The sequence below is a fragment of the Brevundimonas sp. PWP3-1b1 genome, from assembly GCF_049896065.1.
GTDB lineage: Bacteria > Pseudomonadota > Alphaproteobacteria > Caulobacterales > Caulobacteraceae > Brevundimonas > Brevundimonas intermedia_B.
The window spans coordinates 1-113,785 of sequence record NZ_JAFCTO010000001.1; the positions used below are offsets into that span (position 1 = coordinate 1).

General features: G+C 67.0%; 100 protein-coding genes, 1 tRNA gene and 1 pseudogene (1 of these 102 cut by a window edge). 49 read left to right on the top strand and 53 right to left on the bottom strand.

The window, feature by feature from the left end; translation table 11 throughout:
• Window positions 1-1,788, bottom strand: a 1,788-nt coding sequence (locus tag ACP69V_RS00005; RefSeq protein WP_426022133.1) for a monovalent cation:proton antiporter-2 (CPA2) family protein, incomplete at its 3' end; no start/stop codon positions are given.
• A gap of 95 nt (window positions 1,789-1,883) precedes the next feature.
• Here ACP69V_RS00005 and ACP69V_RS00010 point away from each other — a divergent pair.
• The 5 genes from ACP69V_RS00010 to ACP69V_RS00030 all read left to right on the top strand — a co-directional run bounded on the left by ACP69V_RS00010 (window position 1,884) and on the right by ACP69V_RS00030 (window position 8,985).
• The gene (locus tag ACP69V_RS00010; RefSeq protein WP_426022134.1) at window positions 1,884-3,458 is read left to right on the top strand and encodes a carboxylesterase/lipase family protein; all 1,575 of its coding nucleotides are present in this window, start codon (window positions 1,884-1,886) and stop codon (window positions 3,456-3,458) included.
• Window positions 3,459-3,571: 113 nt separating this feature from the next.
• Window positions 3,572-5,392 carry a vWA domain-containing protein gene (locus tag ACP69V_RS00015; protein WP_426022135.1) on the top strand — a complete coding sequence of 607 codons (1,821 nt, stop codon included), beginning with the start codon at window positions 3,572-3,574 and terminating at the stop codon, window positions 5,390-5,392.
• A gap of 60 nt (window positions 5,393-5,452) precedes the next feature.
• Complete coding sequence (locus ACP69V_RS00020) at window positions 5,453-5,860, top strand: CBS domain-containing protein (RefSeq protein ID WP_409713765.1); 408 nt, start codon at window positions 5,453-5,455, stop codon at window positions 5,858-5,860.
• A 77-nt stretch (window positions 5,861-5,937) separates the two neighbouring features.
• Window positions 5,938-6,507, top strand: coding sequence for a hypothetical protein (locus ACP69V_RS00025; protein WP_426022136.1), 570 nt, complete (start codon window positions 5,938-5,940; stop codon window positions 6,505-6,507).
• Between the two features lie 90 nt (window positions 6,508-6,597).
• The gene (locus ACP69V_RS00030; protein WP_426022137.1) at window positions 6,598-8,985 is read left to right on the top strand and encodes a PAS domain-containing sensor histidine kinase; all 2,388 of its coding nucleotides are present in this window, start codon (window positions 6,598-6,600) and stop codon (window positions 8,983-8,985) included.
• Window positions 8,986-9,118: 133 nt separating this feature from the next.
• Here the strand turns inward: ACP69V_RS00030 and ACP69V_RS00035 are convergent, their stop codons facing one another.
• Entirely contained in the window at window positions 9,119-9,907 is a 789-nt protein-coding gene (locus ACP69V_RS00035; protein ID WP_426022138.1) for an SDR family oxidoreductase, read from the bottom strand.
• Entirely contained in the window at window positions 9,904-10,341 is a 438-nt protein-coding gene (locus ACP69V_RS00040; RefSeq protein WP_426022139.1) for a nuclear transport factor 2 family protein, read from the bottom strand. Before ACP69V_RS00040 ends, ACP69V_RS00035 begins: the two co-directional genes overlap by 4 nt.
• Before the next feature lie 16 nt (window positions 10,342-10,357).
• On the opposite strand from ACP69V_RS00040, the gene ACP69V_RS00045 reads away from it, so the two are divergent.
• The gene (locus ACP69V_RS00045) at window positions 10,358-11,272 is read left to right on the top strand and encodes a LysR substrate-binding domain-containing protein (RefSeq protein WP_426022140.1); all 915 of its coding nucleotides are present in this window, start codon (window positions 10,358-10,360) and stop codon (window positions 11,270-11,272) included.
• A gap of 78 nt (window positions 11,273-11,350) precedes the next feature.
• Here ACP69V_RS00045 and ACP69V_RS00050 read toward each other — a convergent pair whose 3' ends face one another.
• The 6 genes from ACP69V_RS00050 to ACP69V_RS00075 form a co-directional block, all read right to left on the bottom strand.
• Window positions 11,351-12,532 carry an acetyl-CoA C-acyltransferase gene (locus ACP69V_RS00050; RefSeq protein WP_426022141.1) on the bottom strand — a complete coding sequence of 394 codons (1,182 nt, stop codon included), beginning with the start codon at window positions 12,530-12,532 and terminating at the stop codon, window positions 11,351-11,353.
• A 58-nt stretch (window positions 12,533-12,590) separates the two neighbouring features.
• Window positions 12,591-13,616 carry a flavin reductase family protein gene (locus ACP69V_RS00055; RefSeq protein WP_426022142.1) on the bottom strand — a complete coding sequence of 342 codons (1,026 nt, stop codon included), beginning with the start codon at window positions 13,614-13,616 and terminating at the stop codon, window positions 12,591-12,593.
• A gap of 154 nt (window positions 13,617-13,770) precedes the next feature.
• Window positions 13,771-14,391, bottom strand: a complete 621-nt coding sequence (locus ACP69V_RS00060) for a DUF1190 domain-containing protein (RefSeq protein ID WP_426024009.1) — start codon at window positions 14,389-14,391, stop codon at window positions 13,771-13,773.
• A gap of 5 nt (window positions 14,392-14,396) precedes the next feature.
• A complete protein-coding gene (locus tag ACP69V_RS00065) occupies window positions 14,397-14,810 on the bottom strand; it encodes a DUF350 domain-containing protein (RefSeq protein ID WP_409713789.1) in 414 nt (137 codons plus the stop codon).
• A gap of 26 nt (window positions 14,811-14,836) precedes the next feature.
• Window positions 14,837-15,484, bottom strand: a complete 648-nt coding sequence (locus tag ACP69V_RS00070; RefSeq protein ID WP_426022143.1) for a DUF2491 family protein — start codon at window positions 15,482-15,484, stop codon at window positions 14,837-14,839.
• A gap of 7 nt (window positions 15,485-15,491) precedes the next feature.
• Entirely contained in the window at window positions 15,492-16,535 is a 1,044-nt protein-coding gene (locus tag ACP69V_RS00075; protein WP_426022144.1) for a potassium channel family protein, read from the bottom strand.
• Window positions 16,536-16,611: 76 nt separating this feature from the next.
• On the opposite strand from ACP69V_RS00075, the gene ACP69V_RS00080 reads away from it, so the two are divergent.
• From ACP69V_RS00080 to ACP69V_RS00095, 4 genes are all read left to right on the top strand, one after another.
• The gene (locus ACP69V_RS00080; protein ID WP_426022145.1) at window positions 16,612-17,292 is read left to right on the top strand and encodes a YjfI family protein; all 681 of its coding nucleotides are present in this window, start codon (window positions 16,612-16,614) and stop codon (window positions 17,290-17,292) included.
• 15 nt (window positions 17,293-17,307) lie between these two features.
• Window positions 17,308-18,048: a PspA/IM30 family protein gene (locus tag ACP69V_RS00085; RefSeq protein ID WP_426022146.1), complete on the top strand. Its 741-nt coding sequence runs from the start codon at window positions 17,308-17,310 to the stop codon at window positions 18,046-18,048.
• A 3-nt stretch (window positions 18,049-18,051) separates the two neighbouring features.
• Complete coding sequence (locus ACP69V_RS00090) at window positions 18,052-19,218, top strand: glutathionylspermidine synthase family protein (protein ID WP_426022147.1); 1,167 nt, start codon at window positions 18,052-18,054, stop codon at window positions 19,216-19,218.
• 208 nt (window positions 19,219-19,426) lie between these two features.
• Window positions 19,427-20,110: a Crp/Fnr family transcriptional regulator gene (locus ACP69V_RS00095; RefSeq protein ID WP_426022148.1), complete on the top strand. Its 684-nt coding sequence runs from the start codon at window positions 19,427-19,429 to the stop codon at window positions 20,108-20,110.
• Here the strand turns inward: ACP69V_RS00095 and ACP69V_RS00100 are convergent.
• Genes ACP69V_RS00100 through ACP69V_RS00110 form a run of 3 tightly spaced genes read right to left on the bottom strand, consistent with a single transcriptional unit; the run spans window position 20,107 to window position 22,561 of the window.
• Window positions 20,107-21,549, bottom strand: coding sequence for a sensor histidine kinase (locus tag ACP69V_RS00100; protein WP_426022149.1), 1,443 nt, complete (start codon window positions 21,547-21,549; stop codon window positions 20,107-20,109). The genes ACP69V_RS00095 and ACP69V_RS00100 overlap by 4 nt on opposite strands.
• Window positions 21,546-22,226 carry a response regulator transcription factor gene (locus ACP69V_RS00105; protein ID WP_346494761.1) on the bottom strand — a complete coding sequence of 227 codons (681 nt, stop codon included), beginning with the start codon at window positions 22,224-22,226 and terminating at the stop codon, window positions 21,546-21,548. Before ACP69V_RS00105 ends, ACP69V_RS00100 begins: the two co-directional genes overlap by 4 nt.
• The gene (locus tag ACP69V_RS00110; protein WP_426022150.1) at window positions 22,226-22,561 is read right to left on the bottom strand and encodes a hypothetical protein; all 336 of its coding nucleotides are present in this window, start codon (window positions 22,559-22,561) and stop codon (window positions 22,226-22,228) included. Before ACP69V_RS00110 ends, ACP69V_RS00105 begins: the two co-directional genes overlap by 1 nt.
• A gap of 220 nt (window positions 22,562-22,781) precedes the next feature.
• Between ACP69V_RS00110 and ACP69V_RS00115 the strand changes: the two genes are divergently transcribed.
• From ACP69V_RS00115 to ACP69V_RS00150, 8 genes are all read left to right on the top strand, one after another.
• Window positions 22,782-23,144 carry a hypothetical protein gene (locus tag ACP69V_RS00115; RefSeq protein ID WP_426022151.1) on the top strand — a complete coding sequence of 121 codons (363 nt, stop codon included), beginning with the start codon at window positions 22,782-22,784 and terminating at the stop codon, window positions 23,142-23,144.
• A 171-nt stretch (window positions 23,145-23,315) separates the two neighbouring features.
• Window positions 23,316-25,163, top strand: a complete 1,848-nt coding sequence (locus ACP69V_RS00120; protein WP_426022152.1) for a Ca2+-dependent phosphoinositide-specific phospholipase C — start codon at window positions 23,316-23,318, stop codon at window positions 25,161-25,163.
• A 140-nt stretch (window positions 25,164-25,303) separates the two neighbouring features.
• The gene (locus tag ACP69V_RS00125) at window positions 25,304-28,072 is read left to right on the top strand and encodes a TonB-dependent receptor (protein WP_426022153.1); all 2,769 of its coding nucleotides are present in this window, start codon (window positions 25,304-25,306) and stop codon (window positions 28,070-28,072) included.
• 45 nt (window positions 28,073-28,117) lie between these two features.
• Entirely contained in the window at window positions 28,118-28,699 is a 582-nt protein-coding gene (locus ACP69V_RS00130) for an RNA polymerase sigma factor (RefSeq protein WP_426022154.1), read from the top strand.
• A gap of 87 nt (window positions 28,700-28,786) precedes the next feature.
• Window positions 28,787-29,776, top strand: a complete 990-nt coding sequence (locus ACP69V_RS00135) for a FecR family protein (protein ID WP_426022155.1) — start codon at window positions 28,787-28,789, stop codon at window positions 29,774-29,776.
• 72 nt (window positions 29,777-29,848) lie between these two features.
• The gene (locus ACP69V_RS00140; RefSeq protein WP_426022156.1) at window positions 29,849-32,854 is read left to right on the top strand and encodes a TonB-dependent receptor; all 3,006 of its coding nucleotides are present in this window, start codon (window positions 29,849-29,851) and stop codon (window positions 32,852-32,854) included.
• A gap of 432 nt (window positions 32,855-33,286) precedes the next feature.
• A complete protein-coding gene (locus tag ACP69V_RS00145; protein WP_426024010.1) occupies window positions 33,287-34,663 on the top strand; it encodes a transposase in 1,377 nt (458 codons plus the stop codon).
• A gap of 153 nt (window positions 34,664-34,816) precedes the next feature.
• The gene (locus ACP69V_RS00150; RefSeq protein ID WP_426022157.1) at window positions 34,817-35,107 is read left to right on the top strand and encodes a hypothetical protein; all 291 of its coding nucleotides are present in this window, start codon (window positions 34,817-34,819) and stop codon (window positions 35,105-35,107) included.
• Here ACP69V_RS00150 and ACP69V_RS00155 read toward each other — a convergent pair.
• Window positions 35,104-35,697, bottom strand: coding sequence for a cation transporter (locus ACP69V_RS00155; RefSeq protein ID WP_426022158.1), 594 nt, complete (start codon window positions 35,695-35,697; stop codon window positions 35,104-35,106). The two genes, ACP69V_RS00150 and ACP69V_RS00155, sit on opposite strands and share 4 nt — an antisense overlap.
• Window positions 35,694-39,500: an efflux RND transporter permease subunit gene (locus ACP69V_RS00160; protein ID WP_426022159.1), complete on the bottom strand. Its 3,807-nt coding sequence runs from the start codon at window positions 39,498-39,500 to the stop codon at window positions 35,694-35,696. The genes ACP69V_RS00155 and ACP69V_RS00160 overlap by 4 nt, the downstream gene beginning before the upstream one ends.
• Between ACP69V_RS00160 and ACP69V_RS00165 the strand changes: the two are divergent.
• The 4 genes and pseudogenes from ACP69V_RS00165 to ACP69V_RS00180 all read left to right on the top strand — a co-directional run.
• Window positions 39,439-40,056 (top strand): annotated as a pseudogene (locus ACP69V_RS00165) (multicopper oxidase domain-containing protein); the annotation flags it as partial. The gene ACP69V_RS00160 and the pseudogene ACP69V_RS00165 sit on opposite strands and share 62 nt — an antisense overlap.
• Window positions 40,053-41,246 (top strand): copper resistance protein B, encoded by a 1,194-nt coding sequence (locus ACP69V_RS00170; protein WP_066629267.1) that lies wholly within the window; start codon window positions 40,053-40,055, stop codon window positions 41,244-41,246. The pseudogene ACP69V_RS00165 and the gene ACP69V_RS00170, both read left to right, overlap by 4 nt.
• A gap of 17 nt (window positions 41,247-41,263) precedes the next feature.
• Window positions 41,264-41,650 carry a copper resistance protein CopC gene (locus ACP69V_RS00175; protein ID WP_245159507.1) on the top strand — a complete coding sequence of 129 codons (387 nt, stop codon included), beginning with the start codon at window positions 41,264-41,266 and terminating at the stop codon, window positions 41,648-41,650.
• A gap of 10 nt (window positions 41,651-41,660) precedes the next feature.
• Window positions 41,661-41,903: an ammonium transporter family protein gene (locus tag ACP69V_RS00180; RefSeq protein ID WP_066629264.1), complete on the top strand. Its 243-nt coding sequence runs from the start codon at window positions 41,661-41,663 to the stop codon at window positions 41,901-41,903.
• Window positions 41,904-42,183: 280 nt separating this feature from the next.
• On the opposite strand, the gene ACP69V_RS00185 is transcribed toward ACP69V_RS00180, so the two are convergent.
• A tRNA-Val gene (locus tag ACP69V_RS00185) sits at window positions 42,184-42,258 on the bottom strand.
• Window positions 42,259-42,384: 126 nt separating this feature from the next.
• Window positions 42,385-42,741 carry a cell cycle two-component system response regulator CpdR gene (cpdR, locus tag ACP69V_RS00190; protein ID WP_017506825.1) on the bottom strand — a complete coding sequence of 119 codons (357 nt, stop codon included), beginning with the start codon at window positions 42,739-42,741 and terminating at the stop codon, window positions 42,385-42,387.
• 112 nt (window positions 42,742-42,853) lie between these two features.
• Between cpdR and ACP69V_RS00195 the strand changes: the two genes are divergently transcribed.
• A complete protein-coding gene (locus ACP69V_RS00195; RefSeq protein ID WP_426022160.1) occupies window positions 42,854-43,669 on the top strand; it encodes an N-formylglutamate amidohydrolase in 816 nt (271 codons plus the stop codon).
• 283 nt (window positions 43,670-43,952) lie between these two features.
• On the opposite strand, the gene ACP69V_RS00200 is transcribed toward ACP69V_RS00195, so the two are convergent.
• The gene (locus ACP69V_RS00200; RefSeq protein ID WP_346494742.1) at window positions 43,953-44,636 is read right to left on the bottom strand and encodes a DUF599 domain-containing protein; all 684 of its coding nucleotides are present in this window, start codon (window positions 44,634-44,636) and stop codon (window positions 43,953-43,955) included.
• A gap of 128 nt (window positions 44,637-44,764) precedes the next feature.
• Between ACP69V_RS00200 and ppa the strand changes: the two genes are divergently transcribed.
• Complete coding sequence (gene ppa / locus ACP69V_RS00205) at window positions 44,765-45,325, top strand: inorganic diphosphatase (RefSeq protein ID WP_135193748.1); 561 nt, start codon at window positions 44,765-44,767, stop codon at window positions 45,323-45,325.
• A 70-nt stretch (window positions 45,326-45,395) separates the two neighbouring features.
• On the opposite strand, the gene ACP69V_RS00210 is transcribed toward ppa, so the two are convergent.
• Window positions 45,396-45,926 (bottom strand): GNAT family N-acetyltransferase, encoded by a 531-nt coding sequence (locus ACP69V_RS00210; RefSeq protein WP_426022161.1) that lies wholly within the window; start codon window positions 45,924-45,926, stop codon window positions 45,396-45,398.
• A 140-nt stretch (window positions 45,927-46,066) separates the two neighbouring features.
• Between ACP69V_RS00210 and hslU the strand changes: the two genes are divergently transcribed.
• The gene (hslU, locus tag ACP69V_RS00215; protein WP_426022162.1) at window positions 46,067-47,368 is read left to right on the top strand and encodes an ATP-dependent protease ATPase subunit HslU; all 1,302 of its coding nucleotides are present in this window, start codon (window positions 46,067-46,069) and stop codon (window positions 47,366-47,368) included.
• Here the strand turns inward: hslU and ACP69V_RS00220 are convergent.
• The gene (locus ACP69V_RS00220; protein WP_426022163.1) at window positions 47,358-48,683 is read right to left on the bottom strand and encodes a YihY/virulence factor BrkB family protein; all 1,326 of its coding nucleotides are present in this window, start codon (window positions 48,681-48,683) and stop codon (window positions 47,358-47,360) included. The two genes, hslU and ACP69V_RS00220, sit on opposite strands and share 11 nt — an antisense overlap.
• Window positions 48,684-48,760: 77 nt before the next feature.
• Between ACP69V_RS00220 and prmC the strand changes: the two genes are divergently transcribed.
• The gene (prmC, locus tag ACP69V_RS00225) at window positions 48,761-49,645 is read left to right on the top strand and encodes a peptide chain release factor N(5)-glutamine methyltransferase (protein ID WP_426022164.1); all 885 of its coding nucleotides are present in this window, start codon (window positions 48,761-48,763) and stop codon (window positions 49,643-49,645) included.
• A 92-nt stretch (window positions 49,646-49,737) separates the two neighbouring features.
• Window positions 49,738-50,895, top strand: coding sequence for a zinc-dependent alcohol dehydrogenase (locus tag ACP69V_RS00230; protein ID WP_426020227.1), 1,158 nt, complete (start codon window positions 49,738-49,740; stop codon window positions 50,893-50,895).
• A gap of 208 nt (window positions 50,896-51,103) precedes the next feature.
• Here ACP69V_RS00230 and ACP69V_RS00235 read toward each other — a convergent pair whose 3' ends face one another.
• Complete coding sequence (locus ACP69V_RS00235; protein ID WP_426022165.1) at window positions 51,104-53,767, bottom strand: AAA family ATPase; 2,664 nt, start codon at window positions 53,765-53,767, stop codon at window positions 51,104-51,106.
• A 74-nt stretch (window positions 53,768-53,841) separates the two neighbouring features.
• Window positions 53,842-56,430, bottom strand: coding sequence for an ATP-dependent chaperone ClpB (gene clpB / locus ACP69V_RS00240; protein ID WP_426022166.1), 2,589 nt, complete (start codon window positions 56,428-56,430; stop codon window positions 53,842-53,844).
• Window positions 56,431-56,604: 174 nt separating this feature from the next.
• Between clpB and ACP69V_RS00245 the strand changes: the two genes are divergently transcribed.
• Window positions 56,605-57,249, top strand: coding sequence for a LysE family translocator (locus ACP69V_RS00245; protein WP_426022167.1), 645 nt, complete (start codon window positions 56,605-56,607; stop codon window positions 57,247-57,249).
• Between the two features lie 31 nt (window positions 57,250-57,280).
• Here ACP69V_RS00245 and ACP69V_RS00250 read toward each other — a convergent pair whose 3' ends face one another.
• Window positions 57,281-59,554 (bottom strand): TonB-dependent receptor domain-containing protein, encoded by a 2,274-nt coding sequence (locus ACP69V_RS00250; protein WP_426022168.1) that lies wholly within the window; start codon window positions 59,552-59,554, stop codon window positions 57,281-57,283.
• Between the two features lie 175 nt (window positions 59,555-59,729).
• Here ACP69V_RS00250 and ACP69V_RS00255 point away from each other — a divergent pair, with 175 nt between their 5' ends.
• Together ACP69V_RS00255 and ACP69V_RS00260 are read left to right on the top strand one after the other, a co-directional pair.
• Window positions 59,730-61,616, top strand: a complete 1,887-nt coding sequence (locus tag ACP69V_RS00255; protein WP_426022169.1) for a BCCT family transporter — start codon at window positions 59,730-59,732, stop codon at window positions 61,614-61,616.
• Between the two features lie 230 nt (window positions 61,617-61,846).
• On the top strand, window positions 61,847-63,487 hold the full coding sequence (locus ACP69V_RS00260; protein WP_426022170.1) for a serine hydrolase: 1,641 nt from the start codon (window positions 61,847-61,849) through the stop codon (window positions 63,485-63,487).
• A 4-nt stretch (window positions 63,488-63,491) separates the two neighbouring features.
• On the opposite strand, the gene ACP69V_RS00265 is transcribed toward ACP69V_RS00260, so the two are convergent.
• The 5 genes from ACP69V_RS00265 to ACP69V_RS00285 form a co-directional block, all read right to left on the bottom strand.
• Window positions 63,492-64,235 (bottom strand): DUF4893 domain-containing protein, encoded by a 744-nt coding sequence (locus ACP69V_RS00265; RefSeq protein WP_426022171.1) that lies wholly within the window; start codon window positions 64,233-64,235, stop codon window positions 63,492-63,494.
• Between the two features lie 52 nt (window positions 64,236-64,287).
• Window positions 64,288-65,475, bottom strand: a complete 1,188-nt coding sequence (locus ACP69V_RS00270; protein ID WP_426022172.1) for an FAD-dependent oxidoreductase — start codon at window positions 65,473-65,475, stop codon at window positions 64,288-64,290.
• Between the two features lie 2 nt (window positions 65,476-65,477).
• Entirely contained in the window at window positions 65,478-66,167 is a 690-nt protein-coding gene (locus ACP69V_RS00275) for a DUF4893 domain-containing protein (RefSeq protein ID WP_426022173.1), read from the bottom strand.
• Between the two features lie 43 nt (window positions 66,168-66,210).
• On the bottom strand, window positions 66,211-67,521 hold the full coding sequence (locus tag ACP69V_RS00280) for a hybrid sensor histidine kinase/response regulator (RefSeq protein WP_426022174.1): 1,311 nt from the start codon (window positions 67,519-67,521) through the stop codon (window positions 66,211-66,213).
• Between the two features lie 68 nt (window positions 67,522-67,589).
• Window positions 67,590-68,645: a DUF4167 domain-containing protein gene (locus tag ACP69V_RS00285; RefSeq protein ID WP_426022175.1), complete on the bottom strand. Its 1,056-nt coding sequence runs from the start codon at window positions 68,643-68,645 to the stop codon at window positions 67,590-67,592.
• Between the two features lie 353 nt (window positions 68,646-68,998).
• Between ACP69V_RS00285 and ACP69V_RS00290 the strand changes: the two genes are divergently transcribed.
• Together ACP69V_RS00290 and ACP69V_RS00295 are read left to right on the top strand one after the other, a co-directional pair.
• Complete coding sequence (locus tag ACP69V_RS00290; RefSeq protein ID WP_426022176.1) at window positions 68,999-70,231, top strand: NAD-dependent epimerase/dehydratase family protein; 1,233 nt, start codon at window positions 68,999-69,001, stop codon at window positions 70,229-70,231.
• 8 nt (window positions 70,232-70,239) lie between these two features.
• Window positions 70,240-71,133, top strand: coding sequence for an SDR family NAD(P)-dependent oxidoreductase (locus ACP69V_RS00295; RefSeq protein WP_426022177.1), 894 nt, complete (start codon window positions 70,240-70,242; stop codon window positions 71,131-71,133).
• Between the two features lie 144 nt (window positions 71,134-71,277).
• On the opposite strand, the gene ACP69V_RS00300 is transcribed toward ACP69V_RS00295, so the two are convergent.
• The 3 genes from ACP69V_RS00300 to ACP69V_RS00310 form a co-directional block, all read right to left on the bottom strand.
• Window positions 71,278-71,889: a DUF1134 domain-containing protein gene (locus ACP69V_RS00300; RefSeq protein WP_426022178.1), complete on the bottom strand. Its 612-nt coding sequence runs from the start codon at window positions 71,887-71,889 to the stop codon at window positions 71,278-71,280.
• A gap of 165 nt (window positions 71,890-72,054) precedes the next feature.
• Window positions 72,055-72,726, bottom strand: a complete 672-nt coding sequence (locus ACP69V_RS00305; RefSeq protein WP_426022179.1) for a DsbA family oxidoreductase — start codon at window positions 72,724-72,726, stop codon at window positions 72,055-72,057.
• Between the two features lie 215 nt (window positions 72,727-72,941).
• Window positions 72,942-73,829 (bottom strand): DUF1206 domain-containing protein, encoded by an 888-nt coding sequence (locus ACP69V_RS00310; RefSeq protein WP_426022180.1) that lies wholly within the window; start codon window positions 73,827-73,829, stop codon window positions 72,942-72,944.
• Window positions 73,830-73,963: 134 nt separating this feature from the next.
• Between ACP69V_RS00310 and ACP69V_RS00315 the strand changes: the two genes are divergently transcribed.
• From ACP69V_RS00315 to ACP69V_RS00330, 4 genes are all read left to right on the top strand, one after another.
• Entirely contained in the window at window positions 73,964-74,161 is a 198-nt protein-coding gene (locus tag ACP69V_RS00315) for a hypothetical protein (RefSeq protein WP_346494721.1), read from the top strand.
• Window positions 74,162-74,349: 188 nt separating this feature from the next.
• Complete coding sequence (dusA, locus tag ACP69V_RS00320; protein ID WP_426022181.1) at window positions 74,350-75,366, top strand: tRNA dihydrouridine(20/20a) synthase DusA; 1,017 nt, start codon at window positions 74,350-74,352, stop codon at window positions 75,364-75,366.
• A gap of 55 nt (window positions 75,367-75,421) precedes the next feature.
• Window positions 75,422-76,084, top strand: coding sequence for a hypothetical protein (locus ACP69V_RS00325; protein WP_426022182.1), 663 nt, complete (start codon window positions 75,422-75,424; stop codon window positions 76,082-76,084).
• Window positions 76,085-76,269: 185 nt separating this feature from the next.
• Complete coding sequence (locus tag ACP69V_RS00330; RefSeq protein WP_426022183.1) at window positions 76,270-76,827, top strand: 3D domain-containing protein; 558 nt, start codon at window positions 76,270-76,272, stop codon at window positions 76,825-76,827.
• A 73-nt stretch (window positions 76,828-76,900) separates the two neighbouring features.
• On the opposite strand, the gene ACP69V_RS00335 is transcribed toward ACP69V_RS00330, so the two are convergent.
• From ACP69V_RS00335 to ACP69V_RS00345, 3 genes are all read right to left on the bottom strand, one after another.
• Window positions 76,901-77,794 carry a hypothetical protein gene (locus tag ACP69V_RS00335; RefSeq protein WP_426022184.1) on the bottom strand — a complete coding sequence of 298 codons (894 nt, stop codon included), beginning with the start codon at window positions 77,792-77,794 and terminating at the stop codon, window positions 76,901-76,903.
• An 80-nt stretch (window positions 77,795-77,874) separates the two neighbouring features.
• Window positions 77,875-78,198, bottom strand: coding sequence for an Mpo1-like protein (locus ACP69V_RS00340; RefSeq protein ID WP_426022185.1), 324 nt, complete (start codon window positions 78,196-78,198; stop codon window positions 77,875-77,877).
• A 183-nt stretch (window positions 78,199-78,381) separates the two neighbouring features.
• Window positions 78,382-80,280 (bottom strand): DEAD/DEAH box helicase, encoded by a 1,899-nt coding sequence (locus ACP69V_RS00345; RefSeq protein WP_426022186.1) that lies wholly within the window; start codon window positions 80,278-80,280, stop codon window positions 78,382-78,384.
• Window positions 80,281-80,486: 206 nt separating this feature from the next.
• Between ACP69V_RS00345 and ACP69V_RS00350 the strand changes: the two genes are divergently transcribed.
• The gene (locus ACP69V_RS00350) at window positions 80,487-80,696 is read left to right on the top strand and encodes a flagellar basal body rod C-terminal domain-containing protein (RefSeq protein WP_426022187.1); all 210 of its coding nucleotides are present in this window, start codon (window positions 80,487-80,489) and stop codon (window positions 80,694-80,696) included.
• Between the two features lie 9 nt (window positions 80,697-80,705).
• Here ACP69V_RS00350 and ACP69V_RS00355 read toward each other — a convergent pair whose 3' ends face one another.
• The gene (locus ACP69V_RS00355; RefSeq protein ID WP_426022188.1) at window positions 80,706-81,389 is read right to left on the bottom strand and encodes a winged helix-turn-helix transcriptional regulator; all 684 of its coding nucleotides are present in this window, start codon (window positions 81,387-81,389) and stop codon (window positions 80,706-80,708) included.
• 58 nt (window positions 81,390-81,447) lie between these two features.
• On the opposite strand from ACP69V_RS00355, the gene ACP69V_RS00360 reads away from it, so the two are divergent.
• The 3 genes from ACP69V_RS00360 (at window position 81,448) to ACP69V_RS00370 (ending at window position 83,192) form a co-directional block, all read left to right on the top strand.
• Window positions 81,448-81,882 carry a VOC family protein gene (locus tag ACP69V_RS00360; protein WP_426022189.1) on the top strand — a complete coding sequence of 145 codons (435 nt, stop codon included), beginning with the start codon at window positions 81,448-81,450 and terminating at the stop codon, window positions 81,880-81,882.
• 26 nt (window positions 81,883-81,908) lie between these two features.
• On the top strand, window positions 81,909-82,262 hold the full coding sequence (locus ACP69V_RS00365; RefSeq protein WP_346494708.1) for a DUF1428 domain-containing protein: 354 nt from the start codon (window positions 81,909-81,911) through the stop codon (window positions 82,260-82,262).
• 78 nt (window positions 82,263-82,340) lie between these two features.
• Entirely contained in the window at window positions 82,341-83,192 is an 852-nt protein-coding gene (locus ACP69V_RS00370; protein ID WP_426022190.1) for a Ku protein, read from the top strand.
• A gap of 57 nt (window positions 83,193-83,249) precedes the next feature.
• Here the strand turns inward: ACP69V_RS00370 and pheT are convergent, their stop codons facing one another.
• The 4 genes from pheT to pheS are packed head-to-tail and all read right to left on the bottom strand — an operon-like array spanning window position 83,250 to window position 87,565.
• Window positions 83,250-85,688 (bottom strand): phenylalanine--tRNA ligase subunit beta, encoded by a 2,439-nt coding sequence (gene pheT / locus ACP69V_RS00375; protein WP_426022191.1) that lies wholly within the window; start codon window positions 85,686-85,688, stop codon window positions 83,250-83,252.
• A gap of 7 nt (window positions 85,689-85,695) precedes the next feature.
• A complete protein-coding gene (locus ACP69V_RS00380) occupies window positions 85,696-86,094 on the bottom strand; it encodes a hypothetical protein (protein ID WP_426022192.1) in 399 nt (132 codons plus the stop codon).
• Entirely contained in the window at window positions 86,091-86,486 is a 396-nt protein-coding gene (locus tag ACP69V_RS00385) for a hypothetical protein (protein WP_426022193.1), read from the bottom strand. Before ACP69V_RS00385 ends, ACP69V_RS00380 begins: the two co-directional genes overlap by 4 nt.
• 2 nt (window positions 86,487-86,488) lie before the next feature.
• Window positions 86,489-87,565, bottom strand: coding sequence for a phenylalanine--tRNA ligase subunit alpha (pheS, locus tag ACP69V_RS00390; protein ID WP_426022194.1), 1,077 nt, complete (start codon window positions 87,563-87,565; stop codon window positions 86,489-86,491).
• A 201-nt stretch (window positions 87,566-87,766) separates the two neighbouring features.
• Between pheS and ACP69V_RS00395 the strand changes: the two genes are divergently transcribed.
• On the top strand, window positions 87,767-89,401 hold the full coding sequence (locus tag ACP69V_RS00395; RefSeq protein ID WP_426022195.1) for a response regulator: 1,635 nt from the start codon (window positions 87,767-87,769) through the stop codon (window positions 89,399-89,401).
• Window positions 89,402-89,520: 119 nt separating this feature from the next.
• Here the strand turns inward: ACP69V_RS00395 and rplT are convergent, their stop codons facing one another.
• The 6 genes from rplT to ACP69V_RS00425 form a co-directional block, all read right to left on the bottom strand.
• On the bottom strand, window positions 89,521-89,874 hold the full coding sequence (gene rplT / locus ACP69V_RS00400; protein WP_135193771.1) for a 50S ribosomal protein L20: 354 nt from the start codon (window positions 89,872-89,874) through the stop codon (window positions 89,521-89,523).
• 55 nt (window positions 89,875-89,929) lie between these two features.
• A complete protein-coding gene (rpmI, locus tag ACP69V_RS00405) occupies window positions 89,930-90,127 on the bottom strand; it encodes a 50S ribosomal protein L35 (RefSeq protein ID WP_135193772.1) in 198 nt (65 codons plus the stop codon).
• A gap of 163 nt (window positions 90,128-90,290) precedes the next feature.
• Window positions 90,291-91,592: an MFS transporter gene (locus ACP69V_RS00410; protein ID WP_426022196.1), complete on the bottom strand. Its 1,302-nt coding sequence runs from the start codon at window positions 91,590-91,592 to the stop codon at window positions 90,291-90,293.
• A gap of 28 nt (window positions 91,593-91,620) precedes the next feature.
• A complete protein-coding gene (locus ACP69V_RS00415; protein ID WP_426022197.1) occupies window positions 91,621-93,621 on the bottom strand; it encodes an alpha/beta hydrolase family protein in 2,001 nt (666 codons plus the stop codon).
• 124 nt (window positions 93,622-93,745) lie between these two features.
• The gene (gene infC / locus ACP69V_RS00420; RefSeq protein WP_135193774.1) at window positions 93,746-94,267 is read right to left on the bottom strand and encodes a translation initiation factor IF-3; all 522 of its coding nucleotides are present in this window, start codon (window positions 94,265-94,267) and stop codon (window positions 93,746-93,748) included.
• Between the two features lie 124 nt (window positions 94,268-94,391).
• Window positions 94,392-95,354: a glycosyltransferase family 9 protein gene (locus ACP69V_RS00425; RefSeq protein ID WP_426022198.1), complete on the bottom strand. Its 963-nt coding sequence runs from the start codon at window positions 95,352-95,354 to the stop codon at window positions 94,392-94,394.
• A 72-nt stretch (window positions 95,355-95,426) separates the two neighbouring features.
• On the opposite strand from ACP69V_RS00425, the gene ACP69V_RS00430 reads away from it, so the two are divergent.
• Window positions 95,427-96,167, top strand: a complete 741-nt coding sequence (locus ACP69V_RS00430) for an alpha/beta fold hydrolase (RefSeq protein WP_426022199.1) — start codon at window positions 95,427-95,429, stop codon at window positions 96,165-96,167.
• 151 nt (window positions 96,168-96,318) lie between these two features.
• Here ACP69V_RS00430 and aguB read toward each other — a convergent pair whose 3' ends face one another.
• The 5 genes from aguB to ACP69V_RS00455 all read right to left on the bottom strand — a co-directional run bounded on the left by aguB (window position 96,319) and on the right by ACP69V_RS00455 (window position 104,658).
• Window positions 96,319-97,182, bottom strand: a complete 864-nt coding sequence (gene aguB, locus ACP69V_RS00435; protein WP_426022200.1) for an N-carbamoylputrescine amidase — start codon at window positions 97,180-97,182, stop codon at window positions 96,319-96,321.
• Window positions 97,179-98,198, bottom strand: coding sequence for an agmatine deiminase family protein (locus tag ACP69V_RS00440; protein WP_426022201.1), 1,020 nt, complete (start codon window positions 98,196-98,198; stop codon window positions 97,179-97,181). Before ACP69V_RS00440 ends, aguB begins: the two co-directional genes overlap by 4 nt.
• Window positions 98,199-98,346: 148 nt before the next feature.
• Complete coding sequence (locus ACP69V_RS00445; RefSeq protein ID WP_426022202.1) at window positions 98,347-101,676, bottom strand: TonB-dependent receptor; 3,330 nt, start codon at window positions 101,674-101,676, stop codon at window positions 98,347-98,349.
• Window positions 101,677-101,845: 169 nt separating this feature from the next.
• Window positions 101,846-102,934 carry a capsular biosynthesis protein gene (locus ACP69V_RS00450; protein WP_426022203.1) on the bottom strand — a complete coding sequence of 363 codons (1,089 nt, stop codon included), beginning with the start codon at window positions 102,932-102,934 and terminating at the stop codon, window positions 101,846-101,848.
• Window positions 102,935-103,503: 569 nt separating this feature from the next.
• On the bottom strand, window positions 103,504-104,658 hold the full coding sequence (locus tag ACP69V_RS00455; protein WP_426022204.1) for an OmpA family protein: 1,155 nt from the start codon (window positions 104,656-104,658) through the stop codon (window positions 103,504-103,506).
• 154 nt (window positions 104,659-104,812) lie between these two features.
• Here ACP69V_RS00455 and ACP69V_RS00460 point away from each other — a divergent pair, with 154 nt between their 5' ends.
• Both ACP69V_RS00460 and ACP69V_RS00465 read left to right on the top strand, forming a co-directional pair.
• On the top strand, window positions 104,813-105,721 hold the full coding sequence (locus ACP69V_RS00460) for an SDR family NAD(P)-dependent oxidoreductase (protein ID WP_426022205.1): 909 nt from the start codon (window positions 104,813-104,815) through the stop codon (window positions 105,719-105,721).
• Between the two features lie 220 nt (window positions 105,722-105,941).
• The gene (locus tag ACP69V_RS00465; protein ID WP_426022206.1) at window positions 105,942-107,144 is read left to right on the top strand and encodes an acetyl-CoA C-acyltransferase; all 1,203 of its coding nucleotides are present in this window, start codon (window positions 105,942-105,944) and stop codon (window positions 107,142-107,144) included.
• A gap of 167 nt (window positions 107,145-107,311) precedes the next feature.
• Here ACP69V_RS00465 and ACP69V_RS00470 read toward each other — a convergent pair whose 3' ends face one another.
• Window positions 107,312-107,875 carry a demethoxyubiquinone hydroxylase family protein gene (locus ACP69V_RS00470; protein WP_426022207.1) on the bottom strand — a complete coding sequence of 188 codons (564 nt, stop codon included), beginning with the start codon at window positions 107,873-107,875 and terminating at the stop codon, window positions 107,312-107,314.
• A gap of 4 nt (window positions 107,876-107,879) precedes the next feature.
• Complete coding sequence (locus ACP69V_RS00475; RefSeq protein WP_426022208.1) at window positions 107,880-108,425, bottom strand: disulfide bond formation protein B; 546 nt, start codon at window positions 108,423-108,425, stop codon at window positions 107,880-107,882.
• A 305-nt stretch (window positions 108,426-108,730) separates the two neighbouring features.
• Here ACP69V_RS00475 and ACP69V_RS00480 point away from each other — a divergent pair, with 305 nt between their 5' ends.
• The 3 genes from ACP69V_RS00480 (at window position 108,731) to ACP69V_RS00490 (ending at window position 110,794) form a co-directional block, all read left to right on the top strand.
• Window positions 108,731-109,366: an exopolysaccharide biosynthesis protein gene (locus tag ACP69V_RS00480; RefSeq protein WP_426022209.1), complete on the top strand. Its 636-nt coding sequence runs from the start codon at window positions 108,731-108,733 to the stop codon at window positions 109,364-109,366.
• A gap of 129 nt (window positions 109,367-109,495) precedes the next feature.
• Window positions 109,496-110,608, top strand: coding sequence for a 4-hydroxyphenylpyruvate dioxygenase (hppD, locus tag ACP69V_RS00485; protein WP_426022210.1), 1,113 nt, complete (start codon window positions 109,496-109,498; stop codon window positions 110,606-110,608).
• Window positions 110,609-110,794 carry a hypothetical protein gene (locus ACP69V_RS00490; RefSeq protein ID WP_426022211.1) on the top strand — a complete coding sequence of 62 codons (186 nt, stop codon included), beginning with the start codon at window positions 110,609-110,611 and terminating at the stop codon, window positions 110,792-110,794. It abuts the gene before it with no gap.
• A gap of 56 nt (window positions 110,795-110,850) precedes the next feature.
• Here ACP69V_RS00490 and ACP69V_RS00495 read toward each other — a convergent pair whose 3' ends face one another.
• Window positions 110,851-111,201, bottom strand: a complete 351-nt coding sequence (locus ACP69V_RS00495; RefSeq protein WP_426022212.1) for a DUF1493 family protein — start codon at window positions 111,199-111,201, stop codon at window positions 110,851-110,853.
• 161 nt (window positions 111,202-111,362) lie between these two features.
• Window positions 111,363-111,809, bottom strand: a complete 447-nt coding sequence (locus tag ACP69V_RS00500) for a hypothetical protein (protein WP_426022213.1) — start codon at window positions 111,807-111,809, stop codon at window positions 111,363-111,365.
• Window positions 111,810-112,407: 598 nt separating this feature from the next.
• On the opposite strand from ACP69V_RS00500, the gene ACP69V_RS00505 reads away from it, so the two are divergent.
• Both ACP69V_RS00505 and ACP69V_RS00510 read left to right on the top strand, forming a co-directional pair.
• Window positions 112,408-113,031: a hypothetical protein gene (locus tag ACP69V_RS00505; RefSeq protein ID WP_426022214.1), complete on the top strand. Its 624-nt coding sequence runs from the start codon at window positions 112,408-112,410 to the stop codon at window positions 113,029-113,031.
• Between the two features lie 376 nt (window positions 113,032-113,407).
• Window positions 113,408-113,785, top strand: the start of a protein-coding gene (locus ACP69V_RS00510; protein WP_426022215.1) for an isoaspartyl peptidase/L-asparaginase family protein. The gene runs 681 nt beyond the window's last position; only the first 378 of its 1,059 coding nucleotides appear in the window; its start codon is at window positions 113,408-113,410; the stop codon falls past the right edge of the window.

The window sequence follows — 113,785 nt, forward strand, 5'->3', positions numbered from 1 at the left end:
GGGGGGGGGGTTGTTGTGGGGGGCGGGCGGCGGGGTGGGCTTGTTACCCCGCATCCGGGGGGGGCCGGCCTTGCGGCCGCCCGTCTGTTGCCGGGCCTGGCGGGCGTGGTCGCGCCGCCCCACGTCGCCGATGGCCTCGGCCGCCTGGCCTTCGTCCATACCCAGTTCGATCAGAGCGCGCTCGCCGAACTTCAGCGCCGATTCGAAGGTCTCGCGGATCTGGTAATCGACCCCGGCCTGGATCAGGCGCATCGAATGGCCCCGGTCGAAGGCGCGGACCATGATCTTGGTGGTCGGGAACTCGGACTTGACCAATTCGACGATGCGGTCGGCGGCCTCGGGCTTGTCCACGCAGACCAGGACGATCTCGGCCTGCTCGGCGCCAGAGGCCCTGAGGGTGGCGAGTTGGGCGCCGTCGCCGTAGTAGACCTTGAACCCGAACTGGGAGGCGGCCTGGATCATCTCCACGTCGTTCTCGATGATCGACACGTCCACGTCGCGCGCCAGCAGGGGTTGGGACACGACCTGGGCGAAACGGCCGAAGCCGATGATCAGCACCTGGCCGCGCAGGTCCTTGGCGAAATCGACGCCGTCCGCATCCTCGGCCGACACGGTCGGCTTGGGCAGAAAGCGCTGGGTCAGCAGGCTGGTCAGGGGTGTCAGGGCCATGGACAGGATGACGATGGCCGACAGCATGGCGCCGACCTGGGCGTCGAACAGACCTGCAGTCACCGCCGCCCCATACAGGACGAAGGCGAACTCGCCGCCCTGGGCGAACAGGGCCGCGCGCTCGACCGCCTCGTGGTGGGAGGCCTTGAACAGGCGCGCGATCCCATAGATGCCTAGCGCCTTGACCACCATGAAGACGACTACGCCGCCGACGACCAGACGCCAGTCGGCGACGACCACCGACAGGTCCAGCGACATGCCGACGCTGAGGAAGAACAGGCCCAGCAGGATGGCGCGGAACGGCTCCACGTCCGATTCCAGCTGGTGGCGGAAGGTCGATTCCGACAGCAGGACGCCGGCCAGGAAGGCGCCCATCGCCATCGACAGGCCGCCCAGCGACATGGCCCAGGCCGCGCCGACCACGACCAGCAGGGCCGCCGCCGTCATCACCTCGCGCCCGCCGTAACGGGCCAGCAGGCGGAAGATCGGATCGACCAGATATTTTCCGGCCAGCAGCACGCCGCCGACCGCCGCGACCGCGAGGCCGATGGTCTGCCACAGGGGCGGGGCCTGCTCGTTCGCCACGCCCAGCACGGTGGCGAGGACGGCGACGATGGCCAGCAACGGTACGATCGCCAGGTCTTCCAGCAGCAGGATGGACACCGCGCGCTGGCCCGGCCCGCCCGCGATCTCGCCACGCTCTTCCAGCATCTGCATGATGACGGCGGTGGACGACAGGACGAAGCCCATGGCCCCGACGAAGGCGACCGGGGCGGAGAAGCCGGCCAGCATGGCCGTCAGGGTCAGGATCAAACCGCAGAACAGAACCTGGGCCGCGCCCAGGCCGAAGATTTCCTTGCGTAGGCCCCACAGCCGTTTGGGCCGCATCTCCAACCCGATGATGAACAGGAAGATGACCACGCCGAACTCGGCGACGTGCAGGATGGTCTCGGGCTCCTGGAACAGTTTCAGGCCGAACGGGCCGATGGCCAGGCCCGCCGCCAGATAGCCCAGCACCGACCCCAGGCCGATCCGCTTGAACACCGGCACGGCGAACACGCCCGCCGCCAGCAAGGCGGCAGCCGCGCCCAGATCCAGTCCCGTCGTCGCCTCGGCCATCACGCCCCTCGTATGCTCAAGCTCCATTGTGGGGATGCGCGCAGCCAATTGCCATCGGCCTTGTGGCGAACGGCGGTTCGGGCGAAGACGCGGCCATGTCGCGTTCGCTGATGCTCGCCCTGCTCACCCTGACCCTCGGCCTGGCCGCGCCCGGCGTCGGATGGGCGCAAGCCGACACACCCGAGGCCGCCGTGGCCCAGGGCGGTGTGCGGGGCGTGACCATCGACGGGACGGACCAATTCCTGGGGCTGCCCTACGCCGCCGCCCCGGTCCGCGACCTGCGTTTCGCCCCGCCCGCGCCCGCGCCGGCCTGGAACGACGTGCGCGACGCCGGCCGGGCGGGGCCGCGCTGTCCGCAAGGCGGCGGCCCCGACACCTGGTCGGAGGACTGTCTGGTGCTGAACGTCATCCGTCCCTCTGCACCGGCCGCCGCGCCGCGCGCCGTGATGGTCTATGTCCACGGCGGGGGCGCCACCAGCGGATCGGCGGCGGACAACGGCGGCGCCGTGCTGGCGCGCGAAGGCGACATCGTCGTCGTGACCATCAACTACCGCCTGGGCGCGCTGGGCTTTCTGACCCATCCGGCGGTGGCGGCGGTGGAAGGCCAGGCGGGCAACTATGGGGTTCTGGACACGCGCGCCGCGCTGATCTGGGTGCGCGACAACATTCGGGCCTTCGGGGGCGACCCGGAAAAGGTGACCCTGGCGGGCGAGTCCGCCGGCGGCACGGTGATCTGCAACCTGGTCGCAGGCGAGGACGCGGGCACGCTGTTTCGCGGCGCCATAATCTCCAGCGACGATTGTCTGCACGACGTCGACGACCTGACCGTGTCCATCGCGCGCGGGCTGGAGACGGCGCGCAGACTGGGATGTGAGGAGGCCGCCGATCCGCTGGCCTGTCTGCGCGGCCGTTCGGCGGTCGAGATTCTGGCTGCGGGAGGTTTTGCGGCGCCGCATTACGGCGGACGGACCGAGCCAGGCCGCACCGCCTTCGACCGGATCGCCGAAGAGGGCCGCGCATCCATTCCGCTGATGATCGGGGCCAACGCCGAGGAGGGACGCATCGCCGGCCCCGCCTTCGTCGGCTTCGACGCCGCCGACTACCGCGCCTGGCTGCGCCGGCTGGTGGACGAGGAGAATGCGCGACGGATCGAGGCCCTGTATCCGCTGGACCCGGCGCACGGCGACCATGCGGCGGCCGAGGCGATCACGCGCATCCTGACCGACAGCGGCATGCGCGGTTACGGCGGCTGCGCCAGCCTGGTCCTGGCCAGCAACGCCGCCCGACACGGGCCGGTCTGGTTCTATGAGTTCGCCGACCTGAACCCGCCGATGTGGGATGGTCCGGACGGCTGGCGGTTCGGCGCCGCCCATGCTGCGGAACTGGCCTATCTGTGGCCGGACGGCGTGTTCCAGAGCCATTCGTCCCGTTTCGACCCCGCCCAGGCCGAACTGGCGCAGCGGATGCGCCGACGCTGGAGCGCCTTCGTGCGCACCCTGTCGCCGAACGCCGAGGGCCTGGCGCCCTGGCCGGGCGTCGGAGAGACGAACGCCGCCATCGTGTTTCGACCGCAGGGCGACGTCGTCGTGCCGACGTCGGGGCTGAGCGACGACCATCGCTGCGCCTTCTGGCGGTCGATGCCGTGGATCATGGATCGCGGCGAAGACTGAGGCTGTCGTCGGCGCTGCGGCGCGCGCCGTGGCGCGTGCGAGCGTCTGCTTCGCCATAGTTTCGACGAACACGGGACGGCGAATGCCCCCTGGGGTTGAAGCGGGAGGACGCCATGTCTCATATCTCACGGGCCGCTCTGGCGGCCCTGATCGGTCTTTCGTTCGTCGCGCCGCCGGTGACTCTGCCGTCAGTCGCCCTGGCCAAGCCGATGGACGGCGAGGCGACGCCGGCGGCCTGCGGTCCGCTGGGCTTCGACCTGCGGCCGTCGGCGCCCATGCCACCTCTTGTGCGCAGGGTGGCGCCGGCGGGGCCGCCGGTGATGGTCGCGCCCACCCGCAAGGAGGATCGCGTCGAATATACGGGACCGCCCGTGAATCTGCCGGGTCCGCCGCCGCCTCCCCCTCCTCCGCCTTCCTCGATGCCCGCAAACGCGGCGGTGGGCGCAGTCGTCGTCACCGGCTCACGGATCATGCCGGGCGGGATCGCGCCTGCGCCGGCCGATACCGAACGCTATCCCGACGCGACGCCCAATCCGGTGAAGCGGACCAGCGATCAGCCGGTCTCGACCTTCTCCATCGACGTGGACACCGCCGCCTATTCGAACGTGCGGCGCTTCATCGACGAGGGGCGCAGCCCCCCCAGGGACGCCGTGCGGGTGGAGGAGCTGATCAACGCCTTCGACTACGACTACGCCCGGCCGACCGCGCAGAGCCGGCCGTTCGCCATCACCACGGCGGTCGCTGCCTCGCCCTGGGCGCCGGGCCGTGAGATCGTGCATATCGGCCTGCAGGGTTATGAGCTGCCGGCCGGGGAGCAGCGGCCGCTGAACCTGACCTTCCTGGTCGATGTCTCGGGATCGATGGCGTCGGCCGACAAGCTGGACCTGGCCAAGAAGGCGATGAACCTGGCCATCGATCGGCTGAGGCCGCAGGACACCCTGGCCGTGACCTATTACGCGGAAGGCGCCGGCACGACCTTGCAGCCGACGCGTGGCGACGAAAAACTGAAGATGCGATGTGCGGTCGCCAGTCTGCGCGCCTCGGGCGGCACGGCGGGGGCGACCGGCATGACCAACGCCTATGACCAGGCCCAGGCCAGTTTCGCGCGCGACAAGGTCAACCGCATCCTGATGTTCACCGACGGGGACTTCAACGTCGGCGTCACCGACGACAAGCGGCTGGAGGACTATGTCGCCGACAAGCGCGGGACCGGCATCTATCTGTCGGTCTATGGCTTTGGGCGCGGCAACTATCAGGACGCGCGGATGCAGACCATCGCCCAGGCCGGCAATGGGGTGGCGGCCTATGTCGGGGATCTGCGCGATGCGCGCCGGCTGTTCGGCCCGGCGTTCGACAAGGGCGCCTTTCCCATCGCCGACGACGTCAAGATCCAGGTCGAGTTCAATCCCGCCCGCGTCGCCGAATGGCGGCTGATCGGATACGAGACCCGGCTGCTGAACGAGGAGGATTTCAACAACGACCAGGTCGATGCGGGCGAGGTCGGATCGGGAGCCAGCGTCACGGCCCTGTACGAGATCACCCCCGTCGGCGGCCCGACCCAGGTTCCTGAGCGTCGCTATCCGGACAACCGCATCGGCGTGGGCGGCGGCGATCCGAACGGCGAGATCGGCTTCGTCCAGGTGCGCTATAAACAGCCGGGCCAAGATCGTTCGGAGTTGATCCAGCAGCCGCTGACCAATCGCGCGTCAGGCCCGGCCGGCGCCCAGCCGCCGGAGGCGACGCGCTGGGCCATCGCCGTCGCGGGCTTCGGGCAGAAGCTGCGGGGCGATCCGTGGATGGCGGCCGACTATGGCTGGGACCGGATCGTCGATCAGGCGCAAGGGGCCAGGGGCGAGGATCCGTATGGCGACCGGGCCGAGTTCGTGCAGATGGTGCGGGCGGCCGAGAGCCTGCCTGCGCAACGGACGCCCTGATCGGAACCGCTACGCTCGCGGCGGGTTTCCAGCGCAACGCTTCAACCAAGGAAACCCGCCATGAAGATCCGCGACGTGATGACCAAGGACGTGCACCTGGCCCGCCCCGCCGACACCATCCAGGATGTCGCCAGCCGCATGGCCAAGGGCGGCTTCGGCTTCGTGCCCGTCGCGGACGGCGACCAGTTGATCGGCACGATCACCGACCGCGACATCGTGGTGCGGGCGCTGGCGACCGGCGCGGCCTCCAGCGCGGCGGTGGTGGAGTTCATTACCCGCGATCCGCAGACGGTGCTGGACACCGACGACCTGAAGGTCGTGCTGGACCTTATGGGCGCCAAGCAGATCCGCCGCGCGCCTGTGGTGGACAAGCACGGCCGCGTCGTCGGCGTGGTCTCGCTGGGCGACCTGTCCACGCGGGTGAAGGAGAAATACGCCGGCGAGGCGCTGGAAAGCATCTCGCGTTAAGACCTGCGTAACCGCGCCCCGACACCGGGCGTCAAGGATCGTCGTTCATCCTGTCCGTTGAATTCTCGGAGAGGTCTATGGCGCGCGCGCAATTCCAGAAGGGCCAGAAGGTCTGGGTCGAATGCGTCGGCGCCTGGGCCTTCATCGAACAGGTCCAGCCCGTGTGGGCCAAGGGCTTCGACGAACCCGTGCGCGTCACCTATGATGTCGGTCTGGGGCGCGAGTTCACGGCCAGCGAGCTGATGCTGGCGATGGACGATCCGTCGGCGAAAGAGGGCGTGGGCGACTGGCGGCTGCTGCGGGCGCGCAACAAATGGCAGTTGCCAGAGGACTGCCTGCACCACCCCCATCCCGGCACCTATCCGGTGGTGGTGACCGACCGGGCGGACTGGGGCGGCTGGCGCGTGCCGGGCGCGGAATACGACCGCGACCCGCAGCAGATCGAACTTCAGGCCCGGCTGATCGCCGCCGCGCCGCAACTGATGCAGATCGCCCAGGGTCTGGTGGACATGGTGTCAGAGGCGCCCGACGACGCCCCGCCCGCCGTCCTGACCCTGGCCCGTCAGGCGCGCGATACGTTGCAGGCCGTGACGCGGGTTCTGGAACCGGCGCCGGACCGCCTGTCAGCGCCGGTCGCAGCGGCTTAAAATACCGTTAAAAGCGCGCGCCAAGCCTCGACAGGAATCCGCGACGCAGCCTAGATTCCCCTCACAGCAGATTTGCCGGAGGGACGGGGCTTGCGCGACGAGGAGCGGCGGGAAAATCGGTCGGGGCGTCGCGCCTCCGACCGCGCCCCCGGCGCGCCGGCCTGGCTGCGCATTTCCGTGCTGGTCCTGGCCCTGATCGCCACCGGCTATGTGCTTCTGGCGTCACGCGAAATCACCAGACCGACGCGCGATGTCAGCCGGCTGGAAGCCGAGAACCTGACGCTGAACACGCAGTTGGTGGCCAGCCAGACCGCCGTCCTGATCCAGTCCGCCGACGCCGGCCTCGCCGCCGGCCAGACGGTCATTCGCGCCGGCCGACCGCCCATCGAAGCGGTCGAGGCCGCGCGGCGGGTTGCGCCTCAGGTCGGATTTTCGCTGATCGGTCCCGGCGAAACGGTTCAGGCGACTGAAGGAGAGGGCGCCGTCGTCGCGTCGTCGGCCAGCGTCGACGGCAGCCGGCTGGAGGCGCGGATCGACCCGGTCTTGCCCGCATCCAGCGACGCGCGGATCGTCTCGGCGGCCGGGGTGGTGCTGGCCTCTCGGCGGGCCGCCGAAGTCGGTCAGCCGATCCGGGCCTTGATCGGCGCCGACGCCGCTGCCCTGGCCGGTTCTGGGGCGCCGCGCGCCGTGACGGTCGGGGGCGAGACCCGGATGGCGACCGCCGCCCGCACGACCGCAGACGGCCCCTATGTCGTCACCCTGTCCCAGGGCGACGCGACCTCCTTCTTCGACGACGCCTGGCTGGTGGCCGTGCCGCTGCTGCTGGGCCTGGTGGTCGTCGCCCTGTTCGTCTTCTACGGCTTTCGCCAGACCCGTCAGCACCGCGAGCGCATCGCCACCGAGAAGCGGTTCCGCATTGCGGTCGAGGCCGCGCGGTGCGGCGTGTGGGAGTGGGACCTGAAGAAGGACGAGGTCTCCCTGTCCGACTATATGGCCGCCCTGCTGGGGTTCGATCGCGGCGGGGTGACCTCGGCCGACGACGTGATCGCCCGCGTCCATCCGCGGTTCCGCGAGGAGGTGCTGCACGCCCTGCGCCAGGCCGCCGCCTATGGCGCCTTCGAGATCACCTTCCCGGTAGCCGGCCCCGACGGCCGCACACGCTGGATCGACGCGCGGGGTCAGGCGCGCGGGACACGCGGCGAAAACGGCTTCACCGCCATTCTGGGCGTGGCGCTGGACATCACCGAAGCCCGCCGCGCCAAGGCCGCCGCCCAGGCCGCAGAGAGCCGGCTGCGCGACGGGGTGGAGAGCATCTCCGACGCCTTCGTCCTGTTCGACCGCCAGGGGCGGCTGATCCTGTGGAACCAGGCGTTCGAGGACGCCTTCGGCTTCGAGCACGGCATCGTGCGGCGCGGGGCCTTGAAGGACGAGCTGAACCGCATCGCCGCCCTGGCCATCAAGGCCGAGCATAAACCCGCAGGGGGCCGCGCGGGCCTGCGCGAGGTCGAACTGCACGACGGGCGCTGGCTGCAGTTGTCCGAGAGGTTCACCTCCGAGGGCGGCTCGGTCATCACCGCCGCCGACATCACCGCCATCAAACGCCAGGAGGCCGAGCGTCGCCGCGCCGCCGACGACCTGCGCGTCACCGTCGATCAGCTGGAGGCCAGCCGTGAGACGCTGGCGCTGCTGGCCCGCAAATACGAGGTCGCCATGACCCGCGCCGAGGCCGCCAACCAGGCCAAGTCCGAGTTCCTGGCGAACATGAGCCACGAGCTGCGCACGCCCCTGAACGCCATCAACGGCTTCTCGGAGATCATGGCCAGCGAACTGTTCGGGCCGCTGAACGAGAAGTACAAGGGCTATGCCGGCGACATCCTGAAGTCGGGCCAGCACCTGCTCAGCCTGATCAACGACGTGCTGGACATGGCCAAGATCGAGGCCGGCAAGATGACCCTGCACTATGAGCCGGTGTCGCTGCGCGAGGTGTGCGAGGACGCGGTGCGCCTGATGCGCGGCAAGGTGCAGGAGGCGGGGCTGAAGATCTCGGTCGAGGGCGGCGGCGACCTGCCCGACATCGAGGCCGACCACCGGGGGGTCAAACAGGTGCTGCTGAACCTGATCTCGAACGCCGTTAAGTTCACGCCCGACGGCGGGTCCATCGTCGTGTCGCTGGATCGGTTCGCAGGCCCGGCGGGCGAAGACCGCATCCGCGTCGCCTGCGCCGACACCGGTATCGGCATCGCCCCCGACGACCTGGTGCGCCTGGCCCGCCCGTTCGAACAGGTCGAGGGCCAGCACTCCAAGACCACGCAAGGCACCGGCCTGGGCCTGGCCCTGACCAAGGCCCTGATCGAGATGCACGGCGGCCAACTGACTATGGAAAGCGAGCCCGGCGTCGGCACGGTGGTCAGCTTCGACCTGCCGGTGAAGCGGCCGGACCAGACGGTGCAACCGATCCGGGCGGCGTTCGCGGCTTAGCAATTGTTGGCCTCGACAGGCCACGCAGGCAATCGTTGTCTTTCACTTCGGAAACCGGCATTTTTGACTGCTTCCGCAAAGTACGCCACGTCCCGACGCCCGCTCTTGAAAGCGGACGTCGGGGCATTTGTCGTCAAACGGTCGGGACGGTGCCGCCATCGACGACGAGTTCCGATCCGTGGATCGACGACGCGCGGTCCGAGGCCAGGAAGGCGATGGCCTCTGCGACTTCAAAAGGTTCGGCTCCCCGGCCGATCGAAATGCCGCCCAGGCCGTTCAGCACCAGCTGGCGCGCGTCTTCAAGCGTGCCGCCGTTGGCGTCCTGGATGCGCTTGAGGAACACGTCGGTCCCCTCGGTCATGATCCAGCCGGGGGACACGGTGTTGACCCGCACGCCCTTGGGACCGAGTTCCTTTGAGATGGACTTGCTATAGGTCCTGAGCGCCGCCTTGGCCGACGCATAGGCGGTGGTCGCGTCCGGGAGAGGCAGAACCGACTGGATGGAGGTCACGTGGACCACCGCGCCGGAGCCCCGCTCGATCATCTGCGGGATCAGCAGGCGATCGAGGCGCACGGTCGCCAGAAGGTTCAGGTTCAGCTCGGACAACCAGTGTTCGTCCGTCAGGGCCACGAAGCCGCCGCCCGGCGTGGCCGAACCGCCGAGCACATGGGCCAGAATATCGACGCCGCCCAGACGATCCAGCGCCGCTCTGGCGAAGGCCTCGCCGCCCTCAGCCGTCGTGAGGTCCGCCTGGACGAACTCGACACCGGCGATGGTGTCTAGGGCTCCGCGGGCCGAGGTGATGACCTTGGCGCCGCCAGCCAGGAAGCGATCGACGGTGGCGCGGCCCAGACCCTTGGTCCCGCCACTGACGAGGACGCGTTTGCCCGCGAACTCTTTCGGATCAACCGGGGCGTTCATGCCGTGATCTCCACGGCCTTGATGGCGTCGCCGTCGAGGTCGAAGCGATAGGTGAAGCGGACCGGGCTGCCAGGGAAGTCGCCGTGCGCTGGCCCTTCGACCACGACCTGAACCTTCTCGTGTCGGACCGCGTCGGGAGTGAAGATCGCCTTGAGGTCGACCACCAGCTCTTTGAAAAGATTGCGGATTTCGCGATGGCCCACAAAGCGTTTGCCGTTGTCCAGCAGGACCGCATCGGCGGCGAAGGGCGTGATCATCCCTTCCAGATCGAGCCGCGCGTTGGCGGCGACATAGTCGGCGATGGGTGAGGGAAGTTCGAGAGACATGGCTCTGTCCTGCTGCGTTGGGATCAGCCGGAGCGGCTGCATTCCTGATGGCGCTAAACTAGCGATGGACAGGCCGCACGATAATCGGGACAAATCGGCACGAGTCATCGCGGAAATCAGGACAATGACGAAGAGCACCCTGTCAGAGCTGGACGCCGTTCTCATGGTGGCACGGCACGGAAAGTACCGGGCCGCTGCGCTTGAACTGGGCATATCGACGACGGCTCTCAGCAACGCGGTGGGAAAGCTGGAGCGGACGCTGGGTGTCAGGCTCTTCAACCGGACGACGCGGAGTGTTTCCCTGACGGAGGCGGGCGAGCAGTTCGTCGCGCAGGTGGCGCCCGCCTTGCGGGATATCCACGACGCCATGGACGGGGTGCGTTCCAGACAGGCCACGCCGTCCGGCACGCTGCGCCTCAACGCCTTTCCGACCGCAGCGCGTGAGATTTTCTCGACCCTGGTTTTGCCGTTCCAGCGCGAGCACCCCCAGGTTCACGTCGATGTCGTGACGGAAGGGCGCCTCGTGGACATCGTTGCGGGCGGCTTCGACTTCGGCGTTCGTAGCGCCGACCTTGTGCCGGCCGACATGATCGCTCTTCCGCTGGGGCTCCCCCGGCGCAATGTCGTCGTGGGCTCGCCAGACTATCTGGCTGCGCGAGGGACGCCCACCGGCCCCCAGGACCTCGTCCGACATGCCTGTCTGCGTGTTCGACTGCCGAATGGCGCCATCTATCGCTGGCCGTTCGAGAAGGATGGACAGTCAACCCAGGTCGATGTGGAGGGCCCTTTCACTCTCGATGAAGCGAGCCTTGCCCGCACCGCCGCGCTGGCGTCCGTCGGGCTGACCCTGGCCATGGAGTCGGATGTGCGCGACGACATCGACGCAGGCCGTCTCGTGCGGTTGCTGGAGGACTGGACGCCTGTTCTGGCGCCCTTGAGCCTGTACTATCCCAGCCGGCGCAATCCGACCGCCGCGTTCAAGGCGTTTGTGGACTTTGCCCGTCGGCGTAGCCACCTGACGATGCAGCCAAGTCGATGATTGGCGATGTTTATTCAAAGCTGAGAACGCGCCTGAACTTACTGGTCACAGCAGTTCGCGTGGCCCGTACGCTGACCCCTAAACCAACTCCACGCCCATCGCCGTGGCTTCGCCGCCGCCGATGCACAGGGCGGCCATGCCCTTGGTCTTGCCGTGGGCTTTCAGGGCGGACAGCAGGGTGGTCAGGACGCGGGCGCCGGAGGCGCCGAGCGGGTGGCCCAGGGCGCAGGCGCCGCCGTTGACGTTGATCTTGTCGTGGGGGATGCCGAGTTCCTGCATGGCGATCATCGGCACGATGGCGAAGGCCTCGTTGACCTCCCACAGATCGACGTCGTCGGCGCTCCAGCCCGCCTTCTTCAATGCCTTCTGCAACGCAAACACCGGGGCGGTGGTGAACAGGCTGGGCTCCTGAGCGTGGGCGGCCTGGCTGACGACGCGGGCGATGGGCGTCAGGCCCAGGGCCTGGGCCGTCGACTGGCGCATCATGACCAGGGCGGCGGCGCCGTCCGAGATCGAGGCGGCCGAGGCGGCGGTGATGGTGCCGTCCTTGCCGAAGGCGGGTTTCAGATTGGGGATCTTGGAGGGGTCGGACTTGGTCGGCTGTTCGTCGCGATCGACGATGACGGGGCCCTTGCGCGTCTTGACCTCGACCGAAGCGATCTCGGCGTCGAAGGCGCCTGAGTCCTGGGCGCGCTTGGCCCGGCCGGCGCTTTCGATGGCGTAGGCGTCCTGCTGCTCGCGGGTGAACTGATAGACCTTGGCCGTGTCCTCGGCGAACTGACCCATCAGCTTGCCGGGGGTGTAGGCGTCCTCAAGCCCGTCCAGATACATGCTATCGGAAATGACGTCGTGGCCGATGCGCGCGCCGCCCCGGTGCTTTTGCATCAGATACGGGGCGTTGGTCATGGACTCCATGCCGCCCGCCACGATCACGTCGGCGGACCCGGCGGCCAGGGCGTCGTGCGCCATCATGGCCGCCTGCATGCCCGAGCCGCACATCTTGTTGATCGTGGTCGCCTCGGTCGTGACGGGCAGGCCCGCGCCCATCCCCGCCTGACGCGCCGGCGCCTGGCCGAGGCCCGCGGGCAGGACGCAGCCCATGATGATCTGCTCGACCTTGTTCGGGTCCAGCCCGGCGCGCTCCAGCGCCGCCTTGACCGCGACGGCGCCCAGGTCGGTGGACTTGGCGTCCGACAGCGCGCCCTGGAAACCGCCCATCGGGGTTCTGGCGTAGGAGACGATGACGACGGGATCGGACATGGGGCGGTTCCTCTTGCTTGCGGCGACAGATAGCGATCCGACCGATCAATTCAAAGCGTCAGGAGAAGTGCAGCCGCCGATACTTGCCCCGGAAATAGAGCAGGGGATCGCGTCGCGGCTCGAACCGCGCGCGCGTGACCCGGCCGATGATGACCAGGTGATCGCCGGCCTCGACGATCTGCTCGGTGCCGCATTCGAAACTGGCCAGGGCGCCCGACAGGATGGGCGCGCCGGTGTCCCAAGTCTCCCACGCCACGTCCTGGAACCGATCGGCCTGGGACCGGGCGAAGACGCCGGAGGTCGGCTGCTGGCCGATGTGCAGGACGTTGATGGCGAAATGCTCGGCCTGACGGAAGCGTTCGACATTGGTGGACGAACGGGCCAGGCAGAACAGGATCAGCGGCGGGTCCAGCGACACCGACGAAAAGGAGTTGGCGGTCAGGCCGACGGGCTGTCCGGCCTCGTCCAGCGTCGTCACCACCGTCACCCCGGTCGCGAAACAGCCCAGGGCGTCGCGCAGGGTGCGGGGGTCGGACCCGGCCTGATAATGCAGGGCCTCGCGCGGGGCCTGGCGTTCCAGGAAGCCCAGCAGGGCGGCGTTCTCGGCCTCCGCATCATCGAGCGTATCGGCGCGCGAAACCACCTGCGTCGGCACGCCGGCCAGCAGGGCCTCGACCTCGGGCGACACGGCCCCCTGCCCTTCGCCGGTGACGATCACCAGGCAACTTGCCAGCGCCGGGCCGGTGACCGCCAGGGCGGGGGCCACGACCGGCAGGGTCTCGTCCGCACAGACGATGGCCGGGCGCGACGGGATTTCGGTCAGCAGTCGCCTCAGCGCCGCCGGGCCGTCCTCGGTCTTATCGAACTCGGCCGCCAGGACGACATGACGCCCGGCCTCGACCAGCGCCCGCACAGACCGCCGCCAGTCGCCCGACAGACGCTCGGGCGCGCCGACCAGCAGGACGATGGGATCTTCCGGGTCGCCCCAGCTTTCGACGTCCAGGCCTAGAGCGAAATCGGTCGTGTTGGACGCAGTCCGGCGCGGCTCAGATTTCGCTCCAGCATCATCTGGAGCCTGATTCACGGCATCAGCGGGATCGCGAAGCGATCCCTCCTCAGCCGATCAGGCTCTAGGATCCGGGGCGGCGATGCGGTCATGGGGCGGGGCGGTCCGGTCAGTCGTGAAGCGAAAGGCGATCCCTAATAAGGGAAGTCCGGCGGCGGACGCCAGAGACGTCTCAGCCGCCGTAGCTCCGGCCGCCGCCGCCGAAGCCGCCGCGCGACACGACGGTGGTGCGGCTTTGCACGCGGCTGGGCGCCTGACGCGCGACGTCGCCGTGCTCGCGCCCGTTGGTCAGGGTCTTGCCGGTGCGGTAGTCGCGGTAAGTGTAGCCGCCGCCGTAGCCGTTCGACAGCCGGCCCTCCCGGTCGCGATACAGCGGCCCGCCGCCGCGATAGCCGCCGCCGTTCAGCATTTGCCCGATGATGAATCCGGTCAGCAGCGGGGTGAAGAAGGAGCCGTTGCCGCCCTGGTTGTTGGGCTGGCACTGGGACGGCCCCCACTGGCCTTCGCACTCCTCGCGCGTGGCGTAGCGGGGGGCGGTCTTGGCCGCCTCTTCCTGGGCCTTGGCCAGGGCGGCGTCGCACTGATCGTCCGGGATGTCGTTGGCGGCGCGGCACTCGTCCAGCGACTGATAGGCCAGGGTCGGCTCGGGCTCGGGCGGCGGGACGCGCTGGGGCGAACCGCAGGCGGCCAGGGAGAAGCTGGCGGTCGCCATCAGGCTGCTGACGTGCAGGACGCGCGAGCGCTTCAGCCGGCGCATGGTCTCTGTTTTGGGCAGGTCCTTGGGATCGGTCATGGCGGTCACGACGTCATGCAGGCGGCGTTGAGCAGGCCGACGCAGATGGAGATGGAGGCCAGATAGACGGCCGCGGCGATCTCGCCCGCCTCGATGCGGACGACCAGATTGCGGAAGGCCATGCGGCTGATGGCGACGAAGACCACGATCTGGATGATTCCGGCCAGCAGGGCCCAGGCGGCGAACTCCATCAGGCTGACGGTGTGCGACAGGGCCGAGGCGAGGGGCAGGACGTAACCGATCAGGGCGCCGCCGAGAGCGATGGCGGCGGCGGTGTTGCCTTGCCGGATCAGCGTATGTTCGTGATACGGCGTGACCCACTGGTAGACCAGTTTGAAGGCCAGGGTGAAGGCGCCCGCCATGGCGAAGGCGATCAGGAAGGCGATCGCCCCCTGCTGAAAAATGAACCAGTCGAACATCTGTCTTGCCCCTTAAGATTGCGCGCTCACGCGCGGAACTCGGCCATTTCCAGTGGAATGCCGATCATGATTTCGTGCGTCGTCTCGCCGCCCTCGGGCTGCTGCTCCAGGGCGATCATCAGTTCGCGCCCGCCGCCCAGATCGCGAGCATACAGCATGCAGGTCTGGAAGATCTTGGCATAGGGGGTAGTCGCGGCCCGGTCGTCCCAGATCGTCTCCCACAGGGTGACGGGCGGCTGGATCGCATCGCTCTCGGCGAACCAGAAGCGCGGATAGTCGGGCAGTTCCTCGGCCGCGCCGTTAAAGACCGGCGCCGACAGCCGGTCGCGCCAGATGCGGCGTTCCCGCTCGCCCGACGGATAGGCCGAGGTCCAGGGAATGAACAGGCTGAAGTCGTAGCTTTCCAGCCCCGCCTCGTCGTCGCTCATGGCCTGAAGCATGACGTGGTCGTCGGTATAGAAGCGGTGCACGAACTGACCGCTGTCCAGACTGACCAGCCCCTGCGCCGAGATGTCCAGCACGTCGCGATCCAGGACGAAATGGGTCTCGTCGCCCAGCCGACGCCAGGCCAGCGGGTCCAGCGACACGGTGCGGCCCACGGTGATGTTGCGCACCGTCGCCAGCCGATTAGCCGGGGCGGCCTTCTCCGACGATCCGAAAAGCTTCTTGAACATGGGACGATCAGGATCCGGCCAGGCTCGGCTGACTCAACCGGGCCGCCGAGACATAGAACAGGCGGTCGCCGTCTTCCACGCCTGTTTCGGGCGACGGATTGAAGCGCGGCGATTCCGCACCGTGGGGTTGATGCGCCAAGAGGGTGGCGCGGTGATGCAAAAGCCGCTGCGTCAGGTCGCCGACCGACCGGCCCGCGCCCGCCCATCTCAGGCTGAACAGGGTCGCGCCGTCATCTAGATGGCTGGTCAGGGCGCTGATGACCTGGCTGGAGCCTGGATCGCGCGCGGCGCGGGCCAGCATTTCTGGCGCCGACGACAGAACGATCTCGACCCGGGGACAATGCTGCGCCAGCAAACGCGCGCTGTCGGCGTCATCGAAGAAACACACGATGTGCGCAGCGTCCGGCGCCATCGCCGAGACGGCCAGAGTCGCGGTCAGGGTGTCCGCGTCGCTGCTGGCGTAGATCAATATGCGGCTGGCGTTCGCCGCACCGGCTCGCGCGAGGCCCGCTGTCGAGGTCAGGCTTTCCGTCTGGACGTAGCGAATGCGCGGATCGACGTCCGCCACCGCCTGCCGCGTCAGCAGCACCAGGGTCTGGGACCGATTCATCTCCGCACACAGTTCCTCGACCATCTTGGGCGTCCGAACGGGGTGATAGCCGACCAGCAGAATCGTATCGGTCATCTTCGAATAGTCTCCCTTGCCGGATCGCCGGATGCGCCAGATGTCTCCGATCCCGGCCAGAACCTTGGCCACGACGGTGGTGAAAGCTGCGATGGCCCCTGGAAAGATCCACAAGGCCGTGATCAGCCGCCCGCCGACGCCTTGCGGACTGATGTCGCCATAACCTACGGTATAGGCCGTCGTCGCGTACCAGTAGAAGAAGGTCAGCGGATCATGCAGCTCAGCCTCTCGTGCGATGGCGAGAAACAGCCACGACGAGATCGCGTGAAAGAGGATCAGGCCGATCAACATCCGCCAGTGCATATCGGCCATGGCGTGGAACGCCCGGTCGAAAATCACGGCCAGCTTCATTCGCGGCAGCAGCATGCGTTCCCTCTTCAGGTCAGGATGAACCCAGACCCCTAGGCGAAGTCAAGCGTTCATGTTACGCGTTGCATGAAACATGAACTCCTCGCCCTCGCCCTCCTCCGCCGCCAATGATCGCATCCGTGCGTGGCGGCAGGCGCGCCGCGAGGCGGGCCTGGTCAAGCTGGAGCTTTGGGTGCCCGAATCCGCCCGCGACGACGTCAAGGCCGCCGTCCGCGCCATCGTCACCGATTCCACCCGCGGCCCCCATCTTGCCGGCCGCGCGCGCCGCCCCACTTCTCATTCCATCACCCCTGGAGACGACCACCACATGGACGCCGTGATCGAGACCCCCTGGACCGTGCCCGCCATCAAGTCGGCGCTGGACGGTTCCGCCCTGTTGCGCGAGGGCGAAATGACCGTGCGCGTGGTCGAGGGCGCCGAGCCCGTTCTGCTGGCGACCATGCACGAATACGGCGACCTGCCGGTCTATCTCAGCGTCGGCGGCGCCCAGATCGTCTGTTCGGTCCTGCTGTGGCCCGTCGCCGAACAGGCCGACCGCCACGCCTTCAACGAGTTCCTGCTGAAGGCCCAGCGCGTGGTGCCCCTGTCCAACTTCGCCATCACCAACGTCGGGGGCGAAGACGTGTATGAGCTGATGGGCGAACTCTCTTGCAAGACGACGCTTCAGACCATCCTCATCGAACTGCGCACCCTGGCCGAGAATGCGATCGACGCCACCGAACTGCGTGAAACCTTCGGCGCCGACGCCGCCTGATCCGGAAGACCGACCATGTCCATGCTCAGAAAACTGTCCGCCCTGTTCCGGGGTTCGGCCCATGACGCGGCCCAGGGCGTCGTCGACGCCAATGCGCTGAAAATCCTCGACCAGGAAATCCGCGACGCCGACAATGCTCAAGGCAAGGCGCGCGACGACCTGGCCGGCCTGGTGGCGCGCCGCCGCATGGCCGAAAACGAGATGGTCAGCTTCCGCGACCAGATCGCCAAATACGAAAGCTCGGCCCGCTCGGCCATGAGCCAGGGCAAGACCGACCTGGCCCGCGAAGTCGCCGGCCGCATCGCCGAGCTGGAGGTCGAGATCAACAGCCGCGGCCCGCTGATCGAGGACATGAAGACGGCCGAGACCCGCCTGCGCACCGCCATCTCGGCGACCGACCAGAAGATCGAGACGCTTCGTCGCGAGATCGACATCGTCAAGGTCAACGATTCCGTCCAGAAGGCCCAGACCTCGGTCGCCCTGAACTCGGCCGGCGCGCAGTCGCGCATCGGCTCGGCGGCGGACAGCCTGCAACGCATCAAGCAGCGTCAGGCCATCCAGGAAGAGAAGCTGAACGCCAATCAGGCGCTGGAGGATCGCCGCACCGGCGCAGACCTGGACGCCAAGCTGCGCGAGGCCGGCATCCTGCCCGGTCATTCGTCGGCCGACGACGTCCTGGCTCGCCTGAGCCAGCCGGAGGTGACGGTGGTCACGCCGCGCATCGGGCAGTCTGCGCCTGACAAAGACCCGGCCTGATCCATGGAGCGTCTGCGCTTCGATCCCCGCACCGACTGGGACGCCAAGGCCGAGGAACTGGGCTTCACCTGGCGCCATACCGACGGCAAACCCTATTGGGACGAGACGGCGGCCTACGCCTTCTCGCTGGCCGAGATCGAGGAGGGGATCGAGGCGCCGACCGAGGAACTGCACGGCCTGTGCCTGGAGCTGGTCGATGAGGCCGTTCAGTCCGAGCGGCTGATGGAGCAGCTCGATATTCCCGAGACCATGCGGGACTATGTGGCCGCCAGCTGGAAACGGGGCGACCAGTCCCTCTACGGCCGGTTCGACTTCGCCTATGATGGCACGGGGCCGGCAAAGCTCTACGAATACAACGCCGACACCCCGACCAGCATCTATGAGACGGCGGTGTTCCAGTGGCTGTGGCTGGAGGACCAGATCGCGGCCGGCGCCCTGCCCGCCGACGCCGACCAGTTCAACAGCCTGCACGAAAAGCTGGTCGATCGATTCCGCGCCATCTTCCCGAACGGCGGCTTCGTCCATTTCGCCTCGGACGCCGAGTTCGTCGAGGACCGCCAGACGGTGCGTTTCCTGGAAGACCTGGCGCGTCAGGCAGGGCTGGACCCTCAATTCGTCGCCATCGACCAGATCGGCCTGAACGCCGACGGCCGGTTCGTGGACCACGAGAACTGGATCATCCAGGCGATGTTCAAGCTCTATCCATGGGAGCAGATGCTGCGCGACGAATACGCCGCCCCCCTGCCCACCGCCGACGTGACGGTGCTGGAACCGGCGTGGAAGAGCATCCTGTCCAACAAGGCCATCCTGCCCCTGTTGTGGGAACGGCATGCGGGCCACCCCAATCTGCTGGAGTCCTATTTCGAGGGCGATCCGGCCGAAGGTTCGCTGGGGTCGTCCTATGTGCGCAAGCCCCTGTTCTCGCGCGAGGGCGACAATGTCGAACTGATCGACCAGGGCCTCAGCGCGGCCGAGGTCGTGGACGGCGGCTATGGCGAGGGGCGCTACATCCGTCAGGCGCTGTGCGATCCGCCGCTGTTCGACGGCAACCACGTCATCGTCGGCTCATGGGTGGTCGGGACGGAGCCGGCGGGGATCAGCCTGCGCGAAGACACGGGCCGGATCACCCGCAACACCTCGCGCTTCGTGCCGCACTTCATCCGGGGCTGAGGTCACGCCTCGAATTACGCCTGACCTCGACTTCCCTTGCACGGGAAGGGCGCCGGCCTTCTGAGCGGTCCATAGCGTTCCGACGTGCGAGCGATTCCGTACATATGTCGGTAAAGTCACGCTTTTCCCCAAGAACCACTCTCCTATACGGCCACGCTGTGTCGGGTTCCGACAGACGAGAGGCGCGGATCGCCTTATGCGCGAACTCATGCGCAGCCTCCCCCCGGGCAACCGGTTGATTCACAGCTTGGAACCCGACGACCGGGACGCCCTTCTGGCGATCGCTACACCCGTCGAATTCGCGCTTGGCGGGGTGTTCCACGAGCCGGACGACGTCATCGAACACCTGCATTTCATCGACAGCGGCTTCTGCTCCTCGGTGGCGGTGCTGGAGGACGGACGCACGGTGGAGACGGTGATGATCGGGCGCGAGGGGGTGCTGGGCGTCGTCGCCTCGGTCGTGCCGCACCACGCCCACACCCGCAGCGTGGCCCAGGTCGCCGGCACGGCGCGGCGGGTGGACGCCGCGCGCTTTCGCGCCCTGTCGGCCCAGCGTCCGGGCGTGCGCGACGCCGTCGGCGACTATATGGCCCGGCTTCAGGGCGAGTTGGAGCAGTCCACCGCCTGCAACGCCCTGCACCACGCGGGCCAGCGGTTCGCCAAATGGCTGCTGCGCTGTCACGACCGGGTCGAGGGCGACACCCTGAACCTGACGCAGGAGTATCTGGCCTCGATGCTGGGATCGCAGCGCACCACGGTGAACGAGGCGGCGCAGGGGCTTCAGAAGGCCGGCGCCATCGCCTATTCGCGCGGCCGGATCACGGTTCTGGATCGCGCGGCGCTCGAACGCGCCGCCTGCGAATGCTACCGCCGGGGCGGCGACCCGCTCTAGTCCGCCTGGGCGGCGGGCAGTTCCAGCACGGCCTTCAGCCCGCCCATGTCGCTGTCCGCCAGGTTCAGCCGCCCGCCATAGGCGCGGGTCAGGTCGTCCACGATCGACAGGCCCAGGCCCGAACCCGGCGCGCTCTCGTCCAGCCGCGCGCCGCGCTGCATGACCGTGTCGCGCTGGTCCGCCGGAAGGCCCGGCCCGTCGTCCTCGACCACCAGGATCATCTGGCCCAGGCCGCTGCCGCCCGCCGAGACGCGCACCCGGCGTTTGGAGAATTTGGCGGCGTTCTCGATCAGATTGCCCAGGATCTCCTGCAGGTCCTGACGCTCGCCCAGGAAGGACAGGTCGTCGGGCGCGCGCCAGTCGATCTCGACGTTCTTGTCGCGGAACACCTGTTCGATCATGACCGCCAGTTCGTCCAGCACCTCGGCGACGGGCGTGGTCTCGCCCAGGCCGTGGGCGGCGCGGGCGGCGGCGCGGGCGCGGCGCAGGTGGTGATCGACCTGGCCCTGCATGACCTTGGTCTGTCGCCGCACCAGTTCGGGCAGTTCGCCTGGGGTCGTCCCGGCCTCGGCCAGCATGACCGAGATCGGGGTCTTCAGCGCGTGGGCCAGGTTGCCGACGTGGGTGCGCTGACGCTCCACCACCTCCTGATTATGATCCAGCAGACGGTTGACCTGTTCGGCCAGGGGCTGGATTTCCAGGGGATAGGACCGCCCGATCCGGGCCGACTTGCCCTTGCGCACGTCTGCGATCTCGTCGCGCAGGTCGAACAGGGGACGCAGGCCGATCCGAACCTGGATGAAGACCGCCGACACCAGGCCCAGCCCCAGGATCAGCATCGCGATCCAGGTGACGCGGGCGAACTGGCGCGTGTCGGCGTCCACATCGGAGCGGTCGATGGCGGCGATGAAGATGACCGGATGTTCGTGCCGGGGAATGGACTTCATGCTGGCGGCCACGCTCAGCGGCTCACGGGTCTCGGCGTCGTCCTTTGGGCCGATGGTGTTGAAGGTGATGACGTCGCCGAATGCCGCGTCCAGCCGTTGCGGCAGATCGGACGGCAACGTCAGGTCATAGCTCCACAGGGACGTCGATCGCGCGATGCTGACCAACCGCCCATCCGGCTGCGCCTCCAGTATCTGCCAGTATTTGCCCGACAGCAGGCGCAGCGTCCGCGCGTCCTGAATCTGGGGAACGACCTCGTCTTCAGGGGTGCGGCTCGCGGCGACCACGATCTCGTCGATGGTCTCGTTCAGCATGACCCCGAGACGCCGCAGCGCCGATTCCTGGAAAGCCTGGGTCAGGACCAGGGCGGCGACGACCAGGGCCACCAGAATCCAGGCCGAGGCCAGCCAGATCAGCCGCCGGGTCAGCGAGCGACCAGGCCGCCCGAACCAGCGGCCCCAATCCTGAAGCCTGGAAGCCGACGCCTCGGTCACGCCGCTTCGGATTCGCCCGCCAGAGGCGTCAGCCGGTATCCCAGGCCGCGCACGGTCTCGATCCGGTCGGACCCGACCTTCTTGCGCACCCGGCCGATGAAGACCTCGATGGTGTTGGAATCCCGGTCGAAATCCTGATCGTACAGGTGCTCGACCAGTTCGGTGCGGCTGATGACCCGGCCCTGATGCATCATCATGTAATGCAGCAGTCGGTATTCCAGCGAGGTCAGGCGCAGGGGTTCGCCGTTGACGCTGGCCCGCGCCGCGCGCGGATCCAGCCGCAAGCCCCCGCAGGCCAGGGTCGCAGAGGCGATGCCGGCCGAGCGACGCAGCAGGGCCCGCAGGCGCGCCAGCAGTTCCTCGGTGTGGAACGGCTTGGTCAGATAGTCGTCGGCCCCAGCGTCGAAGCCCGCCACCTTGTCCGACCAGGCGCCGCGCGCCGTCAGGATCAGGACCGGCGTGGTCTTGCCGTCGCGCCGCCAGCGCTCCAGCACCGACACGCCGTCGATCTTGGGCAGGCCCAAATCCAGCACGACGACGTCATAGGGTTCGTTCTCGCCCAGATAATGGGCTTCCTCGCCGTCAGGGGCGTGATCCACGGCATAGCCCGCGTCGCCCAGCGCCGCCTTAAGCTGACGCGACAGGTCCGCGTCGTCCTCGACCAAAAGCACGCGCATCAGTTGGGCCTGCGACGTTGATTGTCGTTGTTGTCAGGGCGCGCCTGGCCCGTGCGGCCGTCGACCACGACCTCGCGCACGCGGCCGTCGCGTTCGACCAAAACGGAGTAGTTGCCGTCGCGGCGCGGCTGGGTGTCGATCGGACGACCCCGGCCCGCCTGGCCGCCCCGACGACGCGCCTCGTCCGGACTGACGCGCGGCGCAGGTCGTTCCTGAGACTGTTGGCGTTGATCGCGCGACTGGGCGACCGCCTGCGTCGACAAGACGGGCGCGAGGGCCAGGGCCAAGGCCAGGGCCGGGGGGGCGAAGATGAGGCTGGCGGGTTTGCGGGACATGGCGACCGATCTAGGCCCAATCATCTGAACGGGCGCTGAATACTTTGTATAGTTTAAAGCCCGCGTCGCGCCAAACCGGCGAACACCGATCCTGTCGAAGTTGTCACCGACATGAACCGAATCTGATCGGCGCTGTTCAGAACCGGCTCAGCCGCCGGATGGTCAACTCTCCTCATCGCTGGTCACCCCGACCGGCGCAGACCGTTTCAAGGAGATCGCCATGCGCAAGCTTATCGTCCCCGCCATCGTCCTGGCCGCCGTTTCGGTCGCCGCCCCGTCCTTCGCCCAATCTTACCATCGCCCGCCCGCATTCCAGCACGCCGGCTATGGTTCGTGGCAGTCGATCAACGCCCGCCAGGCCAACCTGGACCGCCGCATCGACCAGGGCGTCCGCAACGGTCAGATCAGCCGCCGCGAAGCTGTCCGTTTGCGCGGCGAGTTCAGCAGCATCCTGCGCCTGGAGGCCAACTATCGCCGTGGCGGCCTGACCGCCTGGGAGCGCACCGATCTGGACCGCCGCTTCGACCGCCTGTCGGCCCAGATTCGCAACGAGCGCCGCGACCGCGACAACCGTCGCGGCTAACCTTCCGGTTCAATCCTGACGCTGAAGAGCGCGGTCGAAAGGCCGCGCTCTTTTCGTTTGGCCGACCGCGTCGTTTGGCCTGGGCGTGTCACGCCGCTGTTGAGGAAGCGTGCTTCTCCGTCGTTGTCGATGAGACGCCGACAGCACGCGCGCGTCCAACGGAGATCGATCATGAGCGCTCTTGTCATCGCCCTGCTTCTGGGCGCGTCGTCCTGCGATCCGACCGCCGCCGATGTGGGCGCAGCGGGCGGGGACGCCTGTGCGCGGGTCTGGATGGATCAGTCGTTGCGGATGAACGACATCGCCTCGGTCGGCACCCACAACAGCTACAAACTGGCCGTTCCCGAGGCGGAACTGGCGGCGATGACGGCGGTCAATCCCGGCGCGGCGGGGCTGGATTACGCCCATCGGCCCCTGGTCGAACAGCTGGACGCGGGCGCGCGTCAGCTGGAGATCGACGTGCTGAACGATCCCCAGGGCGGGCGTTATGCGCGTCCGGCCTCGGCCCTGGGTCGAGCAGGCCAGGGCGCGCCGACGAGCGCAGGCTTCCAGGACGCCATGGCGCGGCCGGGGATGAAGGTGCTGCATATGCCCGACGTGGATTTCCGCAGCTCGTGCCTGACCTTCGTGGCCTGTCTGACCCAGATCCGCGACTGGTCGGCCGCCCATCCCGATCACGCGCCGATCCTGATCATGCTGAACGCCAAGACGGGCGTGGCCTCGATGCCGGGCGGCGTGGCGCCGCTGGATTTCGACGCGACGGCCTGGGACGCGCTGGATGCCGAGATCCGCGCGGTGTTCGACGCCGGTCGCCTGATCACGCCGGACCAGGTGCGCGGCGACCACGCCACCCTGCGCGAGGGCGTGCTGGCCGGCGGGTGGCCGACGGTCGGCGAGACGCGCGGCAAGGTCTTCTTTGCTTTGGACGAAGGGTCCGAGAAGGTCGCGGCCTATGCGGCGGGAAGGCCGTCGCTGCAAGGGCGGGCGATGTTCGTCAACACCGACGAGGCCAGCCCCGCCGCCGCCTATCTGACGCTGAACGATCCGGTGGCCCAGCAGGATCGCATCCGCGCGGCGGTGCGCCAGGGCTTCATCGTGCGCACCCGCGCGGACGCCGACACGGTCGAGGCCAGGGCCGCCGATGTGGGCCGCCGCACCGCCGCCTTCGCCAGCGGGGCGCAATATGTCTCGACCGACTACTATTGGGCCGATCCGCGCTTCCCGGCCTATGAGGTGCGGCTGCCGGGGGCCGAGGCCGCGGCCTGCAACCCTGTGCGTGCGGCCCCCCGCTGCGATGGCCTGGCGGTCGAGATGGTCGCGGGCGCGCCGGTTCGCGGCTATCTGGCGCCGGCGGATCGACCGGACCTGACGACGGTGCTGGCCCCGCCCCCCGAGCCGGGTTCGCCCCGCGACATCGCCAACGCCGGAGTGTTCCGCGAGACCCGCGCCCTTCACGGCACGGCGCGTTGGGACACAGCGACCGGCGACGTCACGGGCGACAAATACGACCATTTCGCCCAGGCGCTGGGCGTGCGCCTGACGCCGGAACAGGCGCCGGTGCTGACGGCCCTGCTGGACCGGTCGGGCAACGATCGGTCGGTGGTCGGCGTGGCCAAGGAACACTGGGGAACCAAGCGACCCTACATCGGCACGGACCTGCCGATCTGCGAGGCCAAGAGCGATCACCTGGCGGGCAATCCCGACTATCCGTCGGGCCATTCGGCGCATGGGATGCACATCGCCATGATCCTGGCCGAACTGGCGCCCCAGCGGGCCGACGCCCTGTATGCGCGCGGTCGCGAGTTCGCCGAGAGCCGCTTCGTTTGCGGCTCGCACAGCTACAGCGCCGCCGAGGCCGGCATCCTATCGGGCGCGGTCATCTATGGCGCGGAACAGCGCTCGGAGACCTTCCGTCGCGACATGGAGGCGGCGCGCGCCGAGGTGCAGGCGGCGCTCGCCCAGGCCCGCCCAAAGGCAGGGTCAGTGGCCGTTCCGGGGTCGAACGCGACAGCGCCGTGAACATTGGATGAAATCGGCTGTCACACGCTGAGGGGCGGGGTGACGCCGTCGTTGAGGGCGGTAGATCGGCCGGCGTGACGCCATGGCCGGTCGACGTGTTTCGCGGGTGAAACACGTCAAGCTCTCTGGGGGTAGTCCAAATGAAGAACCGAATTCTCGGCACGACGGCGCTGGTCGTCGCGGCCGTCTCGCCGTTCGCCGCCTTCGCGCAAACGGCCGATCAAGTCTCGACCCAGGCCCCGGCTCAGGCGGATGTGTCCCAGGTCGACGAGATCATCGTCACCGGCAGCTATCGCCGCAGCCTGGAAGAGGCCGTCGACATCAAGCGCAAGACGGTCGGCTTCTCCGACTCGATCGTGGCGACCGACGTGGCCAACTTCCCCGAGCAAAACCTGGCGGAGGCGCTGCAGCGCATCCCCGGCGTGACCATCGAACGCAACAGGGGCCTGGGCCAACGCGTGTCGGTGCGCGGCCTGCCCAGCGAGTTCACCTTCGTCTCCATCAACGGCCTGGCGACCGCCTCGGGCAGCGGCGGCCGAGACGTCGAGTTCGACATCTTCGCCTCGGAAATCATCCAGCAGGTCACGGTCCAGAAATCCCCGCGCGCGGCGGACGAGGAAGGCGGCATCGCCGGTTCGGTCAATATCTCGACCGCGCGTCCGTTCGATTACGAGGGGCGTCGCGTCGTGGCGGCGGTCGAGGGCGCCTACAACTCCATCTCGGAAAAGACCGACCCGAAACTGTCCTTCCTGGCCAGCGACACCTGGGGCGACTTCGGCGCGCTGGTGTCCTTCTCTTCCGCCCGCCGGACCAACCGCACGGACTCGGAATCGGGCATCAACTTCCGTCCCCTGACGCGTTTCCTGGCGACCTCGACCGGCGCGCGCGGCGCCCAGGCCGCCGCCGTCCTGGCGCGCGACGCCGGCGTCATCGTCCAGAACCGCGCCAACGCCGCCGAGACCGACCTGATCATCTTCCAGGACAAGGTCGGCGACCGCGCCTATCTGAACACCCAGGACCAGTGGGGCGGCTCTCTTTCGCTGCAGTACCGGCCGTCGGCTGAGTTCAGCCTGGCGTTTGACGCCTTGATCGGCCGCTACGAGACCACCGAAGACCAGTATGATGCGGCCGCCTATTCGGCCTCCAGCCGCTCGACGCTGGAGACCATTCACGAATATGACGACACGACCCTGGCTGACTACGGCATGGTCGTGCTGCGCGACGTTTCGTACACGGCCACCCAGCACGAGATGCTCAGCAAGGAGCAGATCAACGAGACCGACTATCGCCAGTTCGGGACCGAGCTGAACTGGAGCGGCGACAGCTGGAAGCTGCACGCCCTGGCCGGCTACTCCGGCGCCGAAAAGACGCTGGACTACGCCAACCTGAAACACACCGCCTATGCGCCGTCGCGGACGCGCTGGACGGCGGATGGCGGCGAGACGATCCAGAGCGACAATCCGGCCTCGATCGACATGTACAACTCACCGTCGAGCTATCTGTTCGAAGGCTACGAGACCAACTACGAAGCCATTAAAGACGACAAATACGCTGCCCAGATCGACTTCACCCAATACCTCGACTTGAGCGTCTTCCCGGCGCTGAAGAGCGTTCAGGTCGGCGCGCGTTACACGGACAAGACCAAGGAGCGTCAGTATGGTTCGCTGAACATCCAGGGCTCCGGCGCAGGCCTGGTCGACTACCTGGGACGCCCGATGTCGCAAAGCGAGCTGACGCCGATCGGCGATCTGGTTCCCGGCGGCGATTTCAGCATCCGCGACCTGACCTGGAGCCAGGTGTCGAACGACTACGCCCGTCGCACCTTCCGCTACGACGGCTTCTTCACCCCGTTCAACGTCGGCGACTACTATGAGGTGACGGAAGATGTTCTGGCGCTTTACGCCATGGCCGACCTGGAGTTCGACATCGGTCCGGTGCCGGTCACGGTCAACGGCGGGGCGCGCTATATCGACACCTCCATCACCTCGTCGGGCTATCACCAGATTCAGAACCCGAACGGTTCGACCGGTTACACGCCTGAGCCGATCTCCAGCGACGGCGGCTATGACAAGGTCCTGCCCAGCCTGAACGTCACGGCCGAACTGACCGACAGCCTGGTGTTGCGCGCAGCGGCGTCCGAGACCCTGATCCGCCCGGCCCTGACCGATCTGGCCTACAAGCGCACGGCCAGCTTCAACTCGTTCCGCTTCACCGACGGCAACCCCAACCTGAAGCCGACCTACGCCAAACAGTGGGAAGTCGGGCTGGAGCAATATCTGGGCGACGGCGGCCTGCTGGCGGTCTCGTATTTCTGGAAGGAGATCGAGGGCGTGGTACGTCAGGCCCTGACCGGCACCGTGCCGAACGTGACCAAATACAACGCCAACGGCACGATCGACGGCGTCTATACCTTCGACGTCTATCAGCCGATCAACGAGGCGGGCTCCTATGAGGTCAGCGGGGTCGAGCTGGTCGCCGTGGTGCCGTTCGGACAGTTCTACGCGCCGCTGGAAGGGTTCGGGATCAACGCCAACTACACCGTTCTGGACAGCTCGCTGACCGGCACGTCGAAGCTGGGCATTCCCACCCCGCCGGTCGGCCTGGCCGACAACACCTACAACGTCACCCTCTTCTACGAGAACGCCAAGTTCCAGGCGCGGGCGTCCTACAACTTCAAGGACAAATACGTCGAAGCCATCGGCTACGAAATGTATCCGATCTGGCGCGAGGGTTACGGCCAGGTCGATCTGTCGGCCAGCTACCGGGTGACCGACGCCATCCAGATCAACCTGGAAGGCATCAACGTCACCGACGAGGCGACCAAGGGCTACACGATGGATCCGTCCTTCCCCACGATGTACGAAATGTCGGGACGCCGGATCAATCTGGGCCTGCGGATGGAGTTCTGATCCGTTCGTGGACCTGAACCCCTGCCCTGACTGTCAGGCGAGCGCGTGATCCCCGCGCGTTCGCCTCGCCGTGACGCCTCCTCCTTTTCAGGAGGGGGCGTCTTTGCGCGTGCGCCGGACACCGACGTCGAGGCCGAGGTGAACCGTCTGCGGGCCGATCTGGTCGCCTATCTGCTGCGCAAGACCCGCGGCGCCGGCGACGCCGAGGACGTGGTTCAGGAGGCCTTCGTTCGCTTCCACCGCGCTGGCCACGACCTGAACAGCGCCGACGCCCGCCCCCTGCTGTTCGTCATCGCGCGCAACATCCAGCTGGACCGCTGGAAGGCCGACGGACGCGAGACCGCACGACGCAGCGCCCATGACATCCATGACCTGGACAAGGGCCCGCGCGCGATCGCCAGCGAGACGCCTGACGCCGAGACGGGCCTGATCCGCCGACAGGATTTGGCCGCCGCCGCCGCCGTGATCCGGGCCCTGCCGCCCAAGACCCGCGACGCCTTCCTGCTGCACCGGTTCGAAGCCCTGACCTATCGCCAGATCGCCGGACGGCTGGGCGTATCCGTCAGCATGGTCGAAAAACATATCGCCGAAGCCCTCCGTCAACTGAAGAAATCGCGGGGCGACTGAGGTGTCTCGCCGCTGGATCGTTGTGTTTTTTGAGGCGGGCCGCAAAGGCGACCTGCACCGCGCGTCTAAAAGGAAATCGCCACGCTGATGTTGGAGCGCCTGAACATCCTGATCGCCGCTCGTCCAAGGACGGCCGAGGCGTGGCTGGCCCGCATGGCGCGGCCGGGCGCGGGCGCGCGCGAACAGGCGGGCCTTATGGCATGGCTGGAGGCCGACCCCGACCATCTGCGTCAGTATGAACAGGCCAAGGCCGACCAGGCCGCGCTGGAGCCCCTGCGCAGCGCCTTCGCCGGCGATCTGGCGGCCCTGCGTCGCTCCGAGCGCAAGTCGACGACGCGCCGTCCACTGCTGGCGTCGGGCCTCGCCGTGGCGGCGGTCGCCGCCGCCGTCGTCCTGGTCCCGATGTTGAAGGGCGCCGAACAAGGTCGGCTCTACGAGGCGGCGCCCGGCCGGATCACCGACGTCGCCCTGGACGACGGATCGCGGGTGACGCTGGACGCGGGATCCGCCATCCGCGTGAACCTGGGCGACGATGCGCGCCGTGCGACGCTGGAGCGCGGCGCGGCCTATTTCGAGGTGGCCCATAACACCGCCCGCCCCTTCCAGGTGACGGTCGGGGATCGTCGGGTGATCGTGACCGGCACGCGCTTCGTCACGGCCCTGACCGGCGACGGCGCGCAGATTTCGTTGTTGCAAGGTCGCGTCGCGGTCGGGACGCGCGACGCGACGGCCAAAGGTGCGCTGGACGGCGCCCTGACGCTGTCGCCGGGCGAACGCGCGGACTTCCAGCCGGGCAAGCCGGGCATCCGCAAGACCGCCGCCGACGTCGAGATGGCGACGGCCTGGCGCAAGCGTCGCCTGGTGTTCCAGGACGCGCCCCTGTCGGCCGTGGTCGCCGCCGTCGCCCGCTATTCGGACCATCCCCTGGTCCTGGCCGATCCTGCGCTCGGACGCACCCGTGTGACGGTGATCCTGCCGCTGGAGGGCGAGGATGCGCTGGAGGCCCGGATGGCGGCCCTGCTGCCGATCCGCATCGTGCAGGACGAAGACGGCCGGCGGCTGATCCGCGCGGAGTGAGGCGGCCGTATCGCAGACCTGTCATGGGACTGCGCTAAGGGCTTCACGGAACATCTCCCCGAGGCTCGCTGTTTGAAACCGCCCGCTGCATCGCTGCCCGCCGGCGTGCGACGCAAGCCATGGCGCGTCGTCTGCGGCGTTGCGACCGTCGCCGTGATCTCGGCGCTCGCCCAGCCGGCCCTGGCACACCAGGCTTGGGCCCAGTCTGCATCGCGTGTTCAGACCTTCGACATCGCCGGCCAGGACGCCTCGTCCGCCCTGTTGCGCCTGTGCCTGGAGGCGGGGTGCGAGCTGGCCTTCGTCCAACGTCCCGGCCGGGACGTGCGCACGCGCGCAGTCAACGGACGGATGAGCTGGCGCGCCGCCCTGGCGCGGATGCTGGAGGGGACCGACCTGCGCTATCGCTTCGTCGGATCGCGGGGCGTGCGCATCTGGGCCGTCGCCCCGAGCGTCCGACCTGCTGCCCCTCCCCCGCCGGAAACGACCGAGCTGGACGCCGTCGAGGTCGTCGGCCGCCTGTCGGATCGGATCGACGAGGCCTTGCGGCGCAAGCGCGACGCCGACGTCATCTCCGACGGCCTGTCGTCCGAACGGATGGGCGACCTGCCATCCGCAAATCTGGCCGAGGCTCTGCAGCGCGTGCCGGGCGTGGCCATCGAACGCGAGGTCGGCGAGGGTCAGTTCGTCAGCGTGCGGGGGCTGGGGCCGCTGTTCCAGTCCGTGACCCTGAACGGCGCGCCCGTGGCCTTCAACGAGAACATCCGCAACTCGACCCAGAGCGGGCGGCAGTTCCGGTTTCGCGCCCTGTCCGTCGATCTGCTGGCAGGCGCGCGCCTGACCAAGTCGGCGACGGCGGACCTGACCGAGGGCGGCATCGGTTCTAACATCGACATCGAGACGGCCGGCGGGCTGGACGGCGATCCGTTCCTGACGCTGCGGCTGGGCGGCGAAACCACGACGCGGGATGGACGTATCAGCCCCTATCTGTCGGTCGGCGGACGATGGGTGTCGTCCGGCGGTTCCGCCGGCCTGCTCGCCGGTCTGTCGCAGGAGCAGAGGTCGGTCCGTTACGACCGGTTTCAGGTCATGCGCTATGGAGAGATCGTCGTGGACGGCCGCACCCTGGCGGTTCCCAACGACCTGCGCACCACGGTCGAAAGCGAGGATCGACGCCGCCGCAGCGGCTTCGTCGGCGCGGACTGGCAGGTCTCGCCCGACCTTCGCCTCGACCTCGACGCCCTGGTCTCGACCTTCGACAACGCCATCCGCGAGGACCGGCTGGTCTTCGGCCTGGGCGCGCGGCTGGCGGCGCCGGGGGCCATCCAGCAGGTCCAGGACGGGGTCGTCACGGCGGGCCGGATCGCGGACGGCCGCATCGACAACAACACAGAATTCTCGGACCAGTCGCACCTGAACTTCGCCACCTCGGCAGGCGCGGAGGTGCGGCTGGGCGATTGGCGGCTGACCCCTCGCCTCAGCGTCTCCAGCGCCCGGTCCGTACTGGAGACGCCGCTGCAACGGCTATCGGCCCAGTCTCCCGAGGGCGTCGCCTACGCCTTCGACGTGGGAGAGGCGGCTGGGTCGCGGAGGGCCGCCACGCTGACGACCGATTTCGACCTGCTGGATCCATCGCGCCTGACCCTGGCCCAGCTCGGCATCAGGGCGGTGGACTCGCGTGACGACGATGCAACGGCCTTCATGGACGCCCGTCGCAGCCTGGACCTGACCTGGGCCGGGGTGCGGCTGTCGGGGCTTCGGATCGGAGGCCAGATCAGCGCCCGAACCCGCGACTATCAGAGGCGCGACCGGCGTGCGGCCTTGCGGTCGGCGGACACCGACGCCACCGACATCTACGACATGGCCACGCCCGGCGACGTCTTCTCCGACCTGATCCAGCGCCGTCCCGGCCGATGGACCACGGCGGATTTCGAACGGGTGCGCGCCGCCTTCGTCCTGGCGGGCGAGCGCGATGACGTGGCGTTCCAACCGGGCGACCTGATCCCGACGGGTTCGGACCTGCAAAACTCCTATGGCGTCGAAGAGCGCGTCGCGGCCGCCTATGTCCGGCTGGACTTCGACGGGCAGGCGGCGGGGCGGCCCTATTTCGGCAACGCCGGCCTGCGGATGGTCGGGACCCGCACCCATGTCGAGGGCGCCCGCATGGTCGGCGTCGATGGCGTCGCGCAGGTCCTGCCCCTGACCCATGACGGCGAGGACGCCATCCTGCTGCCCAGCCTGAACCTGGCCTTCGACGTCGCCGACGATGCGGTCGTGCGGCTGGCCGCCTCGCGAACCCTCACCCGGCCGTCCCTGGCCGATCTCCGAGCCTCGACGGTGCCCGCAAGCGTCCTGGTGTCGGACATCTATGAGCGCGGTCAGGCCGCCGTCGACACCCCCAAACCTGGCGTGATCTTCAGCGGCATCGGCGGCAATCCGGCCCTGACGCCCTATGTCTCGACAAATCTGGACCTGTCCTATGAGGTCACGGGCCGACGGACCAGTTTCAGCCTGGCCCTGTTCCACAAGGCGATCCGCGACTTCATCCAGGCGACCGAGGCGATCGAGACCCTGACCTTCGAGACCCAGACCGGCGCGCCGGTGCAGGCCCAGGTCCTGATGTCGCGCCCGCGCAATGTCGGACAGGCCAGGATCGACGGGCTGGAGGCCGGGCTGCACCACCGGCTGGGCGGCGGGCTGGGGGTATGGGCCAGCGCCACCTGGACCCACAGCCGTCTGGCGGGCGGCGAGCGGCTGACCGGCGCGTCCGACCTCGCCTGGTCGATCAGCCCCTATCTCGAGCGCGGGCCGCTGGCGCTGAACCTGTCATGGTCATGGCGATCCGCCTTCCGCTCGGAGGCCGATCTGCAGGGCGGCGGGGTGTCGGCCTTCATCGTCGGCTCCGCCGGATACCTGGACGTCCAGGCCACCTACAGGCTCAACGCCCGCACCCGGCTGTCGATCGCCGCGACCAATCTGTCTGACACCCGCGATCTGGCCTACGAAGGCACACGCGCCCGCCTGCTCCAGATCGGCTCCGCCGGCCGCCAGCTGTCGCTGGGCCTGGAAGTGAACTGGTAGCGGGACAGGCACCGGAACCGCCGGCTAGCGGTTTCTTCAACGCTTCGAATATCTTGGAAAGGAAATGGTGGACGCGACAGGGATTGAACCTGTGACCCCCTCGATGTCAACGAGGTGCTCTTCCGCTGAGCTACGCATCAGCCTAGCGGCTTCTATTTGAGCCGGATCGCGTAGAAGCGTTTGAACTTGCAACGATTCTTTCACAGCGACCGTTGCGACTAAACTTACCGAGCAGTGCCGCTTGAGACCGCGATCGTTGCCATAAATGCACGCAAATGGCGGCAGCTTTTCCTGTATCCGGCTAGTTTCCGGCCACATGCTACCTGCCAACCAATGGATGTCGGCTACGCGCCGATACCGTTGAAAAAGTCGGCAATTGCCACGGGCTTCAGGGGCTGATTCACTCTGGTCATTGAGACCGGAGGCAGCGTGATGATGGGCGAGCGGCGGGTCGATCAGGCGGCCCTGTTCTATACCTTCTCGCTGGAGGACCACGTCCCGGCGAACCACCTGCTGAGGTCGATTGACCGGTTTGTCGAGTTGGAGGGCCTGCGCGCGCATCTGGCTCCGTTCTACAGCGCCATAGGTCGCCCCTCGATCGACCCCGAACTGCTGATCCGGATGCTGCTGGTCGGCTACTGCTTCGGCATCCGGTCAGAGCGTCGGCTGTGCGAAGAGGTCCACCTGAACCTGGCGTATCGCTGGTTCTGCCGTCTGGGTCTGGAAGGCGCCGTGCCGGACCACTCGACCTTCTCCAAGAACCGCCACGGCCGCTTCCGGGACAGCGATCTGCTGCGTCAGTTGTTCGACACGGTCCTTCGCCGCTGCATGGCGGAAGGCTTGGTCGGCGGCGAGGGCTTCGCCGTGGACGCCAGCCTGATCAAGGCCGAGGCGAACCGGGAGCGCAGCGTGCCGGGCGATCCTGGTCTGCCGCCCGAGGCGTCGAGCCGGGCTATCGACGAGTATCTAGCGGTGCTGGATGACGCGGCGTTCGGTGGGGCCACGCCGGTGACGCCCAAGTTCATCTCGCCGGTGGATCCGGCCGCGCGCTGGACGGCCGCCAACAAGGGGCCGGCCTTCTTCGCCTATGCCACCAACTACCTGATTGATCTGGAACACGCCGTCATCGTCGATGTCGAGGCGTCCACCGCCGTGCGGCCGGCCGAGCTGACTGCGGCCCGCACCATGATCGAGCGAGTTCAGGATCGGCATGATCTCCACCCCGACCGCCTTGCCGCCGATACCGCCTATGGCTCGGCCGAGATGCTGGAGTGGCTGGTCAACGACCAGGGGATCGCCCCGCACATCCCGATCATCGACAAGTCTGGCCGCACGGACGGGACCTTCTCCCGGGCCGACTTCACCTACGACCGTGCCGCCGACCTCTATCGCTGTCCGGGCGGCAAGGAACTGAAGCAATATCGGCGAGCCTTCCGCGCCGATCACCCCGATGCACCGCCGGATGACACCTATCGCTATCGCGCCTCCAAGCTCGATTGCGACGCCTGCGCGCTGAAGCCCGAGTGCTGCCCCAACGGGCCGGCTCGGAAGGTGACCCGTTCCATCCACGAAGACGCCAGGGACGTCGCCCGCGACATCGCCAGGACCGATGCCTACGTAACCTCCCGGCGCGAGCGGAAGAAGGTCGAGATGCTGTTCGCCCACCTCAAGCGCATCCTCAGGCTGGATCGGCTGCGCCTTCGCGGTCCCTGCGGCGCCCGAGACGAGTTCCTCCTCGCAGCCACCGCCCAGAACCTGCGCAAAATGGCCCGTCTGATCCCGCTACAGCCCGCCCCAGCACCCGCCTGAAGGCCTGAAGCGTCACGAACCCCGCCACAGCCTGACCAAAGCCGATCTCAGTCAGGCGACTTTTTCAACGGTATCCGCCAAAAGCAGACATTACCTAGTCGCCGTAAACCTGACCTTCTGGATCCGTTCGGAACGTCCGACACTCGTTAGCTGTTGGCCGCCGGCATCGGACCCAAGGCAAACGCCGGGGCTGAGGGCAGTCAGCATCACGTCGCATGCGAGGTCGCCGCCTTCCTCGCCCTCACCGCCGGAGCGGCGCTGGCCGCCGAGGCCTGCGCCTGCTGCAAGAACATGGTGCCCCTCACGGCGATGGACTGCTGCGACGAGATCAAGTCCGAGGCGCCTTTCCCGGCCCCGGTCCCGGGCCCCGCTCCCGTGTCGGCTTCGCAAGGCGACGCCCACACGCAGGCCATGCACCGAATTAACGGGCACTTTGACTGCTAGTCGCCGACCTTCGGTTCCGGCCTGCGCGCGTCTTCCAGTATCTCCAGACCGCCCTTGGCGGCGATCCCGGCGACGATGACCCCGACCACCAGGTCCGGCCAGGACTGGTCCAGCCACAACACCAGCCCGCCCGCGACGATGATGCCGCCATTGGAGGCGAAGTCGTTCAGACTGAAGGTCTCGGCGGCGCGCAGATTGACGTCGTCGCCCTCCAGCCGCCGCAGCAGTTGCAGGCAGATCAGATTGACCACCGCCGCGACGACGGCCAAGCCGATCATGGTCCAGCCGATCGGCTCGGCCCCCAGCCACCAGCGGCGTCCGGCGTCGATCAGAACGCCGGCGGCGAAGATCAACAGCAGCACGCCGGAGGTGGTTGCCGCCCGTCGTTTCCATGTCAGGGCCCGGCCGACCGCGAGGAAGCTGATCAGATAGACGACGCTGTCGGAGGCGTTGTCGAGCGCGTTGGCCAGCAGGGCGCTGGAGTCGGCGAGCAGACCGCCCAGGCCGAGCCCGGCGAACAGCAGGCCGTTGAGGATCAGGACGACCAGCAAGGTTCTGCGCTGGCGGTCATGCTGGACGTTGGTCGTCACGGGGTCTCCTCTCTCTTCTCCAGGGTGCGCGCCGCCAGGGTCGGCAGCACGAGCAGTGTCAGCAGCGTGGCGGTCAGCAGACCGCCGATGACGACCGTGGCCAGCGGCTTCTGGACCTCGGCGCCCGCTCCGAAGGCGAAGGCCATCGGGATGAAGCCGAGCATGGCGACGAGGGCCGTGGTCAGGACGGCCCTAAGGCGACTGACGGCCCCTTCCACGGCCGCAGCCAGAGGCGCGGCCCCTTCCTCGTAACGCTGGCGGATGGCCTGCATCAGCACCAGCCCGTTCAGCGTCGCCACGCCGGACACGGCGATGAAGCCGACGGCCGCCGAGATCGAGAAGGGCATGCCGCGCAGCAGGAGCGCCACTGCCCCGCCGACGAGGGCCAGGGGCACGCCCGCGAAGACTAGGGCGGCGTCCTTGATTGAGCGCAGGGCGAGGAACAGCAGCAGGCCGATGGTCAGGAAGACCAGGGGCACGATCATGGCCAGACGGGCGCTGGCGCGTTCGAGGTTTTCGAACTGCCCGCCCCAGTCGAACCAGCCGGAGACGGGCGGGCGCACCTCGCGACCGACGGCCGCCCGGGCCTCGTTGACGAAGCCGCCGAGATCGCGGCCCCGGACGTTGGCCTGAACGACGATGCGGCGCTTGCCGTTCTCCCGGCTGATCTGGTTGGGACCTTCGGTGACGTCGAAGCGGGCGACGGCCGAAAGCGGCACCGTCAGCGCGCCGGGTTCGGCGGCCTCCGGCATCACCGGCAACTGTGCCATCACCGCAGGGTCGTTGCGCAGGTCGTCGGCGAGGCGAACGACGACGTCGAAGCGGCGATCGCCCTCCAGGACGTGACCGGCCGACCGGCCGCCTAGGGCGATGGCTAGGGCGTCCGCCGCGTCGCTGGCGTGCACGCCCTGGGCCGCGGCTATCGTCCGATCGACGGCGGCGGTGATCGAGGGCTGGCCCGAGACCTGTTCGACGCGCACGTCGGCCGCCCCCGGGATGCGCCGCAGCACGGCGGCGACCTGGTCGGCGCTGGCCTGCATGGCGGCGAAATCGTCGCCATAGACCGAGACGGCTACGTCGGACCGGACCCCGGCGATCAGCTCGTTGAAGCGCATCTGGATCGGCTGGGTGAACTCGTAATTGTTCCCCAGCAGGTGGCCCAGTTCTTCCTCCATGCGCTCGACCAGCTCGGCCTTCGGCAGGGAGGGGTTCGGCCATTCGCTGCGCGGTTTGAGCATGACAAAGGTGTCGGAGATCGACGGCGGCATGGGATCGGAGGCCACTTCGGCGGTTCCGGTGCGGGTGAAGACCTGCTCCACCTCCGGCATCGCCTGCAGGGTTCGTTCGACCTGGAACTGCATGGCCTGGCTCTGTTCGAGCGAGGTGGATGGCACCCGCAGCGCCTGGACCAGAACGTCACCCTCGTCGAGCGTCGGCACGAACTCGCGACCGAGGCTGAGGAAGGCGAGCAGTCCGACCACAAGCGCGAGTCCCGCCCCGGCGACGACCGCCCTCGGACGCTCCACCACCCGCCGCAGCAGCGGCTCGTAGCGGGCCTTGGCCGCCCGGCTCAGCCGGGTCTCGTCGTCGTGGCCCTTGGGCTCGCGCACCCAGATGGCGGCCATAGCCGGCACGAAGGTGAAGGACAGAATGAAGGCTCCGAGCAGGGCCAACATGACCGTGCCGGCCATGGGTCCGAACATCTTGCCCTCGACCCCCTCGAACATCAGCAGGGGGGCGTAGACGAGGAGGATGATGGCCTGGCCGAAAGCGGCCGGTCGCGCCATCTCCTTGGCGGCCTCCACGGCCACGGTCAGCCGTTCCGGCAGACTCAGGGCGCGGCCGACGCTGTCGCGGCGCATGGCGAGGCGCCGCAGGGTGTTTTCGATGACGACCACGGCGCCGTCGACGATGAGGCCGAAGTCCAGCGCGCCGAGGCTGAGCAGGTTCGCGCTGATCCCGAACCGGTTCATCGCCGAGGCGGCGAACAGGAAGCTGAGAGGGATCACCAGGGCGGTGATGATCGCCGCCCGCACATTGCCGAGCGCGAAGAACAGCACGGCGATGACCAGCAGGGCCCCGAGCGCCAGATTGTGCTCGACGGTGCGGATCGTGGCCTCGACCAGCTGGGTGCGATCCAGGGCCGGCTTGACGACGACCCCCGGCGGCAGGCTCGCGCCGATCTCCTTAAGCCGCTCGCCGACGCGGTGCGCGACGGCGCGGGAGTTCTCGCCCTGGAGCATCAGCGCCGTGCCGACCACGGTCTCGCGGCCGTTGCTGCTCGCCGAGCCGAGGCGCGGCGCGCGACCGATCTCCACCCTGGCGACGTCGGAGACGCGGATCACCTGGCCGCCGCGATTGAGGATCGGAGTCTGGGCGAGTTCGTCGAGGCTGCGGATACGGGCGTCGGCGCGCACGATGTAGGCTTCGCCGGCCCGGTTCACATAACCGGCCCCGGCGATGCGGTTAGCGTGTTCGAGCGCCTCGACCAGCTGCACCAGGCCCACGCCGTAGGCGGCGAGACGGGCCGGGTCGGGATGGACGGCGTACTCCTTCACATAGCCGCCCTGGACGTCGATGCCGGCGACGCCTTCGACGGTCTTGAGCTGGGGCGCGATGATCCAGTCCTGCACCGTGCGCAGATAGGTGGCCTTCTCCTCGTCGGTCGTCAGGCGCTCGCCCTCGGGCGTGAGGTAGACGGCGCCGGTGCGGGCGGCCGGGCCGCTCAGCTCGACGGTGAAGATGAAGACTTCGCCCAGGCCGGTGACGACCGGCCCCATCGACGGCTGAACGCCTTCGGGAAGGTCGTCCCGCGCCGCCTGCATGCGCTCGTTGACCAGGCTGCGCGCGAAATAGATGTCCGTCCGATCGGTGAAGACGGCGGTGATCTGGGAGAAGCCGTGGCGCGACAGCGACCGGGTCTCGACCAGGCCGGGTAGGCCGGCCAGAGCCGTCTCCATCGGGAAGGTCACCTGGCGTTCGACCTCCTCCGGCCCCAGCGCGGGGGCGACGGTGGTCACCTGGACTTGGCGGTTGGTGATGTCGGGCACGGCGTCGATCGGCAGCCGCAGCAGTTCGCGCACGCCGAAACCCGCGAGCACGATGACGGCCAGAACGACGAGCCAGCGGTGTCGCACCGCCCCTGAGATGATCCGGTCGAGCATCAGTCCTCGTGCTCCACGGCGCCCTTGCCGAGTTCGGCCTTCAGCAGGAAGGCGTTGGCGCCGGCGATGCGCTCGGAGCCGGTCAGGCCGCGCACGATCTCGATCTGGTCTCCCGCCTGTCGACCGGGGACGACGGGCTGGGCCCGAAAGCCGGTGGGTGTTGCGACGAACACGACGCTGGCGCCGTCGACGGTCGGCGTAGGCGACCGCGAGCCCGGCCGCGACCTGCAGCCGGCTGGCGTCGCGGCGCCAGCGGGCGGCTTCCCGCTCCGACCGGGCGACGCCGACCCGGGCGCCGCGACGCCCCCAGAGCTCCAGATCCTGCGAGACCGTCAGGGTCGTCTCGGCTCCATCCACGCCCTGGAAGGGACCGCGGCCGAGGATGTTCTCGACCTCGAGCCCCAGTTCGGGATTGGGCCGGACGCCGGCCTGGGCCAGCCGCCCGTCGGCGGCGGCCAGATTGGCGTCGGCTTCGGCCGCGGCGGGCGCGGTCAACGCCTGGGTCAGCAGTTGTTCAAAGGCCGGCGCGGGATCGGCCCAGGCCGGAAAGCCGGCCGCCAGAGCCAGGACGGCGAAGGCGCAGCCGAACGCGCCCGCAGCCGGCGAGATGGCCGGGATGTCCATGTCGGGCATGAACATGCGCGATCCCGAGAACGCTCCGCCCGACATGGCGGTGGGCGTCGGCGTCGATGCGATCGCCATGGACCCCGCCAACCGTCTGGGTGAGCGTCCGATCGGTCTCACGACCGTCGATCATCGCGTCCTCGTCTACACCGACCTGGTGTCGCTCCAGCCGAACAAGGACCCGCGCCCCCCGTCTCGGACGATGGAGATCCACCTGACCGGCAACATGGAGCGGTTCATGTGGGGCTTCGACGGCCGAAAGTTCAGCGAACTGGTCGAACCGATCCGCTTCGAGCGCAACGAGCGGGTGCGGGTGACCCTGGTCAACGACACCATGATGGCCCACCCGATCCATCTGCATGGTCATTTCTTTGAACTGGTGACCGGCGGACCGGCCGGGCACCAGCCCCTCAAGCACACGGTCAACGTCGCGCCCGGCGGCAAGGTGACCTTCGATCTGACCGCCGACGCGCCCGGTGATTGGGCCTTCCACTGCCACATGCTGATGCACATGCACGCCGGCATGTTCAATGTTGTGACGGTGCGGCCCATGGACGGAGCTGCGTCATGAACCGCCTCGCCGTCGCCCTCGCCCCGCTGGTGCTCGCCGCCAGCGCCTTCAGCGCCCAGGCCCAGGACCCTCACGCGGGCCACACGATGCCGGCGACCGCGGCGCCGACGCGCCCCGCGCCAGCACCGCGGCCCACGCCACAGGCGCCGGCCCGACCGGCGCAGGATCCGCACGCCGGTCACGTCATGCCGCCCGCGCAGACGCCGCCCGCCGCGGATCCGCATGCAGGCCACCAGATGCCGGCGCAGCCCGCGCCCGTAGACCCGCACGCGGGACACCAGATGCCGGCGGCGACGCCCGGCCAGGCTGATCCGCACGCGGGCCACGACATGTCGGCCATGTCGCCCGCGCAGACCGACCCTCACGCCGGGCATGACATGTCGACCATGAGCATGGGGCCGCCCGATGTGGCGACCAGCTCCGACAATCCCGGCCGTCCTCCGGAGGACCCGCTCCCGGCCGCCGCCCTGGCCGGCCCTGCCCACGCCGCCGATCTCGTCTTCGGCGCCGAGGCCATGGCCGCCTCTCGCCGGACCCTGATTCACGAAAACGGCGACGTCCGCACCACGGCCGTCATTCTCGATCGCCTCGAAGCCGGCTTCGGCGACGACGGCGAGACCTACCTCTGGGACGTCCAGGGCTGGACGGGCGGCGACATCAATCGCTTCTGGTGGAAGTCCGAGGGCGAAGGCGACTTCGGCGGCGAGCTCGAGGAGGCTGAAGTCCAGGCGCTCTACAGCCGCGCGGTCACGCCCTTCTGGGACGTTCAGGCCGGCGTGCGTCAGGACTTCCGGCCCGACGGCGAGGACACCACGCATCTGGTCCTCGGCCTGCAGGGCCTGGCGCCCCATTGGTGGGAAGTCGACGCCGCCGCCTTCCTGTCGACCGACGGCGACCTGACCGCCCGCGTCGAGGCCGAATACGACCAGCGCATCACCCAGCGCCTGATCCTTCAGCCCCGCCTCGAAATCGACGCTTCAGCCAGCGACATTCCGGAACTGGAGATCGGTTCGGGCCTGTCCTCGATCGAGGCGGGCCTGCGACTGCGCTACGAATTCCGCAAGGAGTTCGCCCCCTATGTCGGCATCGAGTGGAGCCGCGCGTTCGGCGATACCGCCGACTACATCGAGGCCCGAGGCGGCGAGACCGACGACACCCGCTTCGTCGTCGGCCTCAAGGCCTGGTTCTAACCGAAGGAGAAAACCCCATGATGATCCGCACTCTCGTTGTCACCGCCGCCCTCGCGTTCGCCGGCGCCGCCGCCGCCCAGGACCCGCATGCGGGTCACGCTATGCCGGCCCAGGCCGCAGCGCCCCAATCCGGCATCACGACCGTTCCTGCGAATGGCGCGATGACCCAGGGTTCGCCCGAGCGGTTCAGCGTCACCTTCCCCCACGCCATGGTCCTCAAGACCGTCGCCCTCTCCGCCGAGGGGCAGGCTCCGGTCGACGTCACTGTCCCCGCCGCGCCGGCCGCCGCCACCGTCGGCGTGGCTCTTCCGCGCCTCGCGCCGGGCAACTACACGGCCGCCTGGACCGCCGAAGGCCCGGACGGCCACAAGATGTCCGGCTCCGTCAGCTTCATGGTTCACTAGGAGAACGACGATGAGGGTTTCCAACCTGCTGGCCGCCGCCGGCGCGATCCTGACCCTGAGCGCGGGCGCGGCTCTGGCGGCCGAAGGCTGCGATTGTTGCAAGGACATGGCTGCGGACGCGGCTATGACGTGCTGCGACGAGATGCAGGATGATGCGTCTTCGGCTCCCGCTCATTCACTGGCACCTGACAGCGCGCCTGCGAGGCCTTCGTCAGAGGCCGTGAACCACAATCAGCAGCGTTCACCAACCTAAGCGACACTTCTACGATTTCGGCAGGAACTCTCCGCCCAACCGCCGACGACCATCGGTCGAGCGCGCTAAGGTCGAGGCTGCAATGCCCCAGAACAAACTTTGGCTCACACCGGAAAGCGGACGCTCCCGGAGTCGCCAAAGAGTCAAAGGCGGCGGTAGAGACCAAATATGCGGCAAACGCCAGCGGCCGAAACCGGCCGATCGTCGTCTTGCAGAAGCGTTTCCGGCCAGTTTCTGGCCAGCGCCTGCAGGCTGCGGTAGGCTAAGTCATTGAGAAGAATGGTGGACGCGACAGGGATTGAACCTGTGACCCCCTCGATGTCAACGAGGTGCTCTCCCGCTGAGCTACGCATCCGCCGTAGGGCTCCGAAAAAGCGGTTCGGAGCGGGAAGAGCGGTCGTATAGCGGCGAGGCCGGGCTTCATCAAGCCGATTTCACGGCCAGAAAGAGATTTCTCGAAAACCGCCGTCAGATCAGCCGCTCAGGCGGCGACCATACGCTCGACCTCGTTGACCAGGTCGCGCAGGTGGACGGGCTTTGACAGGACCTTGGCGTCCGGCGTGGCCTGGGCGGCGGTCAGGGCCACGGCGGCGAAACCGGTGATGAACATGATGCGCAGGCCCGGCTGGCGAGCGGCGGCGACGCGCGCCACCTCAATCCCGTCAGCGCCCGGCATGACGATGTCGGTCAGCAGCAGGTCGTAGGGGCCGTGTTCCAGGGCGTCGATGGCGTCGTCGCCGTTCTCGCAGTCGATGACCTGATGGCCCGCCCGCTCCAGCGCGCGCGTCAGAAACCCGCGCAACGAACCGTCGTCTTCGGCCAGGAGGATACGCGCCATTCGAGAAACACCTTTGAAACAGACGACCAGACTAGAGGCGCAACGGTAAACCGCCGATGAAATTCACCGATCAGCCGACTTCCTTCCACAGCGAAACCCGTTATGCGGAGGCATGACCGACGGCGGCGACAGCTTTTCGATCACCGCGCCGGCCGCGGACGTCAAGGCGACCGCGCTGGTGTTCGCCTCGCCCCACTCAGGCGACCGCTATCCCAACGACATGGGCGCCGCGCCCGACCTGTCGCTCTCCAGCCTGAAAAGCGCCGAGGACGCCCTGGTCGGACAGCTGATCGCGGAGGGGCCGCGTCAGGGCGCGCCCCTGATCGAGGGCCGCGTCGGCCGGGCCTATGTCGATCTGAACCGCGACCCCGGCGAGCTGGACCCGGCGCTGATCGACGGCCTGGATGGGCCGGTCGGGGCCAAGACGGCGGCCGGCTACGGCGTCGTGCCGCGCCTGGCCGGCGACGGGACGGCCCTCTATGCGCGTCGGTTGAGCCTGGCCGAGGCGCAGGGCCGCATCGACAGGGTTCACCGCCCCTATCACCAGGCGCTGGGCGAACTGATGGAGACGACGCGGGCGACGCACGGCAGGGCGGTGATGATCGACTGGCATTCCATGCCGACGCGGGCGGTGGGGGCCGAGGTGGTGCTGGGCGACCGTTACGGCTCGGCCTGCAGCGCACGTCTCAGCCGGCGGCTGCGCGAGCTTTTCGAGGGGCTGGGCTGGCGGGTGGCGCAGAACCATCCCTATGCCGGGGGCTGGTCCACCCAACGCTGGGGTCGACCGGACGACGGCTATGAGGCGATCCAGATCGAGCTGAGCCGGCGGCTGTATCTGGACGAGGCGACGCTTGCGCCCGCCCCAACCTACGCCGCAACCCAAAAGGCCCTGTCGCGCGTGATCGCCGCCCTGTGTGCGGAGCCGTAAGCGCAAAGCCTTGGGGTCGCCTGACTGATCGCTGATCAGATCAAAAAAAAGCCGCACCCGAAGGTGCGGCATTAAAGTCTATAGGGAGGAAACGCCCAGGAAGGGCAAGACGCCCGGAGGCGTCAGAGGTCAACCTAGGTTGCGATGCACAATGGGTCAAGGCCGATATGCGCCTTCGCGGTCACGCCGTGTTACGCAAATACGGCATGTAACCGATAACATGGCGCGTATTAGACCAAAGTCTGACGCCAAGCCTTATCTCGCACTTGCGAAATAGCCAGCCTCACTGCTCCAGCAACCGCCGCGCGTTGCGAATGGCGCGGGCGGCCGGCGACGCTTCCTGGCGATAGATCAGCAGGCCGAACGACGACGCCACCCCCAACGCCAGCCACAGCGGACCGAACAGCCACGCCGCTGCCGCCAGGGCGAAATAGTATCCCCTCACCCCTTGGCTGAAGGAACTGAGGGCGGGATTCAGAAGTTGCCCCGCCGCCTCGCTGAACGCCTTGCGGTCGGTGTTGGAATGGAGTTCGGGGGCCGAACCGATCAGGGCCAGGGTGTAGTTCATCTGGCGCAGCGCCCAGATGAAATCCAAGAAGCCGCGCGCCAAGCACACCAGCACCAGGGCCAGCTTGGCCTCCAGGATCTTGAGCGGCACGTTCTCGGCTCCGACGGCCGCGAACCCCTGCAGCGCGCTCTCGCCGCCGAACAATATCCCGCCGACCGCCGCGATCAGCAGCAGGTTGGTCGAGGCGAAGAAGGAGGCCGAGTTGATCGAATGGCCCATCAGCTGGCTGTCGATCAGCTTCATCTCGCGGTGGGTCATGGACTTCATCCACACCGCGCGGACATGCTCCATGTCCTTGTTCAGCGAGCCGCCCTTCCTGCTGATGAAGGCCAGGATGGGGCTGTATCCCAGCCAGCAGATGAAAAAGAGCGCCAGGGCGGCCCAGTCGGTCAAGGTCATGCGCCAGATGTCCGCGATGACGCGCCCGGACGCAAGCCTGTCCGCCACATGTCGCGCTTGCCGTTGCGGGCTGGTAGGCTTATCACGCCTCGCCTTTTCGAATTTCGCAGTCGCAGCAAAGATCCGCCATGAACCTTGACGCCATTCCGGTCGGTCCCAACGCCCCCTGGGACATCAACGTCATCATCGAGATCCCGCAGGGCGGCCTGCCGGTGAAATACGAGATGGACAAGGCGTCCGGCGCCCTGTTCGTTGACCGCTTCCTGCACACCGCCATGTACTATCCGGGCAACTACGGCTTCATCCCGCACACCCTGTCGGACGACGGCGACCCCTGCGACGTGATCGTGCTGAACCCGACGCCGGTCGTTCCGGGCTGCGTCATCCGCTCGCGCCCCATCGGCGTGCTGAAGATGACGGACGAGGCCGGCGGCGACGAGAAGATCCTGGCCGTACCGGTCGACAAGCTGAACCCCTATTACACCGAGATCGCCAGCTATCGTCAGCTGCCCGCCATCCTGATCGAGCAGATCGAGCACTTCTTCACCCGCTACAAGGACCTGGAAAAGGGCAAGTCGGTCACGGTCCAGGGCTGGGGCGACGCCGGAGAAGCCGCCGACCTGATCGCGGCAGGCATGAAGGCCCACCAGGACAAGCTGGCCAAGACCAAGGCCGCCAACGCCGCCTGATCGGGCGACATCGGCAGACACATCAAAGGCGCCCTCCGCCGGAGGGCGCCTTTTTGTTGGGCGTCGGCTGTCAGCCCTTCCACTCGTTGCGCAGCAGGGCGTACTGGTAGGTGTTGACGTAGATCGGCTGGCCGTCACTGTCGGTCTCGAAGGATATGAACTCGCGGAACAGGCCCTCGCGGCGCATCTTCAAGCGCTCGCAAAGGCGTTGAGACGACAGGTTGTCGTCCTCGGTATAGGCATAGAGGCGCCGCGCCTTCTTCTGTCGGAACAGATGATCGACCAGAGCCACCGCAGCCTCCGACGCATAGCCGGCGCCGCCGAACGCCGGGTTGAAATTCCACCCGATTGAATAGGTGTCCGGCTCTTCGAACATGCCGAAGACATCCCCGATCACCCGTCCTTCTGCCTTCAGCTCGACGGCGATATAGTCGTCGGACTCGCCGCGTTTGCGCGCCTTGGCCTCGGCTGCATCCATGTCCTCCAGCCGCAGAGGCGCAAAACAGCTCACCGCGGGTTTGTGCAGATAGGCGAACAGGTCCGCCGCATCGGCGGCGTCGAAGTTCCTCAGGATCAAGCGATCGGTTTCCAACGGCGTCATGACGGTCTCGCTTCTTTTCGCATCGGCGGGCGCACATGCACGACCGACGGCGGGTCTATAGATCAGGTTCGCGGCGACAATCGCACGACGCGACGGCCTGCCCTCTCCCGCAACGGTTCGGCGCCTCCTATCTGCATCGCATGACTGAACTGACCCCCCGCGAGATCGTCTCCGAACTGGATCGCTATATCGTCGGCCAGAACGACGCCAAGCGCGCCGTGGCCGTGGCGTTGAGGAACCGCTGGCGCAGGAAGCGCGTGCCGGCGGACCTGCGCGACGAGGTGACGCCCAAGAACATCCTGATGATCGGCCCGACCGGCGTCGGCAAGACCGAGATCGCCCGGCGTCTGGCGCGGCTGGCGGGGTCGCCCTTCCTGAAGGTCGAGGCGACCAAGTTCACCGAGGTCGGCTATGTCGGCCGCGACGTGGATCAAATCATGCGCGACCTGGTCGAGAGCGCCCTCGTCATGGTGCGCGATCGGCGGCGCGGCGAGGTGCGGGCGCGCGCCGAGGCCGCGGCCGAGGACCGGATCCTGGACGCCCTGGTTGGACCGGGGGCGGGCCCGGCGACGCGCGACAGCTTCAGGAAGAAGCTGCGGGCCGGAGAGCTGGACGACAAGGAGATCGAGATCACGCTGGCGGATGCCGCCTCGCCCATCCACGGGCTGGATATTCCCGGCGCCGGCAACGTCGGCCTGCTGAACCTGTCGGACATGCTGGGCAAGATGGGCGGCGGGCGCACCAAGACCGTCAAGCTGATGGTCCGCGACGCGACCACGCCCCTGATCGCCGAGGAGGGCGACAAGCTGCTGGATCAGGACAGCCTGACGCAAGAAGCGCTGATGCTGGCCGAGAACGAGGGCATCGTCTTCCTGGACGAGATCGACAAGGTCGCCGCGCGGCAAGGCGCATCCGGGGCCGACGTGTCGCGCGAGGGGGTCCAGCGCGACCTGCTGCCACTGATCGAGGGGACCACCGTCTCGACCAAATACGGGCCGGTGAAGACCGACCATGTGCTGTTCATCGCCTCGGGCGCCTTCCACGTCGCCAAGCCGTCGGATCTGTTGCCCGAGCTTCAGGGACGGCTGCCGATCCGGGTCGAGCTGAAGGCCCTGACGCGCGACGACTTCAAGCGCATCCTGACCGAGCCCGAGGCCAATCTGATCCGTCAGAACCAGGCCCTGCTGGCGACCGAGGACGTGACCCTGACCTTCACCGACGATGCTGTGGAGGCCATGGCCGATGCGGCGGTGGCGGCCAACAGCGCCATCGAGAACATCGGCGCGCGCCGGCTTCAGACCGTGATGGAGCGGGTGCTGGAGGAGACCAGCTTCAAGGCCTCGGACCTGTCGGGCCAGACCGTGGCCTTCGACGGCGACGCCGTGCGCGAGAAGATGGACGCCCTGACCAGGGACGTCGATCTGAGCCGCTTCATTCTTTAGAGGCGGCCTCCACGGCCTTGCGGTTCTGGCGGTTTCGGAACCGGTCCGCCACCCGCTCGGCCTGACGCTGGGTGAAGGCCAGGGCGGCGGGGTTGCCGCGTCGGGCGCCGATGCTGTCGGCGACCTTGGCGCCCCGCTCGCCGATCGGCAGCGGCTTGCCGGTCGTGGTGTCCACGGCGGTCTGGTGCTCGATCTCGGCGTTCAGCTCGGCGCCCATCAGGATCACCTGCACCGACAGCCAGGTCCACAGCAGGAAACCCATCATGGCCGCCAGCGGGCCATAGCTGTCGGTCCGAACGAAGTTGTTCAGATACCAGCTGAACAGGAAGGACACCGTCAGACTGAGCAGCGCCGCAAAGATCGCACCCGGCGTGACCCAGCGCCAGCGCGCCCTCTGCCTGCAGGGACCGAAGCGGTAGATGACGGTCAGGGCGGCGATATAGCCCGCCAGCAGCAGCGGCCAGCGCAACAGCGCCAGATAGCCCCACTCCTCCTCCAGCCCGAACAGCCGCACCACCACCGGCACGCCCACGACCAGCACCGAGGTCAGCAGCACGGCGAAGATGGCCCCGACGGTGAATCCCATACAGATCAGGTTGTAGCGCACGAGGTTGCGCATCTCGATCTCGTGGTAGGCGACGTTCAGCCCGTAGAACAACACCTTGACCGCCCCGTTGGCGGTCCACAACGACAGGGCCAGGGTCCAGATCAGGGTGAAGGTCAGCTGGCTGTTGGAGTTCTGGGCCAGGCGCTGCATCTCCCCGCCCAGGAACTCGGCGATGCTGGACGGCAAGAGGGCGTAGAGGACGTTCAGCCGCCCCCAGGCGTCGGACGGATCGGCGAACAGGCCGTACAGGGTCACGAACGTACCCAGCAGGGGGAACAGCGACAGCAGGGTGAAGAAGGTCACGCCCCCCGCCAGGAACCCGACCCGGTCCCCGAAATAGGAGCCGCCGGTGCGCCAGACGATGTCGGACCAGCCCCTGTGCGGGATGTGCTCGGGCCGCCTGGCCATGCGGCCCCGCCCCGGCTCCTTGGCGTCATAGTCCTCGGGCGTGGGGGGCTTGGGCGGCAGGGGCTCGGGGCGTTCGGGACGCAGCTCGACCCCCACCTTGTGCCCCTGGCTGTACAGCAGGTGGGCCGCGCCCGCCCCGGCCGTCAGTCCCCCGACGGCCGCCGCCACATAGCGCCAGATCCCGCCGCCTCCCCCGCCGCCTCCCTTGCCCCCCCGGCGCGACGGACGCGACGACGACGACAGGCTGCGGGCGAGGCTGGACAGGACGGACGGGCGGCGGGGGGACTTGCGGTCGGACATGGTCTGGCGAACGGTATAGCTGCTCGCCCGTTCCGCAAATGCTTGAAATCGGCGCCCGCGCGGGCCAATCAGCGACCATGACCGCATCCAACACCCTGCTGACCGCGTGGAAGGCCGCCCAGGCCAGGCTGAAGACCGGCCGCATCGACAGCCCCGCCATCGACGCCCGCCTGCTGCTGGAGGCCGCCGCCGGCGCCAGCCGCATGGACATCCTGACCGACCCCTACCGCGTCATCACCGACGACCAGCTGGGCGCCTATGAGGCCATGGTCGAGCGCCGCCTGAAGCGCGAGCCGGTGTCGCGCATCATCGGCAAGAAGGGCTTCTGGAAGATCATGCTGAACGTCACGCCCGACGTCCTCAGCCCCCGCCCCGACACCGAAACCCTGATGGACGTGTCCATGCTGGCATTCGCCCGCAACGAGGCCTTCGACGCCATCGACCTGGGCACAGGCTCGGGCGCGATCCTGCTGGCGCTGCTGGCCGAGCGGCCGGCCGCCAAGGGCGTCGGCACCGACATCTCGTCGGAGGCCTTGGCCGTGGCCAAGGAGAATGCGGCCAACCTGGATTTGAACGACCGCGCCGTCTTCCTGCGCACCGAATGGGCGGCGGGCTTCGGCGACGCCAGCTTCGACCTCGTTTTGTCCAACCCGCCCTATATCCCCACCGACCATATCGCGACCCTGGACCCCGAGGTCCGCGACCACGACCCGCACCTGGCCCTGGACGGCGGCCCCGACGGACTGCAGGCCTATCGCGACCTGGCGCCCGAGGTGAGGCGCATCCTGAAACCCGGCGGCGTCTTCGCCGTCGAGATCGGCTGGGACCAGGGCCCCCAGGTCAAGGCCCTGTTCGAGGCCGCCGGCTTCACCGACGTCAAGATCATCAAGGACCTGGGCGAACGCGACCGCGTCATCACCAACGGCCCGGACCCGAGGACCAACCCGATCCCCAAAGACTGACTTCGGCACGGTAACGCTTTGATTTCAAAGCGTCACCTTAGGAACCGCGCCCGCACAGCCGGATTGATCCCACTCAGATTGGGAGATCCGACATGAAGGCGTTGTGCTGGCACGGCAAGGGCGACATCCGCTGCGAGGAGGTGCCCGATCCCACCATCGAGGACGGCCGCGACGCCGTCATCCGCGTGACCAGCTGCGCCATCTGCGGCTCGGACCTGCACCTGTACGGCGGCTACGTGCCCGGCATGAAGCACGGGGACGTCATGGGCCACGAGACGATGGGCGAGGTCGTCGCCGTCGGCAAGGACAACGACAAGCTCAAGGTCGGCGACCGCGTCGTGGTGCCCTTCACCATCAGCTGCGGCGACTGCAAGATGTGCCGCGCCAGCCTGTTCAGCCTGTGCCAGCGCTCCAATCCGAACGGCGCCGAACAGGCCAAACAGACCGGCTATCCGACCGCCGGCCTGTATGGCTACAGCGAGATGTACGGCGGGTTCGCCGGGGGCCAGGCCGAATATCTGCGCATCCCCTATGCCGACGTCGGGCCGATCAAGGTGCCCGAGGGGCTGACCGACGATCAGGTGCTGTTCCTGTCCGACATCTTCCCGACCGGCTGGATGGCGGCCGAGAACTGCGACATCCAGCCCGGCCAGACCATACTGGTGTTCGGCTGCGGGCCGGTGGGCCAGTTCGCCATCCGCAGCGCCTTCATGATGGGCGCCGGCCGCGTCATCGCCATCGACCAGGTGCCCGAACGGCTGGCCCTGGCCCAGGCGGCGGGCGCCGAGACCCTCGACTTCTCCGAGGGCGACCTGCAGGAGCGGATCAAGGCCCTGACCAATGGCGAAGGCCCCGATGCGGTGATCGAGGCCGTGGGCCTGGAGAGCCACGGCTCGGGCAGCCTGATGGAGAAGGTCCAGGAGACCGTCGCCGGCAAGCTGGAGCGCCCCTATGCGCTGAACGAAGCCATCGTGGCCTGCAAGCCCGGCGGGATCATCAGCCTGCCCGGCGTCTTCGTCGGCATAGCGCCCGTGATGCTGGGCGCCTTCATCGGCAAGGCCCTGACGCTCAAGACCGGCCAGACCCACGTGCAACGCTACCTGGAGCCCCTGATGAAGAAGGTCCTCGACGGCGACATCGACCCCAGCTTCCTGATCACCCACAAGATCGGGCTGGAAGACGGACCCGACGCCTACAAGACCTTCCAGGAGAAGAAGGACGGCTGCATCAAGGTGGTCATCAACCCGTGACGCCGATTTCAGACTCTGCGGCGTGAAAAACACCGTCTGAATAGTGCAATTCGTCTCAAATCCGCCCTCCCCGGCTGTGCGGCGCGTCCAATGCGGACGTGCGGAAACAGGATCGCACGGTTTTGGAGGGCGGACAGGAAGAGGACGCTGGTGGGTGGTAGGGGATTGAAGATTAGAAGGGTTTTCAGCAAGAATGGGAAAGTTGGAGTTAATTTCCGTTGCCGATCTGATTAGGCTTGGATGGTGAACTCATAGCTTTCCTTCTTACATCGACGTCTTTGCTCTTGGACTTAATCAAGGCTTCGAACGCTTCGAGTTGATCTACAAGTGCAATAAGGTCCGCCGGCAATGGCAATGATCCGCCCAAACCGGCAGCTTGGTCATGCCCCGTCAGCTTAGAAGCGGCCGTCATTCCGCGATCATAGGCTAAGAAAATATCGTCATCGAAAACTACCTTCTCCAGTCGCAAGGTCTGAACAGACGGACGATACCGTCGAATGGCGTCCCTAAAAACTAACTCTTCCAGACTTCTTTCCCACGTCTTGCGCAATCGATCATAAAAGTTGGTAACCGAAAGATGGTAGTTCTCATTATCCCCGCCCTCTTCATATAATTTTCGAGCTGACGCAGCAAGCTCGCGAAGCTTGTGCTTTCTTTCGCTGAGCTTCTGAGCGTCCCAAGGTGCCGGTTCTGCTGAAATCACGCCGAAACCGTCTGAACCCCGCTCTAGAAAAATCCGTGTGAATGGAACTTGGGCAGCTCCGCACGCTTCTTCCAGCATGAGCAGAAACGGCAAATCATGTGTAAGTATAATCACCTGGCGGAAAGCAGACTCCTCCGCCATCCGAGTGGCTACGTAGCCACGTCGAATGTGGTCAAGTGACGACACAGGATCATCCAGTACAATAGGAGAGGACCTACCGGACACGGCTAGTTCTGCGAGAAATGCAGCCAGCGCAACAGCTCTATGCTCGCCCTCACTCAAAACGGCCCCGGCGCTTACCTTTCCCTGCGAGCTGTTCAAACCGACTACCCGTTCTACCGCCCCCTTCCTCGCGCTTGCCGTCAATCGCACCGGCACCTGCTCTACTCGGAGCGCTATCTTTTGCTGTGTGAAGGCCTGCTCAAGTCGGTCGGCTACATTTTGCTTTATGAGATCGCCGCCGAAGCGTGAGATTGCGGCTGTGCCGCATTGATCCAGTGCGGTCTGGATTTTGTGAGACGCTTTCTGCAAGGCATGTCGCTGACGAACAACCTCGGCCGCACCGGCAAGACTCTTCCGACAACGATACGCCTTAGCTCGCAGGGCGAGCTCATCTGCGTTCCCCGCCGCAACTAGTCGGCCAAGTTCAGATTGTTGATCACGAAGCCTCCCCAATGTCACGCGAACGTCTGCTAGGGTTGGAGATGGCCAAGAAACGAAAGGCTCAGCGACTTCTTCGTTCAGAGCCCTCAGAATGATTGAAATTCGCGCGCCCGCAGCGGCGCGATGTGTCTCGAAAACGGCTGACGAGCCGGCATACTCTCGCGTTAAAATTGCGGGGATCGAGAGGTTTGCGAGGTCTGCTTGGAGCTGAATGTAATGCTCTATGATGCTCTCGCGTTCGGACGCAACTTGCGCAGCAGTTGCGGCTGCTTCTCCCGATACAAAAGCCCTGAACCGCTGCAACCGATTTCTCGCCTCGTCACCGAGTTCCTGCTGGCACAAAACGCAACGGTCGCCTGTTTCAGCGGGTGGGAAGCTCCGCTCAGGATAAGCTGCACCAATCGAGTATCGCTCCGCTGCTTGGTATAGCGCTCGCCAAAGCTCCTCGCCGGCCCCCGCTAGCGGCTCCTCTGGAAATGCCCCGGACGCGGCGAGCTTTGCTGCAGATCGACACGATACTTCACGGGCCACCAGCTGCTGAGCTTTGGCAAGCGCAGAGTCATCGAGACTGGCGACGATCTCATCCAGAGCGTCTAGGGTAGACCATAGAACTGAGACTGCATCCGCTAGCGTTCGCAATCGACCGTTTGGATCAGCCACTGCTTGCGACAGAGATGACAAGACCTCATCATCTGATGCATTCCATTGCAAGAATGCGTCAACTTGCTCTGCCGTTTTAGATGCAATGTTTTCAAAGAAAGCGTTTGCTTCGTCCGTCAGGGGTTCATCGCATATTTGCGTAGAGCATTGAATCTGAATGGCCTCTACGCGTTTGCTGAGATGTGATCCGACATCATCGAGTAAACCGCAAAGCCTCTCAAATACATCAAGACCGAACGGCACGTATGCCAAACCGCCCTTTTTCTCGACAAAGAACGGTGCCGTTTTAGTGTCGAATACGGCTACACTAGTTAATCGACTGTCAGGTCCGCCGTCTTGCCAATCGATAACAGCGCCTTGGCCCTTAACTCTTATATCTAGGCGAGCGCTGGCTACGCCGGGCGGAGATTTGTCAAATACGTTGCCGATGATTTGCTCCGCATCGCGGGCACCACAGGCGCGTTTTAGGATGCGCGCGTAACCGGACTTTCCAGCTCCGTTGTGTCCATAAATGACGGTGAGGCCTAGGTCACCGAACTTGAGAGTTTGAGCCGGCGCTAGGCGGTTTACGTTGTAAACATCGCCAATTTCCAGAATTGCCTCAGCATTCTCTTCCTGGTGCGCAATAGCAAAGTCTTCACTCGAAAGCGCGACGAGTTCGAAGGGTAAATCTTCCGGTTCCGCTAGAAGGGCAGTAGCGACATCCTCGACATCTTTTACGTTATGAGGTCGCCGCAGCACACGCCGCATAGCCTCCTGCTTCCAAAGCGGCTGCTGCGCGGCCCACTTGGCCATGGCCTTAGCCACCAGCTCGGCCGGGCTAACCTGTTCATCGACTTCGCTCATACTGCCCCCGATCCACCGATTGGACGCTAGGGCACCTCTTAGGCATGAGCAACTGGAAGTTGAGAAGAAGAGTCCTAATGCACCCGCATCTTCCCGATCTCCAGCCCGCTCTCGCCGGCCGTCACCGCAATCACCCCGCCGTCCTCGATTTCGCCGGCCAGCAGCTTCCGCGCAATAGGATCGACCAGGTCCTTCTGGATCACCCGCTTCAGCGGCCGCGCCCCATAGGCCGGGTCGTAGCCGCGGTCGGCGAGCCAGGCCAGCGCGCTGTCGTCCAGGTCCAGGGACAGGCGGCGGTCGGCCAGCAGTTTTTCGAACCGTGACAGCTGTATCCGCACGATGCCGCCCATCTGGTCGCGGCCCAGGCGGTGGAACAGGATGATCTCGTCGATCCGGTTCAGGAACTCGGGCCGGAAGTGGGCGCGGACGGCGTCCATGACGAAGGGGCGGACGGCCTCGACGTCGTCGCCCTCGCCCTGTTCGGCCAGATACTGGCTGCCCAGGTTTGAGGTCATGATGATCAGGGTGTTGCGGAAGTCGATGGTGCGGCCCTGGCCGTCGGTCAGGCGGCCGTCGTCGAGCACTTGAAGAAGTACGTTGAAGACGTCGGGGTGGGCCTTTTCGACCTCGTCGAACAGGACGACCTGATAGGGGCGGCGGCGCACGGCCTCGGTCAGGGCGCCGCCCTCGTCATAGCCGACATAGCCGGGAGGGGCGCCGATCAGGCGGCTGACGCTGTGCTTCTCCATATATTCGGACATGTCGAGCCGGGTGATGGCCGCCTCGTCGTCGAACAGGAACTCGGCCAGGGCCTTGGTCAGTTCGGTCTTGCCAACGCCGGTCGGGCCCAGGAACAGGAAGCTGCCGAGCGGGCGGTTGGGGTCGTTCAGGCCGGCGCGGGCGCGACGCACCGCATCGGAGACGGCGGCGAGCGCCTCGTCCTGACCCACGACGCGGCCGCCCAGGGCGGTCTCCATCTGGAGCAGTTTCTCGCGTTCGCCCTCCAGCATCTTGTCGACGGGGACGCCGGTCCAGCGGCTGACGACGGCGGCGATCTGTTCGGCGTCGACGACCTCGGGCGTGAGCGGACCCTTACCGGAGGTCTCATTGGCCTCGGCCTCTTCGAGTTGCTTTTCGATCTGGGGGATCTGGCCGTAGGCGATCTCTGACGCGCGGCCGAGGTCGCCGGCGCGCTGGGCGTTGGCCAGTTCGAGGCGCAGGCGGTCCAGGGTTTCACGCAGTTGCGCGCCCTGGCCGACCTTGTCCTTTTCGGCCTTCCACTGGGTGGTCAGGTCGTCGGACTGGCCTTCCAGATCGGCGATCTCGTCCTCCAGCTTTTCGAGCCGGGCCTTTGAGGCCTGGTCGGTCTCCTTCTTCAGAGCCTCGCGTTCGATCTTCAGCTGGACCAGGCGACGGTCGATCTCGTCCAGGGCCTCGGGCTTGGAGTCCACGGCCATGCGCACCCGGCTGGCGGCCTCGTCGATCAGGTCGATGGCCTTGTCCGGCAGGAAGCGGTCGGTAATGTAGCGGTTCGACAGGGTCGCGGCGGCGACGATGGCGCTGTCGGAGATGCGGACACCGTGGTGGACCTCGTACTTCTCCTTCAGGCCGCGCAGGATGGAGACCGTGTCCTCGACCGTCGGTTCGGCGACGAAGACCGGCTGGAAGCGACGGGCCAGGGCCGCGTCCTTCTCGACGTGCTTGCGGTATTCATCCAGCGTGGTGGCGCCGACGCAGTGCAGTTCGCCGCGCGCCAGGGCCGGCTTGAGCAGGTTGGAGGCGTCCATGGCTCCGTCGCCCTTTCCGGCGCCGACCAGGGTGTGCATCTCGTCGATGAACAGGATGATGCCGCCCTCGGCCGCCGTGACCTCGGACAGGACGGCCTTCAGCCGCTCCTCGAACTCGCCGCGGTATTTGGCGCCGGCGATCAGGGAGCCCATGTCCAGCGCCATGACGGTCTTGTCGCGCAAGGATTCCGGCACGTCGCCGTTGACGATGCGCAGGGCCAGGCCCTCGACGATGGCGGTCTTGCCCACGCCCGGTTCGCCGATCAGGACGGGGTTGTTCTTGGTGCGCCTCGCCAAGACCTGGATGGTGCGGCGGATCTCTTCGTCGCGGCCGATGACCGGGTCGATCTTGCCGTCGCGGGCGGCCAGGGTCAGGTCGCGGGCGTAGCGTTTCAGGGCGTCATAGCCGTCTTCGGCGCCGGCGCTGTCGGCGGTCTTGCCCTTGCGGACCTCGGCGATGGCGGCGTCCAGCTTGTCGGCCGTCGCGCCCGAGGCCTTCAGCACCTCGGCGGCGACCCCGCCCTCCTTGGCCAGCGCCGCCAGCAGGCGTTCGGTGGTGACGAAGGCGTCGCCGGCGGATTTCGAGGCCTCCTCGGCGGCGGCGAAGACGCGGGCGGTGTCGCCGTCCAGATAGAGCTGGCCAGAGCCGCCGGTGACCTGGGCGCGCTTCTTCAGCGCGGTCTCGATGTCGGCCTCGGCGCGTTTGGCGTCGCCGCCGGCGGCCGTGATCAGGTTGCGGGCCAGACCGTCGCGTTCCTCCAGCAGCACCTTGAGCAGATGCTCGGGCGCGAACTGCTGGTGACGGCGGGCGAGCGCCAGCGACTGGGCCGACTGGACGGCCTGTTTGGCGCGGTCGGAATAGAGTTCGAGATTCATGGTCTTCAGTCCCCTCGGGAGGCGGATAGGTCTCGGCCCGCCCTCTGCGGAGCAGCGCGCCGTTGAGATCGAGGTGGGTGTGACGATCGGGTCACACAAGGGGTCGGCGCGGCCCACATCGGGGCTGTCCGTCGCGCCCTCTGCGGCCTAGGCTTCGCTGAACAGGAGCGCGCCGTGATCGCCCATTCCGCCTGGCCCGTCGATCCAGCCGTCATCGGCCCGTTCCTGATCGCCGTGGCCCTGATCGAGCTGACGCCGGGGCCGAACATGGGCTGGCTGGCGCTGGTCGCCCTGGCGCGCGGGCGGCTGGCCGGTTTCGCCGCCGTGGCGGGGGTGACGGCAGGTCTGGCGGTGTGGATGCTGGCGGCCGCCTATGGGCTGACGGAGGTCTTCGCCCTCTGGCCGCCGCTGTATCAGGGCCTGCGCTGGGCGGGCGTGCTGTTCCTGTTGTGGCTGGCCTGGGAAGCCTGGCGCGAGCCGGCTGCAGACGCAGAGCCGACGCCGGACGTGCGGTCGCTGCGTGGGCTGTTCCTGCGGGGCATGATGGGCAATCTGCTGAACCCCAAGGCGGCCGTCTTCTATGTGGCCCTGTTGCCGACCTTCATGCGGCCGGACCACGGCGCGCCGCTGACCCAGGCCCTGACGCTGGGCGGGCTGCATCTGGCGGTGGCCGTCATGGTCCACAGCCTGATCGTGATGGGCGCGGCGCGCGCGGCCGGCGCCGTCCTGCCGCGTGTCAAAGGTCCGGGGATACGGGCCGTCATGGCCGCCGGTCTCGTGGTCGTCGCCGCCTGGCTGGCCTGGGAAACGCGGACCTGAGCCCGCGTCTCCGAAACCGGTCGTCCCCGTATCAGCCGCCGGTCGTCGGCCCCTGGAAGTCGAACTGTTCGGGACGACGCTGGCCGCCGCCGAAGTTCCAGGTCAGGCCGATATAGGCCGCACGCCCGCCGAAGCTCTGGTTCGAACGGTCGCGGAAGGTCGGGGTCGTCAGGGTGGTGGTCGAGCCGAAGTCGTCGAACACATCACGCACCGTCATCTGCATCGACCAGGCGTCGTTCAGCTTGCGGCGATAGCCCAGGTTGACCAGGGTCGACTGCTCGCGCACGCCCTGGGCCAGCAGCTGGTCGCCGCTCCAGATGCCGGAGACCTGGACGAAGTCCTTGGGCGTCGGTTGCCAGTTCACCGACAGGCGGCCCGAGACGGCGTCGCCGGAGCGATCCTGAGCGCCCACGATGCCGGCGGCGTCGATCTCCTGACGATAGACGTTCAGGCTGGCGTTGTAGCGCAGGGTCGGCAACAGCGGGCCGTTGGCGACCAGTTCCAGCCCGGTCGAGGTGCTGGCGCCCAGGTTCTCGGGCCGGGTCAGGAAGACGCCGTTGCCCAGGTCGCGGGTCGTTTGGCTGAAGGCCTTGTTGGTGTCGCGGTAATAGAGGGTGGCCTGGTAGAAGGTCTGCTGGACCCGGCGCTGCCAGTTCAGCTCGTACGAGTCCGTCTCCTGCGGCTGCAGGTCCGGGTTGCCGGACCGATAGTTCTGCGGATCGCCATAGGTCAGGAAGGGGTTCAGGTCGGCCGGGCCGGGACGCTGGATGCGACGGCTGTAGCTGGCGCGCACGGTGTCCTTGTCGTTCAGCTTGTAGGACAGGTGGCCGGTCGGATAGGCGCGGAAATAATCCTGGGACGTCTTCACGCCGCTGGTGACCTGATCCAGGTCCAGGTTGGCCTGTTCCAGACGCAGGCCGAACTGGGCCGACAGCTTCTCGCTGAACGGTTTTTCGTAGGTGACATAGAGGGCGTGGACGACCTGATCGACGTCGAAACGATTGGACACCAGCGGGTCGGGCGTCAGCGTCGCCGGCGTCGGGCCGCGCGCGACGCCGTTGTCCAGCTCCAGCAGGGTGGCCTGCAGCTCATAGCCGAGGCGCAGCTTGCCGCCGTCCGACATCGGCCGGACATAGGCGCTGGTGACGCCCCACTGGTCCAGTTCGTTCTTGTTGGCGGTGTTTTCGAGGAAGTTCGCCGCCGCCGGGATCTGTTGATCGACGAAGCTGTCGGACGTGAAGTTGAAGCTGTTGCGGTCGAAGCGGACCTCGTTGGTCCATTCGTGGCCCTGGTCGTCGAAGCGCCGCAGCATCCGCGCCGTCGCGCCCGAGAACTGGCCCTTGAAGCGACCATCGCCGGCGCGGCGATAGGCCGAGCCGATGCCGCCGACCGCATTGTCGGCCTCGTACAGGGTGACGCCGTCGCCGCCCGCATCGACCTGGGTGTGGCGCAGTTCGCCGACCAGCTGGGTCTTTGCGCCCAGATTGTATTCGGCGGACAGGCGGACGTAGGCGCTGTCGGACGCCCCGTCGATATCCTGGCTCTGGCGCGACTCCAGGAAGCGGCCCGAGCCCGTGTCCAGCCGTTCGCGCACGCGGCTTGTCTCAGACAGATAGCCGTCGTGGCGCAGGCCGACGTCGGCCGTCAGGGTCGTCTTTCCGTTCACATGGGCGACGCTGCCGCCGATGTTGTAGCGGCCGCCGTCGCCGACATTGGCGCGGATCGAGCCGGTGGTCGTCTGTGTCGGCCGCACAGTCGTCGGCTTTGAGATCAGGTTGATGACCCCGCCCGAACCCTCGGGACTGTAGGCTGCGGACGGATTGGTCATGACCTCGATGCGGGCGTATTGGGCGGCCGGAATCTGCTGGATCATCTGGCCGCGGCTGGGGCCGTTGAACTGGGTCGCCGGGCGGCCGTCGATCAGGATGGTGACATTGGCGTCGCCGCGCAGGCTGACGTTGCCGTCGGGATCGACTTCGACCGAGGGAATGTTGCGCAGGGCGTCGGCAAGGGTCCCCGTCGTGGCCTGAAGATCGTTGGCCAGGCTGTAGCTGGTGGAGTCGATGGAGGTGCGCACATCGTTGGCGCGCGCATTGACGACCACCTCGCCGACGCTGGCGGGCTGCTGCTGGGCTGGTTCGGCCGCCTGGGCGCGGGGTGCGGGCGTTTGAGGAGGCGGCGTCTGGGTCTGCGCCGGGGCCGGGGCCGGGGTCGTCGATTGAGCCGGGGCCTGTTGCGCCAGGGCGGCGCCGGGCAGCACGGCCGCAGCCACGCCCAGCATGAGAACGAGTTTGGAGGAGGTCATGCCCCGGAGATCCTGAAAGTGCGCCCAGACGTCCGCGACGCCCTTCGATGACGCCTGCCTAACGGTGCTACTTTGAAAAGCAAAGTTACATCTTCTTCATCCAGACGCCCCCTCGTCGGCCGTCCGGGGAACCCAAAGCTTCGCCATACGCTTTCAGCCGATGCTGACTACGAAAATGAACCCGCGCGTCTTCTGGGGCGCGAGCGCCATCATCGCGATGCTGCTGCTCGTCGCCACCCTCGCACCCGGACAGTCCGACCTTGTGTTCCAGAGCGTCCAGGCCTGGGTCATCGACACCTTCGGCTGGCTGTATATCGCCTCTGTGGCGGGGTTCGTTGGGCTGGTTCTGGTGCTGGCCATCGGGCCGACGGGCGCGCTGAAACTGGGGCCGGACGACGCCGAGCCCGACTTCCCCTACCTGTCGTGGCTGGCCATGCTGTTCGCCGCCGGCATGGGGATCGGCCTGATGTATTTCGGGGTCGCCGAACCGATCCAGCACTATATCAACCCGCCGTCGGGCGAGGGCGGCACCTTCACCGCCGCCCGCGAGGCGATGGGGATCACCTTCTTCCACTATGGGGCGCACGCCTGGGCCATCTATGCGCTGGTCGGGCTCAGCCTGGCCTATTTCGCGCACCGAAAGGGCCTGCCGCTGACCCTGCGGTCGGGGCTTTCGCCGCTGCTGGGCAAGCGGATCAACGGCCCCATCGGCGACGCCGTCGACATCTTCGCCATCTGGGGCACGGCCTTCGGTATCGCCACCTCGCTGGGTTTCGGCGTGTCGCAGATGAACAGCGGCCTGACCTATCTGCTGGGCATTCCCAATACGCCCTGGGTTCAGGTGGGGCTGATCGCCGTGGTCATGGCGGCGGCGACAGCCTCGGTGATGAGCGGTGTCGGCAAGGGGGTGCGCCGGCTGTCGGAGCTGAACCTGACCCTGGCCGTGCTGCTGATGCTGTTCGTGCTGGTGGTCGGGCCGACCAACTTCCTGTTCAAGGCGCTGGTCCAGAACTTCGGCCTGTATCTGGACCATTTCTTCGAACGAACCTTCACCCTCTACGCCTATGAGCCGCGCGCCTGGATGGCGGACTGGACCCTGTTCTACTGGGCCTGGTGGATCGCCTGGTCGCCATTCGTGGGCATGTTCATCGCCCGGATTTCGCGCGGGCGCACGGTGCGCGAGTTTCTGTTGAACGTGCTGCTGGTGCCGGCCGGCTTCACCTTCCTGTGGATGACGGTCTTCGGCAATACGGCCATCAGCCTGGACATGGGTCAGGCGGCGGGGGCGATTTCCAACGCCGTCTCGACCGACCTGTCGACCGCCCTGTTCTACTTCCTGGAACAGTTGCCGGGCGCGGCCTTCACCTCTACCCTGGCGATCCTGCTGGTGGCGGTCTTCTTCGTCACCTCGGCCGATTCCGGCGCCCTGGTGATCGACACCATCGCCTCAGGCGGAGCCGACGAGACGCCGCGCTGGCAGAGGGTCTACTGGTGTCTTCTGCTGGGCCTGATCGCCGCGACCCTGTTGCTGGCGGGCGGACTGGGCGCGCTTCAGGCCGCCACCCTGGCCGCCGCCCTGCCCTTCGTCCTGATCATGATCCTGCTGTCGATCGGCCTGGTGCGCCAGATGAACGCCGACTTAGGCGGACGCAACGTCGAGACCGAGGGCCCGCCCCTGGCCGAGCGGCTGAAACGCATCCTGGCCCCCGCCAGCCGCGCCGACATCGTCAAGGAGATCGACCGCCACGGCCTGCCCGCGCTGGAGACGGTGCGCGCCGCCCTGGAGGCCGAAGAGCCGGACGCCGAGATCGGCGCGGACGAGGCCGCCGCCTGGCTGACCTTGCGGCACGGCGAGCGGACCTTCGTCTATCGGATCGGCGCGCGATCACGCCCGCGACCGACCATGACCGCGCGCGAAACCTCCCAGGGCCGACGCCTGCTGGAGTGGCGGCTGATGGCCCAGACCGGCGACGGCGCCCGCCCGCACGACATCACCGGCTTCACCCAGGACCAGATCGTCGCCGACGTGCTGGAGCAACTTCAGCGGTGGCGACTGGGGTAAGCAGAACGCGCTGCCAAACCCAAGGCGGCGACCCACACATCCGTCATCCTGGGGCTTGTCCCCAGGATCCAGACTCCCGGTTTTTCCACGCAGAGGCGCCTGCTCGACGACCGGGAATCTGGATCCTCGCCACAAGGGCGAGGATGACGGTTTCAAAATGGGTGGACGCCTTAAAGGTTGGCCGAGGCGACCGGGGGCGCTAGCGTCCGGCGTCTTCGTTGGAGTTCGCCATGTCCCTTCGTCTGTCGCGCCGTTCCCTGTTCGCTTCCGGAGGCGCGGCGGCGCTGGCGGCCCAGCCGGTCTTCGCCCAGACCGCCCCTGCGAACGACGACGCGTCGCTGGCCCAGGCGGTGGACGCCTATGTGGCGAAATGCATGGCGGCGTGGCCGGATCAGCCTGCGCTGGGCGTTGCCGTGGTCAAGGACGGGGCGACCGTTCTGGCGCGCGGATACGGCGTCAAGGTTCAGGGCCAGCAGGCCCGGGCCGACGAACACACCCTGTTCGCCATCGCCTCCAACACCAAGAACGTCACCGCCGCCGCCCTGGCCATCCTGGTCGACGAGGGCAAGGTGAAGTGGGACGAGCCCGTCAAAACCTACCTGCCCGGCTTCACCCTGTCGGACCCCTATATCGGCGAGCACATCACGGTGCGCGATACGCTGAGCCACCGGGCCGGGTTCGGCCTGGGCGCCGGGGATCTGCTATTCTGGCCCAATTCGGACCGCACCCGCGCCGAGGTGCTGGCCCAGGCCGCCTTCGTGCCGATCGAGGACGGGTTCAGGGCGCGCTATCACTACTGCAATCTGATGTTCGTGGTCGCAGGCGCGGTGCTGGAGGCGGTGTCGGGCCTGACCTGGGAGGCCTTCATCCAGACCCGTATTCTGGACAAGGTCGGCATGACCGAGACCGTGCCGCTGGCGCGTCTGGCCGACCCGGCGAAATCCGCCCTGCCCCACGGCCGGGTCGGGCCGCCGCTGCGTTATCAGGGAGCCATGACGCCCATCGCCAAGTCCATCGTCGAGGTCTGGAACTGGGATTCCGCCGCGGCGGCCGGCGGCATCTGCACCACCCCGACCGACTGGGCCAAATGGATCGCCGTGCGCCTGAACGACGGCAAGCTGGCGGACGGATCGCGGCTCTATTCCGAGGAGGCGGCGCGCGAAATGCTTCGGCCCAACATCATCGTCGGATCGTCGCCGGGACCGACGGCGGAATTGCCCAACCGATCCATCGCCTCGACCTACGCCATGGGGTTGCAGGTCCAGGACTATCGCGGCGAGCGGATCGCCAGCCACGGGGGCGGCTCGCCCGGCGGCATCTCGGCGACCGTGCTGATCCCCGGCCGCAAGACCGGCTTCAGCATCTTCTCGAATGCGGAGGAAAGCTTCCTGCTGCGCGCGCTTCGCTCGGGGATTTCGGACATCTGCATGGGCAAGGTCGACGTCGACTGGATCGCGGATTCCAAGCGGCTTGAGGCCGAGGGCAATGCGAAATCCATCGCCGCCGCCGCCGAGATCGACGCCAAACAGGCGGCCGGCGCCGCGCCGTCCATGCCGCTAGAGGCCTATGCTGGCACCTGGCGCGACCCTTGGTACGGCGACATCGTTATCGCGCCCAAGACCGAGGGACGCGGGCGCAATCGCAAGAACGGACTGTGGTTGAGCTTCACCCACACCCCCGCCCTGCAAGGCTGGCTGGAACCCTATGACGGCGAGACCTTCCGCACCCGTTTCCCGGACAAGCGCGAGGAGGACGCCTTCGTCACCTTCGCCATCCTGACGGCCAAGCCGGCGACTGCGACGATGAAGGGCGTCAGTCCCGACATCGACTTCAGCTACGACTATCAGGACCTGCGGCTGACGCGGGTCTAGGCCGTCAGCGGGTGATCTCCAGCAGCTCCAGCTTGGCCTCCTGCTTGGGCCACGGCAGGACCAGGCGCCAGCGGTTCTGGCCGACCCGCTCGATGACGCCGACCTGATCGCGCTCGGTCTTCTCGCCATAGGCGGGGAAGGTCTTTTCATCCGACCCCCAAGCCTGGGCCCCGACATAGACGGCGCGGCGCTCGGTGTCGGGATAGATCAGGCCGCGCGTGCGCTGCGATCCGCTCGTCTTGGTCAGGACCAGGTCGCCGCCCGGCGTCAGTTCGACCGAGCAGGCGAACCAAGGATATTCGATATAGGCCAGCCCCTGGCCCTCGACGCGGCGGCCCATCTTGATGGTGCGGCAGCGATAGGTTCCCGGCCCCGGCTGGATGCGGCCGGTCTGGGCCGCATTGGGATCGGCGAGCGGCCCCAGCGCCTCGACCTGACGGGCGAAACCCCCGTCCTCGGCCTCGGCGCGCCCCAGACGCCAGGCCTGATCCAGCCGGCCCAGCAGGCTGGCGTCGGCCGTATTGGCGACCTGACGCCAGTTGTCGGTCCCGCCCTGAATGCCCTCTGCGGGCGCCGCCTGTTGCTGTGGGGTGGCTGCGGCCTCGGGCGCGGCTTGAGCCGGCACGCCTGCCGCCGGTTCGGTCACGGCGGGCGAGGTCTCGGCCGGGCTGGCGGGGCTGTTGTCGCCACAGGCCGCCAGGGCCGTCGTGGTCATCAGGGCCAGAACGGCCAGAGGGGTGCGGCGCATGCGGGCGTCTCCATCGGTTGTGGAGACACCAACGGCCCAGCCGCCGCCCGGTTCAGCCCTCAGCCGCCTTTCGGGGGTCCAGGAGCAGGCCCGAGACCGTCGCGGCCAACAGGCGCGGCGCGAACGGGAGCCGCGCGGCCTTGCCCAGGATGTGGTCGCGGATCCAGGGCCGCACGCGTCCGTCGGCCTGATAGAAGGGGGTGAAGCCCAGGCTGAGCGCCTGATAGAGCCGCAGGTGCCAGCGTCGCTCGGCCGCATAGGCCGAAAGCGCGGCGCCCAGATCGGGATGGCCGCCGATGGCCTCGCACAGGGCATGGGCGTCCAGCAGGCCCATGTTGACGCCCTGGCCCAGTTGCGGACTGGTCGAATGGGCGGCGTCGCCGACGATGGCCAGCCGATCCGCCACGGGATGGGTCAGGGTATGATGGCCGTATCGGGCCAGGACCAGATCATCGACATGGCCGATGGCGTCCAGAACCGATGCCGCTTCGGGCCACAGGGCGCGAACCTCGGCCTTCCAGGGCTCCAGCCCCGCCTCGCGCCAGGCGGGATAGTCGTCGGCCTTCAGGCTCCAGAAAAAGGTCGCCAGCCGATCCGGCGCCTCGGGCCTGGCGCCCACCGGCAGGACGCCGACCATCTTGGACGCCCCGCGATAGACCTGTTGCAGGGCGCGGACATCGAAATGCGGATCGGACGGCCAGGGCGTCGTCGCCCAAAGCGCGCCGAAGCTGAGGGCCCGCCGCCGCGCCCCGTGGGCCTGGGCTATGGAAGAGCGGGCGCCGGTGGCGTCCACGATCAGGTCAAATGCGGCGGAGGTCGATCCATCGGCGAACGTCAGCCGCCCCTGCGACGCCGCCACGGCCTCGCGCGCCAGTTCGAACGCGACCCCGGCGTCGAGGCAGGCCTGGTGCAGCACATGGAAGATGGCCGCGCGGTGGACGCCCAGGGCCGCGCGAGGCCGTTTCAGATCGGCATATCGGACATCCAGAACGACCCGGCCGCTGGGGGCCGCCCGGCCGAAGATATGATCGATGGGCTGACCCAGGGCGGCGATCTGTTCGGTCAGGCCCAGGGCGTCGAGCACGGCGAGGCCCGTGGGCTGCAGCATGAAGCCCGCGCCCACCGGCTGGGCGGCATCGAACCGTTCGAACACCACCACGCGCCGCCCCTGACGCGCCAGCATCAGGGCGACGGCCAGGCCGGTCGGCCCGGCGCCGGCGACGGCGATGTCTCTCGGCACGCTCAGCTTCGCGGCGCCGGGACCAGTTCGATCAGGTCGAGATTGGATTCGTTCTGGGGCCAGGGCAGGACCAGGCGCCAACGGGCCTCGCCGATGCGTTCCAGCACGGCGACCAGATCGCGGTCGGCGTTGCGGCCATAGGAGTTGGCGGCGGGTTCCTGGGCCAGGGCCATGGAGCCGAGCAGGACCATGTGGCGGTCGTCTTCCGGGAAGAGCAGGCCCGAGGGCCGCTGGGAGCCGGTCAGTTTGGAGAACTTCAACCCGCGCGGCGTCTGTTCGATGCGGCACGCAAACCAACCATAGACGACATAGCCCAGGCCGTCCTCGCCGCCCTGGGAGCCCAGTTTGACGGTGCGACAGCGGTAGTCGCCGGGCGGCGGCGCGACGCCGGGGCGGGCGGCCTTGGGCGAGATCAGCTCGCCCAGGCTGTTCAGGTCGCCCGAGCCGCGCTGGCGGTTCGCCTGCTGCAGGGCCAGGGTCCAGGCGGCGTCGACGCGGCGATAACGGTCGCGATCGGCCGAGGTGATGACGCCGCGCCAGTCCATCAGGGCGGCCGCGCCCGTCGCGGAACTAGGTGGCGGCGGCGGGGGCGGCGGGGTCGCGGCGCAGGCGGCGACGGCGCAGACGGCGGCCAGAGGCGCCAGACGGCGGATCAACAGACGGGACGAAACGAACCGGGCGAACTGACGCATCAACGCTTCCCTTGGGGGCGACCTTGCGGGCGAAGTGGCCCTCTTAGGCCCTCTGGCGCCGGTCGGCGTCAAGGTCGGCGGATGCGGGCGCGCCGCCCAGCACGTCGTTCAGCGCGGCCGCCAGGGCGGTCAGGTCCAGCGGCTTGGCTAGATAGGCGTCGAAGCCGGCGGCGGCGCCGCGCGTGCGGTCCCGGGACGAGACGGCGGCGGTCAGGGCCAGGACCGGCACGTGGCGCGTCATCGGATCGGCGTCCAGCCGCGCCTTGACCTCATAGCCGTCCATGTCCGGCAGGCCGATGTCGAGCAGGATCACGTCGGGCTGCAGCGCGCGAGCCAGCTCCAGCCCCTCCGGCCCCGTCGTCGCGGCGTGCAGCGTCAGACCCAGTCCGGTCGCGGCCTGTCGCATCAGGGCGATGTTGGCGGGGTTGTCCTCGACGTAAAGCACCACCGCCTGTTTCGGCGTCGCGGCACCCATGACGCCCGCAGCGGGCAGGCTGAGCGAGAAGATCGTCCCGCCCCAGGGCTCGCGCTGCTGGTTGAGGGCGCCGCCCATCCGCTCGGCCAGACGCTGGACCGAGGCGACGCCCAGGGCGGTGCCGCCGCGCGCATCCTGGCCGTCCAGGGGGTGGAACAGGCGCTTCGATCCCTCGTCCGTCGTGGTCACACCGGCGTCATGGACGGCGACGATGACCTGAGCGTCGTCGTGCCTCATCGCCATGCGGACGGTCCCGCCGCCGGGCGAATGGAGCACGGCGTTCTCGACCAGGCGACGCAGGATGCGGCGGACCTGGCCGGGGTCGGCCATGACGCACAGGCCCGACGCCGGCGGGGGACAGTCCAGCGCAACGCCCGCCTCGCGCGCCTGCGGTTCGATCCCGTCGCAGACCTGACGCAGGGCCAGGCGCATGTCGACGCGGTGGATGGAGGGCGCGGCACCGGCGTCGCCGCAGGCCACGAAGGCGTCCGCTTCTTCGATCAAGGCCAGCAGCACGGCGCTCGCCGCCTCGATCTGGCGCACGGCCTGGGACTGGCGTGCGGTCAGGGGGTCGGCCTCGGCGTTGACCCGCAACAGTTGGGAAAAGCCCATGACGGTGGTCAGGGGGGTGCGCAGTTCGCGCCCCAGGGCCTGCATCACCTCGCCCTTGGTGCGGTCCTCGGCGGTCAGGCGTTCGACCTGCGCCTCGGCGGTCGTCAGGGCGCGACGCAGGATCTGGGTCTGTTGGACGATGCGGGTTTCGAGCCGGTCGTTCTCACGGCGCAGACGCAGCGCGACCGCATGCGCCTGAAGCCAGAGCCATATTCCCGCGCAAGTCCCGGCCAGGGCCAGGGACAAGACAAGCAAGACGATATCCATGACGCCCTCCTACGCGCCAGAGTGGCGCGCAGGAGTTGCGTTCAGGTAAACACGCTCGCGTAAGTTGTTTAGTCTTCGGAAGCTGCGGCGGCTTCCGGCTTGCGGCGCGGGGCGCGACGACGCGGGGCCGCCTCGCCTTCGGCTTCCGGGGCCGACGCGGGGGCAGCCGAGGCGGGGGCCCGGGTCAGGAAGCCCGGCAGGGCCGTCGGGGCGTCGCCTTCGTCCGCCGCTATGGCGGCGGCGGTGCGGCGCGGGCGGCGGGCGGGACGGTCCTCGGCGGCAGGGGTTTCGACCTTGCTCTCGACGACGGGGGTCTCGACGGCCGGAGCCTCGCTGACGGTCTCGGCATCACCGGCCTCGGCGTGGACGGTGGCGCCGTCTTCCGCGCCCTCCTGATTGTCGAAGCGGCGGTTGCGTTCCTCGCGGCGACGCTCCCAGCGTTCACGACGGCTCTCGCGGCGACCGCCCTCGCCCTCGGCGCGGACCTCTTCACCCTCGCGCGGCTCGCGGGGTTCACGCGGTTCGCGCGGTGGTTGGGCGTCGCGGTTCTGGGCCTGGTCGCGGTTTTGATCGCGGTCACGATTTTGGTCGCGGTCACGGTCGCGATTCTGGTCGCGGTCGCGATCACGGTCGCGGTTCTGGGTCTGATCCCGATCGCGGTTGTAGTCGCGATCACGGTCACGATTCTGGTCGCGGTTCTGGTTCTGCTCGGTGCGGTCGGACGCTTCCTGCGCCTGGCGGTCGGCGGCCTGCTGGGCGGCGACGAAGGCGGCGGCCTGGGCGCCGGATTCGTCCTCGAAATCGATGTCGAAGCCTTGGTTCGACTGTTCGCGCGCGGCGATGTCGGAGAAGGACCGTTGCGGCTGAAGCGCGCGCAGGACGCGGTAATAGTGTTCGGCGTGCTGCTGGTAGTTTTCGGCCAGCACCCGGTCGCCGCCGGACGAGGCGTCGCGGGCGAGCTGCTGATAGCGCTCATAGACGGTCTGGGCGTTGCCCCGGACCTTGATGTTTTCGGGGCCTTGCGAGTCCCACGAACGATTCGGATTGGCGCTGTTGGCGTTCGAGGCGCCCGCCTTGTTCCGATTGCGTCCGCGCTGACGCTTCATGCCCTTGAAATCTCTCATTCGCGCTACCGTGTGCAGGGATGGAGCCCAGGCCAGCGGCCGGTTCCGTCCGTTTCGTGGTTCCGTTTCGATCGGGGCCGATCCCCGATTGTCGAACTGTCGGAAGGCCTTGTCGCCCGCATGGTGCGCCGGTCCTTTCGGGACCGACCGTCATGATCGGCTCAAGCGCGAACAGCCGGATAGAGGCCCGTAAAGCTGCGTTTGAGTGGGAGACGACGGAGACTTAACCTGTGCGACGCGCCTTTCCAAGAGGTATTCGTCAAAGCGTCGCATGCACTCGTTAACTGCCCCGCTTTGCCGATGCCCGCCTGCTGGGCTAGGCATGACCTTTGAGACGACGACGAGGCTATCCCATGCGAGTTCTGGTTCTGGGCGGCGACGGTTTCTGCGGCTGGCCAACGGCCCTGCATCTGTCGGCCGCAGGGTGGGACGTGACCATCGTCGACAACCTGAGCCGTCGCAACATCGACAACGAGCTGGAGGTCCAGTCCCTGACGCCGATTCGCACCATGGGCGAGCGGATCAAGGCCTGGAAAGAGGTGTCCGGCCGCGACATCGGTTTCGTCAACATGACGGTCGGCAAGGAGTTCGACCGTCTGGTCGCCCTGATCCGCGAGCAAGCCCCCGACAGCGTGGTGCATTTCGCCGAACAGCGCGCGGCCCCCTATTCGATGAAGTCGGCGCGACACAAGCTGTACACTGTCGACAACAATATCAACGCCACCAACCATCTGCTGGCCGCCATCGTCGAGAGCGGGCTGGACGTACACCTGGCCCACCTGGGGACCATGGGGGTCTATGGCTACGGCACCGCGGGCCTGCGTATCCCCGAGGGCTATCTGAAGGTCACGGTCCAGACCGACAACGGACCCGCGGAACAGGAAATCCTGTTCCCGCCCAATCCGGGCAGCATCTATCACATGACCAAGACGCAGGACGCCCTGCTGTTCCAGTTCTATGCCAGGAACGACGCCTTGCGGATCACCGACCTGCACCAGGGCATCGTCTGGGGGACGCAGACGGTCGAGACCAAGCAGGACGAACGGCTGATCAACCGCTTCGACTATGACGGCGATTACGGCACGGTGCTGAACCGGTTCCTGATGCAGGCGGCGGTGGGCTATCCGTTGACGGTCCACGGATCGGGCGGCCAGACGCGGGCCTTCATCCATATCCAGGACACGGTGCGCTGCGTCGAGCTGGCCCTGAAGAACCCGCCCAAGCGCGGCGAGCGGGTCAAGATCCTCAACCAGATGACCGAGAGCCGGCGCGTGCGCGACCTGGCGGCCATGATCGCCGACAAGACCGGCGCCGAAATCCACAACGTCGCCAACCCCCGCCAGGAGGCCGACGAGAACGACCTAGTCGTCGCCAACGACCAGTTCCGCGACCTGGGGCTGAAGCCCATCACCCTGGCCCAGGGTCTGATGGACGAGGTGACCGAGATCGCCCGCCATTACGCCGACCGGGCCGACCTGACGCGGGTGCCCTGCGTGTCTGCCTGGAACCAACGCCGGGCGGAGGCGCTGGAAAATGAGGCGCGGCCGCCATCCGCCGCGCCGGTTTCCAAAGTTCTGACGGCCTGAGTAAGACGATGTCCGACGCCTCCCCTTCCCTCAACCTGCTGGTCTTCGGCGGCGGCTACCTGGGGCGGGCGACGGCGCTGGAGGCGATCCGGCGCGGCGGCCGGGCGACCGCCACCTCGCGCGATCCCGACCGGCGTCGCGCCTTGGCGGCCGACGGGATCGCGGCCATCGACCCGACCGATACGACCGCGCTGAGGACGGCGCTGGAGGCGGCGACCGCCGTCCTGATCACCGCCGCGCCGGACGCCCACGGCTGCCCCGGCCTGCGCGCGCTGGGACCGCTGGCCGGCGACGCTTGGCCCGACTGGATCGGCTATGTCTCCTCCACCTCCGTCTATGGCGACCGGGCCGGGGGGTGGGTGTTCGAGGACGGGCCGTTGAACGCCGCCAATCTGGAGGGCGCGCGCCGGGTCCGAGCCGAGCGCGACTGGCTGGACGGTGCGCAGGGGATGGGGCTGACGGTGCAGATCTTCCGCCTGCCCGGCTTCTATGGGCCGGGGCGCAGCGTGGTCGAGCGGCTGCGGGACGGCACGGCGAAACTGGTGCGCAAGCCGGGCCAGGTCTTCAACCGCATCCATGTGGACGACATCGTCTCGGGCCTGTTCGCCTCGATGGCCCGGCCGCATCCGGGGGCGGCCTACAATCTGACCGACGACGAGCCGTCGCCGGCCGATGTCGTGATGGAGTGGGCCGCCGACCGGATGCACCTGCCCCGCCCCCCGGAAGTCGACTGGACCGATGACAGCGTCAGCGAGGCGATGCGGCGCTTCTACCTGGATTCCAAACGGGTCTCGAACGCCCTGGCCAAGGCCGAGCTGGACTGGCGCCCCGCCTATCCGACCTGGCGCGAAGGGCTGGCGACGCTGCTGGATGCGCCGCCGCCGTTGCGGTTGGTCAGCTAGAGGCTTTCCACCACCAATTTTTCGTCATCCTCGCCCTTGTGGCGAGGATCCAGACTCCCGGTGTCTGACGGCGGCGTTCGCTGCGGGAATACCGAGAGTCTGGATCCTGGGGACAAGCCCCAGGATGACGTGAGAGAGTGTGTGTTAGAACGGCAGCAGATTCCGCTGACGGCTGTAGCTCATGGTGCCGATATTGGCCCCCAGGCGCAGGCCGACGCCGGTGCGGATCGGCGCCAGGACGATACCGTCCGCCTGCTGATAGTTCACGCCCATGCCGGCGACCAGATAGGCCGAACCCTCGACGCCCGGATAGCGGCGATAGATCATGTCCGGGTGATACAGGCCATAGACCAGGGTGAAGACCCGACTGGCGTTGCCGCCCCAGTCCCAACCCACGGACGCGCCCTGCCAGAACACCTCCTGCGAGGCCGACAGGTCCTTCATGTGCAGGGCGCCGCGTCCATAACGCGCGCCGACGACCACGGCGCCGGAGCCTTCTTCGCCCGCGATATAGGCGGTGGGACGGTCGCCCTGGTCGGCGAAGACGCGCTCGATGGCGCCGCCCACGACCTCGGCCGCGATGCCCAGTTCGCGCGAACCCGCCGAGACCAGTTCGTCGAAGCTGTAGGCCTGGGCGTTCTGATCCGAGCGGATCGGATAGTTGGGATCGCGCGCCGGCGCCGTGGCGCAGGCGCCGACGGCCGACGCGCCGGCGGCTGTGGCCAGGCCGGAAAGGATCATTTGGCGACGATGCATGGGGGACGCTCCGAGGGCGGCGAGAGGACGGCCGGCTGGCGCGCCGGTCTTGGCCTCACCGTCCCCGACCTTTGCGGCAGCCTTGCGGCTTCAAGGTTAACGGGGGCTTACGGCAGGCGCTGTCGCCCCCCTTCTCCGGCAAAGAGAAAAGGCCGGCCTGTGCGCCTAGACCTCCGACGCCATCTTCCTAAGCGCCTCTTCGAACACCTGAGCCGGCTGGCCGCCGCTGATCAGGTATTTGCCCTCCACCACCACGGCGGGGACCGAGGTGATCCCGCGTGAGCGCCACAGATCCTCGGACGCCCGCACGGCCTGTGCGTAACGGCCCGAGGCCAGCACTTCGCCCGCCTCGGCCCGGTCCAGCCCGGCGGCCTCGGCGGCGGATGTCAGCACCCCGGCGTCGGTCAGGTTGCGGTTCTCGGTGAAGTGGGCGGTGAACAGCGCCTGTTTCAGGGCCTTCTGCTTGTCCGGCGCCGTCTCATGCGCCCAGTGCAGCAGGCGGTGGGCGTCGAAGGTGTTCCAGATGCGGCTGTCGTCGGTCATCCGCATGTCGAAGCCGACCTCGCCGGCCCGCTCGCGGATCATGGCGCGGTTGGCGGCGGACTGCTCGGGGCTGGCGCCGTATTTGCGGCCGATGTGCTCGACGATGTTTTCGCCCTCGGGCGCGATCTGGGGGTTCAGCTCGAACGGCTGAAAGGCGATGTCGGCGGCGATCCCCTCGGCCTCCAGCTTCGCCAGCGCCGTCTCCAGCCCGCCCAGGCCCACCACGCACCAGGGGCAGACCACGTCGGAAACGAAGTCGATCTTCAGGGTCTTTGTCGCAACGGCTTGGGTCATGGCGAAGGGCCTTCTGGAACAGCGAGTGTTGCGAGAATATGGGAAGCAGGTTCCCGAAAGCCAGACCGTCTCCTCCCCACTTTGTGGGGAGGGGAACCACGCAGTGGTGGAGGGGCTATTGAAGTCCCACACACGTCGGCGATGCGGTGCAGAACCCCTCCGTCACGGCGCGAAGATGCGCCGCGCCACCTCCCCGCTCCGCAGGGAGGAGACAGCTAGCCCATCAGATCCCTCGGCGGCCGGATCCGGCGCCAGCGCGCCTCCACGAAGGCGAAGGCCCCGAAGGCCATCAGCCCCGCCGCCGTCAGCCCCAGGATCCACGACCCGCCCGGCTGGGCCTCCAACGCGTCCAGCGCCGCCGCCGTCGTCGTCACCTCGCCCGAGCGCGCATGCAGCCCCGCCAGAACTACGAACACCCCCAGCGGCAGATAAGCAAAGCCCCGCGCCCCATACCCCGCCCGCGCCAGGGCCGTCGCCGTCCCGCAGAAGGCCTTGGGACAGGCCAGGGCGTCGTCGAAGTCGTCACGGAACGCCCGCACGATATTGCCGACGCCGACGCCCAGCACCACCAGCCCCGCCGCGATCAGCAGCGCCTCTCCGAACGGCAGGCCCAGCAGAACGGCGGCCTTCTCCTGGTTCTCGGCGACGCTCTCGGCCTGGGCGGAGGACGCGCTGGTCGCCTCGCCGAACTCGTCCAGATATTCGAACACCCCCGAGGCCAGCACGCCGTAGAACAGGCCGCTGGCCGCCTGCCCGGCCCGTGTCGCCCAGCCCTTCAGGTCGGTCCCCTCATGGTCCGCGTCGAACACCGCCTGTAGCACTCGCCAGCCGACGAAGGCCCACAGGCCCAGCCCCAGCAGCACCAGCCAGACCTTGCCGAACGGCTGGGCCGCCAACCACCCCGCCGCCCCGCTGGTCCCCACCGCCTCTCCGATCCTGTCGGTCGCTGCCAGCAGGGTCAGCGCCCCGGCCGACAGATAAACGAAGCCCCGGGCGCCGTATCCGACCCGCGCGGCCCACTCGACCAGCGTCGCCAGCGGCGGCAGGCGCACGGCCCGGCCCAGATCGGCGGCGACGTGGCGAAGGGTCTTGGCGGCGGTCATGACGGCTCCGGGCGGGAAGAGATGCCTCAGAACGCTCTTCGCCGTTCAAGGCTCCCGCAACGGCTCCGCTGTGTCGGCTTCCGACAGACACGGCGTAGGCCATACCGCTACGGTTCCGGCTTCAGGAGCCGATCTTGCGCATCTACGAGTTTCATTTCTTCGACGGGGCCGACCGCCGCCCCCTGCTCGACTTCTTCGACGGGGAAGACGACGCCGCCGCCATCGCCGCCGCCCGGCGCCAGCTGGCTCTGCACGCCTCGTGTCACGGGGTCGAGGTCCACGACGGCGACCGCCTCGTTGCGCGTATCGATACCCGGTCTGGCGGATCATAGCCGCAGAGCGCCGGCATTCCTGAAGGATCTGCGGCTCCCGCGCCGCCTGTCATCGCGTTTTGGGACGGTTTCGCCTATATAGCGGCCCTTCCGCCCACCCTGAACGCGCGAGCTTCAGGGCCAATCTCGAATATGTCGCCATTGTCGTGTGCGCCCGGCGTGCATTGAGAAGTCGAAAAGCCGCATCGATGCCGATAGAAAAAGCCCGCACGCTCTCCATCGCCCCGATGATGGACTGGACCGATCGGCATTGCCGGGCGTTTCACCGTGCGCTGACGACGCGGGCCTTGCTCTATACGGAGATGGTGACGGCGCCGGCGGTGCTGCATGGCGATCGCGAGCGGCTGTTGGGCTTCGATGCGCTGGAGCATCCGGTGGCGCTGCAGCTGGGCGGGTCGGATCCGGCGCAGTTGGCTGAGGCGGCGAAGATCGGTCAGGCATTCGGCTATGACGAGATAAATCTGAACGTCGGCTGCCCGTCGGACAGGGTCCAGTCGGGCCGGTTCGGGGCCTGTCTGATGCGCGAGCCGGAGCTGGTGGCGGACTGTATGGCGGCGATCCGCGAGGCGGTGAGCGTGCCCGCCACCGTCAAATGCCGCATCGGGGTGGATGATCAGGTTCCGGCGGTCAGCCTGTTCGCCACGGTGGACGCCTGCGCCGCCGCAGGCGTCGAGGTCTTCATCGTCCATGCGCGCAAGGCCTGGCTGAAAGGTCTGTCGCCCAAGGAGAACCGCGACGTGCCGCCGCTGGATTACGCCCTGGTGCGCCGGCTGAAGCGCGAGCGTCCGCATCTGAACATCTCGATCAACGGCGGCATCGCCTCGATGGACGAGGCCGAGGCGCATCTGGACGACGCCGACGGGGTCAAGCTGGATGGGGTCATGCTGGGGCGGGCCGCCTATCATGAGCCGGCCATCCTGGGTCAGGCGGATCGTCGCCTGTATGGCGAGGCCGTCGCCGACACCGACGCCTTTGAGGCCCTGGCTCGCTATCGGCCCTATATGGCCGCGCGGTTGGCCGAGGGCGTCGCCCTGCCCGCCATGGCGCGGCACATGCTGGGCCTGATGCACGGTCGCCCCGGCGCGCGCGCCTTCCGCCGCATCCTGACGGTCGAGGCGATCCAGCCCGGCGCCGGGCTGGAAGTGCTGGACCGCGCCGTCGAAGCGGTGCGCGAGGCCGAGGCGCGTCGCGACGAGGCGGCGTAACGGATCTGAAACACCGGCGGGGTATTGCTGTGAAATACCCTGGCCGGAGTCCGTCATGAAAAGTCTGCTTCTTGCGCTGGTGCTCGCGGGCGTCCCGGCCGGCGTGCTTGCGCAGACCGACAGCCGCTTCGCCCTGGGCGCTCAGATCGGCACGCCGGGCGCGGGCGTCCAGGCCCAGTTCGCCGTCAACCGCCATCTCGTGCTGCGCGGCTCGTACGACGTGCTGCAGTGGGAACGCGACGACACCTACAGCGACGTGGACTATAGCGCCGATGTCGATTTCCAGTCGCCCGGCGCCTTCGTCGACATCCACCCCTTCGGCAACGCCTTCTTCGTTTCGGGCGGCGCCTATTTCGGGGATCGCGGCGTCGATCTCGCAGCGGACGAGGGCGAGAGCATCCGGATTGGCGGGACCGAGTTCACCGCAGAGGAGGTCGGACGGCTGACGGGTCGCATCGATCTGGAAAGCACCGCGCCTTTCCTGGGCCTGGGATACGACAACACCTTCACGCGTGCGAACCGCTGGGGCGTGCGCGCGGTCGCCGGCGCGGTGTTCGGCGACGCGCCGACCGTCTCGCTGTCATCGGTGGGCGGAACCCTGTCCGACAACGCGCTTTTTCAGGCGCTGGTGGACCTGGAAGCGGAAGATCTCCAGGAGGACGCCGACGACTATAAGGTTCTGCCGGTGATCCAATTGGGCGTCAGTTACCGTTTCTGACTTCCCGTCGCCACGACGCATAGCGGCCCAGCCCGCTTAAAAAGCGCTTCTTATCCAACACGCTAGCGAGACCGAAAGGGTTTTGTCCTCAAGGCCATTTGGAGGCCGCCACTTTTAGGACACATCCCGACGCGACAAAACCCGCGCCGGCGGCGTTGGGAGCCGGTGTCTCCTGAGCGAAACTCATGATCGGCGCTTCCGCTGCTATCGCCATGCTTTGGGCTGCCGTGTCGTCTGTGACGAGCGGGCCTGTCCCCTACAATGATGTCGTAGCGGCGGATGAAGTCAGGGTTGAAACCCCTGCCGCCACCGTCGGTTCCGCCGAAATCGAGATCGCTCTGAACGCCGAACAGGCCGAGCTGATGGCCTCCGATCCCGACTGGCGCGCCTCGGCGCGCCTCTATCACGCAGGCGGCGGCGGCGCGACGGGCAACGATTCGCTCGGTTGCCGTCCGATCGCCATGCGCACCGTCGCGGTCGATCCCCGCGTGATCCCGCGCCGCACCAAGCTGTTCATCCGCGAGACCGTGGGCCTGCGTCTGGCCGACGGCACCATCCATGACGGCTACTGGTATGCGTCCGACACCGGCGGCGCGATCAAGGGTCAGAAGATCGACCTCTACACCGGCCACGGTCGCGGTTCCATGCGACCAGCCCAGCGCCTGAACATGCGCACCCTGACCATCGCCGACGCCGGCCGCTTCGACGGCTGCCCGCCCGCCTGGGAAAACGCTTCCAACTGATCCGATGCCGAATTGAAAACGCCGGCTGACCGCGAAGGTCAGCCGGCGTTTTCGTGTCTGGTGCTGACCAGGATCAGTCCATCTCGGACACTTCCAGCGTCGATTGCACCATAGAGCCGTTATAGGTGCCGACCCAGATGTCGTAGCGGCCGCTCTGCGGATTGGTGATCGTGACCTTGGGATCCAGGTCGCCGCCGCTGTCGTCGTCGCAATAGAAGCGCCCGTTCGGCGTATTGATCAGCAGGGTGGTGTCCTCCTCCGCCCGCACGCGGAACGTCAGGTCCGCATCGCTGGGCTCGAAGAAGATCTGGATGTCCGGCGCCGCGCTGACCGAGCCTTCGCAGCCCGACTTGGCGGCCGAGGCGGGCGACGAGCCGCCGGCCAGGATCGACTTGATCCACGGGTCGGGCGTAAAGCCGCCGCGCAGATTGGCCGTGCCGTAGTTGGGCTCCAGACTGATGTCCGGACCGCCACTCGAATCGTCGCCATCCATGCCGACGCGCTCTGTGACCGACAGGGTCGAATCGACCATGCTGTCGCCATAGGTTCCGACCCAGATATCGTAACGGCCGCTTTGGGGGCCGTCGATCGTGACCTCGGGATCCAGATCTCCGCCGCTGTCGTCGTCGCAATACCAGTCGCCGCCCGGCGTGTTGACCAGCAGCGTCGTATCCTCCGACGCCACGGCCTTGAACGTCAGGTCCAGCGCGCCTGCCTCATAAGTAACCTGATAATCGGGCGCGGCGCTGACATTGCCCTCGCAGCCGGACTTGGCGCGAGAGGCCGGAATCGAGCCGCCTGCGCGTATGGCCTTGGTGTGGGGATCGGGCTCGAACCCGACCGAGAGGTTCACCGTGCCGTAGTTGGGATCCAGGTTGAAGTCGGGCCTAGCTTCGCCCTTCTGCGCCAGGCTGACGCCCGGCGCGAACAGGACCGAGGCGGCGGCGACGATGGCGATGGATTTCATGAGCGCTCCCTCCAGCAGCGGCGAACCGCCGCAGGGGCAGACTAGTCGGTTTCAAATAACCGCGCAGCTTGAAAGACGGATCAGAAGCGGCGCTTGCCCGACACCGTCTCGAAGAACAGGCGGAAGTCGCCCATCAGGCTCCACAGCGGATATTTGAACGTCGCGGGCCGGTTCTTCTCGAAGAAGAAATGCCCCACCCAGGCGAACCCGTATCCGATCAACGGCATGGCCAGCAGCCACCAGGGGTTCTGCGTCGCCACGAAGACCCCGAACGCCAGGATCACCAGTCCGGTGCCGACGACGTGGATGCGTCGGCACGTCCGGTTCGAATGCTCGTGGATGTAATAGGGATAGAAGGCCTCGAACGAGGCGTATCGTTCTTGGGGCGCCGACGGTGTGCTCATGGGCGAAGGGTGCGCCAGCACGGCATGGGTGGCAAGAGCAGCCCCACACTGTCGTCATCCTAGGCCTTGTGCCTAGGATCCAGACTCCCGGTATTGAAAGTGGCGCAAAATGGCAGACACCGGGAGTCTGGATCCTCGCCACAAGGGCGAAGATGACGGACTAATCTTTGGACGTGTAACGCCTCAGCCCTTCGGCTTGCCCTTGAAGCCGTCCTTCTTGAAGTTCGGCTTGCCTTGGAAGGCCTTCTTGGCGAACGGCTTGTCGGCCGCGGCGTTCGAGCGCGGGTTGCCGCCCCCGTCCGCCTTGGGCGTCCAGGGCTTCTTGAAGGCGGGACGGGCATCGCCCGCGCCGCCGTCGGCGCGCTTGTAAGGGGTCTTCTTGAAGGGACGATCACCCTCGTCGCGGTTCGGCTTGCCCGAGAAGCGGCCGGCCTTCATCGAACCCGGCGTCGGGGCTTCCGACGGGGTGATCTTCACCTCGTCCTTGGACGCGGCGACGGCTTCGCGGAAAGCCTTCTCGTGGGTCTTGGCGACCTCGAACCGGGTCTCGTCGGGGAAGGTGCGGATGGCGCCGATCTGGGGCTTGGTGATGCCGCCGATGCGGCAGATCAGCGGGATCAGCCATTTGGGGTCGGCGTTCTTGTTGCGGCCCACGTCCAGGCGGAACCAGACCACGTCGTCCGAGCCCAGGCGGTCGCCGGGCCAGGGCTGGGCGGCCGTGCCGTCTTCGTTGCGCACGGTGCGCTCGCGCTTGAGGGGGCTGCGATCCGAGCCCGGATCGGACAGTTCTTCCGGCGCCGGCTGCTCCTTGCGCAGCAGGCGCACCAGGGCGGCGGCGATCTCGTCGGGCGTGCGCTCGGCGATCATCCGCTTGGCGACGATCATGTCCTCGTCGGTGACTTCGGCCTCGAAGAACTCGGGCGACAGCAGGCGGCCTTCGTCGGCCTTGCGGATTTCGTCGAAGGTCGGCGCGCCGGACCAGACGGCGTCGATGCCGGCGTCGTCCATCAGGCGCTCGGCCTTGCGGCGACGCGAATGCGGCACCAGCATCACGGAGACGCCCTTCTTGCCCGCCCGGCCCGTCCGGCCCGAACGGTGCAGCAGGCCGGCGCGGTTCATCGGCAGTTCGGCGTGGATGACCAGACCCAGGTCGGGCAGGTCCAGACCGCGTGCGGCCACGTCGGTGGCGACGCAGACGCGGGCGCGGCCGTCACGCAGCGCCTGAAGCGCGTCGGTGCGTTCGCGCTGGCCCATCTCGCCCGACAGGGACACGGTCGAGAAGCCGCGTTCCAGCAGCGAGGCCTGGAGGTGACGCACGCTGTCCCGCGTCGAGCAGAAGACCATGGCGCGCGGCATCTCGAACCAGCGCAGGGTGTTGACCACCGCGTGTTCGATCTCGTTGGGGGCGATGCGATAGGCGCGGTATTCGATGTCGGCGTGCTGGCGCGACTTGTCGGTCGCGTCGATGCGGACCGCGTCCTTCTGGTAGCGCTTGGCCAGGGTCGCGATCTCGCGCGCGATGGTGGCCGAGAACAGCAGGGTGCGGCGTTCGGCCGGCGCCTGGTCCAAGATGTGCTCCAGGTCCTCGCGGAAGCCCATGTCCAGCATCTCGTCGGCCTCGTCCAGCACGGCGACCTTCAGCTCGGACAGGTCCAGGTTGCCCCGGTCGATGTGGTCTTTCAGGCGGCCTGGCGTGCCGACGACGATGTGGACGCCGAAGCTCAGGGCGCGGGCTTCACGGCGGGCATCCATGCCGCCGACGCAGGTGGCGATCTTGGCGCCGGAGTCGGCGTACAGCCACGTCAGCTCGGCCGCGACCTGAATGGCCAGTTCACGCGTCGGCGCAATGGCCAGGCACAGGGGCGCGCCGCCGGGGCCGAAGATCGGTTCGTCGCCCAGCAGGGTCGGCGCAGCGGCCAGGCCGAAGGCGACGGTCTTGCCCGACCCCGTCTGGGCCGAGACCAGCAGGTCGCGGCCGGCGTATTCGGCTTCAAGAACCGCGGCCTGAACCGGGGTGGGTTCGGCATAGCCCTTTTTGATCAGGGCGCGGTCGAGCGCGGGATGGACGGCGGGAAAGGGCATAGGGAACCTGGGCAAACGGACAAGGGCGGTCGCCGAAACGACCGCGCCCGGCCGAGGTCAGACCTCAGGCCGGGCGAATGATGGCGCTCTATACACGAATAAGGGCGCAAGCGGGGCGGAAAACGCCGTTCACCCTGTTCCTTCAGGCGGTGTTGACCTGAAAGACGCAGTCTGGAGACCGAACGCACCTCGTCTGGACTCTAGCCATGCAAGCCCTGTCGATCGCCGCCGCCGGAATGACCAGCGCCCAGAACCGGTTCGATAACAGCGCGCGCCGCACCGCGACCGCGCCGCTGGATAACCTTGCCGAGGAAACCGTCGAACGCATCCAGGCCAAGACCGCCTTCAGCGCCAACGCCGCCGTCGCCCGCACGGCCGACGACATGACCGGGACATTGCTGGACATCCTGGCCTGATACTCGTTGTCAGGCGGCCGCCTTCTCCGGCAGGTTGAAGAAGTCCACGAACCGGTCGAACACGGCCCTGTCGCCGGTCAGGGTCATCATCCCATCCGCCTCGAACGCAGCCGGCGGAACCTTGCCATAGACGCAAGCGGCGACCAGCGGCGGCTGGGTCGTCAGCACGACATCGGCGCCTTCCGTCGCGTCGCGGCGCGTGGTGATGACCCCGCCTTTGATGCGAACGACGAACGGCTCGTCACCGAAGATGAAGCCCAGGCTCATCGTCGCATCGCCGGCGAGGGCCGGGTCGAACATCGTCTCGAACGACATCATGATCGACACCGCGCTGATCGGCAGGGTCGGATCGTGCGACGGCGACCGCGCAGCCCAGCCCCCCAGCACGATGAAGACCTGTTTGATCTCATAGCCCCAGTCGGTCAGCTCATAGACCTGGACCGAGGCGGGCGGCGGCAGCTTGCGGCGACGCAGGATGCCCGACGCCTCCAGCCCCTCCAGCCGCTGGGTCAGCACATTGGCCGATATGCCGCACAGATCCTTTCTCAGATCACCGAACCTGCGCGGCCCCATCATCAGCTCGCGCACCACCAGCAAAGCCCAACGCTCTCCGATCAGATCCAGCCCGTGGGCGGCCCCGCAGGCGTCGTGATATTTGCGTCCGGCCTTTTCGGTTACTTTTTCTAACTTCATAGTTGACTATCATAATCATCGAGGGCAGGTTTCGCAAACAACAAGGAGAGGAAACGCCATGCCCCAGCTGATTTTCATCAACCTGCCCGTCACCGACCTCGACCGTTCGGTCGCCTTCTATGAAGCTGTCGGCGCGACCAAGAACCCGATGTTCAGCGACGACACGGCCGCCTGCATGGTGCTGTCCGACGTGATCCACGTCATGCTGCTGACCCATGACAAATGGCGCACCTTCACCGACCGCCAGATCCCCGACGCCCACGCCTCGGCCCAGGTCCTGCTGTGCCTGTCACGCGACAGCCGCGAGGCGGTCGATACGGTCGTCGCCCAAGCCGGCGGCGCCGGCGGTGTGATCGACCCCAATGCGACCCAGGACTACGGCTTCATGTACGGCCGCAGCTACGCCGACCCCGACGGCCATATCTGGGAAGTCATGTGGATGGACCCCGCCGCCGCCACCGCCGGCCCCGAAGCTTTCGCCGCCGACCTCTGAACACCCTCACCCAAAGGAGACGACCGATGACCTATGTGACCGGCTTCCTGACCCCCGTGAAATCCGAGGACAAGGCGCGCTACGTCAAGTCCGCCGAGGCCTCCTGGCCCCTGTTCCAGAAATACGGAGCCCTGTCCCAGGTCGAGACCTGGGGCGAGGACGTGCCCGACGGCAAGCTGACCAGCTTTCCCATGGCGGTGAAACTGGAGGACGGCGAGGTCGTCGTCTTTTCCTGGGTGACCTGGCCCGACCGCGCCACCGCCGACGCCTGTTTCGGCAAGATGCAGGACGACCCCGACTTTGCGAACATGGACATGCCCTTCGACGGCAAGCGCATGATGTGGGGCGGTTTCGACGTCGTGTTCGACGGCAAGGCCTGACCCAACTCCTGCCGCCCGGGCGGCCGTGTCCGAACTCAAATCCTTCCGACGCATTGTCATGGATCGAGGAGAAACGACATGGCCGCTCGCCCCACCTGGCAAGGACATCTGAAGCTGTCGCTGGTCACCTGTCCGGTGGCCCTCTACACGGCGACGACCAGCACGAACGACGTGCGGTTTCACCTGATCAATCCCGACACCAACAACCGCATCCGCATGGTGCCGACCGACCCAGACACCGGCCCGGTCGAGCGCAGCGATCTGGTGCGCGGCTATGAGGTGTCCAAGGACGAATACGTCCTGTTCGACGACGCCGACTTCGACAAGGTGAAGCTGGAAAGCACCAAGACCATCTCCATCGACAAGTTCGTCGACGAGACCGAGATCGACCGCCTCTACTGGGACGATCCCTTCTTCGTGGTCCCCGAAAAGGGCGCGGGCGTCGAGGCCTTCGCCGTCATCCGCGACGCCATGGCCAAACAGGGCAAGGTCGCCCTGGGCTGCCTGGTCCTGCGCGGCAAGGAGCGTCAGCTGGCCCTGGAGGTCCGGGGCAAGGGCCTGATCGCCTACACATTGCGCGCCCACGACGAGGTGCGCGATGCCGACGACTATTTCGACGATATCCCGACGGTGAAGGCCGACCCCGACATGGTCGAGATCGCCGCCCGCATCATCGGCCAGAAGGAGGCGGACTTCGATCCGTCCGACTTCAAGGACGGCTACGACGACGCCCTGCGCGCCATGATCAAGACCAAGTCCAAGGGCGGCAAGGGCGTGGTCGATGTCGCCGAACCGGACGACACCAATGTCATCGACCTGATGGCAGCGCTGCGCAACAGCCTGAAGGGTTCGGCGACGGGGGCGAAGAAACCGGCCGCCAAGAAGTCGCCGGCGAAGAAGGCTGCGCCGAAGAAGAAGACCGCCGCCTAGGCGCCTTCTCGCCTTGCTGAAAATGCGCCCTCGCCCGCAAGGGGAGAGGGCGCAGGATCATGCCCGCAGCTTGCCGCCCTGCTTCTCCACCGCCGCCACGACCTTGGCGGTCAGGGCCTCGATCTCGGCCTCGGTCAGGGTCGCCTCGCGGGGTTGGATGACGACTTCCAGGGCGACGGACTTGAAGCCCTCGTCCACGCCTTTGCCGCGATAGACGTCGAAGACGCGGACCTCGGCGATCAGGGCCTTGCCGGCGCCGGCTGCGGCCCGGACCAGGTCGCCGACCGGCTTGGCGTCCTCGACCACGAAGGCGAAGTCGCGGGTCAGGGGCATCAGGGACGACAGGTCGGCGGAACCGCGCGCCTTGCCGGATTTGCCACGCGGTTCGGGGACATTGTCGAGCACGACCTCGAAGGCCAGGATCGGACCGTCGGCGTCCAGGCTTTTAAGCACGCGCGGGTGCAGTTCGCCGAACTCGACCATCACGTTCTTGGGGCCCAGTTGCAGCCGGGCCGAACGGCCAGGGTGCCACCAGTCGCGGTTCTGGCCTTGCATTAGTTGCAGGGAGGCGACCGGCGCGCCGATCTCCTCCAGCAGGGTGGTCAGATCGGCCTTCAGCGCGAACAGGGCGTCCTCGCCGCTTCCAGCCCAGTGCCGGGCGGCATGCGGGGCGACCAGGGCGGCGATGACCGTGCGCTGATCGCCTGGACCATCGCCCAGATAGATGGGGCCGATCTCGAACAGGGCCGCGTCATCGAAGCCGCGGGCGGCGTTCCTCGCCGCCGCCTGGATCAGGTTCGGCAGGGCCGAGGGCCGCATGCAGTCCAGATCGGCCGCGATGGGGTTCTCCAGCACCAGACGATCATCGCCGCCGCCGAACAGGACGGCGGTCGACTGTTTGGTGAAGGACCAGGTGACGGCCTCGGCGTATCCCAGGGCCGCAAGCGCCCGGCGCGCCGTTCGGACGCGGGCCTGGCTGGGGCTCAGCACGCCGCCGGCGGGGCGGGCGACCTCGGGCAGGGGGGTGTCGGGCAGGCTGTCGAAGCCCTCGATCCGCGCCACCTCTTCCACCAGATCGGCCCGGCCCTCGACGTCGCGCCGCCACGGCGGCGGGGTCACGGTCCAGGGCTCGGCCTGATCGGCGGGGCCGGCGGTGACCTTGAAGCCGAGCTGGCCCAGGATGGTCCCGATCCGGTCGTCGGCCAGGTCCATGCCGCTGAGCCGCTTCACATAGGCGGGGTCGAAGGCGAAGGGCGCGGGGCTGGCCGGGGGTTCGCCGACGAAGACGATCTCGGACGGCTCGCCGCCGCACAGGTCCAGGATCAGGCGGGTGGCCAGCTCCAGCCCCGGCGTGACCGAGACCGGATCGACGCCGCGCGCGAATCGATACTGGGCGTCGGAATGGATGCCGAGCGCACGGCCTGTCTGGGCGATGACCAGCGGATCGAACCAGGCGCTTTCGACGAAGACGTCGGTGGTTGTCTCGTCACAGCCGGTGCTCTCCCCGCCCATGACGCCGCCCAGGCCGATGGGGCGCTCGCCTCCGGCGTCGGCGATGACGCAGTCGGTGGCGGCGGCCGTATAGGTCTTGCCGTCCAGGGCGATCAGATGCTCGTGCTCGCCGCCTTCGATGTGAGCCGTCTCGGCCGAGACCTGGCCCGCGCGCACGACGATCTCGGTCCCGACCAGCTTGGCCACGTCATAGACGTGCAGCGGGCGGGCGCGGTCATAGGCGATCAGATTGGTCACATCAACCAGCCGGTTGATCGAACGCAGGCCGATGGCGGTCAGGCGTTTCTGCAGCCAGGCCGGCGACGGGCCGTTCTTCACGCCCCGGATCACCCGGCCGGCGAAGACCGGGCACATTTCGGGCGCGTCCAGCCGCACGGTGATCGGCGACGGGAAGGCCCCGCGCACCACGGCGATGTCGAAATGCTTCAGCTTGCCGACGCTGGCGGCGGCCAGATCCCGCGCGATGCCGGCGACGCCCAGCCAGTCGGGCCGGTTCGGCGTGACCTCGAAATCGATGACGGGTTCCGCGCCGAACAGGCCGGCGACCGGCGTCCCAACAGGGATTTCCGGCGGCAGCTCCTGAATGCCGTCGCTCTCGTCCGACAGCTCAAGCTCCGAGGCCGAGCACAGCATGCCGTTCGACACCACGCCGCGCACCGGCTTCTCGACCAGGGTCACGCCCAGGCCGGGCACATAGGCGCCGATGGGGGCGTAGATGGTGGTCAGGCCCGCCCGGGCGTTCGGTGCGCCGCAGACGATCTCCTTCAGCCCGTCGACGGTCTCGACCTGGCAGACCTGCAGCCGGTCGGCGTTGGGGTGACGTTCCGCCGACAGGATCTTGGCCACGGTGAAGGGCGCAAGCTTGGCGGCCGGGTCGATGACCTCCTCGACCTCCAGCCCGGCCATGGTCATGGCCTCGGCGATCCGATGCACGTCCGCCTCGGTTTCGAGGTGATCCTTCAGCCAGGACAGGGTGAACTTCATGAGGGTCTCAGGCCTTGGGCTTGTCGGTCAGGGCGCCGACCTGGGCGATGAATTCGGGTGTGCCGGTGAAACCGACCCCGTAGAATTCGCAGCCGATGAAATGGCAGTCGCGCATCGGGATCGTACCGATGGCCTTGTCGCCGACGGGGCTGAGCAGCAGGTTCTGAATCCCGCCGCGGCTGTCGCCGAAATTGGTGTCGGTGAAGGTGACGCCGTTCGACACCAGGATCACCGCCGGCCCCTGGAACCGGCAGCCGGTGAAGGTGCGTCCCTCGACCAGCGGAACGCCCTTTGCGGAGGCGGCCGAGTACAGTTCGTACAGGATGATGTCGACGTTCTCGAACGTCGCGGCGTTCAGATCCGGCGCGTCGACCAAGGGGCGAGCGATGGGCAGGATGGATTTCATGCCGATCGCCCCTGGCTCAGAACGGCCTCGAAATTCTTCAGGAATTCCGGCGCGCCGGTGAAGCCGACCGCGAAGAATTTGCAGCGGCGGAAGGCGCAGTTCCGAAAGCCGATCGCCCCGATGACCTTCTCAGGCCCAACGGGCGCCAGCAGCAGATTGCGAATGTCGCCGCCGGAATAGCCCATGTCGCAGGCGTCGAACTCGCAACCGCCGGCCGCCAGCAGAACGGCCGGTCCCTCGATGCGACAGTCCGTGAAGGTCCTGTTCTCGATCAGGCTTTGACCGGCCGCCATAGTCTCCGCGATCAACTGCGGCAGCCAGATGTTCGCCTTGTCGTAGATCGGGCCTTCGCCGATCCGTTTGAAGGCGATGGTGTCTTGCGCGTCAGTCATGGTCAGCTCAGGCCCGAGGCCGGATTGGGGGCGGCGAAGGCCGAGAAGCCGTAGTGCGACAGCCAACGGGTGTCGGCGTCGAACATGGGGCGCAGGTCGGGCACGCCGTATTTCAGCATGGCCAGACGATCCACACCCATGCCGAAGGCGAAGCCCTGGTATTCGTCCGGGTCGATGCCGCAGTTCCTCAGCACATTGGGATGCACCATCCCGCAGCCGAGGATTTCCAGCCAGTCGTCGCCGGTGTTGAACACCAGTTTTCCACCCGACCGGTCGCACCGGATGTCCATCTCGGCCGAGGGTTCGGTGAAGGGGAAATGGTGCGGACGGAACCGCGCCTGCACCTCGTCCAGCTCGAAGAAGCGGGCGATGAAGGTCTGAAGCGTGGTCTTCAGATGGCCCATATGGATGTCCCGGTCGATCACCAGGCCTTCGATCTGGTGAAACATCGGCGTGTGGGTGGCGTCCGAATCCTTACGGAAGGTGCGGCCCGGGGCGATGATGCGGATCGGCGGCTTTTGCGACATCATGGTGCGGACCTGCACCGGGCTGGTGTGGGTCCTCAGCACCTTGCGCTCGCCCGTCTCGGGATCCGGCTTCAGGAAGAAGGTGTCGTGCATCTCCCGCGCCGGGTGTTTGGGCGGGAAGTTCAGGGCGGTGAAGTTGTGGAAGTCGTCCTCGATGTCGGGGCCTTCGGCGACCGCGAAACCCATCTCGGCGAACAGGGCGATCATCTCGTCCATCACCTGCATGGTCGGGTGGACGCCGCCCTTGCGACGCGGCCGGGCCGGCAGGGTCAGGTCGACCCGCTCGGCCTGAAGCCGGGCGTCCAGTTCGGCGGCCTCCAGTTCGGCCTTGCGCGCGGCAATGGCGGAGGCGACGCGGTCGCGCAGGCCGTTGATCATCGGCCCCTGTTCGCGGCGTTCGTCGGGGCTCATGGCCCCCATCCCCTTCAGCAGGCCGGAGACGGAGCCGGACTTGCCCAGGGCGGCGACGCGCACCTCTTCCAGGACGGCGACGCTGTCGGCCCCGCCGATGGCGTTGATCAGGTCGAGTTCGAGTGTGGCGAGATCGGTCATTTGCCCCGTGCCTTAGCGTCCTCGGGCGCGTTCGTCACCCTTCAAGGCGATGCAGCGACCGTCTGACGGCTTGCGCCGGACCAGGCGTTTCCGTCCGCCGTCGGAACAACTGTCCGAAACCCGCCGCGAAAGGTTCATGAACGGCAAAGCTGGCGTTAAATATCAGCCGCTAAGCAGGCCTCCGAACGGGTGGGGGCCTTGATGCCGCGTATCGGTGACTTCGTTGATTTGATCGCGCCGGTGGCGCCGTCCACGCCAGGCGCGGATGTGTTCGAGCGGTTCCAGACCGAGCCCAACACCCTGGCCCTGGCCGTGGTGGACGACGACGGCCGCCCGGTCGGCATCATCGAGCGCAACGCCTTTACCCTGCGGATGGCGGCGGAGTTCGGGCGCGCCCTCTATGCCAGAAAACCCGCCGAAAGCTTGATGGACCGCAACGCCCCCGTGGCCGACGCAGCGACCAGCGCGGAGGCCTTCTTCCAGGCCTATGGGGCGGCGGAACTGGGCGCACTTTTGAGCGGCTTCGTCGTGGTGGCCGACGGCCGCTACGTCGGCGTCGGCACGGCGCTTCAGGTCGTTCAGGCCGGGGCGGCGCTTCACCGCCAGCGCGCCGAGGAGATGAGCGCCCTGGCGCGCGACCTGGCCCTGGCCGAGGCGGAGGCCGTGGCCTCCAGTCGGGCCAAGTCAGAGTTCCTGGCGGTGATGAGCCACGAGATCCGCACGCCCCTTAACGGGGTGCTGGGCGTCGCCGCCCTGATGGACAAGAAGCTGGAACAGGAAGAACTGCGCCCCTACGTCCGCACCGTCATCGATTCGGGCCAGAGCCTGCTGCGGCTGCTGACCGACGCGCTGGACATGTCGCGCGCCTCGGCCGGCATGCTGACCCTGGAGGAAGAGCCGCTGAACCTGTCGGCCGTCGCCTTCGACATCGACGCCCTGTGGCGGGCGCGCGCGGAAGAAAAGGCGTTGGCCCTGACCGTCCGCACCGACTTCGAATCCAGCCCCTGGGTCCGGGCGGACGGCATGCGGATCAAACAACTGCTGAACAACCTGGTCGGCAACGCCCTGAAATTCACCCAGTCCGGCGGGGTGGTCGCCACCCTGGCCAGTCGGATGACCCGAGACGGGCTCAGGATCGAACTGACGGTGGACGACAGCGGTCCCGGCGTGCCCGAGGCGGCGGCGGCGACCATTTTCGACCCCTTCAACATCGGCAAGGCCGGGCGCGAGGGCGCCGGGGCCGGCCTGGGCCTGGCCATCTGCCGCCAGATCGCCGAGCGTATGGACGGAACCATCGGCCTCAGCGTATCGCCGCTTGGCGGGGCGCGGTTCCAAGTCGTCCTGCCCCTGAGCGCCTGCGCGTCGGACGAGGCGGACGCAACCCCGCCTATGGCCGAGCCGACGCCGCACGAGACGCTTCATGTGCTGGTCGTCGACGACAACCCCACCAACCGTTTCGTCGCCGGCAAGCTGTTGGAGATGTTCGACTGCACTGCGGAGATGGCCGAGAACGGCCGCGAGGCGCTGGAGGCCGTTCAGAACCGGCGCTTCGACCTGGTGCTGATGGACATCAAGATGCCGGTCATGGACGGGGTCGCCGCGACCCGCGCCATCCGCGCCCTGCCCGGCCCGGCCTCGCGCCTGCCCATCCTGGCCCTGACCGCCAACGCCGACGAGCGCGACGAACTGGACTATATCGCCGCCGGCATGAACGGCGTGGCGCAAAAGCCGATCCAGCCCGACGCCCTGTTGAACGCCATCCGCCTGGTTCTGGCCGGCGCCGAAGCCGAGGCCGAGGCCGAGGCTGACCGCTTGACTGAGGCCGCCGCCGCCTGAACCCACCGGCCCAAACGAAGAACGCCCGCCCCGGAAAACCGGAACGGGCGTCATTTCTTGTGCGCTACGCTCGCGACGCGGTCGCTCGCGGCTTGAGCGCGGCCCTTAAGCCGAAACCCCTAAGCGAGGGCGGCGCGGACCTTTTCGGCGACGGCCTTGAAGCCGGTCGGGTCGGCGGCGATCGAGGCCAGAACCTTGCGGTCCAGTTCGATGCCGGCCTTGTTCAGGCCGTTGATGAACTGGCTGTAGGTGAAGCCTTCCAGACGGGCGGCGGCGTTGATGCGCTGGATCCACAGGGCGCGGAAGTTGCGCTTCTTGGTGCGACGGTCGCGATAGGCGTATTGCCCGGCGCGGTCGACGGCGGCCTTGGCCGTACGGATGGTGTTCTTGCGGCGGCCGGAGAAGCCCTTGGCCTGCTCCAGAACCTTCTTGTGCTTGGCGTGCGAGGTTACGCCACGTTTTACGCGAGCCATGTCGCTATTCCTTCAAATTCTTTGGGATGGAGATCAGTCGTACAGCGCGCGCCGATCAGGCGTACGGCATGTAGGATTTGATCTTCTTGGCGTCGGCGTCGGCCATGACCTTGGTGCCGCGGTTCTGGCGGATGTATTTCGAGTTGTGGCTGATCAAGCGGTGACGCTTGCCTGCAACGCCCGACTTCACCTTGCCGGTGGCCGTGAATTTGAAGCGCTTCTTGGCGCCTGACTTCGTCTTCAGTTTCGGCATTTCAGTCTCCTTTTTGGAGGGCTACCGCCCTTCGGGCTGCTTGAGCCGTGGGGAGGTGGTCTTCCAGAGTTTAAGAACCGCCCAGGCATGCCTGTTCGCCCGGCGGTTCGGCACGCGAAGGCGCGGCTTGTAGGCGAAGACGCCTGCCGACGCAAGACGTGAGTCAGGACAAGGACTTGGGGGCCATTTCGTCGGCGGCCTTGCCCCGCCGGATCGCCCGTCCGGCGTTGATCGCCATGATCGCCGCCGGGATGGTCAGCAGCGCCCCGGCCAGGAAGGGCCAGTCGTGCCCCAGGCCGGAAAACAGCGCGCCCGCGATCATCGGCCCGAAGATGCGCGCCACCGAACTGGAGGCCATGTTCAGCCCCAGCATGGCCCCCTGCCGGTCAGGCGGCGAAGCGCGGCTGATCATGGCCGAGATATTGGGCATGGCCATGGACATGCCGCACGCGCCCAGCGCCATGACCATCGGAATGACCCAGCCCTGAACGATGGGAATGGACAGGGCGCCCAACTCCAGCCGGGTCGCCGGGAACCAGGCGACGGGCGCCAGAACCTGCAGCACCAGCGAGCTTCCGAACAGCAGCATGCCGACCGCCAGCACGCGCGATTCGCCGAACCGCCGCGCCAGCTTTCCGGCGAAGAACCCCTGGTTCAGGGTCGAGACGATGCCCACGATCATGAAGCTGAGCCCCACTTCGCGCGCGCCCCAAGCGTAACGGCTCTCGGCCCACAGGCCGAACACGCTCTCCATCGCCGAAAACCCGGCCATATAGATCAGGGTCACCACCAGCACCCGCGACACCACATCGTTGTCGCGCGCATCCTTCAGCCCCGCCAGGAAGGCCGGGCGCGGCGTGGCGGGATCGGCCTTGGCCCGGCTCTCGCGCAGGAAGACGATCACCCCCACCGCCGCCACGGCCGCCAGGGCCGCCGCCAGGAAGATCGGCAGCTGGTATCCCAGACGCCCCAGCTGCGGCTGGGTCAGCAGCCCGCCCAGACCCGGCCCGACGATGAAGCCCAGGCCGAACGCGGCCCCGATCAGCCCCATCCGCCCCGCCCGCTGTTCCGGCGGCGTCACATCGGCGACATAGCCCTGGACCGTCGAGATATTGCCCGCCCCCAGACCGGTGAACAGCCGCACCGCGATCGCCAGCCAGATATTGGGCACGAAGGCCAGCATCAGATAACCCAGCGCATTGGCGATCAGGGTGATCAGCAGCACGGGCTTGCGCCCGATCCGATCCGACAGCCGCCCCCAGAACGGCTCGGCGAAGAACTGACCCAGCGAATAGGCCGAGAACATCAGCGTAATCTGCCACGCCTCGGCCTGCAGGCTCTGGGCGAAGAAGGGCAGCAGCGGCACCACCAGCCCGAACCCGACCAGATTGATGAAAACCGTGGCGAACAACACGGCCAGCGCGGGGGTCTTGAGCTTGGGCGGTGTCGTCGGCGATGCGGTCATCTCGAACGCTTAGCGCGACGCATCGTCGCTAGCGAGGCGGATTGTTCGCCTCCAAAAACCGCACGGTCTCGCGCAGCATCTGCTGGCGGGTGTCAGCGCGCGACAGCCAGTGATCCTCGCCCGCAAGCTCGATCAGTTCGACCGGCTTTCCGGCCCGGCGCATCGCCTCGGCCATGACGCGGCTTTGTTCGATGGGGACCACCGTGTCGTCGCGGCCGTGGATCAACAACAACGGCGCCTCGACCGTTGTGGCCAGATGTGCGGGCGACAGCGCGTCCAGCGCCCGATCGTTGAAGCGAGCCGCCCCCATGAAGCGGTTCCAGTAACGGACTGTCTGATTGTTGCGCCCGCCCTCCTGCCGCGCCTCCCAGTTCACCATGCGGCGCAGGTCGGAGACGCCGGACACCGCCACGCCGCAGCGATAGACGCCCTTGTCCAGCGTCAGTCCCGCCATGGCGGCATAACCGCCGTAGCTGGCCCCGACGACGCAGACCCGGTCGGGATCTACGATGCCCTGCTCGGTCAGCCAGCGCACGCCGTCGGACAGGTCCGTCTGCATCTTGCGGCCCCACTCGCCGTATCCCGCTTCAAGGAAGGCGCGGCTGTAGCCCGTCGAACCCCGGAAATTGGCCTGAAGCACCGCATAGCCGCGGGACGCCAGAGCCTGGGCCCACCAATCGAACCCCATCACATCGCGTGAGGCCGGCCCCCCATGAGCCAACACCACCAGCGGCAGCTTCGACGGATCATCCACACCGGGCGGCAGCGTCAGATAGCCGGAAATCTCCAGCCCGTCCTCCGCCGCGTACTGGATCTGGCGCACGGCCCCGACCTGTTCCGCTGCAATTTCGGGGTAGGACTGGGCCAGGATTTCGGCGACGCCACGGTCGAAGCTCACCAGCTGGTACAGGCCGGACTCATTCTTGTCGGTAAAGACAAGGGCCATGGTCTGGTCCTCGTTCCAGGAGACCAGGCGCGGCGCCTTGTCCACGAACGCGCGCGCGATGGCCCTCCACCGCCGAGCGGCCTCCGGCTCCAGGAACTCATACCGGGTTCCGTCCTCTTCCTCGCGCGATGCGCCCAAAAGAAGCCGGGTCGCCGAGTGGTGGATCAGGTTGTCGGGGTGATGTTCGAAAGGCAGGCGGGTCCATTCGCCGGTGTCCACATTCACCTCGAACATGACGGCTGGCGTCTCTCCATCAAGATCCTGCTGCGCCAGATCGGGACGATCCGCGCCGATCACTATCGTGCGTGGCGTACGGCCCATGCCGTAGAAGGCGGGCGTATCGACCGGCGCATCGACGCTCCAGGCTCCATAAAAACCACGACCGCGCGGCAGCATCAGCGTCCAACGCCCGCTTCGTTCGACATAGCGGGCCATGGCGATGACCTCGCCCTGGCCGTCCACCACATAGTCGGTCGTCTCCCGGGTCATGATCTTCACGGGACGACCTCGACCGGTCTTCAGGTCGATCTGATGCAGATTGATCTGACCGTTGGCGAGATTGACGCCCCGCGCGAACAGCACCTCTCCCTCTGGAGTCCTGCGGATCGAGGGCCAGCCGTAGAGCACCGCCAGGACATCCGGCGTGTTGCTCAGCACCTGAACCAGCTTCTTCTTTTCGAGATCGACGATCTGACCGAAGTAGAGTTCCGAAAGGGGCACGCCCAGCGTCGGAATGCTCCGGCTCTGGGACGTGATCACCAGAACCCTGCCCTCGCCGATCCAGCGCAGGTCTCGCACCTTGATCTCGCCGACCGTGGCGGTGAAGACGAGTTCCCCCGTCGCCATGTTTGTAACGACGATAGCGCGCGTTTCGCCCACGACTGCGATCAGGGCGATCAAATCGCCGCTTGGCGACAGCTCCATCAGTTCCACGGCTGGAGAGGCGCTATAGGCCTCCAGCGGAGGCGGAGCGTTTTGCGCCTGGATCTGGGCTTGGGCTTGGGCGCCGGAAACGAAAGCGCCGCCCAGGGCGACGACGCTCAACACGGTCAGGATCAATCCCGACAGAACAGACTTCAGCATGAACTTCCCCACCCTAAGGCAAAGCTCAACCAGAAGACGCGCACGGACGCAAGCGGCGGATGCGCCAACGAAAAACGCCCCGGTCCTGCGACCGGGGCGTTTCGTATTCAGCGATGGATCGCGATCAGCGCGGGGCCAGGATCATGATCATCTGGCGGCCTTCCATCTTGGGCGAGAACTCGACCTTGGCGATTTCGTCGAAATCGGCCTGGACCTTGTTCAGCAGCTTCATGCCCAGTTCGGGGTGCGCCATCTCGCGACCACGGAAGCGAAGGGTCACCTTGACCTTGTCGCCCTCGTCGAAGAAGCGGTGCATGGCCTTGGTCTTCACCTCGTAGTCGTGGGTGTCGATGTTGGGGCGCAGCTTGATTTCCTTGAGCTCGACGACCTTCTGGCGCTTGCGCTGCTCGGCCTTCTTCTTCTGCTCCTGGAAACGGTGCTTGCCGTAATCGAGGATCTTGACCACCGGCGGCTCGGAGGTGGAGACGATCTCGACCAGGTCCATCCCGGCTTCTTCGGCGGCTTCGAGCGCGGAAGAGGTGGGCATGACGCCCTGTTTCTCGCCGTTCTGGTCGATGAGCAGAACGCGAGGGGCGCGGATATCCTGGTTCATACGCGGCCCGTCTTTCACGGGTGGCGCTTGCATGGGACGGCGAATGGGCGTCGTTTCCTTATGTGGTCAGAGAAGGCGTGTGTCTTGATAAGCGGAATGGCGCAGCGTGCGCCACGTTCCCCTCAAGGCCGCAATATGCGCCCGGAAGGCCGGTTTTTCAAGGCTTCACGGGCGCGGCGCCGATATAGGCGTCGTGCAGCGCCAGCACCGCCTCGAAGACGTGATCCACGCTCAAATCCTCGATGGGCGCGAACTGGCCGCGCGTCTCGTTCGACGCCGCCGTGCGCGTCTTCGGACCCCAGGGACCATACAGCCACCACTCGGTCGGACCGAACAAACCCAGCGTCGGCCGCCCCAGCGCCGCCGAGACGTGCATCAGGCCTGAGTCATTGCCGACGAACAGATCGGCCCGGTCGATGGCGGCGGCCGAGGCCAGGATGTCGCCCTTGCCGACGAAGTCGATGCCGCGCGGTCCGGCGGCCTCCAGCGCAGGCGTCGCCGGCGGCCGGTCGCCCGGCCCGCCCACCGGCATGAACCGCCATCCGTCGAAACGCGGTTCGGCCTTCAACTTCTCGACCAGGGCGCCCCAGCGGTCGGCGGGCCAGCTCTTGCCCGGCTGATGCGCGATGGGGGCGAGCGCAATGATCCGGCCGGGACCGGCGCCGCCCACCAGCTGCGGATCGATGACGGCGGCGGCCTCAGACCGCGCCTGATCGTCCAGGAAGATTTCGGGGTCCAGCGGCGTCGGCGACCCCATCAGGCGCGACACCATCTCGACCTTGCGCAGGCCGGTCTCCCACGAGCGATTATAGACCACACGCCGTTTCGCCGGGACCAGATAGCTCAGCGCCGAACCCCGGATGTCGATGACCAGGTCCCAGCGCGTGCCGACGACCTGTTTCCACAGGTCGAGCCAGTGACCGGCCATCTTCTTCTTGTCGAGCACGATGGTGCGCACCACGCCCGGCGCATGGCGGAAGAAGGGCGCGGGCGGCCGGCCGCAGGCGACGGTGATCTGCGCCCCCGGAACCTGGCGCGCGATCTCACGGATCACCCCCGAAGAGATGACGCAGTCGCCGATGCGGTTGGAGGTGACGAACAGAACTTGGGGCGCGGACATGGGCCTGTGTTCCGCCATCGCGCGTCGCGGTCAAGGGTGACGGCGGCGGAAAGTCCGGGCAGAACGGCGGCCATGACCGACATCCAGCACCTGTCCCGCCCCGACGGGGAAACCCTCGCCTTCCGCCACATCGAGGGCGACGGCCCGACCATCATCTGGATCGGCGGCTTCCGCTCGGACATGGAGGGGACCAAGGCCCTGGCGCTGGAGGCGGCCGCACGCGACCGCGGCTGGTCCTACGTCCGCTACGACCATTTCGCCCACGGCCAGTCGTCGGGCGACTGGCGCCGGGCGACCATCGGCCGCTGGCGCGAGGACGCCATCGCCCTGATCGACAGCCTGTCCGGCCCGGTCATCCCCGTCGGCTCGTCGATGGGCGGCTGGATCTCGCTGCTGGCGACGCTGGCGCGACCCGAACGGATCAAGGGGCTGGTCCTGATCAATCCGGCCCAGGACTTCACAGAACGGCTGATGTGGCCCGGCCTGGCCGACCACGAGCGCCAGGCCATCCTGCGCGAGGGCGAGACCCTGATCGTCGAGGAGGGGCTGGGCGAATACGTCCTGACGCGGCGCATGTTCGAGGAGGCGCGCGACTGGCTGCTGCTGGACGGCGTGATCGATATCGCCGCGCCGGTCCATGTCCTGCAAGGCCGCGCCGACGACGTGGTGCCGTGGCGGCATCAGATCGAGCTGATCGAGCGGCTGACCGCCGGCGGCGTGCGCCTGGACCTGATCGAAGGCGGCGACCACCGGCTTTCAATGCCGACCGATCTGGACCGACTGGTGGAGGCGGTAGAGGCGATGCGGAGCTAAATCCTCCCCCGTTTACGGGGGAGGGGGACCGCGAAGCGGTGGAGGGGGCGAACGCGTGTTCGGTGTCGAACGGCCGGCGCCCTGCGCGCGCCGCCCCCTCCACCATGCTTCGCATGGTCCCCCTCCCCCGCTGACGCAGGGGAGGATCGGGTCAGCCCCTACCTGTCAGCGCCCCATACAGATCCGTCCGCCGATCCCGGAAGAAGCCCCAGGCCGCGCGGTATTTGTCCAACTCATCCAGGTCGAAGCGGTGGACCAGCACCCCCTCCTCCTCGGCGCCCAGGCTCTCGACCAGATCGCCGCGTTGGTCGGCGATGAAGGAATGGCCGTAGAAGGTCTGGCCCGCCTCCGTCACCGTCTCATGCCCGATCCGGTTGGCGCCGACGACCGGAACCGCGTTGGACACCGCGTGCCCTTGCATGGCCCGCCGCCAGGGCTGAGCCGTGTGCAGGCTCGCGTCATGCGGCTCGGTGCCGATAGCGGTCGGATACATCAGCACGTCGGCGCCCATCAGCATCATGGCCCGCGCGGCTTCCGGGAACCACTGGTCCCAGCAGATGCCGACCCCGACCTTGCCGAACCGGGTGTTCCAGACCTTGAAGCCCGTGTCGCCCGGCCGGAAATAATACTTCTCCTGATAGCCGGGACCGTCGGGGATATGGCTCTTGCGATAGATCCCCAGGGCCTCGCCATCGGCGTCCAGCATGACCAGCGAGTTGTAATACTGCGGCCCGTCCTTCTCGAAGATCGACACGGGAATGGCCACGCCGAGCTCTTTCGCCACGGGCGACATGGCCGTGACGCACGGATGCTCGCGCCATTCATAGGCCTGGGTGAACCAGTGCTCTTCCTGAGAGACGCAGAAATACGGCCCCTGGAACAGTTCCGACGGCAGGATCACCTGCGCGCCCTTGCCCGCCGCCTCGCGCACGAAGTCGATGGTCTTCTTGATGTTCGCCTGCATGTCCTCGCCATACGAGGTCTGGATGCCGGCGACGGTGATGTTGCGGGTCATGCGGGCTCCTGCTGGGAGATGCAGTGGAACGAGCCGCCGCCAGTCAGGATGGCTTTGGACGGCAGAGGGATGATCTCGCGATCAGGGAAGGCTTCCCTCAAAGCCTTGCAGGCCATGTCGGCTGCCCGGTCGTCGCCATAGGTCGGCACCACCACCGCGCCGTTTGCGATCAGGAAGTTCATGTGGCTGGCCGGGATCGGGCGTTCGTCCTCGTCCAGCACTAACCCAGGCGACGGGATCCTCAGCACACGGATCTTGCGGCCCGCTGCATCCGTCATGCCCGACAGATCCCGCGCCACGGCGTCATAGACCTCGGCGTTGGGGTCTTTGCGACCCCAGGCGACCGGGCAGGCCACCACGCCCGGCGCCACGAACCGCGCCAGGTTGTCGACGTGGCCGTCGGTGTGGTCGTTCAGCAGGCCGTCGCCCAGCCAAAGCACGGCCTTGGCCCCGATGGCGGTCTCCAGCGCGGCGGTCGCGACCGCCTCGTCCTGGTTCCAGGCCGGGTTCCGGTTTGGGTTCAGCAGGCACTGGCGCGTGGTCAGCACCGTCCCCTCCCCGTCATGATCCAGCGACCCGCCTTCCATGACGAAGTCGTTCCACGTCAGGGCCACGCCCGAATGTTCGCCGATCTGACCGGCGACCAGATCGTCGCCCGGCATGTCATATTTCCCGCCCCAGCCGTTGAACCGGAACGCCGCCGCCGTCTTCGATCCCGCGCCGAAGATCGGCCCGGTGTCGCGCAGCCAGATGTCGCCGAACTCGCCGGCCACGACCTCGACGTTCTCCACCCCGGCGAAGCGCGCCTGGGCGTCCGCCAGAACCTCGGCCTTGCCCACCATCAGCTTGACCTGTTCACGCCCCGGCCCGGCCAGAGCCCGCACCAGCCCCTCGACCTCGTCCTGCGCCTGTTCCAGCGCCTCGAACCAGTATTCGGCATGGCTGGGCCACCCCACCCACATGGCGCGGTGCGGAGCCCACTCTGCGGGGATGGCGGCAGGGATGGGAGCGGTCATCGGAGCGGTCATGAGGGCGGCCTCATCGGGGCGAAACACGGAGCCGCGCCATATGGCCCCAACCGCCCCCGACTTCAACGGCGCGCGGCCCAAAGAAAAAGGGCGGCCCGCGAACGGACCGCCCTTCCTTCTTGTCGATGACGTTCGCTTAGAACTTGTAGCGGACGCCGATCTTGGCCTGCCAGACCGACGAGGTGTTCACCGAAGACGAAGTGTCCTGGGCGATGCCATCGTACTGGTAGAAGTTGCCTACGCCGGCGGCGCAGGCTGCAGACGCCCGTTGGCAATTCCGCGCCGTGATGTCCGTGGAATAGTAGGGGAAGCCCAGTTGCTGGATCACGCCCCACTCGTCGTTCAACATATTGCCGATGTTTTCGATGTCGGCATACAGCGACAGACGCGCGCCACCGGGGAAGAAGGCCGGCAGTTCCTGTTCGATATGCAGGTCGAAGGTCGTCACGTTCGGCGACTTGAAGGCGTTCCGTGGCGAGATTTGGCCCGCGTAGGAGTTCAGCCCGGTGCGCTGCAGGTATTGGTTGAACGCTGCAAAGTCGAAGTTGGCGGCGTAGCGGATGATCGGGTCGCTGGTAGCCGTGACCTGACCCGAAGAGTCGGCCAGGGGCACGTAGAACAGGCCGCGTTGCTGCGAAGAAATTTCGCCGAAGAGCGTGTTCACGCCAGTGCCGTAGGCATAGCTGAAGTTCAGACCCGAGCGATGCTGACCGAACAGGTTGATGCGGGTCATGTAGTCGCCGAAGAAGGCGCGGCTGTAGCTGAGGTTCAGCTTGAACGCGTCCTCGATCTCGTAGTTGGAGTCCGACAGAGCGATGTTGTTGGGATCGACGACCGCGACCTGCTGGTAGTTCGACAGAGCCACCGAAGACGTGCCCGGGTTGCGCTCGGTCGAGTCCAGGTAGGTGTAGGACAAGTTGAAGCCCAGGCCGCGAGCCCAGCCGTCATACCAATCCTTGCTCAGCGAGATGGCGAACTGGTCCGTCTCGCCGCCAGTGGTGTTGGTCAGCATCAGCACCGGCTGTGTGAACGGCGTGGCGGTGTCGTTGAAGAAGGTCGGACGACCGTCGGGCGCGTTCACGCCCTGCTGACGCGCCAGATTCAGATCGACCCAGGCCACGGCCTTGTCGATTTCCGAGTGGACGTATTCAGCGCGAACCGTCCAGCCTTCACCCGCACCGAAGCGGCTCAAATCGAATGTCTGAACGGCGCCCAGCGACGTCTTCCAGATCGACGGCGTCTCGAAGGTCGGGTCGATGATGTTGATCAGACCCGTGCCGCGGTTGGCGCTGGTGGTGACGCGGTCCTGTGCGACCTGGGCGACGTTGAAGCCGTCCACGTTGTCCAGAGCGGCCAATTCCGCTGCCGAGCACACCGGGAAGCCGGTGGCGAAGTTCGAGGCGTAGCCGGCGCGCTTGCACTGGAAGGTGCCCAGCAGGTTGCCCGTATTGGTGTAGTTGTTGGACACCCACACGTTCGGCGAACCGCCCTGGAAGCGACCGAAGCCACCGTAGATGGTCAGGCCGTCGTTGGCGCGCCAGTTGAAGCCGAAGCGCGGCTGCAGGACGTTAATGCCGTCGATGTTGTTGTTGCTGGCGAAGCCGTAGGTGCTTTCGAACAGCGGATTGGCCAGCGGCTTGTCGTCGGACTCGTACCAGTCGTAACGCAGACCGGCATTGAGGGTCAGGCTCGGGGTGATCTGCCATTCGTCTTGGAAGAACAGGGTGTTCAGCGCGTAGCCGAACGAAGCCCCGGCGTCGTTCTTGTTGTTCGAGGCGGCGTTCTGATAACCGATCGAAGAGGCGCGGCCAGCTTGGTAATCGGCAAGCGAGGCGAACTCGTACTCGGCGTTCGCGAACTGCACGAACAGGTTGAAGATCTCGGTTTCTTCACGCTCGTAGCCGAAGGTGAAGTTGTGACCGCCATCGGCGCGATAGGTGCCGACCGCGCGATACTGGTTGACGTCGTTCGTCAGGGAGTTGGCGTGACGCGAACGCTCCGGACCGAAGCGGATCGAGCGGCGCGGCGCCGGGCCGCCCGGGTTGTCCAGATAGACCTGGAAGGCGGCGAAGTCCGAACCGGCGAGGTTGGAGGAGATGTTCTCGACTTCCTTGCGCGAGAACGCAAACTCGGTCGAGAAGCGATCGGTCCAGTCCGAGAACAGCTGAGCCTTGTAGGTCACCAGGTTCGATTCGAGCGTGTAGGCCGACGACAGCAGGCCGACGCTGGGATAGGTTCCGCTGGTGGAGGTGTTGTTCAGGCTGAGAATACCGCCCTTGGTCTGCTGGTAGGAAACGGCGGCGCGGTGACGGTCGTTGATGTTCCAGTCCAGCTTGGCGAAGTATTTCTCGTCCTGCGTCGTCAGCTCGTTGGCGATCGCATCGAGCGGATCATAGCCGTAGACGTCCTGGGCGATCTGACGAACCTGATCGACCTGAGCCTGGGTGATGCCCGCGACTTCGACCGCTGCGCCCGAGCCTTCGGGACCGGTCAGCACCGGTTGCGTCGCTTCGAACTTCTCGTAGTTCAGCAGGAAGAACAGCTTGTCCTTGATGATCGGGCCAGCAAGCGTGGCGCCCCAGGTCGTTTCTTCGAACTCCGAGCTCGACAGGTCGACGTTGCGGCGCGTCCCCGTCTGGAAGTCGTCGAAGCTGAAGGTGTCGCCCTGCATGTCCTGATCGGTCTTCTCGTAGAAGGCCTCGCCGTGGAACTCGTTGGTGCCGGACTTGGTCACCGAGTTGATCACGCCGCCCTGGAACGATCCGTACTGGACGTCATAAGGAGCGACATCGACGCTGACGGCTTCCAGAACGGAAACCGAGATCGGCGAGCGCACGGTCGGGTAGCCGCTTGGGGCCAGGCCGAAGTCGTCGCCCTGACGAATGCCGTCCACGAGGAAGGCGTTCATCCTGTTGCTCTGACCACCGATCGACAGGGCGTCGTTGTTCGAAGGATCGACGGTCGCGAAAGGCGTGGTGCGAACGAAATCGCGGATGTCGCGGCTGACGCTCGGCAGGGTCTCGATGTCGGCCAGGCCGATATTGGAGCGCGGCGAGGTCCGCAGGCCGCCGCCGGCGACGCCGGTCACGACGATGTCGCCCAGATCCGATGCGCCGCTAGCTTCCGAGCCGGCGATGACCAGTTCGACCGACGTGGCCGTGCCGATGCCGATCGAAGCCACCTGGCTGACCGCTTCACCGGCGCTGGACGCCGAGCGGACGATGAAGGGGCCGCCGACGCGCAGGTTGCGCGCCGAGAACTGGCCGTTCAAATCCGTGACCGTCGTCGACACCGTGCCGGTCGGCACGTGGGTCACGCTGACGGTGGCGCCCGCAACAGGCGAGCCTGCTGCGTCGTAGACGCCGCCGGAAATCGCGCCGGTCGTTTCTTGAGCGAAGACGGCCGTCGAGGCGGACATCATGATGGCGACGGCCGAAGCGCCGTAAGCCAGTTTCCGGAAGGTCATTTAGCTATCCCCAGCTGGTGGACCGAAAATGGTCGAGGACATGTTCAAGCCATGTCGCAATCCAGCCCCCTCTAGGGCGCATGTTGAACCTTGGGACGACAGTTATACGACAGTGATATGACAGCGATCTAGGAGTGATTTTGGCGCCACACTCCGCGCGCCACGCCCTTCAGTCTGAGGCGCGCTCGAACACGTCCGCGATTCCGCGCGCCGTCGGCCTGATGGCGTGGGGTTCGTGGAAGTTGCCGTTCACCTGGCTCTGGGCGATCACATGGGCGCGGAAGCGGGTGAACAGGGCGGTGTCGGGCGCCTGTGAATCGGACCAGAAGGCGTCGATCGGCTGCTGGTCGGTCAACCCTTCGAAGTCGAAGAAGGCGTCGCCCATCACCTTGACCGGCGTGTGGAAGCCCAGAGCCGACAGAGCGGCGCTGGAGTTGTTGACGACCATGCCCTGCGAGGCCCGGCACAGGGCCGCCAGATTGCCGCCGTCGATGAAATCGACCCGCCCGGCCAACCCGTGCTCTTGCGCCAGGCGCATCGTCACGGCTCGAAGGTTTACAAGACCCGGATCCAGCGGATGGTTCTTGACGACCAGCCGCGCGTCAGAAGGGGCGTTGGCGGCGAAGCTGGTGATGACAGCCGTCAGGAAGGCCCGATTGTCGGAATAACGCGAATACTGCAGAAGCTGGGCGTCGCCCTCGCGCTGCAGGCAGACGATGAAGAAGTCGCCCCGCGATTTTATGACGTCGGCGTCGCAGTTCTCGGCCTTGCGGAACGCCAGGCTGACATAGCGTCTGATATGACCGACGCACTGTTTCAACGGAGAAAAGACGTAGGGCGCCGCATAGCGAGGGAACAGCGCGCCGCCGATGATCTGGGCTGCATGATAGGCGCTGATGTTGGCCACATGGTGCGGCAAAATCTTGCCGACGGCGATCGGTTCGGGAATCGGCGGCGCCGGCTCGGGGTAGCCGTCGCGAAAGCGCGGCAAGGCGCTGGAGCCGTTGACCCCGTTACGCTCGACCGTCACCCAGTCTGGTCGGAAATAACCGTTTTCAAGCACCCATACGCGGGAAGAGAGGGCCTCGGAGGCCGCAAGGACGGCTCTGTTATAGGGGCCGGCTTCGCCGAACACGATGATGTCGGTAAACGTCTCGGCGAACTTGGAAAGCCCGTCGGCCCAGACTTGCGGACCGGCCTTGAAGATCACGCCGCCCGGCCGTCGCCAGTTCATGGCGTCGCCGGCGTTGAAGATCATTCGGCTGACCGTTGCTCCACGCGCCTCGATAACCGAAGCCAAGGCAGCGCCAAACGACCCGAACGGGGCGGAAACGATCAAAAAGCTTCGTCCCGCCAAGCCCGCGTCGCTACGGCGGACCGATGTCGGGAACGTCGACAGCACAGCCGATGTCGCGGCCTGCGCACCACGCGAACGCAACTGCGCCTGCGGGCGGATCAAGTCGGCGCGCAAACGATAGCGACGACGACGACGGGCCGAAAGTAATCGGGAGGAAGAGCGCAACTCCACCATTACGCCGCCTCGACCGGGCGCGACCGGAAATCCGGGAATCGCGGCTCCAGGAACTCTGCACAATCAGGACGTTTGCGAACGGGCGTCATTACCGCTCTTTTGTCGCGGCCGCCGAAGACGATCAACCGAAATCGGCAGATGCCCAGCGGTTTGCTCAAACCCATAATGAAGCGAGGCTTCTTAACATCAAAGCCGCCGTCCCCTTTGGGAGACGACGGCTCGATGCTTTGAAATCAACGATTTCCATGAACCAGCGGTCGCCAGCCCGGGTGTCCAGGCCGGCTCCCTTGCAGGTCTTAGAAGTTGATGTCGATGGTCGCGCGGCGGTTGAGCGGTTCACGCACACCGTCGGCGGTCGGCTTGGCCAGGTTGGTTTCGCCCTTGCCGTCGAGGGCGATAACGCCGCCGTTGACGCCTGCAGCAACCAGCGAGTCCGCGACGGTGCGCGAACGGCGGTTGGACAGACCCAGGTTATAGGCGGCCGAACCCGAGGTGTCGGTGTAGCCGACGATCACGACGCGCGTCGGACGACCCGACTTGGCGTAGTTGGCGGCTTGCGTCACCACCGAGCGGGCTTCCGCGGTCAGGTCCGAGCGATCCCAGTCGAAGTAGACGACGAACTGGCGAGCGACCGGGGTCTGAGCGACCGGCGGAGGCGGCGGCGGGGGCGGGGGAGGCGGCGGGGGCGGCGGGGGCGGGGGAGGCGGCGGGGGCGGAGCGTCTTCCGCACCGAAGCTGTAACGCAGACCCAGGGTCACGGTGTGCGACTGATCGTAGTCGCCGTCCCATTCGCCGAAGGAGGTCGCGCCGACGCCCGTGCCGACCGTGGTAGAGGCGAACGAAGAATCGCCCGTCAGGTAACGGTAGGTCAGGTCGATATTAGCGCGGTCGCCGATGGCCCAGGCCAGACCGGCGATCGCCTGAGCGGCGAACTTGGTCGAGTCGTCGTCAGCCGTGAAGGTGGCGCCGCGGTTGGCGCGCAGGTTGCCGGCGATGTCCGTCTTGACGTGGTTCACACCAGCGCCGAGGCCGACGAAGGGACGGATGCCCCAGGCTTCGTAGCCGAAGTCATAGATGACGTTCGCCATCAGGGTCATCGATTCGATGTCGCCTTCAGGAGAGAAGCAACCGCCCGTCGCCGGGGTGAAGTTGCAGACGCCCTGCGTGCCCGAAACGGCGCGAACCGTGCCGACGTCGCCCGAGCGGTAGCCGCCTTCGAGTTCCGCACGCCAGTTGGGGTTGAAGCGATAGCCAAGACGGGCGAACGCCGCCCAGCCGTCGTTCACTTCATAGTTCCACGACGCGCCGGTCGTGGACGACTCGGCGTTGATGTCGTCGATCATATGGTAACCGGCGTCGATCGCCCCGTACCAACCATTGGGTTCTGCCGATGCGGCCCCGGCTGCGAACAGCCCGGCTGCGGCGACAGAGGCGAGAAGTTTGAGCTTCATAGCTTCCTCACTGTGTGAATTGCGCGAAGCTGCGCGTTGGCACAGCGTTCCCGAGCCGAACGGCATGGCTGGCGTCCGGTTCCGCTCTCGGATTAGGATTGTGACGACTGTGGCGCCGTTTCAACACATTGGGCGCCTGCGAAAGGAAACGATTATGACGATGCGGTTCGACAGACAGGTGGCGATCGTGACAGGCGCCGGGGGCGGCCTGGGGCGCGAACATGCTCTGGCGCTGGCGGCGCGCGGGGCCAAGGTGGTGATTAACGACCTGGGCGGGGCCCGCGACGGCTCGGGCGGATCGGCCAGCGCCGCCGAGGCCGTGGTCGCCGAGATCGAGGCGGCCGGCGGCGAGGCCATCGCCAATGCGGCCTCCGTCACAGACTATGCGGCGGTTCAGGCCATGGTCGATCAGGCCATGGCCAAATGGGGCCGGATCGACATCCTAGTGAACAACGCCGGGGTCCTGCGCGACAAGAGCTTCGCCAAGATGGAGATCGAGGATTTCCGCTTCGTCGTCGATGTCCACCTAATGGGGGCGGTCAACTGCACCAAGGCGGTGTGGGAGATCATGCGGGGGCAGAACTACGGCCGGATCGTGATGACCACCTCGTCGTCGGGCCTGTACGGGAACTTCGGCCAGGCCAACTATGGCGCAGCCAAGATGGCCCTGGTCGGCCTGATGCAGACCCTGTCGATCGAGGGGGCCAAGAACGACATCCGCGTCAACTGCCTGGCCCCCACCGCCCACACCCGCATGACCGAGGACCTGGGCGCGGCGCTTCCGCTGGAGGCCCTCTCCCCTGGCCTCGTCACGCCGGGCCTGCTGTATCTGGTCAGCCGCGACGCCCCCAGCCGCGCCATCCTGGCCGCAGGCGCCGGCGGGTTCGAACGGGCTTACGTCACCCTGACCCAAGGCGACTTCGTCACCGGCGAGGATGCGCCCGAACAGGTCGCCGCCCGCTTCGACGCCATCTCGGACCGCACCGGCGAGATCGTGCCGGAAATGGGCGCCGCCCAGGGCATGATCGAACTGACCAAGGCGCAGAAGGCGCACTCTTCTTAGAGGGCCTATCGCGCTGCGCGCTACTTGAGGCCGACGTGGCGATCCAACGCTTGCGTTGACGTGGCGGCAGGCGCCTAACTTCTATCCAGAGGAAACCGGCCTCAAGCAGCGCAAAGCGCGGTAGGCCAACAAAAACGGCCTCAAGCAGCCCGAAGGGCGGTAGGCCAAACAAAAATGGGCTCAAGTAGCCCGAAGGGCGATAGCCCCAGGAGGAAAGCTCATGCGCGAAGCCGTCATCGTCTCCACCGCCCGCACCCCGATCGGCCGGGCCTATCGCGGGGCCTTCAACGACACCCAGGCCCAGCAACTCGGCGCCCATGCAGTCAAGCACGCGGTCCAGCGCGCCGGCGTCGATCCGGCCGAGATTGAGGACGTGATCATGGGCGCGGCCCTGCAGCAGGGTTCGACCGGCACCAATGTGGCGCGCCAGATCGCCCTGGCCGCCGGCCTGCCCTCGACCGTTCCCGGCATGAGCCTGGATCGCCAGTGCGCCTCAGGCCTGATGGGCATCGCCACGGCGGCCAAACAGGTGATCGTCGATCAGCAGAAGATGGCGGTCGGGGGCGGGCTGGAGTCGATCTCCCTGGTCCAGAACCAGAATATGAACCTGTACCGGATGAAGGACGAAGAGCTGCTGAAGCTGTCGCCCCACATCTATATGTCGATGCTTGAAACGGCCGAGGTCGTGTCGCGTCGCTATGGGATCAGCCGCGACCGTCAGGACGAATATGCGCTTCAGTCCCAGCAGCGCACCGCAGCGGCCCAGGCGGCCGGCCGGTTCGACGCCGAGATCGTGCCGATGACCACCACCATGCTGGTGACGGACAAGGCGACCGGCGAAACCTCATCCAAGGCCGTGACCCTGTCCAAGGACGAGGGCAACCGCCCCGAAACCACCCTGGAAGGCCTGAAGTCCCTCAAGCCCGTCTTCGGCGGCGGCGAGGAGATCCAGCAGGGCGAGTTCATCACCGCCGGCAACGCCTCGCAGCTGTCGGACGGCGCCTCGGCCTGCGTGCTGATGGAGGCCGGCGAGGCGGTGAAGCGCAACCTTCAGCCGCTGGGCGTCTATCGCGGCATGGCCGTCGCGGGCTGCGAGCCCGACGAAATGGGCATCGGCCCGGTCTACGCCGTGCCCAAACTTCTGAAGCGCCACGGCCTGACGGTCGACGACATCGGCATCTGGGAACTGAACGAGGCCTTCGCCGTCCAGGTCCTGTATTGCGCTGAAACCCTCGGCATTCCGATGGACCGACTGAACGTCTCGGGCGGCGCCATCTCCATCGGCCACCCCTACGGCATGTCCGGCGCCCGCATGACCGGCCACGTCCTGATCGAGGGCAAGCGTCGCGGCGCCAAATACGGCGTCGTCACCATGTGCATCGGCGGCGGCATGGGGGCGGCCGGGCTGTTCGAGATTTTCTGACCTTAGTCTCCTCCCCGTCGCAGAGCGATGGGGAGGTGGCGCGGCGCTTCTTAGCGCCGTGACGGAGGGGTTCTGCACCGCATCACAGGCGCCCGTGGGACTTCAAGAGCCCCTCCACCACGTTTCGCGCGGTCCCCCTCCCCATCTCATGGGGAGGAGAGTTTCCTCTAAACCCGCTCGCTGATCTTGATCGCCGCCTTGCACCCGACCTTGATCACCCCGCTCAGAAACCGATAGGCCGGCGCCTCGCGGCTGCCGTGTTCGATGGCGTGGTCGTGGTGGGCCAGTTCCTCGTCGCGGAACTGTTTCAGCTCGGCCGCCAGCTCAGGATCACGCTCGCCGATCTCGGCGATCTGGTCGGCATAGTGTTTCTCGATGACGCTCTCGACCGCCTCGGTGCAGGCATGCGCCGCCTTCTCGCCCATCAGGGCCGTACCGGCGCCCAGGGCCGAGGCCGCGATCCGCCACAGGGGGGTCATCACTGTGGGCCGCACCTGCCGCTCGTTCAGCAGCCGATCGAAGCGCGCCAGATGCACCGCCTCCTGGTCCTGCATCTCGCCCAGGTCTCGGGCGATCTCGCCCCTGCCCTTGCGACCCTCGAACACCGCCTTCTGTGCACGATAGATCAGGACGGCGGCGTATTCCCCGGCGTGATCGACCCGCAGGATTTCGTCCATCCGCGCCTTGTCGGCGCCACGTCCAGGTCTGGGCAGGGGAATGGAGCCGCTCATCAGATCAGGCCTTCTCGATACGGGGCGCGCGGGCGTCCTTGGGGCGTTTGGCGGCCAGCAGGCTGAACACCGCAAGCGCGGAGGCGACGAGGGCGTTCCATCCGGCCATCGACAGACCCAGCCAGCTCCAGGCCACATCGCCGCAACCGATGACCTTGACCACCGGTCCCGTGCCCATGGCCAAGGCCGTCAGACTGTCAATATCGACCGACCCGCCGACCGACGAACAGGTCGCGGGCAAGGCCCACCAGCCATATTCACCGCCCATGTGGAAGATGGCCGTCACGGCCCCGGTGGCGAAGACGGCGGCCAGCAGGAAGGCGGCGATGCGCGGGGTTCCCCGCCGACTGCCGCTGATCAGGGTCCAGGCCGTGGCGACCGCCGCCACCGCGACCGCGCCCCAATAGGCCTCGCGCTGCTTGAGGCACAGATTGCAGGGCGCCAGCCCCCCGAACCGCTCGAACGCATGGGCCGCGCCCAGCATGGCCAGCGACGCGGCCAGGGCGAAGGCGGTCCACCAACGGGTCAGGAGGCGATAGGCGTCGATCATTGCGAAAAGTCTTACCCCTACCCAGGCCTCACGTCGACTTACAGAAGCTTCACGGCGACGATCAGTCCGACCAGGGCGATCAGCCGATCACGCTCCACAGCGCCAACCGCTTTTCCACCTGCGCCAGCATGGCCGGACCCCAGCGTTTCAGGATCCACGCGTCCAGGAAGAACCGCCCGCCCCGCGTCACCACCGACGCCTGCGCGCCAGATCGAAGACGCGGCCGTAAAGCTGGCGAAGCATGAAAATCCCTGAGGCGACGTCGTCCCCTAGCAACGTCGGCTTCAACCCCCTAATCGGATCGCATGACGCCCACACCCTCCCCCGGAAAACAGGACGACGTCAGCCACAACGTCACCCGCCTCTTGCGACGGCTGGCGGATGACGGCGGCGACGCGGGCCTGACCCTGCACGAGATCCGCGACCGGCTGGACGAGCGCGCCTATGGACTGCTGATCCTGCTGCTCTCCATCCCCTGCCTGGTCCCCGGCCTCTACGGGGTGCCGCAGATCGTCGGACTGATCGTCATCCTGCTGGCGGGCCAGATGCTGGTCGGGCGCGAGGAGCCGTGGCTGCCGCGCTGGTTCCTGAACCTGCGCTGCAAGGGCGCCTGGCTGAAGGCCATGGCCGATTTCGCCGAGTCGAAACTGGGCTGGATCGACCGGCTGTCGCGCCCGCGCCTGCGTCGCTTCGCCGACGGTCCGGGCGAGAAGCTGGCGGCCGTCTTCATGATCCTGGCGACCCTGACCATCGTCATGCCCCTGACCAACACCATCCCCTCGGTCGCCCTGGCGCTTCTGTCGGTCGGCCTGATCCAGCGCGACGGCCTGTTCGTCATCGCCGGTTGCGCCGTCACCACGGCCTGGCTGACCCTTCTGGGCATTCTCGCCACCGGCCTGCTTATGGGCGCGGAGTGGGCGACCCGGCTGCTGCCGGGCTGAGATCGCCCTGCCGTCATCACGTCCCCGTGGCTTCGTCTTGGCTCCGTCGTCTTCTGTGACTAGGTTCCGCGCCAATCGGCGGCCCCTTTCGGTTAAGCCCGCCTCAAAAATCTGTGCGGGAGACGCGCCATGAACGACATGACCCAGTCCACGGTCGAACAGATCGACCAGGAAAACCCCCTCGGCGTCGACGGTTTCGAATTCGTCGAATTCACCGGCCCCGAGCCCAGGGCGATGATCTCGCGCCTGGAGCTGATGGGCTTCACCCAGACGCACGTGAACCCCCGGACCGACGTGGTCCGCCTGAAGCAGGGCGACATCAGCTTCCTGGTTCATCGCAAGCCCCAGGATCGTCCGGACAGCCAGGCCGCGACCTTCGCCAAGGATCACGGCCCCTCCGCCAACGGCATGGCCTTCCGCACCACCGACGCCAAGGCCGCCTATGAGGGCGCGGTCGAACGCGGCGCCAAGCCGGCGCAAGGCGTCTCGGGCGGCGCCCTGGGCGCAGACTATCCCTATATCCTGGAGGGCATCGGCGGCAGCCTGCTCTACGTCATCGACCAGTATGGCGACGCCGGCTCCCTGTATGACACCTGGGACGAGATCGAGGGCTGGGAGGAATCCGAGCGCAAGAATTCGATGGGCCTGGAGATCCTGGACCACCTGACCCACAACGTCCGCCGCGGCGAGATGCGCACCTGGTCCGGCTTCTACGGCTCGGTCTTCAACTTCGAAGAGCAGAAGTATTTCGACATCAAGGGCAAGGCGACCGGCCTGTTCTCGCAAGCCATGATCGCGCCCGACCGCGCCATCCGCATCCCCCTGAACGAGAGCCAGGACGACAACTCCCAGATCGAGGAGTTCCTGCGTCGCTACAACGGCGAGGGCATCCAGCACATCGCCCTGACCACCGAGAACATCTTCGAGACGGTCGAGGCCATGCGCGAACGCGGCGTGGACTTCCAGGACACCATCGAGACCTATTTCGAACTGATCGACAAACGCCTGCCCAACCACGGCGAGGACGTGGCGCGGATGCGCAAGAACCGCATCCTGATCGACGGCTCGGACGAGGACGGCCTGCTGCTGCAGATCTTCACCCAGGACACCTTCGGCCCGATCTTCTTCGAGATCATCCAAAGGAAGGGCAACGAGGGCTTCGGCAACGGCAATTTCCAGGCCCTGTTCGACTCCATCGAGCTGGACCAGATCCGTCGCGGCGTCATCAAGGTCGACGCCTGAATGCAGATGCGGCCGCCGTCCTGGTTGCCCTGGCTCGGCCCGGTCCTCGCGGCCGGCGCCGGGGCTTTGGCCGGCGAATACTGGCTGGGCGGCGGCTTCTGGATGGTCCTGATCGCCGCCCTCATCTGCGGCTTCGCCCCCATCGTCGGCTACCAGGTGTGGAAGCGACTGCACCACCGGGGGTGAGGGGTTGAGGTCGTGCGTGGCTGAGAGCGAGGCTGGGTCGGAGTCCGCTAGGGTGGTTAGCGGTCGTTCCATGATCCGATCTGAACCGCCGTGATGAGGCTTCCAACGGTCAGACTGCGATAGGTTCGCTCACCGCGCCATTCGCGAAACTCTCGAATAAGGTTCAGTCCGAAATTATGCGCCACCTCGTTTGGCGCATAATGCCTCAAGTCCATAAGGCTGAAGTCCGTGCCGAACGGTTCCCTGATCGCGTCAATGGCATCGCCCAAATCCTCACCGGCAAGACCCAGATCGTAATAGAGTTCTGTTGTCTCGGTGATTGCGTCCTCTCTCATGGTGACGCGCTTCAGCGCGCTGACCACATGGGCGCGGATAGCATCTTCTGATCGAGCGATGTCGTCGGCCATCACCTGAGTGAACGCCAAAGGGTGAATGTCTGCAACGGGTCATGCGCAGCCCTGGGATTCGGCGCCGAAAGCGGACGTTGGCCTCTGGGCCGGAAAGCGGACGTTGGCCTCTGGGCCGGAAAGCGGACGCACCGGATGTCGGCAGCGGCCTGGGAAGCGGTCTATTCGAAGGACGCCCTGACGAACTGATCCACCTCGTCCGCAGGCATGTAGGGCTCGCGGCGGAGGGTTAGGGAACGTGCGTGGAAGTCCGGATCATTCCGCATCGCGGCCTGCACTTCGCCCTCTTCCGAGACATGGCTGAACGCGTAGAGGGACACCGCGAGATTGTCGAAGGCCGCCTCGTTGGAACGATAACGGCCTGGTCCCCCATTGGCGCGCTGGCAAATCCGCAGCACCTCGCTCGCCGCCATGGAGAAGATGCGCGCGTTCTCGAACTGCGTCTCGATGTGTCGCGCCTCGACGGTGACGCCGTCCAAACGTCCACTGCGGTATTCAAGAAGGATCGGCGTCTCGTTCATCTCCAGAGTCTGCCGATCGACGTCTTCTTGTCCCCCCATCGCCTGACGCAGGGCGGCGATGTCGTCCTCCGGCACATATTCGGCCATGGCAGGCAGGTCGCGAAACAGGGCGTCGAGGTCGGCCGCGCCGACAGGTTTCATGAGGGGGCCCAGGCGAACCGTAGACATCCGCCAATGCCGCCGCCTCATCCGGCGGAAGACCGAACTCCAGGCGCCCGATCCCGACTTTTGGCTTCACCAACCAATCAGCGCTCATGGGGCAACTCACCTGCAGATCCGGTTCAATCGCCCGGAAAGCCGTGACGCGGAACGCCGCTGGCCGACCATTACCGCCTAGACGCGCGTGCGACGAGTGCGATCTTGGGTTCAGGTTCTGTTACGCTGATGAGCCCGAATGTCCGCAATGGTCGTGTGCAGCCGTGGGATTCGGCGCAGAAAGCGGACGCGCCGAACTGCGGCTAGGGGTGGAGAGCGGACCTGTCCCTGCACAGCCAGGCCCTGCTCAGCGCCATCGCCCGATAGCTCAACGAACGGCCAAGAAAGACCTTGCTCTATCGGACGCCAGCGGAGACCTTCGCTGTGTGTGTTGCAGCGATCAGTTGAGACCGTCGTCGAAAGCAGATTTTCATGCGTCGCCGTCAAGCGGACATTGATCTACCCAACCCGAAACAACACGAGGAGCCCCATGAATAATCTGTTGAAACCGCTGCTACTGATCGCCGGCATATCAATCATAGCCACTGAAGCCGACTCTGCCGAGATCATCGCCATCAACCCAACCAGCAAAGCAGCACTGTTGGACGGCAATTGCGGAAATGATGAGTGGGAAGCAGCAACAAAGATCGAGCTGCCTGCGCAGGCCTCCATCTATCTTATGCACGATAACGATTACTTCTACATTTGCGCCAAAGGCAAATCAGAAGATTACACGGTATTGGATCTGTACATAGAGCACGCAGAAACTGGGCATCTCCACCATTTCCATCTCTCCGCTCAAATGGGAGAACGCGTGCGTACCGACGAAGGATGGGGTGAGTCCGCGACATGGGAGCTCAAAGACTATGCTGGATTCTGGGTACCATATTTTGGACTTGAAGATCCTGAGAACAACAATGGGCCGAAGTTCGCCAGGGGAACACACAGGCAGCTACAGGTGTCACGCACAAAATTTGCAGGCAACACCTGGAACATGATGATTGGCGTCGGTGCCATCAGGCACGAAGGCGCTGGAGCAGAATTCCGTTACCCCGAAGAGGCGGTAGATAGCGACGAATCGACTTGGGCTACGTTTTCCTTTACTGAACAATAAGGCCTAGCAACTCATTCACGCCGACGCCGTTTCGCGGCAACCATCAGCACGAAGCTGCCACTGTTCAAGCTTCCCGAAAGTCCCCCATGGGTCGGTTTGCGATGTAAGCAGTCAGTCTGAATGCGGGCCTGCGCGTTCAGACTCCCCTGTGCTCGATCGGGCGTGGCCTCACGCCAATACGTTCGGGCGCTGGGCCCCTTTGCGCTGCGGGCCGTCATATCGCCGACGTTCAACGCTCTGATTTTTCAACGCTTCCAATTTTCTTCAGCCAATCGACCTGACACGCCCTCGTACCGGGTTAGACTGCTCTCGACCGGCGTCTCCGAGGAAAGTGCACAGATTGCACCCTGTTTTCGGCGCCTGGAGGGGTTTCACGATGCGCGGCGCATTTTCCGGACTGATTGCACTCTTTGCACTGTGTTTTTCCCCGGCCCACGCCCAGGACGCCGCGCCCCACTGGTCGCTGGCCATCCACGGCGGCGCGGGCGTGATCGAGCGGTCCAGCCTGACGCCGGAGCAGGACGCCGCCTATCGCGCGTCGTTGCAACGCGCGCTGGACGCCGGTTCGGCTGTACTGGACCGGGGCGGCTCGGCGCTGGACGCGGTCCAGGCTGCGGTCGAGATTATGGAGGACGATCCCCTGTTCAACGCGGGGCGCGGCGCCGTCTTCAACGCGGCGGGCCGCAACGAACTGGACGCCGCCGTCATGAACGGGTCGGACCTAACCGCCGGCGCCGTCGCCGGCCTGACCACC

Bases quoted from the DNA above. Each gene is read 5' to 3' on its own strand.
- ACP69V_RS00295 (WP_426022177.1), top strand. From the start codon at position 70,240: ATGTCCGACGCCTCCCCTTCCCTCAACCTGCTGGTCTTCGGCGGCGGC.
- ACP69V_RS00230 (WP_426020227.1), top strand. From the start codon at position 49,738: ATGAAGGCGTTGTGCTGGCACGGCAAGGGCGACATCCGCTGCGAGGAG.
- clpB (WP_426022166.1), bottom strand. From the start codon at position 56,430: ATGAATCTCGAACTCTATTCCGACCGCGCCAAACAGGCCGTCCAGTCG.
- ACP69V_RS00235 (WP_426022165.1), bottom strand. From the start codon at position 53,767: ATGAGCGAAGTCGATGAACAGGTTAGCCCGGCCGAGCTGGTGGCTAAG.
- pheT (WP_426022191.1), bottom strand. From the start codon at position 85,688: ATGAAGTTCACCCTGTCCTGGCTGAAGGATCACCTCGAAACCGAGGCG.
- ACP69V_RS00070 (WP_426022143.1), bottom strand. From the start codon at position 15,484: ATGTTCAAGAAGCTTTTCGGATCGTCGGAGAAGGCCGCCCCGGCTAAT.
- ACP69V_RS00275 (WP_426022173.1), bottom strand. From the start codon at position 66,167: ATGCGTCAGTTCGCCCGGTTCGTTTCGTCCCGTCTGTTGATCCGCCGT.
- ACP69V_RS00445 (WP_426022202.1), bottom strand. From the start codon at position 101,676: ATGACCTTCCGGAAACTGGCTTACGGCGCTTCGGCCGTCGCCATCATG.
- ACP69V_RS00325 (WP_426022182.1), top strand. From the start codon at position 75,422: ATGAAAAGTCTGCTTCTTGCGCTGGTGCTCGCGGGCGTCCCGGCCGGC.
- hslU (WP_426022162.1), top strand. From the start codon at position 46,067: ATGACTGAACTGACCCCCCGCGAGATCGTCTCCGAACTGGATCGCTAT.
- ACP69V_RS00120 (WP_426022152.1), top strand. From the start codon at position 23,316: ATGAGCGCTCTTGTCATCGCCCTGCTTCTGGGCGCGTCGTCCTGCGAT.
- ACP69V_RS00355 (WP_426022188.1), bottom strand. From the start codon at position 81,389: ATGAAGTTAGAAAAAGTAACCGAAAAGGCCGGACGCAAATATCACGAC.
- ACP69V_RS00255 (WP_426022169.1), top strand. From the start codon at position 59,730: ATGAACCCGCGCGTCTTCTGGGGCGCGAGCGCCATCATCGCGATGCTG.
- ACP69V_RS00250 (WP_426022168.1), bottom strand. From the start codon at position 59,554: ATGACCTCCTCCAAACTCGTTCTCATGCTGGGCGTGGCTGCGGCCGTG.
- ACP69V_RS00500 (WP_426022213.1), bottom strand. From the start codon at position 111,809: ATGGCCGAATATGTGCCGGAGGACGACATCGCCGCCCTGCGTCAGGCG.
- ACP69V_RS00060 (WP_426024009.1), bottom strand. From the start codon at position 14,391: ATGACCGATCCCAAGGACCTGCCCAAAACAGAGACCATGCGCCGGCTG.
- ACP69V_RS00090 (WP_426022147.1), top strand. From the start codon at position 18,052: ATGGAGCGTCTGCGCTTCGATCCCCGCACCGACTGGGACGCCAAGGCC.
- ACP69V_RS00160 (WP_426022159.1), bottom strand. From the start codon at position 39,500: ATGTTCATGCCCGACATGGACATCCCGGCCATCTCGCCGGCTGCGGGC.
- ACP69V_RS00345 (WP_426022186.1), bottom strand. From the start codon at position 80,280: ATGCCCTTTCCCGCCGTCCATCCCGCGCTCGACCGCGCCCTGATCAAA.
- ACP69V_RS00340 (WP_426022185.1), bottom strand. From the start codon at position 78,198: ATGAGCACACCGTCGGCGCCCCAAGAACGATACGCCTCGTTCGAGGCC.
- ACP69V_RS00050 (WP_426022141.1), bottom strand. From the start codon at position 12,532: ATGTCCGATCCCGTCGTCATCGTCTCCTACGCCAGAACCCCGATGGGC.
- ACP69V_RS00300 (WP_426022178.1), bottom strand. From the start codon at position 71,889: ATGCATCGTCGCCAAATGATCCTTTCCGGCCTGGCCACAGCCGCCGGC.
- aguB (WP_426022200.1), bottom strand. From the start codon at position 97,182: ATGACCCGCAACATCACCGTCGCCGGCATCCAGACCTCGTATGGCGAG.
- ACP69V_RS00450 (WP_426022203.1), bottom strand. From the start codon at position 102,934: ATGATCTTCAACGCCGGCGACGCCATGAACTGGCGACGGCCGGGCGGC.
- ACP69V_RS00125 (WP_426022153.1), top strand. From the start codon at position 25,304: ATGAAGAACCGAATTCTCGGCACGACGGCGCTGGTCGTCGCGGCCGTC.
- ACP69V_RS00040 (WP_426022139.1), bottom strand. From the start codon at position 10,341: ATGACTCGTGCCGATTTGTCCCGATTATCGTGCGGCCTGTCCATCGCT.
- ACP69V_RS00045 (WP_426022140.1), top strand. From the start codon at position 10,358: ATGACGAAGAGCACCCTGTCAGAGCTGGACGCCGTTCTCATGGTGGCA.
- ACP69V_RS00385 (WP_426022193.1), bottom strand. From the start codon at position 86,486: ATGACTGACGCGCAAGACACCATCGCCTTCAAACGGATCGGCGAAGGC.
- ACP69V_RS00285 (WP_426022175.1), bottom strand. From the start codon at position 68,645: ATGAGAGATTTCAAGGGCATGAAGCGTCAGCGCGGACGCAATCGGAAC.
- ACP69V_RS00370 (WP_426022190.1), top strand. From the start codon at position 82,341: ATGGCCGCTCGCCCCACCTGGCAAGGACATCTGAAGCTGTCGCTGGTC.
- ACP69V_RS00455 (WP_426022204.1), bottom strand. From the start codon at position 104,658: ATGAAGCTCAAACTTCTCGCCTCTGTCGCCGCAGCCGGGCTGTTCGCA.
- ACP69V_RS00210 (WP_426022161.1), bottom strand. From the start codon at position 45,926: ATGACGCCGTTGGAAACCGATCGCTTGATCCTGAGGAACTTCGACGCC.
- ppa (WP_135193748.1), top strand. From the start codon at position 44,765: ATGAACCTTGACGCCATTCCGGTCGGTCCCAACGCCCCCTGGGACATC.
- prmC (WP_426022164.1), top strand. From the start codon at position 48,761: ATGACCGCATCCAACACCCTGCTGACCGCGTGGAAGGCCGCCCAGGCC.
- ACP69V_RS00335 (WP_426022184.1), bottom strand. From the start codon at position 77,794: ATGAAATCCATCGCCATCGTCGCCGCCGCCTCGGTCCTGTTCGCGCCG.
- cpdR (WP_017506825.1), bottom strand. From the start codon at position 42,741: ATGGCGCGTATCCTCCTGGCCGAAGACGACGGTTCGTTGCGCGGGTTT.
- ACP69V_RS00440 (WP_426022201.1), bottom strand. From the start codon at position 98,198: ATGACCGCTCCCATCCCTGCCGCCATCCCCGCAGAGTGGGCTCCGCAC.
- ACP69V_RS00010 (WP_426022134.1), top strand. From the start codon at position 1,884: ATGTCGCGTTCGCTGATGCTCGCCCTGCTCACCCTGACCCTCGGCCTG.
- ACP69V_RS00075 (WP_426022144.1), bottom strand. From the start codon at position 16,535: ATGCTGCTGCCGCGAATGAAGCTGGCCGTGATTTTCGACCGGGCGTTC.
- hppD (WP_426022210.1), top strand. From the start codon at position 109,496: ATGAACGACATGACCCAGTCCACGGTCGAACAGATCGACCAGGAAAAC.
- ACP69V_RS00280 (WP_426022174.1), bottom strand. From the start codon at position 67,521: ATGGATATCGTCTTGCTTGTCTTGTCCCTGGCCCTGGCCGGGACTTGC.
- ACP69V_RS00260 (WP_426022170.1), top strand. From the start codon at position 61,847: ATGTCCCTTCGTCTGTCGCGCCGTTCCCTGTTCGCTTCCGGAGGCGCG.
- ACP69V_RS00220 (WP_426022163.1), bottom strand. From the start codon at position 48,683: ATGTCCGACCGCAAGTCCCCCCGCCGCCCGTCCGTCCTGTCCAGCCTC.
- ACP69V_RS00035 (WP_426022138.1), bottom strand. From the start codon at position 9,907: ATGAACGCCCCGGTTGATCCGAAAGAGTTCGCGGGCAAACGCGTCCTC.
- ACP69V_RS00415 (WP_426022197.1), bottom strand. From the start codon at position 93,621: ATGCTGAAGTCTGTTCTGTCGGGATTGATCCTGACCGTGTTGAGCGTC.
- ACP69V_RS00200 (WP_346494742.1), bottom strand. From the start codon at position 44,636: ATGACCTTGACCGACTGGGCCGCCCTGGCGCTCTTTTTCATCTGCTGG.
- ACP69V_RS00170 (WP_066629267.1), top strand. From the start codon at position 40,053: ATGAACCGCCTCGCCGTCGCCCTCGCCCCGCTGGTGCTCGCCGCCAGC.
- ACP69V_RS00175 (WP_245159507.1), top strand. From the start codon at position 41,264: ATGATGATCCGCACTCTCGTTGTCACCGCCGCCCTCGCGTTCGCCGGC.
- dusA (WP_426022181.1), top strand. From the start codon at position 74,350: ATGCCGATAGAAAAAGCCCGCACGCTCTCCATCGCCCCGATGATGGAC.
- ACP69V_RS00490 (WP_426022211.1), top strand. From the start codon at position 110,609: ATGCAGATGCGGCCGCCGTCCTGGTTGCCCTGGCTCGGCCCGGTCCTC.
- rplT (WP_135193771.1), bottom strand. From the start codon at position 89,874: ATGGCTCGCGTAAAACGTGGCGTAACCTCGCACGCCAAGCACAAGAAG.
- ACP69V_RS00350 (WP_426022187.1), top strand. From the start codon at position 80,487: ATGCAAGCCCTGTCGATCGCCGCCGCCGGAATGACCAGCGCCCAGAAC.
- ACP69V_RS00470 (WP_426022207.1), bottom strand. From the start codon at position 107,875: ATGAGCGGCTCCATTCCCCTGCCCAGACCTGGACGTGGCGCCGACAAG.
- ACP69V_RS00410 (WP_426022196.1), bottom strand. From the start codon at position 91,592: ATGACCGCATCGCCGACGACACCGCCCAAGCTCAAGACCCCCGCGCTG.
- ACP69V_RS00495 (WP_426022212.1), bottom strand. From the start codon at position 111,201: ATGGCCGACGACATCGCTCGATCAGAAGATGCTATCCGCGCCCATGTG.
- ACP69V_RS00305 (WP_426022179.1), bottom strand. From the start codon at position 72,726: ATGACCCAAGCCGTTGCGACAAAGACCCTGAAGATCGACTTCGTTTCC.
- ACP69V_RS00360 (WP_426022189.1), top strand. From the start codon at position 81,448: ATGCCCCAGCTGATTTTCATCAACCTGCCCGTCACCGACCTCGACCGT.
- ACP69V_RS00425 (WP_426022198.1), bottom strand. From the start codon at position 95,354: ATGTCCGCGCCCCAAGTTCTGTTCGTCACCTCCAACCGCATCGGCGAC.
- ACP69V_RS00095 (WP_426022148.1), top strand. From the start codon at position 19,427: ATGCGCAGCCTCCCCCCGGGCAACCGGTTGATTCACAGCTTGGAACCC.
- ACP69V_RS00380 (WP_426022192.1), bottom strand. From the start codon at position 86,094: ATGAAATCCATCCTGCCCATCGCTCGCCCCTTGGTCGACGCGCCGGAT.
- ACP69V_RS00460 (WP_426022205.1), top strand. From the start codon at position 104,813: ATGACGATGCGGTTCGACAGACAGGTGGCGATCGTGACAGGCGCCGGG.
- ACP69V_RS00290 (WP_426022176.1), top strand. From the start codon at position 68,999: ATGCGAGTTCTGGTTCTGGGCGGCGACGGTTTCTGCGGCTGGCCAACG.
- ACP69V_RS00080 (WP_426022145.1), top strand. From the start codon at position 16,612: ATGAACTCCTCGCCCTCGCCCTCCTCCGCCGCCAATGATCGCATCCGT.
- ACP69V_RS00180 (WP_066629264.1), top strand. From the start codon at position 41,661: ATGAGGGTTTCCAACCTGCTGGCCGCCGCCGGCGCGATCCTGACCCTG.
- ACP69V_RS00480 (WP_426022209.1), top strand. From the start codon at position 108,731: ATGACGCCCACACCCTCCCCCGGAAAACAGGACGACGTCAGCCACAAC.
- ACP69V_RS00085 (WP_426022146.1), top strand. From the start codon at position 17,308: ATGTCCATGCTCAGAAAACTGTCCGCCCTGTTCCGGGGTTCGGCCCAT.
- ACP69V_RS00330 (WP_426022183.1), top strand. From the start codon at position 76,270: ATGATCGGCGCTTCCGCTGCTATCGCCATGCTTTGGGCTGCCGTGTCG.
- ACP69V_RS00430 (WP_426022199.1), top strand. From the start codon at position 95,427: ATGACCGACATCCAGCACCTGTCCCGCCCCGACGGGGAAACCCTCGCC.
- ACP69V_RS00135 (WP_426022155.1), top strand. From the start codon at position 28,787: ATGTTGGAGCGCCTGAACATCCTGATCGCCGCTCGTCCAAGGACGGCC.
- ACP69V_RS00395 (WP_426022195.1), top strand. From the start codon at position 87,767: ATGCCGCGTATCGGTGACTTCGTTGATTTGATCGCGCCGGTGGCGCCG.
- rpmI (WP_135193772.1), bottom strand. From the start codon at position 90,127: ATGCCGAAACTGAAGACGAAGTCAGGCGCCAAGAAGCGCTTCAAATTC.
- ACP69V_RS00465 (WP_426022206.1), top strand. From the start codon at position 105,942: ATGCGCGAAGCCGTCATCGTCTCCACCGCCCGCACCCCGATCGGCCGG.
- ACP69V_RS00195 (WP_426022160.1), top strand. From the start codon at position 42,854: ATGACCGACGGCGGCGACAGCTTTTCGATCACCGCGCCGGCCGCGGAC.
- ACP69V_RS00310 (WP_426022180.1), bottom strand. From the start codon at position 73,829: ATGACCGCCGCCAAGACCCTTCGCCACGTCGCCGCCGATCTGGGCCGG.
- ACP69V_RS00025 (WP_426022136.1), top strand. From the start codon at position 5,938: ATGGCGCGCGCGCAATTCCAGAAGGGCCAGAAGGTCTGGGTCGAATGC.
- ACP69V_RS00505 (WP_426022214.1), top strand. From the start codon at position 112,408: ATGAATAATCTGTTGAAACCGCTGCTACTGATCGCCGGCATATCAATC.
- ACP69V_RS00110 (WP_426022150.1), bottom strand. From the start codon at position 22,561: ATGTCCCGCAAACCCGCCAGCCTCATCTTCGCCCCCCCGGCCCTGGCC.
- ACP69V_RS00105 (WP_346494761.1), bottom strand. From the start codon at position 22,226: ATGCGCGTGCTTTTGGTCGAGGACGACGCGGACCTGTCGCGTCAGCTT.
- ACP69V_RS00145 (WP_426024010.1), top strand. From the start codon at position 33,287: ATGATGGGCGAGCGGCGGGTCGATCAGGCGGCCCTGTTCTATACCTTC.
- ACP69V_RS00015 (WP_426022135.1), top strand. From the start codon at position 3,572: ATGTCTCATATCTCACGGGCCGCTCTGGCGGCCCTGATCGGTCTTTCG.
- pheS (WP_426022194.1), bottom strand. From the start codon at position 87,565: ATGACCGATCTCGCCACACTCGAACTCGACCTGATCAACGCCATCGGC.
- ACP69V_RS00475 (WP_426022208.1), bottom strand. From the start codon at position 108,425: ATGATCGACGCCTATCGCCTCCTGACCCGTTGGTGGACCGCCTTCGCC.
- ACP69V_RS00020 (WP_409713765.1), top strand. From the start codon at position 5,453: ATGAAGATCCGCGACGTGATGACCAAGGACGTGCACCTGGCCCGCCCC.
- ACP69V_RS00115 (WP_426022151.1), top strand. From the start codon at position 22,782: ATGCGCAAGCTTATCGTCCCCGCCATCGTCCTGGCCGCCGTTTCGGTC.
- infC (WP_135193774.1), bottom strand. From the start codon at position 94,267: ATGCAAGCGCCACCCGTGAAAGACGGGCCGCGTATGAACCAGGATATC.
- ACP69V_RS00265 (WP_426022171.1), bottom strand. From the start codon at position 64,235: ATGCGCCGCACCCCTCTGGCCGTTCTGGCCCTGATGACCACGACGGCC.
- ACP69V_RS00065 (WP_409713789.1), bottom strand. From the start codon at position 14,810: ATGTTCGACTGGTTCATTTTTCAGCAGGGGGCGATCGCCTTCCTGATC.
- ACP69V_RS00365 (WP_346494708.1), top strand. From the start codon at position 81,909: ATGACCTATGTGACCGGCTTCCTGACCCCCGTGAAATCCGAGGACAAG.